This is a genomic window from Pseudomonas sp. MWU12-3088 (assembly GCF_023242405.1).
In the GTDB taxonomy this organism is placed as follows: domain Bacteria; phylum Pseudomonadota; class Gammaproteobacteria; order Pseudomonadales; family Pseudomonadaceae; genus Aquipseudomonas; species Aquipseudomonas kribbensis.
Genome location: NZ_JALJEA010000001.1, coordinates 682797 through 798139, shown reverse-complemented (window position 1 = coordinate 798139; position 115343 = coordinate 682797). Strand labels below are relative to the sequence as shown.

At 59.7% G+C, this 115343-nt stretch carries 100 protein-coding genes, 3 tRNA genes, 3 pseudogenes and 2 riboswitches (2 of these 108 cut by a window edge); of the genes and pseudogenes, 49 read left to right on the top strand and 57 right to left on the bottom strand.

The window, feature by feature from the left end; translation table 11 throughout:
- The 6 genes from M5B98_RS03635 to M5B98_RS03610 form a co-directional block, all read right to left on the bottom strand.
- Positions 1 to 95 carry the 5' end (the start) of a sensor histidine kinase gene (locus M5B98_RS03635; protein WP_248741847.1) on the bottom strand. Its footprint begins 781 nt before the window's first position, so 95 of the gene's 876 nt are visible here — the first part of the coding sequence; its start codon is at positions 93 to 95; the stop codon falls past the left edge of the window.
- Entirely contained in the window at positions 88 to 1098 is a 1011-nt protein-coding gene (locus M5B98_RS03630) for an ATP-binding protein (protein ID WP_248742167.1), read from the bottom strand. Before M5B98_RS03630 ends, M5B98_RS03635 begins: the two co-directional genes overlap by 8 nt.
- A complete protein-coding gene (locus M5B98_RS03625) occupies positions 1095 to 1499 on the bottom strand; it encodes an anti-sigma regulatory factor (protein WP_248741846.1) in 405 nt (134 codons plus the stop codon). The genes M5B98_RS03630 and M5B98_RS03625 overlap by 4 nt, the downstream gene beginning before the upstream one ends.
- Entirely contained in the window at positions 1496 to 1858 is a 363-nt protein-coding gene (locus M5B98_RS03620; protein WP_007959463.1) for an STAS domain-containing protein, read from the bottom strand. The genes M5B98_RS03625 and M5B98_RS03620 overlap by 4 nt, the downstream gene beginning before the upstream one ends.
- Before the next feature lie 3 nt (positions 1859 to 1861).
- Positions 1862 to 2713 carry an STAS domain-containing protein gene (locus M5B98_RS03615; RefSeq protein WP_248741845.1) on the bottom strand — a complete coding sequence of 284 codons (852 nt, stop codon included), beginning with the start codon at positions 2711 to 2713 and terminating at the stop codon, positions 1862 to 1864.
- Positions 2714 to 2953: 240 nt separating this feature from the next.
- Positions 2954 to 3475, bottom strand: a complete 522-nt coding sequence (locus M5B98_RS03610; RefSeq protein WP_248741844.1) for a DUF4142 domain-containing protein — start codon at positions 3473 to 3475, stop codon at positions 2954 to 2956.
- A gap of 205 nt (positions 3476 to 3680) precedes the next feature.
- On the opposite strand from M5B98_RS03610, the gene M5B98_RS03605 reads away from it, so the two are divergent.
- A complete protein-coding gene (locus M5B98_RS03605; protein WP_085710111.1) occupies positions 3681 to 3923 on the top strand; it encodes a YdcH family protein in 243 nt (80 codons plus the stop codon).
- A 108-nt stretch (positions 3924 to 4031) separates the two neighbouring features.
- Complete coding sequence (locus tag M5B98_RS03600; protein ID WP_248741843.1) at positions 4032 to 4199, top strand: hypothetical protein; 168 nt, start codon at positions 4032 to 4034, stop codon at positions 4197 to 4199.
- Between the two features lie 33 nt (positions 4200 to 4232).
- Here M5B98_RS03600 and M5B98_RS03595 read toward each other — a convergent pair whose 3' ends face one another.
- The 4 genes from M5B98_RS03595 to M5B98_RS03580 all read right to left on the bottom strand — a co-directional run bounded on the left by M5B98_RS03595 (position 4233) and on the right by M5B98_RS03580 (position 9381).
- The gene (locus tag M5B98_RS03595; RefSeq protein ID WP_263859850.1) at positions 4233 to 5249 is read right to left on the bottom strand and encodes an SMP-30/gluconolactonase/LRE family protein; all 1017 of its coding nucleotides are present in this window, start codon (positions 5247 to 5249) and stop codon (positions 4233 to 4235) included.
- A 56-nt stretch (positions 5250 to 5305) separates the two neighbouring features.
- Entirely contained in the window at positions 5306 to 6451 is a 1146-nt protein-coding gene (locus M5B98_RS03590; RefSeq protein WP_248741841.1) for an SRPBCC family protein, read from the bottom strand.
- Positions 6452 to 6560: 109 nt separating this feature from the next.
- Positions 6561 to 7424: a LysR family transcriptional regulator gene (locus M5B98_RS03585; RefSeq protein ID WP_085710108.1), complete on the bottom strand. Its 864-nt coding sequence runs from the start codon at positions 7422 to 7424 to the stop codon at positions 6561 to 6563.
- A gap of 238 nt (positions 7425 to 7662) precedes the next feature.
- A complete protein-coding gene (locus M5B98_RS03580) occupies positions 7663 to 9381 on the bottom strand; it encodes a hydrogenase maturation protein (protein ID WP_248741840.1) in 1719 nt (572 codons plus the stop codon).
- A gap of 296 nt (positions 9382 to 9677) precedes the next feature.
- Between M5B98_RS03580 and M5B98_RS03575 the strand changes: the two genes are divergently transcribed.
- The 13 genes from M5B98_RS03575 to M5B98_RS03515 all read left to right on the top strand — a co-directional run bounded on the left by M5B98_RS03575 (position 9678) and on the right by M5B98_RS03515 (position 26045).
- Positions 9678 to 10184: a sigma-70 family RNA polymerase sigma factor gene (locus M5B98_RS03575; protein ID WP_085710106.1), complete on the top strand. Its 507-nt coding sequence runs from the start codon at positions 9678 to 9680 to the stop codon at positions 10182 to 10184.
- Positions 10181 to 11131 (top strand): FecR domain-containing protein, encoded by a 951-nt coding sequence (locus tag M5B98_RS03570; RefSeq protein ID WP_248741839.1) that lies wholly within the window; start codon positions 10181 to 10183, stop codon positions 11129 to 11131. Before M5B98_RS03575 ends, M5B98_RS03570 begins: the two co-directional genes overlap by 4 nt.
- Before the next feature lie 90 nt (positions 11132 to 11221).
- Entirely contained in the window at positions 11222 to 14143 is a 2922-nt protein-coding gene (locus tag M5B98_RS03565) for a TonB-dependent receptor (RefSeq protein ID WP_248741838.1), read from the top strand.
- A 250-nt stretch (positions 14144 to 14393) separates the two neighbouring features.
- Entirely contained in the window at positions 14394 to 14885 is a 492-nt protein-coding gene (locus M5B98_RS03560; RefSeq protein WP_248742166.1) for an MbcA/ParS/Xre antitoxin family protein, read from the top strand.
- A complete protein-coding gene (locus M5B98_RS03555) occupies positions 14882 to 15385 on the top strand; it encodes an RES family NAD+ phosphorylase (protein ID WP_248741837.1) in 504 nt (167 codons plus the stop codon). Before M5B98_RS03560 ends, M5B98_RS03555 begins: the two co-directional genes overlap by 4 nt.
- Positions 15386 to 15501: 116 nt before the next feature.
- Positions 15502 to 18156, top strand: a complete 2655-nt coding sequence (locus M5B98_RS03550; RefSeq protein WP_248741836.1) for a TonB-dependent receptor — start codon at positions 15502 to 15504, stop codon at positions 18154 to 18156.
- Positions 18157 to 18270: 114 nt separating this feature from the next.
- Positions 18271 to 20121, top strand: coding sequence for an extracellular solute-binding protein (locus M5B98_RS03545; RefSeq protein ID WP_248741835.1), 1851 nt, complete (start codon positions 18271 to 18273; stop codon positions 20119 to 20121).
- Entirely contained in the window at positions 20108 to 21172 is a 1065-nt protein-coding gene (locus M5B98_RS03540) for a microcin C ABC transporter permease YejB (protein ID WP_248741834.1), read from the top strand. Before M5B98_RS03545 ends, M5B98_RS03540 begins: the two co-directional genes overlap by 14 nt.
- Positions 21172 to 22194: an ABC transporter permease gene (locus M5B98_RS03535; RefSeq protein WP_248741833.1), complete on the top strand. Its 1023-nt coding sequence runs from the start codon at positions 21172 to 21174 to the stop codon at positions 22192 to 22194. Before M5B98_RS03540 ends, M5B98_RS03535 begins: the two co-directional genes overlap by 1 nt.
- 1 nt (position 22195) lies before the next feature.
- Positions 22196 to 23830, top strand: a complete 1635-nt coding sequence (locus tag M5B98_RS03530; protein ID WP_248741832.1) for an ABC transporter ATP-binding protein — start codon at positions 22196 to 22198, stop codon at positions 23828 to 23830.
- Between the two features lie 35 nt (positions 23831 to 23865).
- Positions 23866 to 24393, top strand: coding sequence for a PAAR domain-containing protein (locus tag M5B98_RS03525; RefSeq protein WP_134826519.1), 528 nt, complete (start codon positions 23866 to 23868; stop codon positions 24391 to 24393).
- A 12-nt stretch (positions 24394 to 24405) separates the two neighbouring features.
- Positions 24406 to 25458, top strand: a complete 1053-nt coding sequence (locus M5B98_RS03520; RefSeq protein WP_248741831.1) for a hypothetical protein — start codon at positions 24406 to 24408, stop codon at positions 25456 to 25458.
- Between the two features lie 92 nt (positions 25459 to 25550).
- Positions 25551 to 26045: a hypothetical protein gene (locus M5B98_RS03515; RefSeq protein ID WP_248741830.1), complete on the top strand. Its 495-nt coding sequence runs from the start codon at positions 25551 to 25553 to the stop codon at positions 26043 to 26045.
- A 56-nt stretch (positions 26046 to 26101) separates the two neighbouring features.
- Here the strand turns inward: M5B98_RS03515 and M5B98_RS03510 are convergent, their stop codons facing one another.
- Together M5B98_RS03510 and M5B98_RS03505 are read right to left on the bottom strand one after the other, a co-directional pair.
- Positions 26102 to 26419: an SCP2 sterol-binding domain-containing protein gene (locus M5B98_RS03510; protein ID WP_085683892.1), complete on the bottom strand. Its 318-nt coding sequence runs from the start codon at positions 26417 to 26419 to the stop codon at positions 26102 to 26104.
- Positions 26420 to 26467: 48 nt separating this feature from the next.
- Entirely contained in the window at positions 26468 to 27178 is a 711-nt protein-coding gene (locus M5B98_RS03505; RefSeq protein ID WP_085710097.1) for a histidine phosphatase family protein, read from the bottom strand.
- Positions 27179 to 27384: 206 nt separating this feature from the next.
- Here M5B98_RS03505 and sohB point away from each other — a divergent pair, with 206 nt between their 5' ends.
- A complete protein-coding gene (gene sohB / locus M5B98_RS03500; protein ID WP_248741829.1) occupies positions 27385 to 28407 on the top strand; it encodes a protease SohB in 1023 nt (340 codons plus the stop codon).
- 61 nt (positions 28408 to 28468) lie between these two features.
- Here sohB and M5B98_RS03495 read toward each other — a convergent pair whose 3' ends face one another.
- Positions 28469 to 28963: a DUF934 domain-containing protein gene (locus M5B98_RS03495; RefSeq protein WP_085730747.1), complete on the bottom strand. Its 495-nt coding sequence runs from the start codon at positions 28961 to 28963 to the stop codon at positions 28469 to 28471.
- Positions 28947 to 30605 (bottom strand): nitrite/sulfite reductase, encoded by a 1659-nt coding sequence (locus M5B98_RS03490; protein WP_248741828.1) that lies wholly within the window; start codon positions 30603 to 30605, stop codon positions 28947 to 28949. The genes M5B98_RS03495 and M5B98_RS03490 overlap by 17 nt, the downstream gene beginning before the upstream one ends.
- A 525-nt stretch (positions 30606 to 31130) precedes the next feature.
- Here M5B98_RS03490 and M5B98_RS03485 point away from each other — a divergent pair.
- Positions 31131 to 32204: an ABC transporter substrate-binding protein gene (locus M5B98_RS03485; RefSeq protein ID WP_248741827.1), complete on the top strand. Its 1074-nt coding sequence runs from the start codon at positions 31131 to 31133 to the stop codon at positions 32202 to 32204.
- Positions 32205 to 32218: 14 nt separating this feature from the next.
- Here M5B98_RS03485 and M5B98_RS03480 read toward each other — a convergent pair whose 3' ends face one another.
- Both M5B98_RS03480 and metH read right to left on the bottom strand, forming a co-directional pair.
- Complete coding sequence (locus M5B98_RS03480; RefSeq protein WP_065257810.1) at positions 32219 to 32437, bottom strand: DUF2970 domain-containing protein; 219 nt, start codon at positions 32435 to 32437, stop codon at positions 32219 to 32221.
- Positions 32438 to 32537: 100 nt separating this feature from the next.
- Positions 32538 to 36248 (bottom strand): methionine synthase, encoded by a 3711-nt coding sequence (metH, locus tag M5B98_RS03475; protein WP_248741826.1) that lies wholly within the window; start codon positions 36246 to 36248, stop codon positions 32538 to 32540.
- A 158-nt stretch (positions 36249 to 36406) separates the two neighbouring features.
- Here metH and M5B98_RS03470 point away from each other — a divergent pair, with 158 nt between their 5' ends.
- From M5B98_RS03470 to nfuA, 3 genes are all read left to right on the top strand, one after another.
- On the top strand, positions 36407 to 38701 hold the full coding sequence (locus tag M5B98_RS03470) for a fatty acid cis/trans isomerase (RefSeq protein ID WP_248741825.1): 2295 nt from the start codon (positions 36407 to 36409) through the stop codon (positions 38699 to 38701).
- Positions 38702 to 38760: 59 nt separating this feature from the next.
- On the top strand, positions 38761 to 39762 hold the full coding sequence (locus tag M5B98_RS03465) for an acyltransferase family protein (RefSeq protein ID WP_248741824.1): 1002 nt from the start codon (positions 38761 to 38763) through the stop codon (positions 39760 to 39762).
- Positions 39763 to 39852: 90 nt separating this feature from the next.
- A complete protein-coding gene (nfuA, locus tag M5B98_RS03460) occupies positions 39853 to 40437 on the top strand; it encodes a Fe-S biogenesis protein NfuA (RefSeq protein ID WP_007959519.1) in 585 nt (194 codons plus the stop codon).
- Between the two features lie 85 nt (positions 40438 to 40522).
- On the opposite strand, the gene cobM is transcribed toward nfuA, so the two are convergent.
- From cobM to M5B98_RS03440, 4 genes are all read right to left on the bottom strand, one after another.
- Entirely contained in the window at positions 40523 to 41269 is a 747-nt protein-coding gene (cobM, locus tag M5B98_RS03455) for a precorrin-4 C(11)-methyltransferase (protein ID WP_248741823.1), read from the bottom strand.
- Between the two features lie 93 nt (positions 41270 to 41362).
- Positions 41363 to 41776, bottom strand: coding sequence for a cobalamin biosynthesis protein (locus M5B98_RS03450; protein WP_248741822.1), 414 nt, complete (start codon positions 41774 to 41776; stop codon positions 41363 to 41365).
- The gene (locus M5B98_RS03445) at positions 41773 to 42474 is read right to left on the bottom strand and encodes a CbtA family protein (protein WP_248741821.1); all 702 of its coding nucleotides are present in this window, start codon (positions 42472 to 42474) and stop codon (positions 41773 to 41775) included. The genes M5B98_RS03450 and M5B98_RS03445 overlap by 4 nt, the downstream gene beginning before the upstream one ends.
- Positions 42475 to 42485: 11 nt before the next feature.
- Positions 42486 to 42683 (bottom strand): CbtB domain-containing protein, encoded by a 198-nt coding sequence (locus tag M5B98_RS03440; protein WP_016983301.1) that lies wholly within the window; start codon positions 42681 to 42683, stop codon positions 42486 to 42488.
- A 121-nt stretch (positions 42684 to 42804) separates the two neighbouring features.
- A riboswitch (cobalamin riboswitch) is annotated at positions 42805 to 43025 on the bottom strand.
- 708 nt (positions 43026 to 43733) lie between these two features.
- Positions 43734 to 43944, top strand: a riboswitch (cobalamin riboswitch).
- Between the two features lie 98 nt (positions 43945 to 44042).
- On the opposite strand from M5B98_RS03440, the gene cobW reads away from it, so the two are divergent.
- From cobW to M5B98_RS03415, 5 genes are read left to right on the top strand one after another with little or no spacing between them, the layout of a single operon-like run.
- Positions 44043 to 45116, top strand: a complete 1074-nt coding sequence (cobW, locus tag M5B98_RS03435; RefSeq protein ID WP_248741820.1) for a cobalamin biosynthesis protein CobW — start codon at positions 44043 to 44045, stop codon at positions 45114 to 45116.
- Between the two features lie 3 nt (positions 45117 to 45119).
- Positions 45120 to 48893, top strand: a complete 3774-nt coding sequence (gene cobN, locus M5B98_RS03430; protein WP_248741819.1) for a cobaltochelatase subunit CobN — start codon at positions 45120 to 45122, stop codon at positions 48891 to 48893.
- 2 nt (positions 48894 to 48895) lie between these two features.
- Entirely contained in the window at positions 48896 to 49897 is a 1002-nt protein-coding gene (locus M5B98_RS03425) for an ATP-binding protein (RefSeq protein ID WP_248741818.1), read from the top strand.
- A 2-nt stretch (positions 49898 to 49899) separates the two neighbouring features.
- Complete coding sequence (locus M5B98_RS03420) at positions 49900 to 50562, top strand: VWA domain-containing protein (RefSeq protein ID WP_248742165.1); 663 nt, start codon at positions 49900 to 49902, stop codon at positions 50560 to 50562.
- A gap of 40 nt (positions 50563 to 50602) precedes the next feature.
- Positions 50603 to 52246 carry a phospholipase D-like domain-containing protein gene (locus M5B98_RS03415; RefSeq protein ID WP_248741817.1) on the top strand — a complete coding sequence of 548 codons (1644 nt, stop codon included), beginning with the start codon at positions 50603 to 50605 and terminating at the stop codon, positions 52244 to 52246.
- A 3-nt stretch (positions 52247 to 52249) separates the two neighbouring features.
- Here the strand turns inward: M5B98_RS03415 and M5B98_RS03410 are convergent, their stop codons facing one another.
- Complete coding sequence (locus M5B98_RS03410; RefSeq protein ID WP_248741816.1) at positions 52250 to 53473, bottom strand: NADH:flavin oxidoreductase/NADH oxidase family protein; 1224 nt, start codon at positions 53471 to 53473, stop codon at positions 52250 to 52252.
- Positions 53474 to 53552: 79 nt separating this feature from the next.
- Here M5B98_RS03410 and M5B98_RS03405 point away from each other — a divergent pair, with 79 nt between their 5' ends.
- Together M5B98_RS03405 and M5B98_RS03400 are read left to right on the top strand one after the other, a co-directional pair.
- Positions 53553 to 53963 (top strand): MerR family transcriptional regulator, encoded by a 411-nt coding sequence (locus tag M5B98_RS03405; RefSeq protein WP_248741815.1) that lies wholly within the window; start codon positions 53553 to 53555, stop codon positions 53961 to 53963.
- 295 nt (positions 53964 to 54258) lie between these two features.
- Positions 54259 to 55818 carry a TerC family protein gene (locus M5B98_RS03400; protein WP_248741814.1) on the top strand — a complete coding sequence of 520 codons (1560 nt, stop codon included), beginning with the start codon at positions 54259 to 54261 and terminating at the stop codon, positions 55816 to 55818.
- Between the two features lie 65 nt (positions 55819 to 55883).
- Here M5B98_RS03400 and M5B98_RS03395 read toward each other — a convergent pair whose 3' ends face one another.
- The 7 genes from M5B98_RS03395 to M5B98_RS03365 all read right to left on the bottom strand — a co-directional run bounded on the left by M5B98_RS03395 (position 55884) and on the right by M5B98_RS03365 (position 65896).
- On the bottom strand, positions 55884 to 56792 hold the full coding sequence (locus tag M5B98_RS03395) for a hypothetical protein (protein WP_248741813.1): 909 nt from the start codon (positions 56790 to 56792) through the stop codon (positions 55884 to 55886).
- A 77-nt stretch (positions 56793 to 56869) separates the two neighbouring features.
- Positions 56870 to 57946 (bottom strand): sensor domain-containing diguanylate cyclase, encoded by a 1077-nt coding sequence (locus tag M5B98_RS03390; RefSeq protein WP_248741812.1) that lies wholly within the window; start codon positions 57944 to 57946, stop codon positions 56870 to 56872.
- Entirely contained in the window at positions 57930 to 58808 is an 879-nt protein-coding gene (locus M5B98_RS03385; RefSeq protein ID WP_248741811.1) for a DUF4434 family protein, read from the bottom strand. Before M5B98_RS03385 ends, M5B98_RS03390 begins: the two co-directional genes overlap by 17 nt.
- Positions 58808 to 61966 (bottom strand): NfrA family protein, encoded by a 3159-nt coding sequence (locus M5B98_RS03380; RefSeq protein ID WP_248741810.1) that lies wholly within the window; start codon positions 61964 to 61966, stop codon positions 58808 to 58810. Before M5B98_RS03380 ends, M5B98_RS03385 begins: the two co-directional genes overlap by 1 nt.
- Complete coding sequence (nrfB, locus tag M5B98_RS03375; RefSeq protein WP_085710074.1) at positions 61963 to 64137, bottom strand: cyclic di-3',5'-guanylate-activated glycosyltransferase NrfB; 2175 nt, start codon at positions 64135 to 64137, stop codon at positions 61963 to 61965. The genes M5B98_RS03380 and nrfB overlap by 4 nt, the downstream gene beginning before the upstream one ends.
- Positions 64134 to 65288, bottom strand: coding sequence for a non-hydrolyzing UDP-N-acetylglucosamine 2-epimerase (wecB, locus tag M5B98_RS03370; RefSeq protein WP_248741809.1), 1155 nt, complete (start codon positions 65286 to 65288; stop codon positions 64134 to 64136). Before wecB ends, nrfB begins: the two co-directional genes overlap by 4 nt.
- A gap of 176 nt (positions 65289 to 65464) precedes the next feature.
- Positions 65465 to 65896, bottom strand: coding sequence for a thioredoxin family protein (locus tag M5B98_RS03365; protein ID WP_248741808.1), 432 nt, complete (start codon positions 65894 to 65896; stop codon positions 65465 to 65467).
- Between the two features lie 338 nt (positions 65897 to 66234).
- On the opposite strand from M5B98_RS03365, the gene M5B98_RS03360 reads away from it, so the two are divergent.
- From M5B98_RS03360 to M5B98_RS03325, 8 genes are all read left to right on the top strand, one after another.
- Positions 66235 to 67083: a transporter substrate-binding domain-containing protein gene (locus tag M5B98_RS03360; RefSeq protein WP_248740609.1), complete on the top strand. Its 849-nt coding sequence runs from the start codon at positions 66235 to 66237 to the stop codon at positions 67081 to 67083.
- A gap of 51 nt (positions 67084 to 67134) precedes the next feature.
- A complete protein-coding gene (locus M5B98_RS03355; protein ID WP_059405928.1) occupies positions 67135 to 67797 on the top strand; it encodes an amino acid ABC transporter permease in 663 nt (220 codons plus the stop codon).
- Positions 67798 to 67806: 9 nt separating this feature from the next.
- The gene (locus M5B98_RS03350) at positions 67807 to 68469 is read left to right on the top strand and encodes an amino acid ABC transporter permease (protein ID WP_248741807.1); all 663 of its coding nucleotides are present in this window, start codon (positions 67807 to 67809) and stop codon (positions 68467 to 68469) included.
- Positions 68466 to 69263 (top strand): amino acid ABC transporter ATP-binding protein, encoded by a 798-nt coding sequence (locus tag M5B98_RS03345; RefSeq protein ID WP_007960239.1) that lies wholly within the window; start codon positions 68466 to 68468, stop codon positions 69261 to 69263. The genes M5B98_RS03350 and M5B98_RS03345 overlap by 4 nt, the downstream gene beginning before the upstream one ends.
- Positions 69264 to 69294: 31 nt before the next feature.
- Positions 69295 to 69684: a RidA family protein gene (locus M5B98_RS03340; RefSeq protein WP_217829772.1), complete on the top strand. Its 390-nt coding sequence runs from the start codon at positions 69295 to 69297 to the stop codon at positions 69682 to 69684.
- 78 nt (positions 69685 to 69762) lie between these two features.
- Entirely contained in the window at positions 69763 to 70527 is a 765-nt protein-coding gene (locus M5B98_RS03335) for an IclR family transcriptional regulator (protein ID WP_134827127.1), read from the top strand.
- Between the two features lie 39 nt (positions 70528 to 70566).
- Positions 70567 to 71787 (top strand): amino acid deaminase, encoded by a 1221-nt coding sequence (locus tag M5B98_RS03330; protein ID WP_248741806.1) that lies wholly within the window; start codon positions 70567 to 70569, stop codon positions 71785 to 71787.
- Complete coding sequence (locus M5B98_RS03325) at positions 71787 to 72722, top strand: sugar kinase (RefSeq protein ID WP_248741805.1); 936 nt, start codon at positions 71787 to 71789, stop codon at positions 72720 to 72722. The genes M5B98_RS03330 and M5B98_RS03325 overlap by 1 nt, the downstream gene beginning before the upstream one ends.
- Positions 72723 to 72770: 48 nt before the next feature.
- Here M5B98_RS03325 and M5B98_RS03320 read toward each other — a convergent pair whose 3' ends face one another.
- Both M5B98_RS03320 and M5B98_RS03315 read right to left on the bottom strand, forming a co-directional pair.
- Positions 72771 to 73046 carry a peptidylprolyl isomerase gene (locus tag M5B98_RS03320; RefSeq protein WP_065260528.1) on the bottom strand — a complete coding sequence of 92 codons (276 nt, stop codon included), beginning with the start codon at positions 73044 to 73046 and terminating at the stop codon, positions 72771 to 72773.
- A gap of 50 nt (positions 73047 to 73096) precedes the next feature.
- Positions 73097 to 75634 (bottom strand): PAS domain-containing protein, encoded by a 2538-nt coding sequence (locus M5B98_RS03315; protein ID WP_248741804.1) that lies wholly within the window; start codon positions 75632 to 75634, stop codon positions 73097 to 73099.
- Between the two features lie 127 nt (positions 75635 to 75761).
- On the opposite strand from M5B98_RS03315, the gene M5B98_RS03310 reads away from it, so the two are divergent.
- A complete protein-coding gene (locus tag M5B98_RS03310; protein ID WP_248741803.1) occupies positions 75762 to 76868 on the top strand; it encodes a PilT/PilU family type 4a pilus ATPase in 1107 nt (368 codons plus the stop codon).
- Positions 76869 to 77001: 133 nt separating this feature from the next.
- Positions 77002 to 80787: a hypothetical protein gene (locus M5B98_RS03305; protein ID WP_248741802.1), complete on the top strand. Its 3786-nt coding sequence runs from the start codon at positions 77002 to 77004 to the stop codon at positions 80785 to 80787.
- A gap of 24 nt (positions 80788 to 80811) precedes the next feature.
- Here the strand turns inward: M5B98_RS03305 and M5B98_RS03300 are convergent, their stop codons facing one another.
- The 10 genes from M5B98_RS03300 to M5B98_RS03255 all read right to left on the bottom strand — a co-directional run bounded on the left by M5B98_RS03300 (position 80812) and on the right by M5B98_RS03255 (position 93726).
- A complete protein-coding gene (locus M5B98_RS03300) occupies positions 80812 to 82767 on the bottom strand; it encodes an acetoacetate--CoA ligase (protein WP_248741801.1) in 1956 nt (651 codons plus the stop codon).
- Between the two features lie 133 nt (positions 82768 to 82900).
- Positions 82901 to 83674: a 3-hydroxybutyrate dehydrogenase gene (gene hbdH, locus M5B98_RS03295; protein ID WP_248741800.1), complete on the bottom strand. Its 774-nt coding sequence runs from the start codon at positions 83672 to 83674 to the stop codon at positions 82901 to 82903.
- A 7-nt stretch (positions 83675 to 83681) separates the two neighbouring features.
- On the bottom strand, positions 83682 to 85073 hold the full coding sequence (locus M5B98_RS03290) for a GntP family permease (RefSeq protein ID WP_248741799.1): 1392 nt from the start codon (positions 85071 to 85073) through the stop codon (positions 83682 to 83684).
- A gap of 273 nt (positions 85074 to 85346) precedes the next feature.
- Positions 85347 to 86762, bottom strand: a complete 1416-nt coding sequence (locus M5B98_RS03285; RefSeq protein ID WP_248741798.1) for a sigma-54 interaction domain-containing protein — start codon at positions 86760 to 86762, stop codon at positions 85347 to 85349.
- Positions 86763 to 86802: 40 nt separating this feature from the next.
- Positions 86803 to 88377: an ABC transporter ATP-binding protein gene (locus M5B98_RS03280; RefSeq protein WP_248741797.1), complete on the bottom strand. Its 1575-nt coding sequence runs from the start codon at positions 88375 to 88377 to the stop codon at positions 86803 to 86805.
- 13 nt (positions 88378 to 88390) lie between these two features.
- A complete protein-coding gene (locus M5B98_RS03275; protein ID WP_248741796.1) occupies positions 88391 to 89413 on the bottom strand; it encodes an ABC transporter permease in 1023 nt (340 codons plus the stop codon).
- Positions 89413 to 90474 carry a microcin C ABC transporter permease YejB gene (locus M5B98_RS03270; protein WP_085710058.1) on the bottom strand — a complete coding sequence of 354 codons (1062 nt, stop codon included), beginning with the start codon at positions 90472 to 90474 and terminating at the stop codon, positions 89413 to 89415. Before M5B98_RS03270 ends, M5B98_RS03275 begins: the two co-directional genes overlap by 1 nt.
- Positions 90474 to 92342 carry an extracellular solute-binding protein gene (locus M5B98_RS03265; protein WP_248741795.1) on the bottom strand — a complete coding sequence of 623 codons (1869 nt, stop codon included), beginning with the start codon at positions 92340 to 92342 and terminating at the stop codon, positions 90474 to 90476. Before M5B98_RS03265 ends, M5B98_RS03270 begins: the two co-directional genes overlap by 1 nt.
- Positions 92343 to 92477: 135 nt before the next feature.
- Positions 92478 to 92759: a peptidylprolyl isomerase gene (locus tag M5B98_RS03260; RefSeq protein ID WP_041478733.1), complete on the bottom strand. Its 282-nt coding sequence runs from the start codon at positions 92757 to 92759 to the stop codon at positions 92478 to 92480.
- 97 nt (positions 92760 to 92856) lie between these two features.
- Positions 92857 to 93726: an esterase/lipase family protein gene (locus M5B98_RS03255; protein WP_248741794.1), complete on the bottom strand. Its 870-nt coding sequence runs from the start codon at positions 93724 to 93726 to the stop codon at positions 92857 to 92859.
- A 338-nt stretch (positions 93727 to 94064) separates the two neighbouring features.
- On the opposite strand from M5B98_RS03255, the gene M5B98_RS03250 reads away from it, so the two are divergent.
- Positions 94065 to 95174, top strand: coding sequence for a hypothetical protein (locus tag M5B98_RS03250; RefSeq protein WP_248741793.1), 1110 nt, complete (start codon positions 94065 to 94067; stop codon positions 95172 to 95174).
- A gap of 46 nt (positions 95175 to 95220) precedes the next feature.
- Here M5B98_RS03250 and M5B98_RS03245 read toward each other — a convergent pair whose 3' ends face one another.
- Positions 95221 to 96297 carry a 3-deoxy-7-phosphoheptulonate synthase gene (locus tag M5B98_RS03245; protein ID WP_248741792.1) on the bottom strand — a complete coding sequence of 359 codons (1077 nt, stop codon included), beginning with the start codon at positions 96295 to 96297 and terminating at the stop codon, positions 95221 to 95223.
- A 634-nt stretch (positions 96298 to 96931) separates the two neighbouring features.
- On the opposite strand from M5B98_RS03245, the gene M5B98_RS03240 reads away from it, so the two are divergent.
- From M5B98_RS03240 to M5B98_RS03210, 7 genes are all read left to right on the top strand, one after another.
- Entirely contained in the window at positions 96932 to 97396 is a 465-nt protein-coding gene (locus M5B98_RS03240; protein WP_248741791.1) for a GNAT family N-acetyltransferase, read from the top strand.
- A 127-nt stretch (positions 97397 to 97523) separates the two neighbouring features.
- A complete protein-coding gene (uvrY, locus tag M5B98_RS03235) occupies positions 97524 to 98165 on the top strand; it encodes a UvrY/SirA/GacA family response regulator transcription factor (RefSeq protein WP_032829778.1) in 642 nt (213 codons plus the stop codon).
- Positions 98166 to 98167: 2 nt separating this feature from the next.
- Complete coding sequence (gene uvrC, locus M5B98_RS03230; RefSeq protein WP_085710052.1) at positions 98168 to 99991, top strand: excinuclease ABC subunit UvrC; 1824 nt, start codon at positions 98168 to 98170, stop codon at positions 99989 to 99991.
- A gap of 32 nt (positions 99992 to 100023) precedes the next feature.
- Positions 100024 to 100584: a CDP-diacylglycerol--glycerol-3-phosphate 3-phosphatidyltransferase gene (gene pgsA / locus M5B98_RS03225; RefSeq protein WP_085603312.1), complete on the top strand. Its 561-nt coding sequence runs from the start codon at positions 100024 to 100026 to the stop codon at positions 100582 to 100584.
- 60 nt (positions 100585 to 100644) lie between these two features.
- Positions 100645 to 100720, top strand: a tRNA-Gly gene (locus tag M5B98_RS03220).
- Positions 100721 to 100767: 47 nt separating this feature from the next.
- Positions 100768 to 100841 (top strand) — tRNA-Cys (locus tag M5B98_RS03215).
- 194 nt (positions 100842 to 101035) lie between these two features.
- A tRNA-Leu gene (locus tag M5B98_RS03210) sits at positions 101036 to 101122 on the top strand.
- Between the two features lie 82 nt (positions 101123 to 101204).
- Here the strand turns inward: M5B98_RS03210 and M5B98_RS03205 are convergent.
- Together M5B98_RS03205 and M5B98_RS03200 are read right to left on the bottom strand one after the other, a co-directional pair.
- Positions 101205 to 101873 (bottom strand): annotated as a pseudogene (locus M5B98_RS03205) (tyrosine-type recombinase/integrase); the annotation flags it as partial.
- Between the two features lie 101 nt (positions 101874 to 101974).
- Complete coding sequence (locus M5B98_RS03200) at positions 101975 to 102097, bottom strand: DUF4224 domain-containing protein (RefSeq protein ID WP_412548528.1); 123 nt, start codon at positions 102095 to 102097, stop codon at positions 101975 to 101977.
- Positions 102098 to 102208: 111 nt separating this feature from the next.
- Here M5B98_RS03200 and M5B98_RS03195 point away from each other — a divergent pair, with 111 nt between their 5' ends.
- The gene (locus M5B98_RS03195) at positions 102209 to 102349 is read left to right on the top strand and encodes a hypothetical protein (protein ID WP_248741790.1); all 141 of its coding nucleotides are present in this window, start codon (positions 102209 to 102211) and stop codon (positions 102347 to 102349) included.
- Positions 102350 to 102448: 99 nt separating this feature from the next.
- Here the strand turns inward: M5B98_RS03195 and M5B98_RS03190 are convergent, their stop codons facing one another.
- Together M5B98_RS03190 and M5B98_RS03185 are read right to left on the bottom strand one after the other, a co-directional pair.
- Positions 102449 to 102718 carry a hypothetical protein gene (locus M5B98_RS03190; protein WP_248741789.1) on the bottom strand — a complete coding sequence of 90 codons (270 nt, stop codon included), beginning with the start codon at positions 102716 to 102718 and terminating at the stop codon, positions 102449 to 102451.
- 329 nt (positions 102719 to 103047) lie between these two features.
- Positions 103048 to 103762, bottom strand: a pseudogene (locus M5B98_RS03185) (hypothetical protein); the annotation flags it as partial.
- 60 nt (positions 103763 to 103822) lie between these two features.
- Here M5B98_RS03185 and M5B98_RS03180 point away from each other — a divergent pair.
- On the top strand, positions 103823 to 104485 hold the full coding sequence (locus tag M5B98_RS03180; protein WP_248742164.1) for a DUF2625 domain-containing protein: 663 nt from the start codon (positions 103823 to 103825) through the stop codon (positions 104483 to 104485).
- Positions 104486 to 104587: 102 nt separating this feature from the next.
- Positions 104588 to 104986 (top strand): annotated as a pseudogene (locus M5B98_RS03175) (phage tail tube protein); the annotation flags it as partial.
- A gap of 232 nt (positions 104987 to 105218) precedes the next feature.
- On the opposite strand, the gene M5B98_RS03170 reads toward M5B98_RS03175, so the two are convergent.
- Complete coding sequence (locus tag M5B98_RS03170) at positions 105219 to 105749, bottom strand: hypothetical protein (protein WP_248741788.1); 531 nt, start codon at positions 105747 to 105749, stop codon at positions 105219 to 105221.
- Between the two features lie 568 nt (positions 105750 to 106317).
- On the opposite strand from M5B98_RS03170, the gene M5B98_RS03165 reads away from it, so the two are divergent.
- Entirely contained in the window at positions 106318 to 106647 is a 330-nt protein-coding gene (locus M5B98_RS03165; protein WP_248741787.1) for a hypothetical protein, read from the top strand.
- A gap of 378 nt (positions 106648 to 107025) precedes the next feature.
- Here M5B98_RS03165 and M5B98_RS03160 read toward each other — a convergent pair whose 3' ends face one another.
- The 11 genes from M5B98_RS03160 to modA all read right to left on the bottom strand — a co-directional run.
- Complete coding sequence (locus M5B98_RS03160) at positions 107026 to 107433, bottom strand: hypothetical protein (RefSeq protein WP_248742163.1); 408 nt, start codon at positions 107431 to 107433, stop codon at positions 107026 to 107028.
- Positions 107434 to 107789: 356 nt separating this feature from the next.
- A complete protein-coding gene (locus M5B98_RS03155; protein ID WP_248741786.1) occupies positions 107790 to 108629 on the bottom strand; it encodes an NAD(P)H-binding protein in 840 nt (279 codons plus the stop codon).
- 118 nt (positions 108630 to 108747) lie between these two features.
- Positions 108748 to 109323 carry a TetR/AcrR family transcriptional regulator gene (locus M5B98_RS03150; protein WP_412548533.1) on the bottom strand — a complete coding sequence of 192 codons (576 nt, stop codon included), beginning with the start codon at positions 109321 to 109323 and terminating at the stop codon, positions 108748 to 108750.
- Positions 109324 to 109532: 209 nt separating this feature from the next.
- Complete coding sequence (locus M5B98_RS03145) at positions 109533 to 109817, bottom strand: hypothetical protein (protein WP_248741784.1); 285 nt, start codon at positions 109815 to 109817, stop codon at positions 109533 to 109535.
- Between the two features lie 87 nt (positions 109818 to 109904).
- Positions 109905 to 110135, bottom strand: a complete 231-nt coding sequence (locus M5B98_RS03140; protein WP_085710047.1) for a hypothetical protein — start codon at positions 110133 to 110135, stop codon at positions 109905 to 109907.
- Positions 110136 to 110255: 120 nt separating this feature from the next.
- A complete protein-coding gene (locus M5B98_RS03135; RefSeq protein WP_248741783.1) occupies positions 110256 to 110486 on the bottom strand; it encodes a hypothetical protein in 231 nt (76 codons plus the stop codon).
- 71 nt (positions 110487 to 110557) lie between these two features.
- Positions 110558 to 112195, bottom strand: coding sequence for an ATP-binding cassette domain-containing protein (locus M5B98_RS03130; protein WP_248741782.1), 1638 nt, complete (start codon positions 112193 to 112195; stop codon positions 110558 to 110560).
- Between the two features lie 144 nt (positions 112196 to 112339).
- Entirely contained in the window at positions 112340 to 113368 is a 1029-nt protein-coding gene (locus tag M5B98_RS03125) for a DNA topoisomerase IB (RefSeq protein WP_248741781.1), read from the bottom strand.
- A 72-nt stretch (positions 113369 to 113440) separates the two neighbouring features.
- A complete protein-coding gene (gene modC / locus M5B98_RS03120; RefSeq protein ID WP_248741780.1) occupies positions 113441 to 114520 on the bottom strand; it encodes a molybdenum ABC transporter ATP-binding protein in 1080 nt (359 codons plus the stop codon).
- A gap of 3 nt (positions 114521 to 114523) precedes the next feature.
- Complete coding sequence (gene modB / locus M5B98_RS03115) at positions 114524 to 115204, bottom strand: molybdate ABC transporter permease subunit (RefSeq protein ID WP_248741779.1); 681 nt, start codon at positions 115202 to 115204, stop codon at positions 114524 to 114526.
- A protein-coding gene (modA, locus tag M5B98_RS03110) for a molybdate ABC transporter substrate-binding protein (RefSeq protein ID WP_114883351.1) crosses the window boundary here: on the bottom strand, positions 115205 to 115343 show its 3' end. 629 nt of this gene lie beyond the right edge of the window; only the last 139 of its 768 coding nucleotides appear in the window; its start codon lies off the right edge, out of view — the gene reads right to left on this strand; its stop codon occupies positions 115205 to 115207.

Here is a 115343-nt window from a genome sequence, read left to right as displayed (position 1 = left end):
TCGTCGAGCTCTTCGCGCAGCGCGGCGGTTTCGCTCTGCAACTGGGCGATCAACGCGCTCTGTTCTGCGCTGCTCAAGGTCGGGGACTCAGCCATGGGCGGCCTCCAGGGCAACGACCAGCACCGTTACATCGTCGCGGCCGCGACAGAAGTCGCGGTGCAGGACGGTGGCTATCACGGCGGGATGGCGATGCACCAGGCCGGGGTAGTCTTGAAGGTTCCAACGGGACTGCAAGCCGTCGCTGTATATGATCAATAGATGTCCATTCACGTGAGCATAGTCAAAGGGCTGGGCTTTTCGGAATTGGGCGCCGACGATCCCCGGGTGCGAGGCCAGTCCACGGGATTTGTCGGCGGTGACGAGGCTGGCGCCGATGTTGCCGATACCCGCGAAGGTCAGGCTGTTGCTCTGGCCATGAAACTGAGCAAATGCTACTGCGCCGCCTCGGGTGCCGATCATTTCCCGGTGCAGTTCTTCCATCAGTAACACCGGGGAAGCAAACGGGCTCAGGGCGAAGGTTTTTTCTCCGGCCCGGGCGGCACGCTCGGCGTCTTCGCCATGGCCGAGGCCGTCGACGATCAGGGCGCTGATATCCGTACTGTTGATTGCCAGGTGCCAGACATCGCCGCACGCCGGGTCGTTGTGCAGTGAATGCTGACTGACGCCGAACCGTAGATCCGGCTGCCGGTCGGTGCGCGGGTACAGCCGTGCCAGCAATACTGCGCCCCGGGCGTCGGCGTAGACATCGAACACCTCGGTCTGGCGCGATACCGCGCCGAGCCCGATGCCCTGAGTGCCGCCCGTGGAGAAACCGTCGGCCATGCAGGCGTCGAGATCAAAACCTCCGGCCCGGTCGACCGAGAGCATTTCAATGCCGAAACCGTCGACCCGCTGCAACACCCGCAGGTGCAATTCGCCGTGCGTCGCATGCTTGAGCACGTTGCTCGCCAGTTCCGTGGCGACCAGCGCGACACGCCCGGCATCGCGCTCATCGAAGTCGTGCTGTTCGGCGAGTTGCTGTGCCGTGCGACGCGCATGGCCGATCTGGCTGAGTTCTTCGATCGGCAACACGCGGGTCAGGCTCCCGCTGATGTTCATGTCCATCGGGTAATCGTGACGCGAGTACCCGCACCGGGCGCGGTGTCCAGTTCGAATTCGTCCACCAGCCGCTTGGCGCCGGTCAGGCCCAGGCCCAGACCGCTGCCGGAAGTCCAGCCATCGGTCATCGCCAGTTTGATGTCGGGAATGCCCGGGCCTTCGTCGCGGAAGATCAGGCGCAGGCCGACCTTGTGGTTGTCGTCGAGGATCTGCCAGTCCATGTCGCCGCCCCCGCCATACACCATGGTGTTGCGCGCCAGCTCGCTGACGGCGGTCACCAGTTTGGTCAGGTCGATCAGGCGCATGCCGCACTCGGTGGCCAGTTTGCGCGCCAGTTGCCGGGCGAGCACCACGTCCTGCTCGATGTTGATCGGTTGCGTACCGCTGCTGCGCACCGTCATTGCTGGCGTACTCGTTCCTGAAGCAGTTTCATGCCGCGCTCGACATTCAGCGCGGTACTGACGCCGGGCAGATTGAGGCCGAGCTCGACCAGGGTGATCGCCACCGCCGGCTGCATGCCCACCAGCATGGTTTCGGCGTCCATGATTTTCGACAGGCCGGAGATGGTGCCGATCATCCGGCCGATGAACGAATCGACCATGTCCAGCGCCGAGATATCGATCAGCACTCCGCGCGCCGAGGTCTTGCTGATGCGCTCGGACAGATCGTCCTGCAGGGTGAGGGCGAGCTGGTCATGCATGTCGACCTGGATGGTCACCAGCAGGAAGTCGCCCATCTGGAGAATCGGGATACGTTCCATCGCTTAAACCGTCTTGGCGAGAGTGATGCCCAGGCGGGTCAGGGCCAGCTTCAAGGCGTCGGCCAGGTTGGCCTTGGTCACCACGCCTTGCAGGTCGAGGCCCAGGTGGACGATGGTCTGGGCAATCTGCGGGCGCACGCCGCTGATGATGCAGTCAGCGCCCATTAGGCGGATTGCGGTGACGGTCTTGAGCAGGTGCTGGGCGACCAGAGTGTCGACGGTCGGCACGCCGGTGATGTCGATGATGGCAATTTCCGAACCGGTGTCGACGATGCGTTGCAGCAGCGATTCCATCACCACTTGCGTGCGTTGCGAGTCGAGGGTGCCGATCATCGGCAGCGCCAGTACGCCGTCCCACAACTTGACCACCGGGGTGGACAGCTCCAGCAGTTCCTCTTGCTGACGCTTGATCACTGCTTCACGGGATTTCTGGAAGGTGCGGATGGTGTGCAGGCCGAAAGCGTCGAGCAGTTCGGAGATTTCCCAGAGTTGTTCGGCGAGCAGGGCCGGTTGATCCTGGTAATGGTTTTGCAGCAAGGCAAACAGCGGGCCTTTGAGCGAGAAAATGAAACTGGCGGTTTGTTGCGAGTCCTGACCGAGCAGGGCACGGCTGTGGGAGAGTTTTTCGAGGAACTGGCGAGTGTTTTCCCAGCCCTGCGCGGCGATGTTGGTGCCGTTGTCGTTTTCCAGACCGCTGATCACCAGTTGCAGGAACTCGCTGGTCTGCTGCTGTACGTCGTGGTCTTTGAGGTTGCGGGTGGCACCGCTGTCGACCAGCCCTCGAGTCCATTCAGCCAGCAGTTGTGCCTGTTTGTTTTTCATCGCATCAAGTGTGCTGTTCTGCAGTGCTGCCATGTGCCTGTTGCTCCGTCGCGAATGAGGGGCCGGTGTGCAGGAAAACGACCGGCGCGAAATGAATGACATTTGCCGTATGAAATAGTTGTTCGTTCCCGCGCGGATATTTTTGACCTGCCGCAAGGAACGTTCCGGTAACTCTAGTCGGCGTGGGTGGCGGCGGAGGTTTTTTGGCGGACTTCGAGGGCAGAAATGAAAGGGCCGCATCCTCTGGATGCGGCCCTTTTGTGCGTTTGGCGTTTATTTGTTCGGGTGTTTGGCCTGCAATTCCTTCGCGGCTGCCAAGTGTTTTTCCAGGCCGGGCAGCATTTTCTGGGCGAAGCCCTTGAGTTCGGTGGCGCCTTTGACCTGGTCGTCGGTCACGGTGTTGGCTTCTTTCTCGAAGAGTTTGATGGCTTCCTCATGAGCCTTGACCTGGTTGTTGGCGTAGGCCGCATCGAAGGATTCATCGCGCATATCGAGGATTTTTTCTTTCGCCTGCTTCACAAGCGTTGTGCTGTCAGGCACTTCGATGTCGTGGGCCTGGGCAATGGCCGCCAATTCATCGTTGGCCTTGCCGTGGTCGGTGATCATCATGTTGGCGAAATCCTTGATGTCCGCCGACTGGCTTTTTTCCAGGGCGAGACGGCTGGCTTCGATTTCGGCGATTCCGCCGGCCGCCGCGTTATCGACAAAACTGTTGGAGGTCGCGGCGAAGGCGCTGCCCATACCGGTGCTCAAGGCGATCGCCAGGGCGAGATGACGCAGATTGAATCCGTCCATTGGTGTTTCTCCACGCAGATGTTTTGGGGGTGTTACTCAATGGAGGGAAGCCTGCGGCGTAAGGTTTTATCGTATTTGCCTCAGGGCGACGAACGGCCACCGCTGGTCTGACAGGTGGTCGACAGAAGGGTACAACCAAGGCCATTCTGGTAATGGCTGACGCAATCGGTCGCGTCGGCTGCCGATCAATTGACGGAGGTGTTCCATGCCGGTGACCCATGACCTGTATCAGGACTTGAAACTTACGAAGGAAGAGATCCAGCAACGACGCACCGAGGATCCACATCTGGACGCACTGATCAACAAGTATTCCCAGGCGGACGCCGAGGTCGTCAAGGCCGAGACGGCAGCCTCGGACGCGCCCAGTGATGACGCACTGAAGAAACTCAAAGAGAAACGCTTGCAGGTCAAAGACAAGATCGTCGAGCAATTGCAGGCTCGAACCTGACCGTCAGTCGCGCCATCGACCTTCGATGGTGCACGACTGGAACGACAGCCACGACGGGCACCTCGAATGTACAGAGTCTTCAATCAGCGACTCTTTGCGAGGTGCCTTATGAATCCCAAATTCCCCAGTGAAGAGCAGGGTGCGTTTGACCCGGTTCCCACCCATCCCGAGCCCAACAGTCCGGCGCATACCGTCCGCCATCCGGAAGGAAAGCGGAAGGACGACGAGGTGCCGGAGGATGAAGACCCGGACAAATTCGACCGATCCAGCAATTGACCGTCCGCCATCGCTGGCAAGTCGATACGGTATTCACTTCAAGGCTGCATCCAGCGGCATCCGCGCCATGTGCGTGGCTTTCAGCGAGCCGAAATACAACCAGTCGCCGTACTCGCGCGCGGTGGTGATCGGCGAGTAATTGCCGTCGCTCGCATCCTGCAAGTTCGCGATCACCTTGCCGTCCAGATCCAGCCCCAGCACAAACCCGCGTTTCTCCACCGGTTTGGGCACGACGGTCATCGCCCGCACGATCATCTTGCGCACGAACGGGTGTCCGGCGGTGCCATCGAGCAGCGGATTGCGCGGCGTGTACAGCGCCACCCAGAACCGGTCCCGACCGTTGAACGCGAGGTTGTCCGGCAGCCCCGGCAGGTTGTCGATGAACAGGTCATGGGTGCCGGCCTTCGGCCCGGTCAGCCAGTAGCGGCTGATGCGATAGGCGCCGGTTTCATTGACTAGCACATAGGCGTCTTCCGGGCCGAGGGTCACGCCGTTGGCGAATTCCAGCTTGTCGAGCAGGACGCTGGTCTTGCCGGTCTGGAAGTCATAGCGCAGCAAGCGGCCGTCGCCGCCGTGCTCGATGATCGCCTCACCATCATGGCCGTAACCCCAGCGGCTGGAGGCATCGCTGAAGTAGGCGTAATGCCCGGACTTGTCGATGGCCACATCGTCGGTGAAACCGAACTTCAGGCCATTGGCTTCGGTGGTCAGCGCGGTCAGTCGCCCCTGCGCATCCAGGGACAGCAAGCCCTTGACCCCGTCGGCAATCACCAGCAAACCGTTGGGGTGCCGCGCCAGGCCGAGTGGACGCCCGCCGGTATCGGCAAGTACCTGACGCTGCTGGCCGTCGAGACTGGTGCGCAGCAGGCGCCCGTCATGCAGGCCGGTGATCAGAAAGTCGTCTTCCAGCAGCAGCGCTTCGGGGCCTTCGATATCGCCCGGGCCGACCTGTTTCGCGCTTTTGAGGCGTTGATTGTCCGCGTAAGGGCCTTCGGTCAAGGACGGGGCCGCTTGTGGCTTCCACGCCACCGGCTCGACTTTGGTCGGCATCAGCAACAGGAAGGCCAGAATCAAAATCACCAGCAGCAGGATCAGATGGCGCAGCTTCACACGTGAGCTCCCGCGAGTGCCAGATGCCGGGTTGCCATATCGCGCAAGGCCAGCAACGAGGCCGCCGACTCACGTTCGATGCGGCGTTTGAGCAACAGCTGATTGGCGATGCGCATGCCAAGACTCTCGAACTGGTAATCCAGGGTGCGAACGAACCGAGTCCCGTCGTTATGCGCCGAGCATTCATAAGTCAGCAGCAGGGACAGACCGTGATCGCCCTGGGCCCGGGCACACCAGCGTCGCCCCGGCAGGTACTCGGTGACTTCCCAGCTCAAATGTCCTTCGCGGCCACCGGCATGAATGTCTTCCTCGAAACGGGCTCCGGCATGCAAAGGCCCGGCAGGACCGTCGATTTTCAGCGAGGAAGGGTGCCACTCCGGCCAGCGGCTGACAGTGGCGGCGTAGGCGAGGACGGCAATCGGGTCGCCGGCGATGTCGATTGGATGCTGCATGCGGGTCATGGGCGTTCTCGAATCGGTAAGGGGGACGGGGTCCGGCTCCCAGTAGAGGGTGCCGAACAGGTAATCCATCAACGGCAGGACGATGTTGAAATTGCGCTCCTGCATGCGCTCGCGCCGATGATGCAATTCGTGCAGACGACGCATCTGGCGAATCCACGGCAGACGGCTCAGTGGATGCTTTTCCGGCAAGTGCTCGCAGGCGTGAAACACCTCATAGGTCAAATAACCCAGCACCATGCAGCCGCCGAACAGCCCGGCGACGTTGGCGTTGGCCTGTGCGAACAGCCACCACAGGGGCAGGGTGATCACCAGCGTGTGTACAACGATCAGCCATGCCGGAAACAGGATCACCCGCCAGTCGCGGGCGCTGTCCCAGGTCATGTGGCCGGGGGTGAAGAAACTGTGATGGTCGCCGGCATGGCGGGCGTAGAACATTTTGGCGAAGGCTTTTTTGTGATGCCCGAGGTGGCGGTGCACCACGTACACGCCGAAATTGAAAAACAGCAAGGTCAGCGGCACCGCCAGCCATTCCAGCGGACGAACCTGCTGCACGCTGCTCCAGAACGCGCCGATGGCCAGCACGCCGAACAGCAGCACAAAGGCACCGTGCAGCCACGGGTTGTAAAGCGGATGAATCGCCGCGCGGTAGCGGCTGCGAAATGCCTCGGTGGTCTGCCTCACTGCGGTCACCTGCGGATATTGTCGTTATCCCGGCAGATTAGCCGATCCCGCCGTTTGTGCAGGGTCTACCTTGAGGTCACAACTGCCATGCTCCGGTGCATAGCGGTCGTCAGCTCAACGGATTCCAGCGCTGGGACCAGTCGTCATCGGCCTTGATCACTTCGCGCAGCAGATCGAACGCCTGTTGCAGGGTCGCCGAGTCGCGGTCGCGGGAATAGACGAGGTAGGTCGGATAACCGAACTCCGGTGCCTTGGTCACGACTTCCAGGGCGCCGCTTTCCAGGTAGGTGCGAACGACACGGGTGCGGAAATAGCCGCTGCCACCGTTCTCCAGAATGTATTGCAGGGCCAGCGGGCCGAGGTTGAAGCTCAAGGCAGCCTTGGCTTTCTCCGGCAGTGCAGCATCGTGCTGACGGCGGAAGTCCGTGCCCCAGTCGATGTACACGTAGGGAGCGGGGCGGTTGGGTGTCCGGACCAGAATCAGTTTTTCTTCCAGCACTTGCTCGACCTGCAGGCCCGGCCAGTATTCCGGCTGATAGACCAGCGCGGCGTCGAGCACGCCGAGTTCCAGTTGACGCAGCAGATTCTCGCCGTCGCGGATGTCCATGCGCAGGGCATGGCTGGGGATCTTCTCGCGCAGTTCGGCGGCCCAGCTGAGCATCAACGGGTTGCACAGGCTGACCTCGCCACCGATGTGCAGCACGTTGTCGTAGCCCTCGGGCAGCGGCAGGTCACGGCGCGCGGCTTCCCAGGTCTGCACCAGCTGATTGGCGTAGACCACGAACGCCTCGCCATTGGCAGTCAGCCGCGCACCGGCGCGGTTGCGCACGAACAGCGTGCTGCCCAACTGACTTTCGAGTTTTTGTACGCGGGCGGTGATCGCGGTCTGGGTGACAAACAGCTTTTCCGCCGCTGCCGCGAGGCTGCCGTGGCGGACGATTTCCAGAAAGGTGCGGGCGAGGTCGATGTCCATGGGCGGGCCGGAGATTGAGGTGCCGGCATTGTAAGTCAAAAGCGCCCTCACACTAGCCCTCTCCCCGGGGGAGAGGGGACCGATACGGGGATATTGACGAGATACATCGACCTGAAAGTTCGGCTTTGAATCCATAATCGACACGATTTTTCAGGTCGATGTATAGCGCAAAACAACTCGGTCAGTCCCCTCTCCCTCGGGGAGAGGGCTAGGGTGAGGGGAAAGCAGACGCCGCCGATCAACCAGCTAATTCAGCCTCACGCACCCGCGCCCAATCCTCCACCAACCGCGCCGGCGTGCAGCAAGTCTTGCGCTTGTAAACAAAATTCCGGCACTTCTCGGCAAACTGATTGCGGTTGTAGAGCATGTCTTCCTGCATCTCTTGCAGCTCGCTTTCACGGCATTGGCGAATCAACTCATGATCGACCCGCAGCTTGCGCTCACGCACCGCCGCATACGTCGGATCGGTCAGTGCCGCGTTTGCCCGTTGTAGCAGCCACAGCGAGAACTCGTCCGGGCAGCGCGGGCCGATTTCCTGGACCATCCCCAGTTGCAGCGCCTGGGCAGCGCTGACCGGCAGGCAGGCCTGGGTCAGTTGCTCGGCCATGGCCGGGCCGACGGCGCGGGGCAGGCTGTAGGTCCAGTATTCCGAGCCGTACAGGCCCATGCTTTTGTAATGCGGGTTGAGCACGATGTCGGCGCGGGCGAACACGATGTCAGCCGCCAGGGCGAGCATCACACCGCCGGCACCGGCATTGCCGGTGACCCCGCTGACCACCAGTTGCCGTGCGCTGAGCAATTCAGCGCAGACATCATCGATGGCCTGGATATTGGCCCAGGCTTCGGCGCCCGGATCTTCGGCAGCCTGAATCACGTTCAGATGCACACCGTTGGAAAAGCTGCCGCGCCCGCCCTTGACCAGCAGCACCTGCGTGTCGCGGGACTTGGCCCAGCGCAGTGCTTCGACCATGCGTTGGCACTGCTCGGTGCTCATGGCGCCGTTGTAGAACTCCAGCGTCAGCTCGCCGACGTGTCCGGACTCCCGATAGCGGATCGGCTGATAGGCCTCATCGCTGAACGGTGCGTTGGCAATCGACCAGTCCAGCACCGGCACATCCGCCAATTGCCCGGCCAGCACATGCCGCGCCGGACGCTTGAAGGTTTCCTCGCCCGGTTGCGGTTTGCGTCGCAGCGAGCCGATCCACAGGCTGTGATCACCGGTCGCCACCAGCACCGCATCGTCGTGCACCGCGAGGATTTCGCCGGGGATGCCGGTGCGCTGGTCGAGGTGCGCGTCATACACGTAATACTGGCCGCCGGCGAGGCTGGCGAGTACGCCGGGCTGGCCGTCCGCTGCATCGATGCAGCGCTTGATGAAACGCGAGCAGTCGTGCCAGCTGAAGGTGCGGTCGTCCTGTTTCATGTTCGGTTGCAGGCAACCGCGAACCTTGGGATCGGTGTAATCCAGGGGCACCGGGACGAAGCCGTCGATGAATTTTTCCACCACTTCGCGGATGCAACGGATCGCCGCGTCGCTGACCCGGCCGTTGTACAGCTCGGATTTGCGCAAGCCTGCCGGCAGGTTGAATTCGCAGGTGGCCCAGACCGGGCCGGCGTCCATTTCTTCCACCGCTTGCAGCGCGGTCACGCCCCAGGACGGCAGCTCGCGCATGATCGCCCAGTCCAGCGCGCTGGCGCCGCGATCACCGACGATGCCGGGGTGAATGATCACCACCGGGCGTTGCGGGTTGCTCCACAGCGCATGGGGAACGCGATCCTTGAGGAACGGGCAGATCACCAGGTCGGCACCGCTGTTTTCGATCTGCTCGCACACGGCGGCTTCATCGGTAAACAGCACCACGCTGGGCGAGTGGCCCGCCTGACGCAGGTCCAGCCAGGCGCGTTGGGTCAGACCGTTGAACGCCGAAGACAGAAGAATGATGTTGAGTGATCGCATGATTGCTCTTCCTTGAAAGGTCAGCCGCAGGCTCCGGTGAGCCGTCCGTGGCTATCGATGGAGGCGCAAGGTTAGAGAGTGGCGTGGCGGGCGCCACTGATCGAGATCAACGTTGTGTCAGCCAATGTTGCCGTGGCGACCAAACGCCTTATGTCCAATGGTTTGCTTATCCTGATTTTTTATTACTTCAAATGTCCGCGACGCTATTGCACAGTCGCAGCCCTGATCAACGCCGGACGATCCCGGCGTATCCATGGATTTTCGCAGCGGGTGGAGCCCGTTTCAGGGAGTAAGGCATGGGGAGTCACAACCCGCATTACCAGCTCATCGGGCAAATGTTCCAAAAGGACTACCGATGGTTATGCGCCGCAGTCAGCCGCACCCTCGGCTGTCCGCACAGCGCACAGGACATTGCTTCGGAAACTTTTCTGCGGGTACTGGCACTGCCCGATCCGCTGGCCATTCGCGAACCCCGCGCGCTGTTGACCACGATTGCCCGGCGTCTGGTCTACGAAGGCTGGCGCCGGCAGGATCTGGAGCGTGCCTATCTGCAAAGCCTGGCGCTGGCGCCGGAGCCGGTGCATCCATCGCCCGAGGAACGGGAACTGGTGATCGAAGCGCTGCTGGCGGTGGATCGCCTGCTCAACGGTCTGTCGGCCAAGGCCAAGGCTGCGTTTCTCTATCATCAGCTCGATGGCCTGACCTATAGCGAAATCGGCGAGCGCCTCGGTGTCTCCACCAGTCGGGTGCAGCAGTACATGGTCGAAGCCTTCAAACGTTGCTATCAGGCGATGCAAGCATGAGACCGGACGAAACGCTGATCGATGAGGCCGCGCAATGGATGGCGTTGTTGCAATCGGGGGATGTCAGCCTGCAAGAGCGCGCAGCATTCGACGCCTGGCGTGCAGCGGATCCACGGCATCAGCAGATCATCGAGCAGATGGGCGGCGGGCTGAGCCTGTTGCGCCATGCGAACCTGCGCGGGCTGCCCCGTGAGAGTGTGCTGCACAGCCTGAATGCGCCCTCCAGCAGTCGCCGCCGATTCATCAGCGGCAGCCTGAGCGTGCTCGGCCTCGCGGTGTTGACCGGGTTGCTCGGGCGACGTTATGGCTGGTTGCCCGAGGCCGGCGAGTTGTCGACCGGAACAGGCGAGCGACGTGAATTCATGCTGGAAGATGGCAGCACCTTGATGCTGAACGCCCGCAGCCGCGTGGTGCCGCGATTCGACAGCGCAGAGCGTCTGCTGGCCCTGCGCAGCGGGGAACTGCTGGTCGATGTGGCGAAAAATCCGGCCCTGCCGTTTGTGGTCGAAACCGGACACGGGCGGATGCGCGCCCTCGGTACGAAATTCCTGGTGCAGCGCGCTGAGGATTCGACGCGGCTGGTGATGCTGCATTCGCAGGTCGAAGTGGTCACTGCCGGCGGCGCGCGGCAAGTGGTGGAGGCGGGCGAAAGCCTGTTGTTCAACGAACGGGAAATCCTCGCTCTGGAACGCAGCAAAGGACAGGAAAGTGCCTGGGTTCAGGGACGTCTTGAAGTGCGCGACCGCCCCTTGAGCGAAGTCATCGACAGCCTGCGCAGTTACCGTCGCGGGATTCTCCACCTCAGCCCCGAAGTCGCCGGTCTGCGCCTCAGCGGCCTCTATCCGCTGGACGACAGCGACCGCACCTTGCAGTTGCTCGAACGCTCGCTGCCGATCCGCGTGATCTGGCACAACCCGTACTGGGTCAGCATCGAAGCGCGGTTATAAATCCATAACTTCCCGGTCTATCCGCCCCCCTATAAAAAGCGCCGGCCCGCTGCTCATTCCCTGCAGACGCCTTCAACAGGGAAGCCCTCGATGTTCTCATTCAAACAACAATCAACCCGTCTGACGCTGGCCGCCGCGCTGGCGATGGGCATCGTTCCTTCGGCCGTTCTGGCGCAAGACGCCGCCACTCAGGTGTTCACGTTCGACATCGCCCCGGGAGCGCTCGACGAGGTGCTGCTGGACATCTCGCGCCAGACCGGCGTGCCGATTTCCTTCAGTCAGAATCTGGTGCAGGGCAAGCGCAGCAGCGCGGTTCGGGGTGCGTTGGGTGGCCGGCAAGCCGTAGAGAAAGCTTTGCTCGGCAGCGGACTGCAAGTGGAGCAGGGCACTCAGGGTTTGAGTATTCGCCAGGCCGACGCGCCAAGCGCCGCACCGGTCAAGGCTGCCACCGTGGTGCCCGCCAGCAGCGCCGATTACCGCATGGAAAAAGTCACGGTCACCGGCTCGCGGATCGCCCGGGCGCAGAGCGATGGCGCGACCCCGGTCAACGTCATCACCCACGAAGAAATGGAAGCTCGGGGCTACAAGAACGTTTACGACGCCCTCGCCACGCAAACCCAGAACACCGGCATGACCCAGGGCGAAGACTACGGCAACACCTGGCAGCCGGCCGCCAGCGCCCTCAACCTGCGCGGGCTTGGTCCGAATCACACACTGGTGCTGATCAATGGCCGGCGGGTCGCCGATTACCCGACACCTTACGACGGCAAGGTCAACTTCACCAACCTGGCGAACATTCCTTCGGCGATCATCGACCGCATCGAAATCCTCAGCAGCGGCGCTTCGGCGATCTACGGTTCGGATGCGATTGCCGGGGTGGTGAACATCATCCTCAAGGACAAGATGAATGGCGTCGACGTGAACCTCAAGGGCGGCACCAGCGAACGCGGTGGCGGTGACAATCAACGGTTGCAGATCAGCGGCGGCGGCAGTTGGGGTGACTTCGACGGCCTGTTCGGGCTTGAGCTGACCAATCGCGATCCGATCTGGGCCGATGACCGGGGCTTCATGCAGAGCGGACCGCTGGCGGATGTCGGATACCGTCGCGACCTGAGTAATAACCGGTACCTGGGACCAGGCTGCGGTGCTTATCAAGGCACGTTCGACAACAAGCTGTTCAACAATGGCGGGCGCTGCCGCACCGACCAGATGTACAACGATTACTGGACGATCCAGACGCAAAAGGAAAACTACGACGGCTACAGCCGCGGCACCTGGCGTTTCAGCGACAGCGGTCAGGTGTTTGCCGACCTGATGTATGGCCTCGATCACATCCAGAACAACACCCGCGGCCCGACCTTCACGTCGCCGGACTTCATCAACCAGAACAGCGGCAATCTGGAGCGTTGGTATCGCCGCTTCGGTGAAGAGGAAATCGGCGGCCGTACCAGCAACAACAGCAAGTGGCGCGATACGTCATGGACAGGAACCCTCGGGCTGTCGGACAAGATCGCCGACACCGGCTGGCACTATGATCTGGCGGCCAATCGCTCGGAATACAAAAGCGTGCGCACCACACGCTACACGCCGCTGTCGTCGATCCAGGATTTCTACTTGGGCCCGCAGCTCGGTACACGCGGCGGCTACCCGGTATTTTCCCCGGATGCCTCGCGTCTCGACCGACCATTGACGCCTCAGGAATGGCAGCAGTTTCGCGGTGACTTGACCCAGAGCAGCAAGTCGGTGTCCACCAGCTACAACGCCTCGGTCAATGGCGATCTGTTTGACCTGCCGGCCGGCCCGGTCGGATTTGCCGGCGTACTGGAAGCAGGCAAACAGGAATACCGCATCGACCCGGACGACAGCCTCAACGATGGCAGTTTTTATGGCGTGACCCCGGCGCAAAGCTCTGGCGGTTCGCGCAAGCGCTACGCGGCGGGCGGTGAGTTCAGCATTCCGGTCACTGACACTGTGCTGGCGACAGCGGCGGGGCGTTGGGACCAATACAAGTTCAGTGGCCGTACCGAGCAACAGAAAACCTACAACCTCGGCCTGGAATGGCGTCCGATCACCAGCCTGTTGTTGCGTGGCAGTTACGGCACCAGTTTCCGCGCGCCGGATCTGAATTACATCTACCAGTCCGACAGCAATGGCTACTACCCGGCGCAGATCGACTACTACGGCTGCAGCCAGGGCGTGGAAGGCGCCTGTGATCGCGGGCGGGTCGACTACACCCAGAGCGGCACGGCGGATCTGGCATCCGAACGCGGAAAATCCTGGACTTACGGGTTTGTCTGGTCGCCGTCACGCAATTTCGATTTCTCCACCGACTTCTGGCGCGTGGAAATCGACGACCTGCTGACTACCGTCGACGAAAACCGCCTGTTGCAGGAGGAGAACGAATGCCGCAACGGCACTCAGGACATCAACTCGGCCAACTGTCAGTCCACCCTGGCACGCGTCGATCGTAATCCCGGTAATGCCGCCATTGATCCAAACCAGTTGCAGCGGGTGCGAGTGAACGCGATCAACGCCGCCAGCGAGCGGGTCAGCGGCCTGGATTTCAAGAGCAATATCCGCTGGGGCGCCGGGCAGTACGGCGCGTTCAGTTCGGCGCTGGGCTACACCCTGGTGCTGTCGCATTTTTACAAGGAATCCGACGAAGCCCCGACCCAGGACTTGCGCACTTCGCGCAGCAACTACGACTGGCGCAGCAAGGTCAACGCCAGCCTGACCTGGGATTATCAGAAGGCCACGGCAACGCTGATGGGGATTCGTTACGGCTCGGTGACCAACGGCGCCGGCGACGGGCGTCTGTCACCGTGGACGGTGTTCAACGCCAGTGCGCGCTATCGCTTGAACGAGCGGGCGAGTGTCGGGCTGACCGTCAACAACCTGCTCAATCAGGTCAAGCATGACGACTCGGCAGGCTGGCCGTATTACCCGACCGGCAACTACGACCCGTATGGGCGGCAGTGGTGGCTGGATGTGAGTTATCACTTCGGAGGTTAAGCATCTGCTTGCGGAACGTCCTACGGAAACAAGCGGGTTTTGCGTGAAAACGGGGATATTTCCGACGACTTTTTCAGGTTGGTCGTCGGAAGCGTGATCTATAGCATCGGCTGTGACATTGAAGTCGTAAACGGCCTGGACGTTCAGGCCATCTGATAATGGATGGATCATGCGTACTGCACACCTCGAATACGAAACGCCTGCTTATTCCACCTGCCATCAATGGCGCGCTGATTGTGCCAGATGCCCCATGGAGGACGTCGCGTTGCCCAGTGCAAAGGTACCCCGGTTGACGGGTTTGAAGAAGGTCGCGGGCAAGCCTGTTGAATTGCTCGTACATGGCCGGAACATCGGTGATGACGCCATGATGATCGTTCACCTTACGAATGAAGGCTTTGAGTTGAAAGACGTCGTCGACATGCTTTCAACCTCCGGGCTTTACCAGCAAGGCGACGTGGTCAAACTCATCACTGGCAAGTCGGTCAGAACGATCCGGCGACTGCTGAAAGAAGATGAACCGATACGGCTTGACCCACAACAGAGCGTCATCGCCTACCAATATGCATTGGTGCTGGAGCTGGCCATTCGGGCCTTCGGGGGGCAACCACGGGCGGAGGACTGGATGCAGAAACCCTCTACCTATTTTCACGGCCATGTGCCGCTGGAATTGACCCTGCATCCATTGGGTTTTCAGATGGTGGAGCAGTATCTGGTGCAGCTGATCTACGGGGTTTACCCATGAACCCCTTGCCGTGGGACAAACATTGGTATGCATGGCGGCTGGATCCCGAGGTTTACGGAGGTACGTGGGACAGCGGGATCGGATCGAAGCTGAAAGGCGGTCGATGGAATATTCCCGGACGACGCGTCGTCTACGCGTCAGTCGATCCGTCGTCGGCCATTCTGGAGGTGGCAGCCAACCGCAGTTTTGATGCCCTGGACCGCGAACCTTATGTATTGACGTGCTTTGAAGTCATCAGCGACGCGAAGGTAAAAATCGTGCAGCCCGAAGAGGTGCCGAACCCTTACTGGCTGAGCCCTGCACAGCCTTCACCCAATCAGCAATTGTTTGCCGACGCGTTGCTGGCCGAGCACCCGTTTGTACTGATTCCCTCGGCGGCAACCCGGCATTCGTGGAACCTGCTGGTGAGCTGCGATTTGGCGGAGGGGCAGTTCAGGATGGTCTCGCAAGAGCGGTTCGGGCTTGATACCCGTTTGCTCAAGGAGATGGTTTTGAGTTGATGAGTGGGCTTATCGATTTGCATAACCTCATCACCCAACGGTCTAAACCGCGCCCTATAAATCCCTGTTGGTCATCGCACATTCCTGCATAAACCAAAACGCAGGGATGGCTGTTCATGATTCGTTTTTCACCCGTTAGATCCCCGTTGAGCCTGGCCTTGCTGCTGGCGATCAACACGTTGCCGGCGATTGCCGCCGAAAGCAGTACTACAGAACCGACCACTCAACTGCAACGGGTCGAAGTGACCGGCACCGCGATCCGCCGGGTCGATGCCGAAACGGCAGTACCGGTCACCATCCTTCGGGTGGAAGAGTTGCAGAAGCAAGGTGTGACGACCACAGAAGAGCTGGTCAACCGCATTTCTGCCAACCAGTCCTCCGTGGGTTCAGGACGTTCGGTAGGGTCGAGCAGCGGCGGGGCATCTTACGCTGACCTGCGTGGTATCGGGCCGAACAAGACGCTGGTGCTGCTCAACGGCCGCCGCTTGAGCAACAACGCAACCAACGCCATCAATGGCTCCGGTGTGGACCTCAATACCATTCCGTTCGCCGCCATCGACCGGGTCGAAGTGCTGCGTGATGGTGCCTCGGCGCTGTACGGCACCGATGCGATTGGCGGGGTGATCAACTTCATCACCAAGACCAGCCTCACCGAGGGCCAGATCAGCACCAGCTACGACACGCCGACGCACTCCGGCGGCGGTGAAAGCCGTAACTTCAGCGGCAGTTGGGGATTCGGTGATTTGCAGGACGATCGCTTCAACGTCTTCGGCGTCGTGAGTTACGACAAGCAGCAACGCCTGGCCGCTGAAGATCGTGGTTACACCTACAACTACCAGCCGGGGCGAGGGCTCGATTACACCTCCGGCACGGCGTCGCCGGCCAACTGGAGCCAGGGCAGCAACGCTACCAACCCGTTGGCGGGATCCGGTTGCAATGCACCGGGCCTGCTGTCGCGTAACGGCATCTGCCGCCAGAGCCTTTGGAATTACCTGGATCTGGTGCCGGAAACCGAGAAGACCTCGGCCTTCGCCAAAGCCACCGGCAAGCTGTCGGACGATCACAACGTCAGCCTCGAATACTTCTGGGCGCGCAACGAAAACCGCACCCAGATCGGTCCCGGCACCCTGATGGGTAATCAGGTCAATCCCGGCACGGCGTTTTATCCGGGCAACGGCATCACCCCCGGGCCTAGCGGTTTTGCCCTTGATTCAACGCAGCCGGTGGACGTGAACTGGCGTGAAACGGCGGTCGGCGCCCGCCGCCACGAAGACGACAACACTGGTCAGCGCCTGCTGCTGAGTTTCGACGGAACGCTGGTTGGGTGGGATTACAACCTTGGCGCTTCGTACAACCAGAACAAAGTGGTCAACACGATCCGCAGTGGTTATGTGAATGATCGCGCCGTCAGCCAGGGGATCGCCAATGGCGTGATCAACCCGTTCGGCCCGCAAACCGCTGTCGGTTCAGCATTGCTGGCGGCCAACGCGGTGGACGGTGATTACGCAACTGCTGTGGGCCGGGTGAAGGCGATTGATGGCCGTGTCAGTCGCGAGATCGGTGACTGGTTCGGCGCCGGTCCATCGGCATTGGCGCTTGGCGGGGAGTACCGCAAGGAAGACTTCCATCAGGACTTCGCCGCGTTTGCCGGTGATGTGCAGAGCCTCGGCGTGGACCCCAACGGCAGCGTGTCAGGGGATCGCAGTGTCTCGGCGCAATATGCCGAGGTCAATGTGCCGGTGCTCGACAGCCTGGAGTTGTCCGCTGCCGTGCGACACGACAAGTACAGCGATTTCGGCAGCACGACCAACCCGAAATACTCGTTCCGTTTTCAACCGTTCAAGGAACTGGTGGTGCGCGGCGCTTACAGCGAAGGTTTCCGCGCACCGTCGCTGTATGAACTCTATAACCCGAATTTCACCACCTTCACCAACGCCAATTACAACGACCCGCGCCTGTGTGCCGGTGGCAATCCGAGCAACGGCGGCATTGCCAACCGCGACTGCGCCCAGCAGTTCAACCGCACCACGGGCGGCAATACTGACCTGAGCCCGGAAACCGCGCGCAACGTCACCGTAGGTTTCGTTTATCAGCCGTTCGATCGCCTGACCACCGGGCTGGATTTCTGGTGGATCAGCATCGCCAACCAGATCGCCGAATTCCCCGAGTCGGCGGTATTCGAAAACCCGGAACTGTATCCGGAACGCTTGATCCGCAAGCCTGACGGCTCCATCGATCACGTCGTCACCGGCCTGGCCAACCTCGGCAAGATCAAGACCAACGGCGTCGACGTGAGCTTCGACTATCGCCTGCCGAGCACGCCATACGGTGATTTCGGTATCGGCCTGCAAGGCACCTACGTCAGCCGTTACGAGTATCAGCAGCAGCTCAAGGGCGATTTCATCGACAAGCTCGGAGATTTTCGCGGGGGTGACTTCGCGTCGGCCGGCGCGGTGGCCCGCTGGCGTCACAGCCTGACCGGCAGCTGGAATTACGGCCCGTTCGGCGCGAGCCTGACCAACCGCTACACCAGCGGTTATCACGACTCGGACCGCGAGACCCACGACTACGTTGGCTCCTACAACGTCTGGGACGTGGCCGGCACCTACACCTGGCGCAAGACCCTGGCGGTGACGCTGGGGGTGAAGAACCTGTTTGACCGCGAGCCGCCATTCAGCAATCAGACCTACACGTTCCAGAGCGGCTACGACCCGAAATACGGCGACCCGTTCGGGCGCACGCTATTCACGCGGCTCAATTACAAGTTCTGAGAATGCCCAGACATGGCCGCTTTTAGTAACTCATCGTTCTAAAACCGGCCCTATAAAAAATGCCCGCCTGTTGCACAACACAATCAGGCAGGCACGCGGTTAAAGGATCTGCCCATGTTTTCCAGACTCACTTTGCTGGGCGTATGTCTTCTGCTGAGCCCTGCGATATTTGCTCAGCCTCAGCATGCCCTCACGGTCTACGGCGAAGCCCCGAAGTACGCCGCGGACTTCCAGCACCTGGCCTACGCCAATCCCGATGCGCCCAAGGGCGGTACCCTGCGGCGTTCTTCGCTGGAAAGCGGTCCGTTCGATCACCTGATTCCCTACGTCGAAAAAGGCACCGGCGTCGCAGAGATCGATGGCTGGCTCTACGCGCCACTGGCTTATCGCAGCAAGGATGAGCCCTACAGCGTTTACGGCCTGGTGGCGCAACGTATGGAACTGGACACGGATCGGCGCTGGGTGCGCTTCTATCTCAATCCAGCGGCGCGTTTCGATGACGGCACTTCGATCACAGCAGAAGACGTGCGCTACACCTTCGAGCTGTTCACCACACAGGGCAGCCTGAAGTATCGGCAGCAGTTTCGCGATGTCGCCGAGGTCCAGGTCGAGTCGCCAACTCAGGTGCGCTTCGTCTTCAAGAACAACGATAGCCGTACCTTGCCACTGGATCTGGCGGTACTGCCTGTTTTACCTGAGCACTGGTGGCGTACGCGGGACTTTGCCGAGGGTGGTGGTTTCGAGATTCCGCCCGGCAGCGGCCCTTATCGGGTCAGCGCGGTGGATGCCGGTCGCAGTGTGAAATTCCAGCGGGTTCAGGACTGGTGGGCCAGAGATCTGCCGGTCACCCGCGGGCTCTACAACTTCGATCAGTTGAGTGTGGAGTTCTTCGCCGACACCGATGTGTCGCGGCAGGTGCTCAAGGCTGGCGGCTTCGATTACAACCGCGAATTCTCCGCCACCAGTTACACCATCGGTTATGCCGGCGCAGCGCTGGAGCAGGGGAAGTTGTTGCGTGAACACCTCGCCCCCGGCGCGGCTCAAGGTGCCCAGGGTTTCGTGTTCAACCTGCAAAAGCCGATGTTTCAGGATCGCCGTGTGCGCCAGGCGATTGCCATGCTGTGGGATTTCGAATGGAGCAACCGGCAGATGATGCGCAGCATGTACCTGCGCCAGCGCAGTTACTTTTCCCATAGCGCGCTGTCGGCCACGCAATTGCCGGACGCCGAAGAGTTGAAGATCCTCGAACCCTGGCGCGGCAAGATCCCCGATGAGGTGTTCAGCCAGGTGTTCGAAGCGCCGCGCACCGACGGCAGCGGCAACATTCGTGCGCAACAGTTGCAGGCGTTGAAACTGCTGGCGGCCGCCGGCTGGAAACCCCGTGGCGATCAACTGGTCAACGCTGCCGGCGAGCCGTTGCAATTCACTTTTCTCAACGGCCAGAAAGGCTTCGAGCGTTTGCTGCTGCCGTTCAAACGCAACCTGGCGCAGATCGGCATCGGCTTCGATATCCGTCAGGTCGACACCGCGCAATACACCAACCGCGTGCGCAGTCGCGACTACGACATGATTGTCGTCGGCTATCCGGTGAGTCAGGCACCAGGGCGCGAAATGTTCAATTACTTCGGTTCCGACGGCGCCGAAGATCCAGGCTCCAACAACTACATGGTGCTGCGTGATCCGGCGGTGGATGCGTTGCTTGAAGGTGTGGTGCGAGCCGACAGCCGCGAGAGTCTTTTACACCATGCACGTGCCCTGGATCGGGTGCTGCAGTGGGGCTACTACTGGATTCCCAACTATTACCCGCCGGGCATTTCCACAGTGTGGTGGAACCGTTTCGGCAGGCCGGCGATTGCGCCGTTGTATGACGCCGGCCTCGACACCTGGTGGGAAATCAGTCCCACGGCGTTGACCGCCACTCAGGCGCAAAAACAGCAAAAGGAGTTCGCCCATGTGGGGTTATAGCCTGCGGCGTCTGCTGCTGATCGTGCCGACCCTATTCGCGATTCTGCTGGTGAACTTCGTGATCGTGCAGGCCGCGCCCGGTGGCCCGGTCGAGCAGGCCATCGCTCGTCTGCAGGGAATCGGTGTCGGCGGGGCGGTGGGCGCAAGCCATGTCGAAACCATTGGCGGTGAGTCCCGCGCGACCCGAGGCCTGGACCCGAAGCTTGTGGCCGATATCGAGCGTCAGTACGGCTTCGATAAGCCCGCAAGCGAGCGCCTGTGGCTGATGCTCAAAAGCTACGCGCAACTGGATTTCGGCAAGAGCTTCTTTCGTGGCGCGACGGTGACCGAGCTGATCTGGCAGAAATTGCCGGTGACCTTGTCATTGGGGCTGTGGGCAACGCTGATCACTTATCTGGTATCGATCCCGCTGGGCATCCGCAAGGCCGTGCACAACGGTTCGGCGTTCGATGTCTGGAGCAGCGCGGCGATCATCATCGGTTATGCGATGCCGGGGTTCCTGTTTGCGCTGCTGTTGATCGTGGTCTTTGCCGGCGGTACGGCGCTGGACTGGTTTCCGGTGCGCGGGCTGGTTTCGGATAACTTCGCCGAGCTGACGCTGTGGGGCAAGGTGGCCGATTACTTCTGGCATCTGGTATTGCCCGTCAGTGCGCTGGTGATCGGCGGTTTCGCGACGCTGACGATCCTGACCAAGAACAGTTTTCTCAACGAAATCTCGCGGCTGTACGTGGTCACGGCCCGGGCCAAGGGACTGAGCGAGCGGCAGGTGTTGTACGGGCATGTGTTTCGCAATGCGATGCTGCTGGTGGTCGCCGGGTTGCCCCAGGCACTGGTGACGGTGTTCTTCGGCGGCTCGCTGCTGATCGAGGTGATCTTCTCCCTCGACGGCCTCGGACGCCTGAGCTACGAAGCGGCGGTGTCGCGGGATTACCCGGTGGTGTTCGGTTCGCTGTTCATCTTCACCCTGTTCGGGCTCTTGATAAAACTGCTGGGCGACCTGTGCTACACACTGGTCGATCCGCGTATCGACTTTACGGCGAGGGCTGCCTGATGCTGACACTTTCTCCCATCGGGCAGCGTCGCTGGACGCAGTTCAAGGCTCATCGTCGCGGCTGGTGGTCATTGTGGCTGTTTCTCGCACTCTTCGGATTGAGCCTTGGAGGTGAACTGGTCGCCAACGACAAACCGCTGCTGCTGACGTATCAGGGCGAATGGCATTTCCCTGCGTTCAAACGTTATACCGAGCAGGATTTCGGCGGCGAGCTGCCATTTCAACCGGACTATCGCAGCGCCCAGGTGCGCGAGCTGATCGAGGGGCAGGGCGGGCGAATGTTGTTTGCGCCTATCCCGTTCGGTTTCGACACGGTCAATTACGACCTCACGGAACCGGCACCGAGCCCGCCCTCCGGCGACAACTGGCTGGGCACCGACGATCAGGCCCGGGATGTGCTGGCGCGGGTGATTTTCGGCACGCGGGTGTCGCTACTGTTTGCCTTGGCACTGACCACCGCCAGTGCGTTGATCGGTATCGCTGCCGGGGCCTTGCAAGGCTATTACGGCGGTTGGGTCGATCTGCTAGGGCAGCGTTTGCTGGAGGTCTGGTCAGGGCTGCCTGTGCTGTATCTGCTGATCATTCTGTCCGGGTTCGTCGAGCCGAATTTCTGGTGGCTGCTGGGGATCATGGCGCTGTTTTCCTGGCTTAGCCTGGTGGACGTGGTGCGTGCCGAGTTCCTGCGTAGCCGGGGGCTGGAGTACGTGAAAGCCGCACGGGCGCTGGGTGTCGGCGATGCGCAGGTGATCGTGCGGCACATCCTGCCCAACGCCATGAGTGCGACGCTGACGTACCTGCCGTTCATTCTTACCGGGGCGATTGCAACCTTGTCGGCACTGGACTTTCTCGGCTTCGGCATGCCGGCGGGCAGTGCTTCGCTGGGTGAGTTGATCGGTCAGGGCAAGACCAATCTGCAAGCGCCGTGGCTGGGCCTGACGGCGTTCTTTGTGCTGGCGCTGATTCTTTCATTGCTCGTCTTCATCGGCGAAGCCTGCCGTGATGCCTTCGACCCGAGGACTTGATATGCGTGAACATTTGATCGAAATACGCGACCTTCGGGTTGCCTTCAAAGGCCAGGAAGTGGTCCACGGCATCGACCTCGACATCCTTCCGGGTGAATGCCTGGCGCTGGTGGGCGAGTCCGGTTCCGGCAAGTCGGTGACGGCCCACAGCATCCTGCAACTGCTCGACCCGAACATCACGCAGATTGAAGGTAGCATCCGCTATGGGGGCGAAGAGTTGCTCGGCGTGCATGAGCGTTATCTGCGGCAACTGCGCGGCAACCGGATCGCGATGATTTTTCAGGAGCCGATGAGTTCGCTGAACCCGTTGCACAGCATCGAGCGGCAACTGGGCGAAAGTCTGGCGCTGCACAAAGGCCTGGCCGGGGCTGCGGCGCGGGAGCGGATTCTGGAGTTGCTGGAGCTGGTGGGCATTCAACGCCCACACGAGCGTCTGAAGGCTTATCCGCATCAGCTCTCCGGCGGGCAACGGCAGCGAGTGATGATCGCCATGGCACTGGCGTGTGAGCCTCAGTTATTGATCGCTGATGAGCCGACCACTGCCCTCGACGTTACCGTGCAGCGCAAAATCCTGCTGCTGCTCAAGGACCTGCAACAACGACTGGGCATGGCGCTGCTGATCATCAGCCATGACTTGAATCTGGTGCGCACCATCGCCCAGCGAGTGGCGGTGATGCGCGCCGGCGAGATCGTCGAGCAAGCGACTTGCGAGCAGTTATTCCGGGCGCCTCAGCATCCCTACAGCATCGAACTGCTCAATGCCGAGCCCGGCGGCGTGGCGCTGCACAGGGTCGGTGCGGAGGATCTGCTGCAAGTTCGCAATCTCAACGTGCGCTTCCGGCTCGGTGGTGGCTGGTTGCGCCGCAAGTCCTGGCTGCACGCGGTCAATGGCATTGACCTGAGCCTGCAACGTGGACGGACCCTGGGAATCGTCGGTGAATCCGGTTCGGGAAAATCCACCCTCGGACAGGCGATCCTGCGCCTGATCGATGCCGAGGGCAGTATCCGTTTCGAGGGGGAAGCGCTGGAACATCTGAGCGGCAAACAACTGCGACCATTGCGCAAACGCCTGCAAGTGGTGTTTCAGGACCCGTTCGGCAGTCTCAGTCCGCGCTTGTGCGTGGAGCAGCTCATCACCGAGGGTTTGCAGGTTCACAGTGACATGAACGCGCAGGAGCGCGAGCAGGCAGTGATCGATGTCCTGCGGGATGTGGGACTCGACCCGGCGACACGTCATCGCTATCCCCACGAGTTTTCCGGCGGGCAGCGGCAACGCATCGCCATCGCCCGGGCGCTGGTGCTCAAGCCGGATCTGATCCTGCTGGACGAGCCCACTTCGGCACTGGATCGCACCGTACAGAAGCAGATCGTCGCGCTGTTGCGTCGGTTGCAGGAGGAACACGGACTGGCCTATCTGTTCATCAGTCATGACCTGGCGGTGGTGCGGGCACTGGCCCACGACCTGATTGTGATGAAGAACGGCGAGGTGGTGGAACGAGGGGAAACGGACGAATTGTTCCGTTCGGCGCAGCATCCCTATACACGGGAGTTGCTGGCCGCTTCGTTTGTGACAACGGTCACGAGGGTGCAGGCCGTGCCGGAGAGCAGCCTTTCATCAATTGAACATATCCGGTAAATTTCGCGTCCCCAGCCCTTACACGGAAGTAAACGATGGCAAAGCCTGCCGCGCGCCTGAGCGATCTCAATGCCTGTCCGGTCACTGGCCACGGTACCAACCCCAGCACCAGTGGCTCACCTGATGTGAACATCAACGGCATGCCCGTGTTGCGTGTCGGCGACACCACGGCGTGTGGTGATACGGTCACCGAAGGCATCGGCAACATCCTGATCAATGGCAAGCCCATCGCCTTTCTCGGCAGTGCCACCGCTCATGGCGGGATGATCATTACCGGCTCCGGCGATGTGTTCGTTGGCACTCAGGTCGGCTCCGCTCCTTTCACGCCAATCATTACCGTACCCAAGCACAGTGAACGATTCCAATTGGTGGACGAAGGGACCGGCGAAGCCATTCCCGACATGCTCTATTGCATTGAAACCGGCGATGGTCAGCGTCTGGTCGGCCACACCGACAATCACGGTAACGCGGCACGGGTATTCACAGCCGATCCGACATCGATTGTCGTGCAATGGGGCAAGGAAGCCGCCGCTCACCTGGATGCCCTGGGCATTGATTACTAAGGAAAGTTGAACGTGCCACCACCGAAGAAAAAGCAGGGACAGACCAGCGACCAGCACGGAACTACCCAGGTCACGGGAACGCTCAAATACGATTATGTGACGGTGGTAGGCTCCTATCACATCAGTCGCTGGACCGAGTTTCGAGGAAACTACGGTAACAAGATGAGCTTCATCAACCAGGGTGTCGGGCAGTTGAGAGACTATCTGGGCATTAAAAAGGGCGCTGCGGACAAAACCTTCTTTCTGCTGTTTACAGCCGAATACGATCCCAAAATGCGCGCGACGCTCAAAGAGCTTGTCGTCAACAAATACAAAGCCGAATACCTCGAGATCGATTCCGCCGACGCACTGGTGGCCTTCATAAACAAGCGGGTCGAAGAGAAGCGCGAGATCAAACAACTCGACATTTTTGCCCATGGCGTGGTGTTCAATATCGAGTTCGGTTATGAAATCGAAGGCAAGGACGCTACCTATCGCTTTGGGCCAGCCCATGCCAGTCAGCTGAAGCCTGAGGCCTTTGCTCTGGGCGCCAACATCTTTTCTTATGCTTGCCGAACCGGATTGGGGGTGGATGAGACGGCGCTGGTCAGCGAAGGTCAGGAACATTACGAACTCAGCCTTGCGCAGAAACTTGCCGACGCAACGGGGGCAACCATTCATGCCTACCCACGCCGCAGTCTTTATGACCAGACGTATGGCAGTGAAAAAGATCGCGACGGCCTGGACGGAGCGCGCGAGCGTGTGGCGTCGGATGCCAAAGCCAAATCGGCATTCAGGATCAGGCAGCGCGGTTATGAACGACGTCTTGCTGAATATAGATTGTCCAAAAAGGACGATACCCTGGCACTCCCGGGCGAGTCGGCCCCGGTCCAGCCGCCGGAGCAGGCGAGCGAAAACGATAAAAAGCTGTTGTTGCATGCCGACAGTCGAGCGAAGAACGAAAAGAACATGAAATTTCCGCTGGACGATTACGGTGCTGTCGGAAAGGTTCGTTCAGGCAGCACGCCTTTGGGGCCGCCGAAGCAGCAACTAAAGTTTAAAAAGGGGCAGTTGGCACAACCATGACTGTTAGTTTTCGCACGCGCGTTGGCGTGATAGCGGCTTTTTTGCTGGTTTTTAGTGCAATGGGTTTGTATCTGCACACTAGGGAAGATGCGATGAGCGAGAAAGTAATGATGTATTACGGCGACTGGAGTCCGGAAGAAAACCGTTTTGATGCAACAAAATGGTTTCGTAACGACCTGTACCGTCGCGATGTGGCCGAGGGCAAGGCAAGCGCCGTAACCATGTTGCGTAACCGCCCATTGCCTTTCAAGTCGAGCGACAACGATGAAGTGGTAGCGGCTGCCATTGTGGCTCTCGAAGCGGCTGATCCGGCGGTCAATGGTGACTCGCTCGGCAACACCTGGCCGATGCTGGTTCCGCGAGTTCGTTATCGCTACAGCGCTTTCGCAGCGCCGGATAAACCGCAGGATTATTACAATATTTACTTGAAGTATCAGGGAGAGCGGTATGTCATCACCTTCGCCCGTGATGGGCAAACAGGTGCAATCATCCCCGGGGGCAACGTCCAGTTGATGTATCCCGACAGTGATACCCAGATCGCCGATCGTGAGGTCTTCAAGGAGCTGGACGCCGCTGGCATCCCATGACGCCGAAACGAAAAATCCCGCCATCAAGGCGGGATTTTTTTTGGCTGGCCTGCGACTTACGCCGGGAACAGCTCGGACAGTTTCATCGACAGCATCATGTCGCCTTCAACGCGCAGCTTGCCGCCCATGAAGGCCTGCATGCCGTCGGTTTCGCCGCTGACGATGCCTTTCAGGGTTTCGCTGTCCAGCACCAGTGTGCAGTTGGCGTCGGCGTTTTCGCCTTCCTGGATGTCGCAAGTGCCGTCTTTGACGATCAGAGCGTATTGCTTGTTTTCGTCAGTGATGTTGAAACCGAAGACCAGATCCAGGCCGGCAGCAGCGGCTGGGTTGAACTTGGCTTGCATTGCTTTTACGGCATCAGCTACGGAGGTCATGGTTCGATCCTTTTTGGTTGATTGCAGCAGGGTCACAGTAATCCGGACTCAGCGGAAAGTGATGAGTTCCGGGGCCTTCAGCAGTTGCAGGTGTGCATGACTGTTGAAGGAAGCCAGAGCCACCTCGCGACCGCGGAACTTCAGCTGGTTGAGCGAGGTGTTGACGATTTGCCAGTTCAGTTCAAAGGCCTGTCGGGCAGGCATTTGGGTGATCAGGTGGAGCAGGGCGGTGATGGTGCCGCCCGAGGTGAACACCGCGATTTTCTGGGTGTTGTCGGCCTGATCGAGAATACGGTTCAACCCGGCCTGTACCCGTTCGACGAACCCCAGCCAGCTTTCCAGACCGGGCGTGTCGTAGGTGCCGGCCAGCCAGCGTTCGATGATCAGGGCAAAGATGCGCTGGAACTCGCCACGGTTCTGTGCGGCGTTGCGCAGGATGTCCAGTGCTTCGGGTTCTTCGGGCAGCATGGCCGGCAGCAGGGCACGGATCACGGCGTCGGCGTCGAATTCGTTGAAGGCTGAGTCGATTTCCAGAGCAGGCACCGGCAGGCCGGCAGCGGCGAACTGTTCCAGCGCGCTGTTGGCCGTGTGCTGCTGGCGGCGCAGATCGCCTGACAGGCAACGGTCGAAGCTGACGCCGAGTTCGGCGAGGTGGCGGCCGAGGATCTCTGCCTGGCGCACACCCGTCGGCGACAGGACGTCATAGTCGTCTGCACCGAAGGAGGCCTGGCCATGTCGAATCAAGTAGATGCTGCCCACGTCCGCGTCATCCCGGTACGTTGAAGGTTGTGGCGAGGTTATGGGGATGACGGAGAGCTGTCAATGAAAAAACATACGCTTGTTTGAAATGCCCGTTACAGGGCTGTTTCCAGAGGTTTCACGGCTGGCCGACGAGGCGGTGCATGGGTATGCTGGAGTCATCCCCGCGCGCGTTTTTCAACGGCGCATCGTTTGAAGGAGTCACTGTGGAGTTTTTGACTGAATACGCCAGCTTCCTGGCCAAGACCGTCACACTGGTCATCGCCATTCTGGTGGTGCTGGCCAGTTTCGCTGCGTTGCGCAGCAAGGGCCGGCGCAAAGCCGCGGGTCAGCTGCAGGTCAGCAAGCTCAACGATTTCTATAAAGGCTTGCGTGAACGCCTGGAGCAAAGCCTGCTCGACAAGGATCAGCTCAAGGCCTTGCGCAAGGGCGAGGCCAAATCCGAGAAAAAACAGAAGAAGCACCCCGAAAGCAAACCCCGGGTGTTCGTGCTGGATTTCGATGGCGACATCAAGGCCTCCGCCACCGAAAGCTTGCGTCATGAAATCACCGCACTGCTGACCCTGGCCACACCGAAGGACGAAGTCGTCCTGCGTCTCGAAAGCGGTGGCGGCATGGTGCACAGCTACGGTCTGGCCTCGTCGCAACTGGCGCGTATCCGTGAAGCCGGCGTGCCGTTGACCGTGTGCATCGACAAGGTCGCTGCCAGCGGCGGCTACATGATGGCGTGCATCGGCGAGAAGATCATCAGCGCGCCATTCGCGATTCTTGGTTCCATCGGCGTGGTTGCGCAGTTGCCGAACGTCAACCGCCTGCTGAAAAAGCATGACATCGACTTCGAAGTGCTGACCGCCGGCGAATACAAACGCACCCTGACCGTGTTCGGCGAAAACACCGAGAGGGGTCGGGAGAAATTCCAGGAAGACCTGGACATTACCCATCAGCTGTTCAAGAACTTCGTCGCCCGTTATCGCCCGCAGCTGGCGATCGACGAAGTCGCCACCGGTGAAGTCTGGCTCGGCCTTGCGGCGCTGGAAAAACAACTGGTGGACGAACTCAAGACCAGTGACGAATACCTGGCGGACCGGGCGAAAAAATCCGAGGTCTATCACCTGCACTACGCCGAGCGCAAAAGCCTGCAGGAACGCATCGGCATGGCGGCCAGCGGTTCGGTGGACCGTCTGCTGTTGAGTTGGTGGAGCCGGTTGACCCAGCAACGTTTCTGGTAAAACGGGCATAAAAAAACGCCGGTCGAATGACCGGCGTTTTTTTTGAGTACGCCCCGGGGATTTACCGGCGACGGAACAGCGGCAGCGGTTCGTCAGTGGCGGCCTGATAGGTCACCGAGAAGTCCTTGAGGCTTTCAAGGGCGTCGTACGGGTCTTTGTCTGCGCGCAGGGCGAAGGCATCGAAACCGCAGCGGCGCATGTAGAACAACTGATCGCGCAGCACGTCGCCAATCGCCCGCAGCTCACCTTTGAACCCGTAACGGTCACGCAGCAGGCGGGCGTTGGAGTAGTTGCGGCCATCGGTGAACGCCGGGAAGTTCAGGGCGATGACCTGGAACTGATCCACGTCGTCGCCGATTTCCTCGGCTTCTTCGTCGGCGTCCAGCCACACACCCAGGCCGCCATCGCGGGCCTTGAGCATGCGGGCGTGTTCACGCCACAGCTGCAACGGGACGATCAGGTCGTCACAGTTGCTGATCTCGTCGATGTTGAAATCCTTGGGCAGCAGGTGCCAGGTTTCGTCGACGACCTCGTTGTTCTTAATGATTCGCTGCATAGACGCGTTCCTTGAAGAGGTCGATGCCAATACGCTGGTAGGTGTCGATGAAGCGCTCGTCTTCGGTGCGCTGTTCCACGTACACGTCGATCAGCTTGGAGATCACATCCGGCATGTCGTCCTGAGCGAACGACGGGCCGAGGATCTTGCCCAGGCTGGCATCACGGCTGGCGCTGCCGCCGAGGGAGACCTGATAGAACTCTTCACCTTTCTTGTCCACACCGAGGATACCGATGTGGCCGACGTGGTGGTGACCGCAGGCGTTCATGCAGCCGGAGATGTTCAGGTCCAGTTCACCGATGTCGAACAGGTAGTCCAGGTCATCGAAACGGCGCTGGATCGATTCGGCGATCGGGATCGACTTGGCGTTGGCCAGAGAGCAGAAATCACCGCCAGGGCAGCAGATGATGTCGGTCAGCAGGCCGATGTTCGGCGTGGCGAAACCGCCTTCACGCAACTCGCCCCACAGGGTGAACAACTGGCTCTGCTCGACGTCGGCGAGAATGATGTTCTGCTCGTGGGAGGTGCGCAGTTGACCGTAGCTGTAGCGGTCCGCCAGGTCGGCGACGGCATCGAGCTGTTTGTCGGTGATGTCGCCCGGTGCAACACCGGTCGGTTTCAGGGACAGGGTTACGGCCACATAGCCTGGCTTCTTGTGCGCGAGGGTGTTGCGGGTGCGCCAGCGGGCGAAGCCCGGATGCTCTTTGTCGAGGGCGGCCAGTTCGGCGTCCTGATTGCTCAGTGCTTTATAGTCCGGGTCGACGAAGTGTTTGGCGACGCGATGCACTTCGGCTTCGGTCAGCGTGGTCTGGCCGCCGCGCAGGTGTTCCATCTCGGCATCGACTTTCTGGGCGAAGACTTCTGGAGTCAGCGCCTTGACGAGGATCTTGATCCGCGCCTTGTATTTGTTGTCACGACGGCCGTAGCGGTTGTAGACCCGCAGGATCGCGTCGAGGTAGCTCAACAGGTCCTGCCATGGCAGGAACTCGTTGATGAACGCGCCAACCACCGGAGTACGGCCCAGGCCGCCACCGACCAGTACGCGGAAACCGAGTTCGCCAGCGGCGTTGTGCACCGGCTCGAGACCGATGTCGTGGACTTCGATGGCCGCACGGTCGGAAGTCGAACCGTTGACGGCAATCTTGAACTTGCGCGGCAGGTAGGCGAATTCCGGGTGGAACGTGGTCCATTGACGAACGATTTCGCACCATGGACGCGGGTCGATCAACTCGTCGGCCGCGACACCGGCGAACTGGTCGGTAGTGACGTTGCGCAGGCAGTTGCCGCTGGTCTGGATCGCGTGCATCTGCACGGTGGCCAGCTCGGCGAGGATGTCCGGGATGTCTTCGACCGCCGGCCAGTTGAACTGCACGTTCTGGCGAGTACTGATGTGGGCGTAGCCCTTGTCGTAGTCGCGGGCAATCTTGGCCATCATGCGCATCTGACGCGAGGTCAGCTGGCCGTAAGGCACCGCCACCCGCAACATCGGCGCGAAACGCTGGATGTACAGGCCATTCTGCAGGCGCAGGGGGCGGAATTCTTCTTCGCTCAGCTCACCTGCCAGATAGCGTCGGGTCTGATCACGGAACTGCTTGACGCGGTCCTCGATGATCCGCTGATCGTACTCGTCGTATACGTACATATAAGTCCTGTTCTCAGGCTTTGGGCTACTCGGAAAACGCTGCGTTTTCGCTTGCTGGAGTCCGATGGTGCCTCGGCAATTACGCGCGCACGGCCGCGCACTCCCTAATGGAGCCGGGGCAATATACCCGTTTGCAGTTATGCGCAAAAGTGATGTTTGAGTATATGTAAAGAACCAAATCGCCTAACGAGAACGGGTGTCAACTAACCCACATTTGTCGTGCGGACAATCATCGTCTTAACTGTGGTCGAGTCTTTCTGCAATCACCGATAAAACCGACAAGAGGCGATGCAATGAGCAATCCAACCAAGGCAAGGAAAAGCGATAGCAGTGTCGATGCGTGGGCCATTCTGTTCCTGATCATTCTGGTCGTGGGCACAGCGGTGTTCTGGGTCAGTCATCAGTAAAACGACCCCTCCGGGCCCGCTTCCGACGATTGTCGGACAAAAAGCGGGATCAGGCGCTAATGGCCGGCGATTGAATGGCTATAATGCGCGGCCATTTTTCCCCGGGCCCGGATGTTTCATGTTCAAGTTTCTTCACATCTGTCTGCTTGTGCTGGGCCTGGCCTTCGGAGCCGGCGCGCGGGCAGAGTCTGTGCTGTTTCTGAATCCGGGTGCCACTGACGAAGCGTTCTGGGTCAGCTACTCGCAATTCATGCAGGCCGCCGCCCGGGATCTGGGTGTCGATCTACGTATCCTCTATTCCCAGCGTCAGCCCGAAATGACCCTGGCCCAGGCCCGGGTAGCCTTGCAGGGGCCTGATCGTCCCGATTATCTGATGTTCGCCAACGAGCAATACATCGCGCCGCAGATCCTGCGCATGGCCAATCAGAGCGGGGTGAAGCTGTTTATCGTCAACGCTGCCTTGACTCCCAACCAACAGGCATTGGTCGGGGATCGGGCCGACCGCATCGGCAGCCTCGTGCCCAATGACGAGGAGGGCGGTTACCTGTTGATGAAGGAGTTGATCCGCCTGCATCCACCGGTGGCCCCCGGCGCAAGCATTGAACTGCTGGCGTTCTCCGGCCTGAAGATCACACCGTCGTCGCAGTTGCGCGAGCAGGGCATGCAGCGGGCGCTGGCCGAACATCCTGAAGTCCGTTTGCGGCAACTGGTCTACGGCGGCTGGACACAGCAGCGCGCTTACGAGCAGGCCCGGCAGTTGCTGGTTCGTTACCCCAAGGTGTCATTGGTATGGGCGGCCAACGACGAAATGGCCTTCGGCGCGATGCGAGCGGTTTCAGAGATCGGGAAAGTGCCGGGCAAAGACGTGCTGTTCAGCGCGGTCAATACCTCGCCTGCGGCGTTGCAGGCCATGATCGACGGACGCTTGAGCGCCTTGCTCGGCGGTCATTTCACCCTGGGAGGCTGGGCGCTGGTGGAAGTGCACGACCATGCACAGGGCGTCGACCTGAACCGCTACGGTGGCCGCGACCGGCAGATTCCCTTGCTGCAATTGATCGACAAGGATCATGCCCGCCGAATGCTGGCCATGGGCACGTCGCCGGATTACGGCGTGCACTTTCACAAGATGTCGGCGAAGGGCCGCCCGGCCTCGTACCGCTATCCGTTCAACCTGCAGACCCTGATGCACTGATGCACTGAGGCGGTTCAGGCGCCCGCCAGATGCACCACCAGTTGCACGATGCCAAACAGCGTCAGGGCGAACACCGCCGTGAACGCAATGCCCAGGAAGATGAAATGGCTGGGCTTGCCATGGGTGAAGTCCCTTGCCCGGTTCTTGCCGCTCTGCACGCCGAACGCCGCTGCCATGACGCTGTGCAGCATCTGCCAGAAGGTCGGTGGCTTGTTGTCGACTGGATCGTCCATAAATCCCTCGTCTGCCGTGTGTGTCAGACAAGCATAGCCAACCCATGAAAAAAGACCGCAGCCTGCGGGGCAGGCTGCGGTCTTTTGTTCGGGCTCCGGGTTAGCTGTCGTAACCCAGGTTCGGCGCCAGCCAGCGTTCGGTCAGGCTCAGTTCCTGGCCTTTGCGCGAGGTGTAGCTCTGCACCTGATCCTTGTCGATCTTGCCCACGGCGAAGTATTGCGCCTGCGGATGGGCGAAGTACCAGCCACTGACCGCCGCCGCCGGGAACATTGCGTAGTGCTCGGTCAGGAACACGCCGCTGCGGCCTGCGCGCATCTCCTGCGCCTCGGGGTCGAGCAGGGCGAACAGCGTAGCCTTCTCGGTGTGATCCGGGCACGCCGGGTAACCCGGGGCAGGACGGATGCCGGAATACTGCTCTTTGATCAGCGCCTCGTTGTCGAGGGCTTCGTCCTTGGCATAACCCCAGTGCTCTTTACGCACTTGCTGGTGCAGCCATTCGGCGCAGGCTTCGGCCAGACGGTCGGCCAGGGCCTTGACCATGATCGAGTTGTAGTCGTCGCCAGCGTCCTGATAAGCCTTGGCCACTTCCTCGGCGCCGATCCCGGCGGTGGTGATGAAACCACCGACATAGTCGGTCACTTCGCTGTCCTTCGGCGCAACGAAGTCGGCCAGGGAGAAGTTCGGCTTGCCGTCGGTTTTGATGATCTGCTGGCGCAGGTGATGCAGGCGCGCCATTGGCTTGCCGTCGTCGCCGTACAGCTCGATATCGTCGTCGTGCACCTGATTGGCCGGCCAGAAACCGAACACCGCACGGGCGCTGATCAGTTTCTCGTCGATCAGCTTGGTGAGCATCTCGCGGGCGTCCTTGTACAGCGAAGTCGCGGCTTCACCGACCACTTCGTCTTCGAGGATGCGCGGGAATTTGCCGGCCAGGTCCCAGGAGATGAAGAACGGCGTCCAGTCGATGTACTCGGCCAGGATGTTGAGGTCGATGTTGTCCAGCACGCGGGTGCCGGTGAACGTCGGTTTGACCGGTGTGTAGGAGGCCCAGTCGAACTGCGGTTTTTTCGCGATCGAGGCGGCGTAGCTCAGGCGTTCGGTACGGGCGCTGCGATTGGACGTGCGCTCGCGGACTTCGACGTACTCTTCGCGGGTCTTCTCGACGAAACCGGCCTTGAGTTCCTTGGACAGCAATTGCGTCGCCACGCCTACGGCGCGGGAGGCGTCGGTGACGTAGACCACCGCGTCGTTGCTGTACTTCGGCTCGATCTTCACCGCCGTGTGCGCCTTGGAGGTGGTCGCGCCGCCGATCATCAGCGGCAGGTGGAAGTCCTGGCGCTGCATCTCGCGGGCCACGTGGACCATTTCGTCCAGCGACGGAGTGATCAGGCCGGACAGGCCGATGATGTCGCATTTCTCTTCGCGGGCCACCTGCAGGATCTTCTCCGCCGGCACCATCACGCCGAGATCGACGATGTCGTAGCCGTTGCAACCCAGCACCACGCCGACGATGTTCTTGCCGATGTCGTGCACGTCGCCTTTCACGGTGGCCATCAGGATCTTGCCCTTGGCTTCCGGCTTGTCGCCTTTTTCCAGTTCGATGAACGGAATCAGGTGAGCCACGGCCTGCTTCATCACGCGGGCGGATTTCACCACCTGCGGCAGGAACATTTTGCCGGCGCCGAACAGGTCACCGACGATGTTCATGCCGGACATCAGCGGGCCTTCGATCACTTCGATCGGGCGGGCGAAGGACTGACGGGACTCTTCGGTGTCCTCGACGATGTGGGTGGTGATGCCCTTGACCAGTGCGTGCTCCAGACGCTTGTTGACGTCCCAGCTGCGCCATTCTTCGGTCTCGGCTTCCTTGACGCTGCCGTCGCCCTTGTACTTGTCGGCGATGGCGAGGAGGGCATCGGTGCCTTCCGGGGTGCGGTTGAGGATCACGTCCTCGACGGCGTCGCGCAGCTCCTGCGGGATCTGGTCGTAGATCTCCAGCTGTCCGGCATTGACGATACCCATGGTCAGGCCGGCGCGGATCGCGTACAGCAGGAACACCGAGTGGATCGCCTCGCGCACCGGGTTGTTGCCACGGAACGAGAACGACACGTTGGACACGCCACCGGAGCTCAGGGCATACGGCAGCTCGTCGCGGATGTAGGCGCAGGCGTTGATGAAGTCCACAGCGTAGTTGTTGTGTTCTTCGATACCGGTGGCCACAGCGAAGATGTTCGGGTCGAAGATGATGTCTTCCGGCGGGAAGCCGACTTCGTTGACCAGAATGTCGTAGGAGCGTTTGCAGATTTCTTTCTTGCGCGCTTCGGTGTCGGCCTGGCCGGCTTCGTCGAACGCCATCACCACCACCGCAGCGCCGTAGCGTTTGCACAGCTTGGCATGGTGGATGAACTGCTCGACGCCTTCTTTCATGCTGATCGAGTTGACGATGCCCTTGCCCTGGATGCACTTGAGGCCGGCTTCGATCACTTCCCATTTCGAGGAGTCGATCATGATCGGTACGCGGGAGATGTCCGGCTCGCCGGCGATCAGATTGAGGAAGGTCACCATGGCCTTCTTCGAATCGAGCATCCCTTCGTCCATGTTGATGTCGATCACCTGGGCGCCGGCCTCGACCTGCTGCAGAGCGACTTCCAGGGCTTCGGTGTAGTTGTCTTCGCGGATCAGACGGGCGAATTTCGCGGAACCGGTAATGTTGGTCCGCTCGCCGACGTTGACGAACAGCGAGCTGCGATCGATGGTGAACGGTTCCAGACCCGACAGGCGGCAGGCCTTCGGAATGTCCGGAATCTGCCGTGGCGCGTAGCCGGCGACGGCTTTGGCGATGGCTTCGATGTGGCCCGGGGTGGTGCCGCAGCAACCGCCGACGATGTTGAGGAAACCGCTCTGGGCGAATTCTTCGATGACTTTTGCGGTGTCCACCGGCAGCTCGTCGTATTCGCCGAACTCGTTCGGCAGGCCGGCGTTCGGGTGCGCCGAGACGTGGGTGCTGGCCTTGTCCGACAGCTCTTCCAGGTACGGACGCAGTTCACGGGCGCCGAGGGCGCAGTTCAGACCGACCGAAATCGGCTTGGCGTGGGCCACGGAGTTCCAGAACGCTTCGGTGGTCTGGCCCGACAGGGTCCGGCCGGAGGCGTCGGTGATGGTGCCGGAAATCATGATCGGCAATTCGATGTGCAGCTCTTCGAACACGCCTTGCACAGCGAAGATCGCAGCCTTGGCGTTGAGGGTGTCGAAGATGGTTTCGATCAGGATCAGGTCGGCGCCGCCCTCGATCAGGCCTTTGGTGGCCTCGGTGTAGTTTTCCACCAGTTCATCGAAGGTGACGTTGCGGTAGCCCGGGTTGTTGACGTCCGGCGACAGCGAGCAGGTACGGCTGGTCGGGCCGAGGACGCCGGCGACGAAACGCGGCTTGTCCGGGTTCTCGGCGGTCTTGGCGTCGGCGACCTTGCGCGCCAGTCGTGCGCCTTCTACGTTGAGTTCGTAGGCCAGCTCTTCCATGCCGTAATCGGCCATGGAAATGCGGGTGGCGTTGAAGGTGTTGGTTTCCAGGATGTCGGCGCCGGCATCCAGGTAGGCTTTCTCGATGCCGCCGATCACGTCGGGACGAGTAATGACCAGCAGGTCGTTGTTGCCCTTGACGTCGCTCGGCCAGTCGGCGAAACGCTTGCCGCGATAATCCTGTTCTTCGAGCTTGTAGCTCTGGATCATCGTGCCCATACCGCCATCGAGTATCAGGATGCGCTCTTTGAGGGCTTGCTTGAGAGCTTGAAGGCGGACGCTGCGATCGGACATTGGGACTACTCGAAAAAGACCATGACGAAGGAGCGGGATCATAACAAACCTGTGCGGATTTAGAGCATGTGGCGCTTTTGCATGAATATCGCTCATGTTGGTACGGGCGTCATAACGGTAGAATCGCGGCGTTTTTATTCAGGATCAGGATCAGGGATATGTCGTACCGCGTCGTCAGCATGGTGTTGCTGTTTTTGAGCTTTGGCGCGGCGGCGCAAAGTCCTGCGATCTCGCCTACGATTTCTTACACCCGCGACATCCAGCCGATCTTCACCGAGAAGTGCGTGGCCTGCCATGCGTGCTACGACTCGGCCTGTCAGCTGAACCTGGGCAGCGGTGAAGGCGCGGCCCGTGGCGCGAGCAAGATGCCGGTCTACGACGGCGAGCGTACGCAAGCGGCGCCGACCACGCGGCTGTTCTACGACGCTTTTGGCAAACGCGCCTGGCAACAAAAAGACTTCTATTCGGTGCTCGACGCCCAGGGCAGTCAGGCGGCGCTGATGGCGCGCATGCTGGAACTGGGGCACAAAACGCCGCTGACGCCCAATGCCAAACTGCCGGAAGACATCGTCCTCGGCCTGCAACGGGAAAACATGTGTGCGATGCCCGCCGAGTTCGACGGCTATGCCGGCGCCCACCCGAAAGAGGGCATGCCGCTGGCGGTCACCGGCCTGACCGATCAGCAATACCAGACATTGCAGCGCTGGCTGGCGTCCGGCGCGCCGATCGATGAGCAAGGCCTGGCGCCGAGCGCCAAGGAAGCGCTGCAGATCGTGCAGTGGGAAAACCTGCTCAACCAGCCCGGCGCGCGGGAAAGCCTGGTCGGGCGCTGGCTGTTCGAGCACTGGTTCCTGGCGCACATCTACTTCAAGGACGGTGAGCCGGGACATTTCTTCCAGTGGGTGCGTTCGCGCACGCCGACCGGCCAGCCGATCGATCTGATCGCCACCCGCCGCCCTAACGACGATCCGGGCACTCAGGTCTATTACCGCCTGTGGCCGGTGCAAGGCGTGATCGTGCACAAGACCCACATCACCTATCCGTTGAGCGCGGCGAAGATGGCGCGGGTCAAGAGCCTGTTCTACAACGGCAATTGGCAGGTGCATGCGCTGCCGGGCTACGGGCCGCAGAGCCGGGCCAATCCGTTCGCCACCTTCGAGGCGATTCCGGCGCAGGCGCGGTATCAGTTCATGCTCGATAACGCCGAATACTTCGTGCGTACCTTCATTCGCGGCCCGGTGTGTCGCGGGCAGATCGCGACCGACGTGATCCGCGACAACTTCTGGGCGCTGTTCCAGGCGCCGGAACATGACCTGTACATCACCGACCCGAACTATCGCGGCCAGGCCACGCCGTTACTGGCCATGCCGGGGCAGAACGACGATGTCGGCAGCGTTCTGAGCCTGTGGCACGACTACCGCAACAAGCGCAACAAGTACGAAGCCCTGCGCCGTGACAGCTACGCCGAACTGCCGGCGCCGAGCTGGTCGACCCTGTGGGCGGGCAACGACAACGCACTGTTGAGTATCTTCCGCCACTTCGACAGCGCCTCGGTGACCAAAGGCCTGATCGGCGAGGTGCCGCAGACCATGTGGCTGTTTGACTATCCGCTGCTGGAACGTACTTACTACCAGTTGGCGGTGAATTTCGACGTGTTCGGCAACGTCTCCCATCAGGCGCAGACCCGCCTGTACTTCGACCTGATCCGCAACGGCGCCGAACAGAACTTCCTGCGCCTGATGCCGGCAGACTCCCGCGAGGATTACCTTGACGATTGGTACCAGAGCAGCGGCCAGTTCAAGATGTGGCTGGATTACGAGTCCATCGATGATGACAAGCCGACCGCGCTGAAACTCGACGAAAAAGACCCGAAACACGACTTCGCCATGCAGTTGCTCGCTCGTTACGGCGACCTCAACGCACGGCCCGATCCGATCAACCGCTGCGTAGATGCCTATTGCTCGCGGCCGAACATCGACCCGGCGCTGCAAAACGCCGAACAGGCCCTGAGCCGCCTGACGGCGCGACCTGCAGCCGGTCTGAAGGTGATCGACCAATTGCCGGAAGCGACCATGCTGCGCATCGAAACCCGCAGTGGCAAACGCGAGGTCTACAGCCTGCTGCGCAACCGCGCCCACAGCAACGTGGCGTTCCTGCTCGGTGAGTCCCTGCGCTACCAGCCGGGGCTCGACACCCTGACCATTTATCCGGGCGTGCTCAGCAGCTACCCGAATTTCATGTTCAACATCCCGGCGGATCAGGTGCCGGCGTTTGTCGACGCCATGGAAAGCGCCAGGGATGCGCCGCAGTTCGAGAAGATCGTCGAACGTTGGGGCATCCGCCGCAGCCATCCGCAGTTCTGGTTCTATTTCCACGACTTGAGTCAGTACCTCCACGAAACCGACCCCGTGGAAGAGGGCGTGCTGGATATGAACCGGTACGAGAATCTTTGATCGTTTGAACGATGGCCGCTGTCCCAATCCTGTGAAGTACGGGATCGGGAGCGCCATCGATGTTGATTTCAGTGCAGGCCCTGCGAGCGCTCGCCGCGTGGACGGTGGTCTGCCATCACTTCATGCAGATTTTCTTCGACTTCAAGGCGCGCGGGCCGATAGGGCAGCTGTTTATCGACAAGGGCGCCGTAGGCGTCGATATCTTTTTCGTGATCAGTGGGCTGGTGATTTTCCTGTCCACCGAAGGCAAGGCGCTGCCGCCTGCGCGGTTTCTGCTGTATCGGGTGTTTCGGATTGTTCCGGCGTATTGGCTCTACACCGTGCTGATGGCGTTGCTGGTGGTTTTTGCCCGGCCGTTGCTGCCGGATCAGACGGTGGACTGGCGTCATTTGCTGCTTTCGTTGCTGTTTATCCCGACGGAAAACCCCGGTGGCTACGGGATCTATCCGACCCTGAATGTCGGCTGGACGCTGAACTACGAAATGCTGTTCTACGTGTTGTTCGCCTGGGCACTGTTGTTTCGGCTGCAAGTGCGTTTGCTGGTGGTCGCGGCGCTGTTGTTTGCGGTGTGTCAGGCCTGGACCGGGTTTGGCTGGGTCAGCGAGTTCTATCGCTCGGACATCGTTTACGAATTCCTGCTGGGGATCGGCATCGGCATGCTCTATCGTCGCGGCTGGATCGGCCCGGCGCTCTGGTTGCCGTTGCTGGGGATCGGTGCGGCGCTGCTGGCGATCTATCACCTGCCGCCGCAACCCCGATTGCTGAATTGGGGCGTACCCAGCGCGGTGCTGGTCATGGGATGCATGGCGCTGGAGCGTTATGTCGAACGCAACAGGCTGCTCAAGCTACTGGGCGACTGTTCGTACTCGGTATATCTGATGCACGTGCTGGTACTGTCGGCCGGCGGTTATCTGGCCCGACGTTACGGGATCAACCCGTATTTGATGTTTATTGTCTGTGCGCTGGCCATCGGTATCGGTTCGTGGCTGAGCTACGAATGGATAGAAAAGCGCAGCTATCAGTGGCTTAAAGCGCGGATTGACGGCGAACCTGGCGCTTAGCCGATTTGCGAACTATTCCTACGTAAATACTAGGACTTTGTGCCGCGCGCCGATTGGCGTAAACTCCGCCCAAGCCTGCGAGGAGTTTCCATGACCGCTATTACCATTACCGACGCCGCCCATGATTACCTGGCCGATCTGCTGTCCAAGCAGAACACCCCGGGTATCGGCATCCGCGTCTTCATCACCCAGCCTGGCACCCAGTACGCCGAAACCTGCATTGCCTATTGCAAGCCGGGCGAAGAGAAACCTGAAGATACCGCGCTGGGGCTGAAAAGCTTCACTGCCTATATCGACTCGTTCAGCGAAGCGTTCCTCGACGATGCTGTCGTCGACTACGCCACCGACCGCATGGGCGGCCAGCTGACCATCAAGGCGCCTAACGCCAAAGTACCTATGGTCAACGCCGACAGCCCGATCAACGAGCGCATCAACTATTACCTGCAAACCGAAATCAACCCGGGGCTGGCCAGCCACGGCGGCCAGGTCAGCCTGATCGATGTGGTTGAAGACGGCATTGCCGTGCTGCAGTTCGGCGGCGGTTGCCAGGGCTGCGGCCAGGCGGACGTGACCCTGAAGGAAGGCATCGAGCGCACCTTGCTCGAGCGCATTCCGGAGCTCAAGGGCGTTCGCGACGTGACCGACCACACGCAGAAAGAAAACGCCTACTACTAAGGCGTTCGCTGCGACAAAAAAACGGCGCCCCGTGAGCGCCGTTTTTTTATGTCAGAAATTCAGCGCCCATATCGCGAGCAGGCCGTCATGGGCGGTAAAGATGTGCATGCCCCGCGCGATACAGCGACGACTCACTGAAATGATCGCTGCCCAACACCCGCCCGACCAGAATCAACGCCGTACGCCGAAACCCCTTGGCCGCCACCTTCTCGGCAATATCCTCCAGCGTCCCGACGACCCAGTCCTGATCCGGCCACGTCGCCCGGTGGATCACCGCAATCGGGCAATCCGCGCCGTAATGCGGCAGCAACTCGGCGAGGATTTTCTCCAGATGATTGACCCCCAGATGAATCGCCATGGTCGCCCCGTGCTGCGCCAGGTTGGCCAGTTCTTCCCCGACAGGCATCGCAGTCTTGTCCGCATAACGGGTCAGGATCACGCTTTGCGAGATGTCCGGCAACGTGAGTTCGGCGCCCAATAGCGCCGCGCAGGCGGCGGTGGCGGTGACACCGGGGATGATTTCGAACGGGATTTGCAGCTCGCGCAGATAACGAATCTGCTCGCCGATGGCGCCATACAGACTCGGATCGCCCGAATGCACCCGCGCCACATCCTGGCCCTTGGCGTGGGCGGTCTTGATCAGGTCGATGATCTGTTCCAGATGCAATTCGGCGCTGTTGACCACGGTTTCTGCCGAATGACCTTCCAGTACCGCCGCCGGCACCAGAGAACCTGCATAGATGATCACCGGGCAGCTGCGGATCAGTCGCTGGCCTTTGACAGTGATCAATTCCGGGTCGCCGGGGCCGGCGCCGATGAAGTAAACGGTCATCGCTGAATCCTGTGAAAAATAAGGGCAGGGCAACGCTTCACAAGCACTTCAGATGAAGAACGCTCATGATCGAAAGCGAGGATTATCGGGAATTTACGCCGCGCCGGCCAATGCCAGGGTTGCCTGGGCGTACTTTTGCCGGGAAATCAGCAGTTTTGCCGGGGCCTGGATCAGTTGTTCGGCGAGCGCCAATGCAGCGCTTTCCGCCACGCCGTAGCAACCGGTGCGTTCGAAGGCGATTTGTGAGTGATGACTCAGTCGTTGCTGATAACTGGCCAATTCTTCGCTGCTGAAATACAGCAACGGCAGCGCCAGTTGCGCCGCCAGTTCCTGCAGGCCGGGTTCGTCGCGTTTCAGGTCGATGCTGGCCAGGGCCTTGACCGTCTCGAGTTCGATACGGTGGGCCTGCAAAGCCTGGTCGAGCAAGGCGCGCAGCGTACTGGCCGGGCAGCCGCGCTGGCAGCCCAGGCCGACCACGAAGGTCGGCGCTGCGCTGTCATCGGTCATGCGTGGTATTGACCATCGCTTTTGCGGCGGAACAACCAGGCGCTGATCAGGCCCAGGGCCAGCCAGAACGCCACGTTGGTCAGCTGCGAAGCGATTTTGAACTGGGCTTCCAGTGCTTCCGGGGCGAGCATCGAGTGCACTTCCGGTTGCGGCGCGCCGATTACATGCGGCACAGCGAGGATCGCCACACCGAGGATCTTCAGCAGCCAATTGCCGCCAAACGCGATCAGTGCCAGGCCGACAGCGGTCGAAGCGGCAGTGCCGATCCACCACATCTGGCGCGAAGCCAGGTCTGCGGCAGCGGTTCCCGGCAGTTCAGGTGGCAGACCCATGGTCGGCGCGAGCACGAACGTCGCGTAACCCGCCAGCCCCCAGAGCAGGCCTTGCGAAGTCTTGGTCGGTGCACGCAGGGTGTACAGCCCCGCCAGCATCAGGGCGAAACCTACGGCTACCACCAGGTTGCCGCCGGTGGTGGAGACCAAGCGCTGCCAGCCGTTTTCCGGTTCCCAGGCTTCGGCATCGTGGGTGTGGGCGGCGGTGCCGGCGGCGTGTTCGTGGACTTCGGCCACCGGTTCGGCCTTCTCGTAGGTTTCGGCCTGAAGAATCAGTGGCGAAACCCAGAAGCTTTGCAGCAAGGTCAGCAGCAGGGCGGCCAGAAGGCCGGTGAAACCTGCGGTCTGCGCAATACGCTTGATCATGTCGTCAGGTCTCAGTGGCACGGGAACGCGGCGCTGTGGCGGGTATCGTGCGCGGCGTTGTGCACCGCTTCGATGTGCGAGAAACCGGCGAAGTAGACCAGGCTTGCGCCCAGGATCGACGCGAAGATCGCAGCGGTCAGGCGTTGGCTCAGGGTGGTGGTGCTGGAGATTTTGTCCGTGTTGCTGCCGGTGCTGCTGATGATCGACATGGCGCTTCCCTCTGGAGTGTCAGCGGGTGAATGGAGCGCATGAAAACCCCTGCGAGTCGCGCACGCAGAGGTTCGAACAGCGCCCGCCCACCGCGGGTTTGTTATGTTCAGTGACGCAGGATGCGCACTGTGTGTTGCGGGCCGGTCTCCGGGCTCACGAGGGGTGGCTGTCTGCCGACCTGCAAGCGTCACCTTCCCATGCCCGTGGGCACAGTGGATCTGACGCTCTCTCGCTTACCGTTGCGGGGGCAGCACCGGACTGACATGGCTTTAGAGTAAAGCACATGATTCACCGGTTTCCCGTTTCACCCTTTGCAGGGCACCCGTAACAAGTTGTGTAGGAGACCATGGGCTGGGGATTTGAGTCAATTGGGATTGGGGACATATCCGTTGCTGCGGTTACGGCCGCTTAGGGTTCCGCCCTTACGGCGGGTCACTTTTGGCAAACGCCCCAAAAGTAACCAAAAGGTCTCTACCCTGACGTTCGGCACCTCGCTTTGGCTCGGTGTCCCTTCGCTCCGGGATTGATCCGGGGGCATCGCCTACGGTTTGCTTCGCTGCACCTCCTCTCGATGTGTTTGGCTTCGCCAAACGGTCGCTGCGCTCCCACCCCGAATCAATCCCTCCACTCAGCCTGCCGACGGGCCCTGCGATCAAAAGCGGTACTCGAGCTAACGCTCATCGTGGTGAGGGGGGGGCTGGCTCTGGCTTTGGCTTTGGCTTTGGCTTTTGATTTTTTGCCCCTTCGGCAGGCCGAGCGGAGGTGTTCATCAGGGGGTAGGCGCGCAGCGCCGTGCGGCGAAGCCGCATACATCGAGAGGAGGTGCAGCGAAGCAAACCGTAGGCGATGCCCCCTGATGGACACCGTAGCGAGGGAACACTGAGCCTAAGCGAAGTGCCGTACGCCGGGGCAAAAGCCTTTTGCTTACTTTTCGGCGTTTGGAAAAGTGAGTCGCTGTAAGAGCGAAACCATAAGAAGCCGTTACCGCAGCAACGGATATGCCCACAAAACCAAAAAGCACCAACCATTGACCCATCCCAATACCCTGCGTAGCCTTGCGCTTTCGAGGTTCTTCGGCCCACGCCGAAGCTAAGAAGGGAACGCGGTCCAAGCCGCGGCTGCCCCCGCAACTGTGAACGGTGCTGTTCGCTGCCACGCCACTGCCAACTCAATCCAGAGCCAGCGGGAAGGCGCAGCGAATACCGGGCCAAGGCCCGATCACTGTCAGCCAGGAGACCTGCCTCGTCACAGATTCTCACTTTCAACCGGGCGGGGTGATCCGGTGGCGAACTCTCCAGGCACGCACCCGCGTCGCCGGTCTCGTCCCGTATGCCCGCCACCTTGCCAAAGGGCATCCGATGAAAACACTGACCAAACTCCCCGTCACCATCGTCACCGGTTTCCTCGGCTCGGGTAAAACCACCTTGCTGCGGCACATGCTCGACAACGCTCAAGGTCGCCGCATCGCGGTGATCGTCAACGAATTTGGCGAGCTTGGCATCGACGGTGAAATCCTCAAGCAGTGCACCATCGGCTGCACCGAAGAAGAAGCCACCGGCCGCGTCTACGAACTGGCCAACGGCTGCCTGTGCTGCACGGTTCAGGAAGAATTCTTCCCGGTGATGCGCGAACTGGTGGCCCGTCGCGGCGACCTCGACCACATCCTGATCGAAACCTCGGGCCTGGCCCTGCCAAAACCACTGGTGCAAGCCTTCCAGTGGCCGGAAATCCGCAGTGCCTGCACGGTTGACGCAGTGATCACCGTGGTCGACAGCCCGGCCGTGGCCGCCGGCACCTTCGCTGCGTTCCCGGATCAGGTCGACGCCCAGCGCAAACTCGATCCGAACCTGGACCACGAATCTCCACTGCACGAACTGTTCGCCGACCAACTGGCCAGCGCCGACCTGGTGATCCTCAACAAGGCCGACCAGACCAGCCCTGAAGACCTCGCTCGCGTACGCCTCGAAGTCTCCGAAGAGCTGCCGCCTGCGGTGAAAATCATTGAAGCCAGCAACGGCCGCCTGCCACTGGACGTGCTGATCGGCCTCGGCGCCGGCTCCGAAGAACACATTGACAGCCGCCACAGCCATCACGATCACCACCACGGTGAAGGCGATGACGATCACGATGACCACGATCACGACGCTTTCGACTCGATCTCCATCGAACTGCCGCAAGCCGACGAAAGCCTGCTGCTCGATGCGTTGACGCAACTGGTGGTCCAGCACGGCATCCTGCGGGTCAAAGGTTTCGCGGCGATCCCGAACAAGCCGATGCGCCTGCTGATCCAGGGCGTGGGCACGCGTTTCGACAAGCACTTCGACCGTCAGTGGGGCGCCGAAGAAGCGCGTATCACCCGTCTGGTGTTGATCGGTCAGGAACTGGACGCGGCCACGCTCGAAGCGCAACTGCGCGCCGCGCTCAGCGTTTAAGCCATGCACCTGCTCAGGACCCAGCCCGGCGGTTTCGTGTCGGATGACAACATTGCCGACCTTGGACAAACCCCCGCCGAGCTGGTGATCCTGTGCAGCGGCGACTCCAGCCTGGCGCTGCTCGCCGAAGCGGCGCAGCAACTGCCCGAGGATTACCCGAGCGTGCGGCTGGCCAACCCGATGCAGGTGCAGAACCATGCGTCGGTCGACCTGTACGTTGATGAAGTGTTGCGCCACGCCAAGGTCATTCTGATCTCGCTGCACGGCGGCATCGCTTATTGGCGTTATGGCGTCGAGCGGCTGGTTGAATTGTCCGAGCGTGGCGTACAGGTGATTCTGGTGCCGGGCGATGATCGGCCTGACCCGGAGCTCAGCGACTTGAGCACCGTGGGCGCCGAGGATCGCGACCGGCTCTGGCAGTTTCTGCGTCAGGGCGGCATGGGCAATGCGCTGGATTTCTTCCGCTGTCTGGCCAACCGCTGGCTGGCGCGGGATTACGTGTGGGGCGAGCCGCAAACCCTGCCGCGCACGGCGATTTACCACCCGAACAAAAACACCGCCGCACTGAGCGACTGGCAAGCCGATTGGCTGCCCGGTCAACCGGTGGCGACGGTGTTGTTTTATCGCTCGCATTTGCAAGCGGCGAATACGGCGTTTATCGACGTGTTCTGCCAACGGTTGCAGGCTGCCGGACTCAATCCGCTGCCGATTGCAGTGGCCAGTCTGAAAGAGCCCGGTTGCCTGTCGGTGGTCGAGGACTGGCTGGATGAAGTCGAAGCCTCGGTGATTCTGAACACCACCGGTTTCGCACAATCCAGCCCGGAAGCGCCGCATCTGCGGCCATTCCGTCGCAACATCCCGGTGATCCAGGCGATTTGTGCCCAAGACAACGAGCCCGGCTGGCGCGAGAGCGAGCAGGGCCTCGGCCCGCGAGATCTGGCGATGCACATTGCGTTGCCGGAGCTGGACGGCCGGATCATCAGCCGGCCGATCAGCTTCAAGGATCTGGCCTGGCGCAGCGAGCGCAGTCAGTCCGATGTGGTCTGCTATCGGGCGCAGCCGGAGCGCATGGATTTCGTCGCCGAACTGGCGCGGCGCTGGGTCGATCTGGCGCGGGTGCCGAACGCTGAAAAGCGCATCGCCCTGATCCTCGCCAACTACCCGACCCGGGACGGACGCATCGGCAATGGCGTCGGCCTCGACACGCCAGCCGCCGCGCTGAATATCCTGCGGGCGTTGCAGGCCGAAGGTTTTCCGCTGCCGGCCGAATTGCCGGACAGTGGCACCGAACTGATCCGGCAACTGCTCGGCGGCGTCAGCAACGACCTCGACACCCTCGACCAGCGCCCGTGCCAGCAAAGCCTGGCGATGGACGATTACCTGATGATGTTCAACGCACTGCCCGAAGCCAATCGCACGGCGGTGCTGGAACGTTGGGGTTCGCCGCACAACGATCCTATGTGCCGCGGCGGGCGGATGATGATCGCCGGCCTGCGGTTTGGCCTGATCTTCGTCGGTATTCAGCCGGCGCGGGGTTATCAGGTCGATCCGAGCGCGGTTTATCACGATCCAGATCTGGTGCCTCCGCACGCATACCTCGCGTTCTATTTCTGGCTGCGCCAGACCTACGGCGCTCACGGCGTGATCCACGTTGGCAAGCACGGCAACCTCGAATGGCTGCCGGGCAAAGGCGTGGGCCTGTCGGAGAACTGCTGGCCGGACGCGCTGCTCGGGCCGCTGCCGAACGTCTATCCGTTTATCGTCAACGACCCGGGCGAGGGCGCTCAGGCCAAACGTCGCACCCAAGCGGTGATCATCGACCACCTGATGCCGCCGCTGACCCGTGCCGAAACCTATGGTCCGCTGCGCAATCTTGAATTGTTGGCCGACGAATATTACGAAGCGCAATTGCTCGACCCGCGCCGCGCCCGTGAATTGCAGCGCGACATTCTGCAACTGGTGCGTGACACGCAGATTGATCGCGAACTGCAACTGGATGCCGCCCTCGACAGCGATGCCGACGCGGCGATCTGGTTGCCGCGTCTGGATACTTATCTGTGTGATCTGAAGGAATCGCAGATCCGCGATGGTCTGCACATTTTTGGCGAGTCGCCGACCGGGCGTTTGCGCATTGATACCTTGCTGGCGCTGCTGCGAATTCCCCGTGGTGATGGCAAAGGGGCGCAATCGAGCCTGTTGCGGGCGCTGGCCAAGGCGTTTCAACTGGGGTTCGATCCGCTGGATTGCGCGTTGGCCGAGCCCTGGACTGGCCCGCGTCCGATGGAGCTGCAATCGCTGAGCGATGAAGTCTGGCGTACGGCGGGAGATACCCGAGAGCGTCTGGAACTGTTCGCGGCGCAATTGATCAAGCAGTCACTGGCGGGAGATGTAGCGCAACTGGAGGCTGCAGGCTGGTCGGATGTGCAGACGATCATCCGCGCGCTGCGCGAAGTGATCGCCCCGCGCCTCGACGCCTGCGGCCCGTCCGAAATGCGCGGTCTGCTCGACGCGTTGAACGGCCGCTTCGTCCCGGCCGGCCCGAGCGGCGCGCCAAGTCGCGGCCGCCTCGACGTGTTGCCCACCGGGCGCAATTTCTATTCGGTGGACGTGCGCAACCTGCCGACCACCACTGCCTGGCGCATCGGTTTCCAGTCCGCCACGCTGATTCTGGAGCGACACCTGCAGGATCACGGTGATCACTTGCGTCAGCTCGGTTTGTCGGTCTGGGGTACGGCAACCATGCGCACCGGCGGTGACGACATCGCCCAAGCCATGGCGCTGATGGGCGTGTGTCCGGTTTGGGCGACGGGCAGCCAGCGGGTCGACGATTTCGAGATTCTGCCGCTGAGCCTGCTCGACCGGCCTCGGGTGGATGTCACGCTGCGAGTCTCCGGATTTTTCCGTGATGCGTTCGCCAACCTGATCCGCCTGTTCGACGCCGCCGTGCAAGCCGTGGCCGAACTGGACGAGCCGGACGATCTCAATCCACTGGCCGCCAAAGTGCGTGTCGAGCGTGAGGCGCTGCGGCAATCGGGTCTGGATGAAGATGCGGCGCGACGTCAGGCCGGCTGGCGGATCTTCGGTGCCAAACCCGGCGCTTATGGCGCGGGCGTGCAGGGCGCCATTGATGGTCGTCTATGGCAAACCCGCGAGGATCTGGCCGAGGTCTACCTGAACTGGGGCGCCTACGCCTACGGTGGTTCCGACGAAGGCACCGCCGCCCGCGAGCAATTCGTCCAGCGCCTGAGCCAGGTGCAGGCCGTGCTGCAAAACCAGGACAACCGCGAGCATGACTTGCTCGATTCCAACGATTACTACCAGTTCCAGGGTGGCATGCTCGCCGCCGTGGAAAGCCTGCGCGGCGAGGCGGCGGCCAGTTATCACGGCGATCACAGCCAGCCGGATCTGCCGAAGATCCGCACTTTGAAAGAAGAGCTGAACCGGGTGATCCGCTCCCGGGCGGCCAATCCGAAATGGATCGACGGCGTCAAACGCCACGGCTATAAAGGCGCGTTCGAACTGGCGGCGACCATCGACAACCTGTTTGCCTTCGATGCGACCACGCAGCTGATCGACGATCACCAGTACGCGTTGCTGGCCGACGCCTATCTGTTGGACCCGGCGACCCGGGAGTTCGTGCGCGAACACAACCCCCATGCGTTACGCGATATGACCGAGCGCATGCTCGAAGCGCAGCAGCGCGGGATGTGGCAGGAACCGGGTGCTTACAAAGAAGCGCTGGAAAACCTGCTGCTGGATATAGAAGAAGAGAGCTGAACATGACCGACATTCCACATTTCCCGCTCTCTGCGGTGGTCGGCGCCGATGATCTGAAACTGGCGCTGTATCTGACGGCCATCGACCCGAAGATCGGCGGCGTGCTGATCGAAGGCCCGCGCGGCATGGCCAAATCTACCTTGGCCCGAGGGCTGGCGGATCTGCTGGCAAGCGGTCAGTTCGTCACCTTGCCGTTGGGCGCCACCGAAGAGCGGCTGGTCGGCACGCTGGATCTGGATGCGGCATTGAGCGACGGCCGCGCGCAGTTTTCTCCCGGCGTACTGGCCAAGGCTGACGGCGGTGTGTTGTATGTCGATGAAGTGAATCTGCTGCCGGATCATCTGGTGGACCTGCTGCTCGATGTGGCCGCCAGCGGCACCAACCTGATCGAGCGCGACGGCATTTCCCATCGGCATTCGGCGAAGTTCGTGTTGATCGGCACGATGAACCCGGAAGAGGGCGAGTTGCGCCCGCAACTGCTCGATCGCTTTGGTCTCAACGTCGCCTTGAGCGGTCACACGGCACCGGTCGAACGCGGGCAGATCATTCGTCGGCGACTGGATTTCGACAGCGATCCGCAGACCTTCTGCGCGCAATGGGAAACCGAGCAACAAGCCCTGCGTGAGCGTTGTGAAAATGCCCGCAATGCCTTGGCGAACATTCCTCTCGACGATGAAGCACTGGCGCAGATCACCGAGCGTTGCTTTGCCGCTGGCGTAGATGGTTTGCGTGCCGATCTGGTCTGGTTGCGTGCTGCGCGGGCTCATGCGGCGTGGCGTGGTGCCGAAGCGATCGCCGAGCAGGACATCGATGCCGTGGCCGAATTTGCACTGCGTCATCGCCGTCGCGAGCAGTCCCCGCCCAATGCGCAGCCTACCGCACAATCGCCGTCAGGCTCCCAGGCTGATCCGGCGCAAGGACAGGGGCAATGGGGTGAAATGCCGGCGCCAGCCCTGGCCACCGGCGCGCGCCGCGAAGTGCCGGTCTGGCCAAAAAAGCCCTAGGCATTCGCCCCCGATCCGACGCGGGGGCGAATGCCAGACCCCGCGCCGGACGCCTGGACAATGGCCGACAGGGCAAGCGTCACGCGGCTCGCAGCGGTTCGGTGAACTGGCCGGGAACATTGCTCAACGGTCGCCCGAAAGTGCGTGCTGACCTGCTGTTTCAACTGCGCACCCGCACACCCCATGAACTGTGGCTGGTGATCGTCGACGCTTCGGCCTCGACTCGTCGTCATCAAGCATTGAGCGATGCCAAGGGAGTGCTCGCGCAATTGTTCGATGACGCTTACCGGCAACGGGCGCGACTCGCCTTGCTGACTGCCAGTGGCGCAGCGCCGAAATGGCAGGTGCAGGGTTTGAAGGCTTCCAGCGGATTACGTGTGTGGCTTGATGAGTTGGGCGCGGGCGGCGGCACGCCATTGCTGGCGGCGCTGTACGAGGCCGAACACTGGCTGACGGTGCGTCGCAAACGATTCCCTGCCGAACAACAGCGCCTGCTGGTGCTCACCGATGGGCGCTTGAAAGAATGCTCGGGATTGCCGGTACTGGCCTGTCCGGGCCTGTTGATCGATATTGAGCGCGGGCCGATCCGGTTGGGCCGCGCCAGACAGTTGGCGACTGCACTGGACGCGGATTACCGGCATATCGACGACCTGTTGTCTGTCTGAGGACTATGCTGCATCCAGCCCACATCACAAGGAGTGAATCATGCGCATACTGGTTGCCAATCCTCAGGACGATTTTCGCGTAAAGGCTTACGCTGGCACCAACGGCGTGCTGCTGGCGATGGACCTCGCCGAACCCCGTCGCAAAGGCCTGCTGGGGTTTGCCATCGAGAAGCAGCAGGGCGACAAGCCGTGGCAGTTCCTGTTCAACAGCCTGACCTTTCCCGGCAAGGCGCATACCTTCCCGCAGTTTCACGCCACGCCCAGTGATATCGCGCCGCTGCAGAAATTTCGCTGGGCCGATTATGCGGTCAATCCCGGGACGACCATGCATTACCGCGTACATCTTGCCTATGGCACGGCCGACGCGCCGGCGCTGGGTGAGTCGCTGGAGTTGAGCATTACTTCAGACGATGGTCACCCGGCCAATCAAAGCGTGATCTTCAACCGCGCCGTGGCCGCCAGTCAGGCGTTCCAGCGCAAGTTTCCCGATCTCGACGCGCAGATCAGCGCCAACAAGAACATGCCCATCGAGGCCTGGCCCGATGCGGCACGGCAGTGGCTGGAGAACGGCCTGCTCGGACGTTTGCAGGGGTTCATCGAACGCGCGCCCGATGGCGAGTGGGCGTTGGACATCGCGATCTACGAGTATCAGTTGCAAGCCATTATCGACACGGTGAACGCAGCATTCGATCGCGGCGTGCAGGTACGAGTGCTGTATCACGCCAGGCCCGGTGACGAAGACACCACGATGAACGAGGCCAGCCTCGCCAAATTGCCGGAAGCCAACAAGCGCGGGCGTGTGACCCACGATATTTTCCATGACAAGTTCATCGTCCTCAGCCGTATCGCTGGCGGTGAGCGGCAGCCCCAGGCCGTGCTGTGCGGCAGTACCAATTTCACCGCCAACGGTGTGTATCGCCAGGCTAACGTCGTGCACGTTCTGGACGACACCGCCGTCGCGGCCAGTTATCTGCAGACGTTCGAGCAGGTCTGGGCGACGCCGGCGGATGTCGGCGCCACCCGGGACTGGATCACCCAGCACAACCCGATGAACCCGGCGCAACGGCTGTTTGCCGGGTTCTCGCCGCGCAGTGGTGGTGCCGATCTGCGCGAGTTCGTCGACATCATCAACGCGGCGAAGAAGGACGTGCTGTTCGTCACCGCGTTCACCTTGCCCGATGCGATTCTCAACGCGCTGCTCGGTCAGCCCCATGACGACATCCTGCGTTATGGCCTGCAGAACACCGCCAGTCGCATCACCGGATTCCACGCCGACCGCACGGCCGAGTTCGCTGCCACTGCGCTGCTCAACACCGGGCTGGAGGGCTGGCTGAAAGAGAACATGAAAGGCCAGAAGGGCAACCTGCTGGTGCACACCAAAGCCATCGTCACCGACTTCACCAGTGACAGTCCGACGATTATCAGCGGTAGCCACAACCTCAGCGCCGCGGCCAGCAATGGCAACGACGAGAATTTCCTGATCATTCGCGGCGACACCGAACTGGCGGACCGTTATGGCCTGGAACTGCTGCGGTTCTACGAGCATTACCGCTTCCGCTACTTTGCGAAGAAACTGGCGTTGAAACAGGTGCAGCCGCTGGCGGCGGATGACAGCTGGACCAACGACTACTACGTCGAAGGGGATTTGCGTCAGCTGTCTCGCCTGCGGTTTGCTGGGCGCTAGGGTTTAGACATCCATCGCCTGACGGTACTGCCGGGTGCGGCGACTGAGGTACAGGCGGTCGCGGATCAGCGCCCAGAGTGCTGACACTTCCGGATGCGGCTTGCGGCCCCGACTCAGGCGTGCCATCTGCAAACGCACCACGGCCATGTTCGCCAGCGCGGCCAGCGGTTTGCGTTTCCAGCGGATCGGCGGCAGTTGCGGCTCGCTGTGGCGGCCTTCGCGCCAGTGTTTGACCAGGCTCGGTTCGATGGCCAGCGCGGTGGCGATACCGGCCATGTCGATACCGCTGTCGAGTACCTGCTCGACGATGGGCAGGCGCCGGATACCGCCGGTGACCATCACCGGCATGCGGGCCACGCTGGCCAGTTCGCTGGCCATTTCCAGAAAGAATGCCTCGCGGGCCAGGGTGCGTCCGTCGCGGGCTTCACCCTGCATGGCCGGGGCTTCGTAGCTGCCACCGGACAGTTCCAGCAGGTCGATTGGCTGTTCGTTGAGCCATTCGATCACCTGACGTGCATCGTCTGTGTCGAAACCGCCGCGCTGGAAGTCCGCCGAATTGAGTTTCACCGCCACGCAGAACTGTGGTGAAACGGCCTGACGCACAGCCTCGATCACCGACAGCAGCAGGCGCGCACGGTTTTCCAGCGAACCGCCCCAGCGGTCGGTACGGCGATTGGTCAGCGGCGACAGAAACTGGCTGAGCAGATAACCGTGAGCCGCGTGGATCTGGATGCCGGTGAATCCGGATTTTTCCGCAAGCGCTGCACTCCTGGCGAAACGTTGAATGACCTCTTCGATGTCGTCCTCGGTCATCGGCTTGGGCTCGGCGAACAGTTTCGAGAACGAACCCATTTCCAGTGCCACGGCTGACGGCGCCAACGCTTGTTGACCCATATTGGCGAAGGTCTGGCGGCCGGGGTGGTTGAGCTGCACCCAGACCTGCGCGCCGCCACTGCGGGCGATTTCGGCCCATTGACGGAAACGCTCCAGATGCAGCTCGTCTTCGAGCACCACGCCACCAGGGCCGGTCATGGCGCGGCGGTCGATCATCACGTTACCGGTCAGCAGCAACCCGGCGCCGCCTTCGGCCCAGGCCTGATACAGGCGGAACAGTTCACGGGACGGTGCCTGGTCACGATCCGCGAGGTTTTCTTCCATGGCGGCTTTGGCGATACGGTTGTCGACGGTCTGACCGTTGGGCAGTTTCAAAATCTGGAAGGGCGACATTGCTTGACTCCTCATCAGTGATGGAGAGAGGCTAAGCTTAAAGTTAACTTTAATGTCAAGCAGGCAATTCGAGGCTGAAATGAAAATTGGTGAACTGGCGCAACAGAGCGGGCTGAGCGCTTCGAGCATTCGCTTCTACGAGGCTCAGGGCCTGATTCCCAAAGTGGAACGGCTGGGCAATGGCTATCGGCGTTACCCGCCGCAAGTGCTGCAAACCCTGAACATCATCCGCAGTGCCCAGCAGGCCGGGTTTTCCCTGGAAGAACTCAAACAGTTGCTGCCAACCGCCGGGACCGGTGAATTCAAGCATGAAGAACTGGTGGAAGGCCTGACGCGCAAGGTCGAGCAGATCGAAGTCATGCAACAGCATCTGGCCCAAAGCAAGGCGCGGTTGCTGGAGGTGATCGACAGCATTCAATCCAAGCCTGAAGGCATGAGCTGCGGTGCCAATGCCGAACGGGTCCTTGCCTCGATTTACCCGGAATCCTGAAGTGACGGTGAAGGCGTACAGATTTTGAAATGATTTCCAGCTGTAGGAAAAGTCATCTGAGACTGTACGCTTCAAGGCCTTTTTTCATTCAGGATTTGCATGAACACCCTCTCGGAGCCTCCCAGTTCTACTCAAAGAACCACGTTCCCCTCGCGCCACGGCGCGGTCTTGACGCACTCGCAGCATCCAGTCTTCCGACTACCGACTATCGTTGATGGCGCAGCCTTCGAGCTTTCGCGCCGCACTTTGCCGTGCCCGGCAGCCTGAAATCACTGAAGAGAGATAGAGACAGAATATGGAATGGTTAGCGGATCCCACGGCATGGCTGGGCTTGTTGACACTGATCGTGCTGGAACTGGTGCTGGGTATCGACAACCTGGTGTTCATCGCGATCCTGGCGGACAAGTTACCGCCGCATCAGCGCGACCGCGCACGAATCATCGGCTTGAGCCTGGCGCTGATCATGCGTCTTGGCCTGCTGGCGAGTATTTCCTGGCTGGTCACCCTTACCGCTCCGTTGTTCGAAGTCTTCGGCAAGAGCTTCTCCGGCCGTGACCTGATCATGCTGTTCGGTGGTGTGTTTCTGTTGTTCAAGGCCACCATGGAACTGCACGAGCGGCTTGAGGGCCACTTCGGCGAGCGTTCGACCAACACCGCATATGCGTTATTCTGGCCGATCGTGGCGCAGATCGTCGTGCTCGACGCCGTGTTCTCCCTTGATGCAGTGATTACAGCTGTGGGCATGGTCGATGAACTGGCGGTGATGATGATCGCGGTGGTCGTGTCCATTGGTGTCATGATCGTTGCCAGCAAGCCGCTGACCCGTTTCGTCAACGCGCACCCGACGGTGATCATGCTCTGTCTGGGCTTCCTGATGATGATCGGTTTTGCCCTGACTGCCGAAGGCCTGGGTTTCCACATCCCGAAAGGTTATCTGTATGCCGCGATTGGTTTCTCGATCCTGATCGAGGTGTTCAACCAGATCGCCCGTGCTCGTCGCAAGCGTTCGATGCAGGGCTTGCGCCCGATGCGTGAGCGTACGGCCCACGCGGTGATGCGTTTGCTGGGAGGCCGCAAACTGGCGGTGGAAGAGGTGGGCGAAGAGATTTCCGACTTGCTGGACGATGGCGAAGCACCCAGTGCGGAGCTGTTCGACCGTCGCGAACGGGTGATGATCAGCGGCGTGCTGCAACTGGCAGAACGCCCGATCCGCACACTGATGACCGTGCGCGCGGATGTCGATCACATTGATCTGGCGGACGACGCAGCGGCGATTCGTACGCGACTGATGCATTCCTCCTACTCGCGCCTGCCGCTGATTCGCAACGGTGCGGTGGATGAACCGTTGGGCTTCGTTCACAAGAAGGAGCTGCTCAAGGAGTATCTGGCCGGTAACGAGCCGAACCTTGAACACCTGGCGCGCAAGACGCTCAACCTGCTCGACAGCTATTCGATTCTCAACGCGCTGGAACAGATGCGTGAAGCTTCGACTCATATCGCGTTTGTTGTAAACGAGTTCGGTGATTTTGTCGGCGTGTTGACCATGACCGACATTCTCGAATCGATCGCCGGTGAGTTGCCGGACGCCAGCGAAATCGCTGGCCCGGATGTGGTCGAAGAGCAGGGCGGGTTTGTGGTGAATGGTGCATTGAATCTGACGCAGATCCGCCAGCGCACCGGTTTTGTGGCGGAGCCGACCGAGGATTACCAGACCCTCGCCGGGTTGGTGATGAGTCTTCTGGATCGGCTGCCGATGAAGGGCGATCGCCTGGAACATGCCGGTTGGGGCATGACCGTGATGGCGGTCGAGGAGCGACGGGTGACGCGGGTGTTGCTGGTGCGTGAGGCACTGTAGTCATGATTCTTTCGCCATGCGCGTGTCTAAATTGAACGTGCTTGGCGCAAGATTGCTAACTCGCATTATTTTTTGTTGGAAAAATCACTTTGCGCCTGGTTCTGGTTTTTTTTTCGAGATGCCTTTTCGGCTTTTATCCTGGCCAGTTCGAGTTTTACACCAGGTGCCAACCCAATGAGAGGTTCAATTTCGCTCAACTTAGTATTGTGAGCCATAATTTTTTCGTCGTGATCGAGTTCCAGCGTCTTTTGGAATATCTTTGCCATGGCCAATACGTCGGACAAATCTCCATATGTCCACAACAAGCCGTTTTGAGTAGCTATGGCCACTTTCATAGGATGACCATCCGATTCTGTGGCCGCGGCATGGGTTTTCGCGAGAATCTTGAGGTAGGCGAGCATATGCGGGAGTGTCCAGCCAAGAGACTCTCCAAAAAATATTTTTTTGGCTTCGACGGCGTTCATGGTGCTGGTGCCGGAGGGGTGGATAACATCGAAGTAGGGGTGGACCATCAGCTTTAGTGCTCTACTCTCGCCGTAAGAAGTGGCGTCAGGGGCAGGTGACTGGTCGAGCAGCATCGGCGTTGTGTCGGGGAAGACGAAAAAATGTCCTTTTCGCGATAACTCCAAAAACGGGTCGTGATCTTTATTCTCAGGGTTCACATTTCTCATCAACTGGAAGATGAATTTTTCACTTTCTGTTTTGACTTTTGAAATGTCGGACTTGAACTCGAGTAGAAAAAATCGGGAGCCTGAAGAAGAAATGACATCGCCTGTGGCATTTTCCGCGGCACCATCAAGCTTAGCCAACGGAGGTGGATAGCCAGGCCATGTTTTTTCTAAAACTGCTGCCAGATGGGCTGGCAATTTCGCTATTGTCTTGCGTGCGTCGTTCATTTGCTTCCATTGCATATCTCTGAAAGCAATGATCAACGAATCCTCCCACGGAAAGTCAAACGGGCTTGGATTGGGCATCTGGCAAATCCTTTTACGTGTTGATTCTTATCGGTCTGCCATTATCCATTTGTGTCCATCGAGGTAAAGCGTGGTGGTTACTCATGAAAGGTATACCGGTCTTTTCCGGTGTGCTTTGACTCATACAGCGCTTCATCAGCCTTGATCAGGGCCTGGTTGAGGGTGTCGCCATCCTCGACCCGGGCCACTCCGATGCTGATGGTCACCGGGTGCCGGGTGGTCTGCTCACGCACCACCCGGCACAGCTCACCGGCCAATGCCTCGACGTCCTCGCGGCGAACGCCCGCCAGATAAATTGCAAACTCCTCGCCACCCAGTCGCGCGTATTCGAACGGTGCCATTACCGCTTTGATGTCTGCTGCGATCCGCTTGAGCACTTCATCGCCGATGTCGTGGCCGTACACATCATTCACTTTCTTGAAGTTGTCGATGTCGATCATCGCCAGGTAATGGTCGTGCTCGCGAGGCGCTGCTTGCAGGCTCTTTTCGGCGCGGGTCATGAACGAGCGGCGGTTGGGGATTTCCGTCAGGGTGTCGTTGTAGGCCTGATCCAGCAACAGCTTGGACATGATGTAGTTGTAGAGCTTGGTCTCGCGCAGTTTCAAAAACGTATAGATCGTCAAAGCACAGAGAAACACGCTGTAGGCGATGGTCATGACGCCTTTGAGTTCCAGCAGGCCGATACCGGTCCCCATGAAGGGGTTGAGTATCAGCCAGGTGACGACTTGCGCGCCGAAGAACGACCAGCGACTGAGGGGCAGCACGGAGGCGCTGTAAAGCGTGGTGGCGGCAGCGAGCACCAGCCAGATGCCGTGAAACGTCGGCGGCAAGCCGTCGATCACCAGCCGTATGCCCAGGGTGATGAGGAACACGAAGGTCAGGTTAAGCCAGTCGAAGTGGCGAGCCTTGCGCGTGAACATCAACACCACGGCGAGCACCGCAAACGCAGCGATGAAGATCATCGAACGCCAGGTGAAGCCCTGATCGCCGAGGAAACTGACGATCAGGTCGAAGGCCAGCCAGATGCCCATGCTGGCCAGATAGATCAGCAGGCAGAACGAATGCAGCCGCTCGAACTCATGCTGGATGAACTCGTCCCACAGCTCGGCGGGTGCGGTTCGCTTCAGGACTTCGTCTTCAATGGTTTTGTACATTGCTGCCCGGGTGCTTGCGCTGGTTGTCGAGAATCACCTGTCCCCACGGTCGGTATCGCAGGGAAAACACTGCACTTTGATGACAGCCGGTGGAGGTGGCATCCGGGGTTGCCGGCTCGGCACGGAAAGCCTCGCCTTCACGGCTGACCTGGCGGAACGCTTCACGCACGATGCCGACGGAGCAGGGCAGTGCGCTGGCATAGCCGTTGCGCACCAGCACTGGCAGGCGTCCGGTACCCGCGCCGTCCTGCCACCAGACCTGCGCGCCGGCGGCTGTCAGATCGCCCAGCCATTGGGCGTTGACTGTCGGGGCAAGCTTGCCGGCACTGAAGGCGCTGACATGTAGCGGCGCATCCAGTTTTGCTGCGAAATCCTTCAGCTGGCGTTGGAGCGTTGCCCGCCGGTCGGCTGCCAGAAAGTGCAAGTCATCCAGTTCCAGTGGCAGATACCAACCGCTGACCGGCAGTTTCCATTCCAGGCGCAACTTCTGTTGCTGCGCCAGCGATTGTCCCAGTTGCGCCTGCCAGTAGGCGCCGAGGCCGGCGCTGTCCAGTTCGTCGATGCGTTTGTAGTACGCCGGGTCCATCGACAGCCCGAGCACCAGTTGCAGGCCTTGCTGTCGGGCGAGTTTCAGGCTGTTGGCGAGCCAGCCATTGGCGCCGCCAAAGTCCGAGTCACCGTACGAAGTCCATTGCACGATCACAGTCCGGGCACCTTGCCGAGCCGTGTCCTGCCAGACTTTCTGCCACTGCGCCTGGGTCAGGCCGGCATCGACATTCAGCGGCTGATAGAACACACGCTCATCGGCCCGTGCGAGAGTCGCACCCAGCAGCAGGAAGAAACACAACATCCATCGAGCCATCAGAAATTCCACTCCACGCCCAGCAGCACACCGTTGCCGCCTTCATACAGATTGCCGCCCAGCGACTGTTGATATTCGGTGCGTACCGTCAGTTTCGAGCGGTAGGCGTTGTAGCGGTCTTCGTCGTACCACCATTGCCAACGCAGACCGACACCGGTACGCAGGTCCTGGCGCCAGTCGTTGCTCGGATCCTGGCTGGCAAATTCGAGGAAGCCGTAAGGCATGATTGTCTGGGCGCCACTGTTCGGCAGCTTCCAGGCATGCCCTTGCTGGAATCGTGACAACCATTGGTGATCGCCGGCCTTGGTCCACCAGGCGGCGTCGAGGTAGAGGAAGCGTTCGTCCCAATCGTTTTCGTCGACGCGCCAGTCGTTGCGGTACTTGCCCTGATCGAGGAACGAGGCCGTAGCGCGCAACAGGTAGTCGGTGGTGGTGTGGCCGTCCTGGCGGTGATCGTTGATCTGATCCAGCAGTTTTTCCGGCACCAGCATCTGGCCGAGGCTCAGGCTGTGGTTGTCGTCATCGTTGAACTGGCTCTGTTTGTAGATCTCACCGTAGAAGTTGATGTTCTGCGTGCCCCACGGCTTGTAGCGCAGACCGACACCGGCGGCGAGGGATTCGGCGTAACGGGAGCGACCCTGCCCACCAAGCAGGACCCGGCCATACACCGACAGCGTGCTACCGGCGCGGCTCGGTTCATCGCCGAGGGCGTGATCCCACATCGCCAACTGCACGTTTTGCGAATCGGCGTGGCGACGCGAACCTTTGCTTTCGTCCGGGCGCACGAAGTCATTGGTGGAAACCCCGGCCGGTGACCAGGTGCTGGCAATTGTGCGGCTGTCGCGGCGGGAGAGGGTTTCGTGGGCACGGCGCTGACGGTAGCGGCGCGCCTCCATGCTGCCATCCTCGTCGTCGGCGGCCACCGGGTTCTGTTCCAGATCTATCACCCGGCGCAGTTCCTTGCGGGCCGAGGCGCTGTCTTCCACTTCGTCGTAGCGCCAGGCCAGGGTTTCGCCGAGTCGGTAATCCTCCGGGAAGTCACGGGTGGCCTGTTGCAGATAGGGGATTGCGGTGGCGCGTTCTTCGCGGGTCTCGGCGCCTGCCAGGCGCATGCCGTAGTCGGCGCGGTAACGCGGGTTATTCGGATCGCGGCGGACGGCCTCGGCCAGCCATGCGGTGCTTTGCGGCAAGTCACCGGCCTTTTGTGCGGTGACCGACGCTGCGTAGAAATGCCCGGCGTCCGGCGCTTGTTGCAAGGCTTTGCGCTGACGCTCAAGCGCCTGGGCATGATCGCCACGGGCATCGGCGATGGCTGCACCGAGGGCCCATTCATTGGCGCCACGCGTGGTGCTTTGCTGCCAGTAGCGTTCGGCGGTCTGGCTGTCACCGGCATTCAGCGCACTGCGGCTGGCGGTGAGGCGGGCGTTATCGCTCAGTTCCGTTGCGGGAATGCTGCGCCAGATGGCCAGCGCTCCTGCGGAATCACCAGCGGCTTCGAGAGCGTAGGCCAGCGGCAGCCGGCCGCTGCGGTCACCGAGTTTTTCCGCTTGCTGGTAATACACGACCGCTTCGCCCGGTCGATCCGGCATTGCACACCGACCCAAAGCGCGATAATCGCCTGCGACTTGCGGGTGGTTGCCAATGGCTTGTTGAACGGCATTGCACTGGCCATTTTCTGCGAGTTGCGCGAGTAACTGACCACGGGTGGCGCCATCCACATGGGTGAGCAACGAAGCCATGCGCCGTTGTTGTTCCGGTGTTGTGGTTTTCGAAGCTGCATAAAGCCCGGCCAGACGTTGGAGTGCAGTGGCCGGCAAGCGCCCTTGATGACGGTCGAACGCGGTTTCGAGCAACTGTTGCGCCTGTGCGCGATCGCCATTGTTTACCGCCAGATACGTGGCCTGATTCAGTGAATTCAGATTGCCGGTCTGCCGGTAGTGAAGCTCCCACAAGGTCTGGGCTTCCGTCATGCGACCCATGCGTTGCGACAGTTCTGCCCGACGTTTGACGATTTCAGGCGTTTGCGTCTGGCCGGCCAGCCACGCATCAACCTTGTCGCTGCGCCCCTGATCCTGCCAGACATTCAAGATTTGCTCCTGACGGCGACTGTCCCACGGCTGCGGCAGTCGGGTGGTTTGCAACAGGTCGGTGGCTTGCAGACGCTGGGCGAGTATCAGCCAGGTTTGCGGGTCGTCGTCAGGTGTGCAACCGCGAAATTGCTTGAGCGCTGCTTCCGGATCCTGGCGCGACAACCATTCGGCGGTCTCCAGGCAAGGACGCTGCAGGTCGTTGCTCAACCGCTGTACGGTCGGCACGTCTTCGGTCTTGCGCGCCAGTTCCCACAGGCGCTGGCGTTGTGCCGGGTCGGCCAGATCGGAGTCCGGCAACGACTGAATCCAGCGTTGTGCCTGTTGTTCGTGACCCATGGCGATGGCGCGGTCGACCATCGCCAGACGGACTTTGCGGGCAGCCTCCGGGCTCGGGGCCTGTTGCAGCAGTTGTTGCAGCGGTTTCTCGTCGAGGCGCTGGACATAGGCATTGGCCAGACGTTGCCAGCCCTCGGTATCCAGCTGTTTGCGGGCGGCGAGCGGTGCGAGCTGATCGATGGTGCCGCTCCAGTCGCGCAGTTGCTCCGACCAGTTGGCCCGAGCCAGACGCAGGATGTTGTCATCACCCTTGGGCGACAGTTGCGCCAGCCAGTCGTGAGCCTTGGCCGCGCCGCCGAACTTGGCAAGGCTCAGACTGTAGGCCTGCCACAGGCGCACGCGGTCATTCAGGCTGCTGGTGGCCATCCAGCTTTCTACCTGAGTGCTGGTGGGGGGATCCTGTTCGATCCAGGTCAGGCGCAGATCAAGAAGGGCGTCGCTGTTTGCCGGCAACGCTTGCATCGCGTCTTTGTAACGGCGTTGTTTGGCCAGCGATTCAACCAGCAGTGCCCGGGCCTCGTCGTTTTTCGGGACTTTTTCCAGCAAGTGGCGCATCAGACGCTCGACTTCTTTCCAGTTGCCCTTTTTCGCTTCGCGGTAACTGCGGTCCATGTAGGGATAGCTGCGGAACTGCTCGAAGTCGCTCAGCGGCGCAGCCTGTAGCGGATACGCGGTGCTCAGGCCCAGCAACAGGCTGCCCATCAGCAGGGTGTGACGATGCACAGGCTTCATGCGACCTCCCGGACAATGCGGTAGGCGGCTTGCTGTTCGCTGGCCTGGTCGGCCAAGGCCTGTTCCAGGACTTCCTGGGTGATCATGCCCCGGGAAATCAGGTGTTCGCCGAGCGACATCTGCTCGGCGTCAAAGTCGATCAGTGCCTGATTGAAAAGAGTCGGCGGCACCATGCCGCGTACTTGCAACAGATTGCCCAGCAGCACCTGATGGCGGCTGACCCGCTCCAGCAAGGCTTCATCATCCTGATGGCGCTCAAGCACTTCGAGCATATGACGCACTTCCTCATTCTGGCGGGGACTGGCGTACCAGTAGCGAATCCCCAACGTGACGCGGCCCTGGGGTGCCAGACGGCTACGCACCGGGCGTTTCAATTGACGGCTGATGGCACCGAGCGAGACCTGACTGACCGGGCCTTCGGAGGCCAGAATCAGGGTGTCGCCTTCTTCGGCCACCGGCAGCACGCCGTAGTGCGATGCGACCCGGCGCGGCACGGCATCGATCAGGCGCTTGTCGAGCTTGAACGGATTGAGCGGTGCCCATTCCAGATCCAGCTGTTCGGCAAGGGTTTGCACAAGTTGTGTGCTGTCTATGTATTCGCGCAGCAGCAATTCGCGTCCCAGGCGCCGGCGTACGGGGCTGGTAATCGCTGCTTCCAGTTGCTCTTCGGTCAGCAGACCTTTTTCCACCAGCCGATGGCCGAGCGGGGTACGTTGCGCCTTGGTCAGTGCCGGGAATTCGTGGGTGGTCTTGTCCCAGGCTACGCGCCGCGAGTCGCCCATCTCCATCACTTGACGCAGGGCGCGCAGGTTGGCGAAGAAATTGACGAAGTTGCTCCACATCATGCGCGGTGCCGACAACAGACCTTCCACCAATCCATAGTAACGAGTGACAAACCAGCCACGCTGGAACAGACGGTTGAACAGCATCAAGCCGTTGAGCCACAGCAGCACCGAAAGCAACGAGCTGTCGGCGAGGATCGACGGATAGCGCCACGAGTCCGGGGAAATCACCGTGACCGCCCACATCGCCAGCAGCACCAGGAACAGCAGGTTGACCAGAAAACTCAGCAGGTAGGCGATCAAGCCGCGACGGTCACGCCACAGGAAGTAATTGAGCAGACCCTTGCGGCTCCAGCCGAGGTTCTTGGTGCCCTGGAACACGATGCCGACGATCCACCGCGATTTCTGCCGGATCGCATGTTGCAGGTCCCTTGGGAAATGTTCACGTACGCAGATCACCTGGGAGAACTCGCGGTTCATCCCGAACACCCAGGGTTGTTCCAGCGCCAGTTTCGGATCGCTGACCGAGTAGCGGGCGAAGATGCATTTCATGCCTTTCTGCTTGAGGCGGAAACCGATGTCGTAGTCTTCGGTGAGACTCTGCACATCGAAGGCAATGCCGTCGCCGTCTTCCAGCAGGGCGCTGATGGCTTTACGGCTGAAGCACGTGCCGACCCCGGCACTCGGCACCTGGCCGGTGAGGGCCTCGCGCACGATGACGTCCTTGCCGTGGTTTTCGGCGAACTCATCGACGTAGTGGCCGGCGGTGAAGCCTTTCCACTCCGGTGCGTAGGGGTAGACCGGAATCTGGATCAGGTCCTTGTTCGGCAGCAGGTAGTTGTAGAGGCGCAATTCCATCGGCGAAATCACGTCTTCGGCATCATGCAGGATGAACCCGGCGAACTGGATTTTCGCCTCGCTCTCGAAGCGCAGGATCGCGTCGATGATGTTGTTCAGGCAGTCGGCCTTGCTGGTCGGGCCCGGTCGGGCGCACACCACTTTGTGCACATTGGGGTAGTGCTGGCAGACCGCGTCGACATCGGCCTGGGTTTCGGCGTCGTTGGGGTAGGTGCCGACGAAAATCTGGTAGTTCTCATAGTCGATAGTGGACGCGGCAAGGCGCGCCATCTCGCCGACCACGCCGACTTCGTTCCACGCCGGCACCATGATCGCCAGCGGCTTCTCGGGAATCGAGTACAGGCGTTCCTCGTCGGCACGTTTGAATTTCTCGTAGATCCGCCAGCGCCGGATGAACTTGCGGCTCCAGTACACGAGGTCGATGAACAGGTCATCGAGGCCAAGGATGAACATCAGCAGGGCGAGGATGATCGCCACATACTTCAGACCAAACAGCACATACGCAAAGAAGTCGACCCAACCCAGACTCATACCCCGTTACCCGCCGCCGAGCGTGCGCTCAGCCAGGCGTGGAGGCGTTTGGCGATGCGTTCGCTGGCGTGGCCGTCACCGTAGGGGCTGTGGACGCGGCTCATGCGTTGGTAGGTTGCTTCGTCATCGAGCAACTGGCTGGCTTCCTTGACGATCTTCGCGGTGTCGGTGCCCACCAGCAATACCGTGCCGCCCTCGAGCACGGAGGGGCGTTCGGTGACCTCACGCAATACCAGCAGCGGTTTGCCGATGGCCGGAGCCTCCTCCTGGACACCGCCGGAGTCGGTCAGGATGAAGTGCGCACGGCCCATCAGCCAGACGAAGTTCGGGTAATCCTGAGGGGCGACCAGATAGATGTTGGGTTTGTCGGCGAGCATGCCGTACACCGCGCTTTGCACCTGCGGGTTGAGGTGTACCGGGTAGACAAATTGCACATCCGGGTAGCGCAGGGCGAGATCGGCCAGGGCCTGGCAGATGTTCTGGAAACCGTCGCCGAGATTCTCCCGGCGATGCCCGGTGATCAACACCATGCGACGGCTGTCGTCGAGCACCGACAACGGGGAATCCGCCGCCGGACGCCACTGGCTTTGCTGCTGGTGCGTGCGCATCCACAGCAGCGCATCGATCACGGTGTTGCCGGTGATTTCGATGTTGTCCTGCGGTACGCCTTCGCGCAGCAGATTGGCTTCGGCCTTGCCGGTTGGCGGAAAGTGCAGGTCGGCGATGACACCGGTCAGACGCCGGTTGGCTTCTTCCGGCCAGGGCGCGCGCAGGTTACCTGTGCGCAGACCCGCCTCGACGTGGCCGATCGGCAACTGGCGATTGAAGGCGGCGAGGGCGGCGATGAAGCTGGTGGTGGTATCGCCGTGTACCAGCACGATGTCCGGTTTGACCCGTTCGTAGGCCTGATCGAGTTGTGCAAGCAGATGTTGCGAGAGACCGTTGAGGGTCTGGCCCTGGGTCATGACTTGCAAGTCTTCATCGACCGTCAGTTCGAACGCGTCGAGCACTTGCTTGAGCATCTCCCGATGCTGGCCGGTCGAGCAGATGTTGAGTTTGATGTCGGGCCACTGACGCAGAACCCGGGCCAAAGGGGCCATTTTGATGGCCTCCGGGCGAGTACCGAAAACCATCATGACGTTAAAGGACATTAGACCCCTCCTGGGACGAAGCAAGGCCGCGGCCGATTGGCCAACAGCACCTATCTCTTTCTGAGAAATAAAGAAAAGCAGCCGGATGGGAGCTTGTCCAATCCGGCCTCGAGGCTAGTTGTTACAGATCAATTGGAACGAAAGTGCCATTACCTGATGGCTCTTAGGTGGCACTTTCAGGAAAAGTTCCATCGTTTTGCGCGGGGGATGGTGCAGAGGGTACGCAGGGTGTGGCGAAGCCAGCTCAGGTCATGGGCTGGTTTGCGTGGCGGGGCGGGATATCTGGTTTTGCCGAGGAATTGGGAGAAGTCTTGCAGGAGGGATTCATCCGTACCGATGCCTTTAAGTTTTTTGACCAGTACGCCTTCCTTGTAAAACAACACCGTCGGAGTGCCCGTGACATCCGGATGTCGACACGACTGTGCGGTATCGAGCATGAAGATATCCATCCGGGGCCGGAAAGGCTTGGCGATCTCGAGAAAAACGGGACCGGAAAACACACAGGCACCGCAATGCTCGTTGAAGAAGTACAGGACGACGAGGCGCCTGGCTTTCAAGACCTTCCGGTACGTCGGGGGCAACGCTGAATATCGAGTCGGAGTTGTCATTGGAGCCTCCTTTATTCGATGTACAAGACGTCACGACGTTAAAGGGGCAGCGGTCACTGTCGCAACTGTCAGAGTTGACAGGTGCCGAGCACATTTTTTTGTGCACCGCGCACCGATATGTGGCCCGAATACTCGTCGTGTGTAGCCAACGGTAGCGCGGTGTAATGACACCTCGCGTAACACAGGCTTCATCCTTCTTTTTATCCCTTTGATTCAAAACAAATTTCGATCCATTGCTGATTCCCCTCGAATCCCGTGGCACACTTTCTGCTGTCTATTCCGTAGTAACAAACCGAGTTCCGGTATAGCGGAATAAACAATCCTCTGGAGTGCTTGCCATGCATCGCCGACCATCCTTGTTCAAAGCGTGTGTTTTTGTTCTCGCGGCTTCGTCCGCTGTCGTGGGTATGGCCCAGGCGGCTGACAGCAAGCTCGACAGCGTCCTGGCCCGTGGAAAACTGATCGTGGGCACCGGCAGCACCAATGCGCCGTGGCACTTCCAGGGCGCGGACGGCAAGTTGCAGGGCTTTGATATCGACATCGCCCGGATGGTGGCCAAGGGGCTGTTCAATGACCCGAACAAGGTCGAGTTCGTGGTGCAGTCGTCCGATGCGCGGATTCCCAACCTGCTGACCGACAAGGTCGACATGAGCTGCCAGTTCATCACTGTTACTGCCAGCCGCGCGCAGCAAGTGGCGTTCACCCTGCCGTACTACCGCGAAGGTGTCGGCCTGCTGCTGCCGAACAACAGCAAGTACAAGGAAATCGAAGACCTGCAGGCCGCCGGCGACAGTGTGACCGTTGCAGTGCTGCAGAACGTGTACGCCGAGGAGCTGGTGCACCAGGCACTGCCCAAGGCCAAGGTCGACCAGTACGACAGCGTCGATCTGATGTATCAGGCCGTGAACTCGGGCCGCGCCGATGCCGCCGCCACCGACCAGTCCTCGGTCAAATACCTGATGGTGCAGAACCCTGGCCGCTATCGCAGCCCGACCTACGCCTGGAGCCCGCAGACCTACGCCTGCGCCGTCAAACGTGGCGATCAGGACTGGCTGAACTTCGTCAACACCACCCTGCATGAAGCCATGACCGGCGTTGAGTTCCCGACTTACGCGGCGTCCTTCAAGCAATGGTTCGGCGTTGACTTGCCATCGCCCGCCATCGGTTTCCCAGTCGAATTCAAATGATCCCGTGAGAGTGGGGCGCCCTGATGCGCCCCGCTCAAGGTACTGCCAACCATGAACTATCAGTTGAACTTTGCCGCCGTGTGGCGCGATTTCGACACCTTGCTGGCGGGGCTCGGTCTGGGCCTTGAGCTGGCGCTGGTGTCGATCGCCATCGGCTGCGTGATCGGCCTGCTGATGGCGTTTGCCTTGCTGTCGAAGCATCGCGCCTTGCGGGTGCTGGCATCGGTGTATGTGACGGTGATCCGTAACACGCCGATCCTGGTGTTGATTCTGTTGATCTACTTTGCGTTGCCTAGTCTCGGTATTCGGCTGGACAAGATTCCGTCGTTCATCATCACCCTGTCGTTGTACGCCGGGGCGTATCTGACCGAAGTGTTCCGGGGTGGTTTGTTGAGCATCCCCAAGGGCCAGCGCGAAGCGGGGCTCGCCATCGGTCTGGGCGAATGGCAGGTAAAGGCCTACGTCACGGTCCCGGTGATGTTGCGCAACGTGCTGCCAGCGCTGTCGAACAACTTCATTTCGCTGTTCAAGGACACCTCGCTGGCCGCCGCGATTGCGGTGCCGGAGCTGACCTATTACGCGCGCAAAATTAACGTCGAGAGCTACCGGGTGATCGAAACCTGGCTGGTGACCACGGCGTTGTATGTCGCGGCCTGTTACCTCATTGCCATGCTGCTGCGTTACCTCGAGCAGCGTCTGGCGATCCGCCGATAGGAGGCTGCGATGTACGAATCCCCCAGTTGGTTGCATGAGTTGTGGATTGCCCGCGAAGCCTTGTGGCAAGGCTTTCTGACCAGCGTGCAGGTGTCGGCGCTGGCGATTCTGTTCGGCACAGTCATCGGCGTATTTGCCGGGCTGATTCTGACCTACGGCAAGTTCTGGATGCGCGCGCCGTTCCGCTTTTATGTCGATCTGATTCGCGGCACCCCGGTGTTCGTGCTGGTGCTGGCCTGCTTCTACATGGCGCCGGCGCTCGGTTGGCAGATCAGCGCGTTTCAGGCCGGCGCCCTGGGTCTGACGCTGTTTTGCGGCTCCCACGTGGCCGAGATCGTGCGCGGTGCGTTGCAGGCATTGCCACGCGGGCAGATGGAAGCCGGCAAGGCCATCGGCCTGACGTTCTATCAGTCCCTCGGTTACGTGTTGTTGCCTCAGGCGTTGCGGCAGATCCTGCCGACCTGGGTCAACTCGTCAACGGAAATCGTCAAGGCTTCGACCTTGCTGTCGGTGATCGGCGTGGCCGAGCTGTTGCTCAGTACCCAGCAGATCATCGCCCGGACGTTCATGACCCTGGAGTTTTATCTGTTCGCCGGTTTTCTGTTCTTCGTCATCAACTACGGCATCGAATTACTCGGCCGGCACATTGAAAAGCGGGTGGCCCTGCCATGACTCAAGCTCAAGTTTCCAACGTCCAGAACGGCCAGCCCCTGCTGGACATCCGTGGCTTGCACAAGCAATACGGCGCGGTCGAAGTGCTCAAGGGTGTCGACCTGAGCATGCAGCGCGGCAACGTAGTGACGCTGATCGGCTCCAGCGGCTCGGGCAAGACCACGCTGCTGCGCTGCGTGAACATGCTGGAAGAATTCCAGGGCGGGCAGATCCTGCTCGACGGCGAATCCATCGGCTATGACGAACTCAACGGCAAACGCGTGCGGCACCCGGAAAAAGTCATCGCCCGCCATCGGGCGATGACCGGCATGGCGTTCCAGCAGTTCAACCTGTTTCCGCACCTCACCGCGTTGCAGAACGTCACCCTCGGACTGTTGAAAGTCAAAAAGATGCACAAGGACGAAGCCGTGGTCCTGGCCGAAAAATGGCTGGAGCGGGTCGGCCTGCTGGAGCGGCGCAATCACTTTCCCGGTCAGTTGTCCGGTGGTCAGCAGCAGCGCGTGGCGATTGCCCGGGCAATTGCGATGAACCCGAGCCTGATGCTGTTCGACGAAGTCACCTCGGCCCTCGACCCGGAACTGGTCGGTGAAGTGCTGAACGTGATCAAGGGCCTGGCCGAGGACGGCATGACCATGTTGCTGGTGACCCACGAAATGCGTTTTGCCTTCGAGGTCTCGGACAAGATCGTTTTCATGAATCAGGGACGCATCGAAGAGCAGGGGCCTCCCAAGGAACTGTTCGAGCGTCCGCAATCGCCGCGGCTGGCGGAATTTCTCAAAAGCACGCGGTTCTGACTTTTCACTTTTTCAATCAGGAGAAACACCCATGAACATTACGCGTTACGGCACCGGCAGCACCGCCGCTGGCGGCCAGCCACGTCCATTCGCCCGCGCAGTCGAGGCCGATGGCTGGCTGCACGTTTCCGGTCAGGTGCCGGCGGTGGATGGCGAGATCATTGTGGGCGGCATCGTCGAGCAGACGCACCAGACCATGAAGAACCTGATCGCGATTCTTGAAGAGGCCGGTTATGGCCTGGAAGACGTGGTCCGTGCCGGGGTGTGGCTGGACGATCCGCGGGATTTCAGCAGTTTCAACAAAGTCTTCGGCGAGTACTTCAAGCCTGAACACGCACCGGCCCGGGCCTGTGTGCAGGCGAGCATGATGGTCGACTGCAAGGTCGAGATCGACTGCATTGCGTACAAGAAAAAGGCTTGAGTGTTGACCGCTCCCGCGCAGAGCGTGGGAGCGATCTTTCGCGATAAACTCCCGGCACTTTGAATGGGAACCACTGAAATGACCGAAGACACCATCAAGCGCCGGGCACGCGGTCTGGACCGGGCGTTCGATATCCTCGATTTCCTCAAGGAAATCGGCCAGCCGCTTCGTCCGAACGACATCGCCAACGGCATCGGCAGCCCGAAATCCACGGTCTACGAACTGGTGGCGTCGCTGCTCGAACGGCGGATTCTGGAGCCCGTGGGCAAGGACGGTCACGTCTATCTCGGTCGTCAGTTGTACTTTCTCGGTCAGGCGCATTTGCGTCATTTCGACCTCAGTCGCGAGGCCGATCATGCGTTGCAGGAGATCGTCAGCCAGACCCGGGAAACCGCGCAGATGTGCCTGCTCAACGGGCGCAAATACACGGTGGCGCTGATGAAGGAGGGCGAGCGACATTTCCGCATTTCCTCCGATATTGGTGAAAACGCACCGATCCCTTGGACTGCCTCCGGGCGCCTGCTGCTGGCGCATTTGAGTGACCAGCAGATCAGCGACCTGATCGACCCTGACGACTTCATCCTGCCGGATGGCGAACGCCTGCCGATGGAGACGTTTCTGAAGGAAATCCGTCAGGCCGGCATCGACGGTTTCTTCTCGTTCGACAGTGTCGCCGACACCTTTACCCATTGCTTCGCCGCCCCGGTCAAAGACCCGAGCGGCGTGGCCATCTGCACCCTGTGCATCGTCGCACCGCGCGCCGATGCCAAGACCAACTACAACGACTATCGCCGGGTTCTGATCGAGAGCGCCAACAGCCTCGCCCGGCGTATCAACGAATAACCGCGCCCGCCAGCGGACGCGACTGTGAGGAGTTCGACCATGACGACTGCCAACAACACTGCTGCCGTGGAAAAGGGTGATGCCGCCATTGGCGCGCAACTGGTGCGTGACATCAGCCTGCCGGCGCTGGTGCTGCACCGCGAAGCGCTGGAACACAACATCCGCTGGATGCAGAAATTCGTCAGCGACAGCGGCGCCGAACTCGCGCCCCACGGCAAGACCAGCATGACCCCGGCGCTGTTTCGTCGTCAGCTCGACGCCGGCGCCTGGGGCATCACCCTGGCCAGTGCCACCCAGACCCGTGCCGCTTACGCCCATGGCGTTCGTCGGGTGTTGATGGCCAACCAACTGGTCGGTACGCCGAACATGGCGTTGATTGCCGATCTGCTCGCGGCCGATTCGGGTTTCGATTTCTATTGCATGGTCGATCATCCGGACAACGTCGCCGATCTGGGCGCTTACTTCGCGTCGCGCGGCGTGCGCCTGAACGTGATGATCGAGTACGGCGTGGTCGGCGGCCGTTGCGGTTGCCGGACTGAGCAGGAAGTCATCGAACTGGCCAAGGCCATCGGCGCACAACCGGCGCTGGCCCTGACCGGTATCGAAGGTTACGAAGGCGTGATCCACGGCGATCACGCTGTCAGCGGCATCCGTGAATTCGCCGCCTCGCTGGTGCGACTGGCGGTGCAATTGCAAGACAGCGGCGCGTTCGCCATCGCCAAACCGATCATCACCGCGTCGGGTTCGGCCTGGTACGACTTGATCGCCGAATCGTTCGAAGCACAGAACGCTGGCGGTCGCTTCCTCAGCGTGTTGCGCCCGGGCAGTTATGTGGCCCATGACCATGGCATCTACAAGGAGGCTCAGTGCTGCGTGCTCGACCGTCGCAGTGATCTGCACGAAGGCCTGCGCCCGGCGCTGGAAGTCTGGGCTCACGTGCAGTCAATGCCGGAACCGGGCTTTGCCGTGATTGCCTTGGGCAAGCGTGACGTGGCGTTCGATGCCGGGATGCCGGTGCCGTTGCTGCGCTACAAGGCCGGCGTGGTGCCGGCGGTGGGCGAGGATGTCGGTGCCTGCAAGGTGACGGCGGTGATGGATCAGCACGCGTTCATGACCGTGGCGCCGGGCGTGGAATTGCGCGTGGGCGACATCATTTCCTTCGGCACTTCGCACCCATGCCTTACCTTCGACAAGTGGCGCGTGGGGCTGCTGGTGGACGAGCAGCTGTCGGTGATCGAAACCATGGAAACCTGTTTCTGATGAACACGCTCAGTCCATTGGGGCCGAACACCCCGCGCATAGCCCTGATCGGCGAATGCATGATCGAGCTTCAGCAGCGTGCCGACGGCAGCCTGCAACAGAGTTTCGGCGGCGACACGCTGAACACGGCGGTCTATCTGTCCCGCGCCATGGGTGACAAGGCGCAGGTGGACTACGTTACTGCGCTGGGCGACGACAGCTTCAGTGACGCCATGTGCCGCAGTTGGGCAGCTGAAAACATTGGCCTGGATCTGGTTCAGCGCTTGCCCGGTCGTTTGCCGGGTCTGTATTGCATCCAGACCGACGCTGCCGGAGAGCGGCGCTTTCTGTACTGGCGCAACGAGGCGGCCGTTCGCGACTGTTTCACTACCCCGGCGGCTGCGCCGATTCTGGCAGCGCTGCCGGATTACGACGTGCTGTATTTCAGTGGTATCACGCTGGCGGTGCTCGGTGTGAAGGGTCGGGAGAAACTGATCGAGTCCTTGATTGAAGCCCGCCAGCGCGATGCGCGAATCGTCTTCGACAACAATTACCGGCCACGGCTGTGGGCCTCGGTGGAAGAGGCACGGGCGGCGTATCGCAGCGTCTTGCCCCATGTCGATCTGGCGTTGCTGACAGTGGACGACGAGCAGGCGCTGTTTCATTTCGAAGACTGTGATGCGGTGTTTGAAGCGTACGCGCAGATCGGCACGCCGGAAGTGGTGCTCAAGCGCGGTGCCGAAGCCTGTCTGATCCGTTGCGACGGAGAAGCGTTCGAAGTGCCGGCACAGAAGGTCGAGAAGGTGGTGGACACCACGGCGGCGGGGGATTCGTTCAGTGCGGCGTATCTGGCCAGTCGCTTGTCAGGCGCCAGTCCTGCGCAGGCGGCGGAGGCGGGGCATCGGTTGGCGAGTCGGGTGATTCAAGTGCCTGGAGCACTGATCCCCAGGGAGTGAATCCGATCCCTGAAGGCGCTGCCGAAGCTGCGCCTTCAGGGCACCGGATCAGTCGCGGAAAAACACCTGCACCAGGTGATAGCCGAACTTGCTCTTGATCGGCCCGTGCACCGTGCGCAGCGGTTTTTTGAAGATCACCGCGTCGATGGCGCCGACCATCTGTCCCGGCCGCACTTCACCCAGATCGCCGCCGCGCTTGCCGGACGGGCAGGTCGAAAACTTCTTCGCCAGCACATCGAACGCTTCACCGTTGGCGATGCGTTGTTTGAGTTTTTCGGCCTCATCGGCAGTCTTGACCAGAATGTGGCGGGCTTGGGCTTTCATCGTGCAATACCTGTAGCGGGGTGACGGCGGGGCGCGGATTATGCCTCAAGTCACGGGTTTTGGCTGATCATCGTACGGATCTTGCCAGCCAGAAGATCAATGGAGAACGGCTTGGCCACCATGTCCATGCCGTCCTCCAGAAAGCCCTGACGCTCGGCAGCTTTCTGCGCATAGCCGGTCATGAACAGCACTTTGAGCCCCGGACGGTGCTGGCGGGCGATTTCCGCCAGTTGCCGGCCGTTCATGCCCGGCAGCCCGACATCGGTCACCAGCAGGTCGACACGCAGGTCGGATTCCAGCAACGGCAGGGCACCCTTGGCGTCCTCGGCCTCATGGGCGCGATAACCCAGCTCCTTGAGCAGGTCCATGACCAGCATGCGCACCGCCGGATCATCCTCGACCACTACCACGGTTTCGCCGGTCGCGACGGCGGGTGTCTGCGTTGTTTCTTCCGTTACCACCGGTTCCGCCACCAGAGAATGCAGGCGAGGCAAGTACAGGCGTACGCAGGTGCCCTGGCCCGGCAGGCTGTCGAGGCTGACGTGCCCGCCGGATTGCTGGGCAAAGCCATAAATCATCGACAACCCGAGCCCGGTGCCCTGGCCAATCGGCTTGGTGGTGAAGAACGGATCGAAGGCTTTCGAGCGCACCGAGGGCGTCATGCCGGTGCCGTTGTCGCTCACCGCCAGCATCAGGTAATCACCGGCCTTGACCGGCTCGAGGGTGGTGATGTCGTTACCGTCGAGATAAACGTTGGCCGTTTCGATCAGCAGCTCGCCGCCATCCGGCATGGCGTCGCGGGCGTTGATCACCAGGTTGAGCAGGGCGTTTTCCAATTGGCTCACATCGGTACTGACGGGCCAGACGTTGTCGGCCAGGCGCAAGGTCAGTTCGATCGGGTCGCCTTTGGTGCGGCGGATCAGGTCTTCCAGCGAATGGATCAGTTCATTGACGTTAAGAGTCTTGCGATCCAGCGACTGGCGGCGGGAAAAGGCCAGCAAGCGGTGGGTCAACGCCGCGGCGCGATTGGCCGATGACACGGCCGCGTCGGTGAACCGGCCGATCTCATCGGCGCGGCCACTGGCGATGTAGCGTTGCATCAGGTCGAGGCTGCCGATGATCCCGGTCAACATGTTGTTGAAGTCATGGGCGATGCCGCCGGTGAGCTGGCCGACCGCTTCCATTTTCTGCGCGTGACGCAGCGCGTCTTCGGCGCGTTCGCGTTCGAACATTTCGTTCTGCAAACGCTGGTTGGCCTGGGCCAGTTGCTCGGTACGCGCGCTGACGCGTTCCTCAAGGGTTTCATTAAGGTTGCGCAGGGCTTCTTCGGTCTTTTTGCGTTCGGTCTCGTCGATCACGAAGATGTAGAAACCGTTCACCGCGCCGTCCGGGCCGTGACGTGGCAGGTAGTTCATCAAGGCGTGGCGTTGAGTGCCATCGCGATGGGGGGTGTAAAGACTGAACGAGCAAGGGCGGCCGGCCAGGGCTTCGGCGATGTACGGGGCACGCAGAAAGTAGGACTCTTCGCCGATCACTTCGCGGATCGTGCGACCGTACAGCTCCTGCGGGGTCAGCCCGTACCAGTCCAGGTACGCGGCGTTGTTCAGGCGAAAACGCTCTTCGCGGTCGACATAGCTGATCAGGATCGGCATCGCGTTAATGATCAGCTGCAACTCGGTCTGGCTTTGGCGCAGGGCCTGCTCGGTGTGTTTGCGCTCGGTCAGGTCCAGCGCTGCGCCGAGAAAGCGCATTGGCCGCCCGTGATGATCCTTGTAGCAACGTCCGCGCGCAAAGACCCAGCGTACGTCGCCATTGGCCTGCAACAGGCGATATTCCTCGGCGTATTCGGTGCCATGGGTGATGCAATGTTTGATGCTGCGGGCGATCAGCGCACGGTCTTCGGGGTGCACGCCGTGCAGGTATTCACTGATCGGCAACTGGCTGGCCAGAGCCGGGTCGACCCCGTGCAACTGGGCGAAGTGCGCATCGGCGATGAAGCGATCCTGACCGATGTCCCAGTCCCAGGTGCCGACCGCGTCGGTGGCCGCCAGCGCCAGTTGCAGGCGCTCCTCGGTCTGTTTTTGCGCCTTGAGGCTCTCTTCGGAACGCTGCTTGAGTTCCAGAGCGATGCGCCGGCGCTCGTTGGTTTCGATGGCAGTGACCAGAATGCCGGCGACTCGCGCGCTTTCGTCGCGAATCGGGCTGTAAGTCAGGTCCAGCCAGAAGTCGGATTCCTTGCCGTCTCGTTGCAGGGTGAAGCGTCGCTCGCTGTAGGTTCGCACCTGGCCTTGTAGGACGGCGCTGTAAATCGGGTCGGTAAAGTCTCGAAGCTCAGGCCATATCTGGTGCGCCGGCTGTCCGAAAGCGTGTGGATGCTTGTTGCCGGCCAGTACCGCGAAGCCGTTGTTATAGATCTGGGTAAGCTGCGGACCCCACAACAGCAGCATCGGCATCGGTGAGTGAATCACGATGTCCACCGCGGTGCGCAGGCTCTGCGGCCAGGTGCCGGCGCTGCCGAGCGGGCTGCGGCTCCAGTCGGTGCGGGCGATCAATGCCTGGGCGTCGTTGGTGTTCGGTACAGCGTTCATCACATCAGTCCTGAGCGTCGGTCGGTGAGGCGGCGTCTACTATCCTAGTGCGGTAGACGCTGTAAGACCCGTCGCGTCACGACGCACGGTCTTGTGTTCATTGAAAGCTTCGCGGGTGTTACTGGCCATGGAAATCGATGCACTGCTCAAACAACTGGCGAGCCGACACGGCTCGGATCTGTTCCTGTCCACGGGCGCACCGCCGAGCGCGCGGTTTGACGGGGTGCTGACGCCTCTGGGCGAACAACCGTTCAAGCCCGGTGAGGTGGCAACTGTCGCCGCGTCCCTGATGGACGCCGAACAACGCCGGGAGTTCGACCGGGAGCTGGAAATGAACCTGGCAATCTCCCGCACCGGGATCGGCCGCTTTCGGGTCAACATCTTTAAACAACGCAATGACGTGTCGATCGTGATTCGTAACGTCAAACTCGACATTCCGCGCTTCGAAGATCTCAAGTTACCCCCCGTGTTGCTGGAAGCGGTGATGCTCAAACAGGGGCTGATCCTGTTCGTCGGCGCTACCGACTCGGGCAAGTCCACTTCATTGGCGGCGCTGATCGATCATCGCAATCGACACAGCAGCGGGCATATTGTCACGGTCGAAGACCCGATCGAGTATATCCATCGACATCAACGTTCGATCATCAACCAGCGTGAGGTAGGTGTCGACACCCGCAGTTTCCATGCTGCGCTGAAGAACACCTTGCGCCAGGCACCGGATGTGGTGCTGATTGGCGAGATCCGTGATCGCGAGACCATGGAGCAGGCGTTGTCATTTGCCGAAACCGGGCATCTGGTGCTGTCGACGTTGCACGCCAACAACGCCAATCAGGCGCTGGACCGGATCATCAATTTCTTTCCCGAAGAGCGCCGGCCGCAACTGTTGCATGCACTGGGAAACCATTTGAAAGCCTTTGTCTCGCAACGTCTTGTGCGCACCATCGATGGACAGCGTCGAGCTGCCGTTGAGGTCATGCTGGGGACGCCAACCATCGGCGACCTTATCCGGCGAAACGAGTTGGGCGCATTGAAAGACATCATGGAAAAATCCGGCGAACTGGGTATGCAGACGTTCGATGATGGACTTTACAAGCTGGTGGTAGAGGGCGTCATCAGTGCGCAGGAAGCACTTAAACATGCGGATTCAATCAATAATTTGAAATTGCGTTTTAAACTGGAGCTTCAGCAGGATGCTACGGGGCCTGCAACCGGGGAGTGGGGGTTGGTTGATTAGTGTTTGCACTGTTCGTCTGGCGGTAATGATCTCGGCATGAAATGTTAGTTAATAGATATCGGCTGGAAGATTTGCTTGTTGAAAGTACTATCGCTCCGGCGAGGCAGGCATTGATATCTATTGAGAGAAAAGCATGAATTTTGATGTACGAAAGTCCGACAAATATGCGCCGGAGAAAGATGAGAAACAGCGTAGTGCTGCAGATGCGAGGGAACGTGAACAAGTAATCGCCAAGTTGAAGGAGTGCGTAGCGAATCACAAAGAAAATGAGCAGATACTCGGCTGGGATTATCAGATAGAACTGGTGAAGAACTCTTCACTGGATGATGTTTACGCACCAGGCAGTGCGTTATTGTCGCAATTATTGCAAACCGTCCCGCTACGCAGTGCCAGGGTTCAAGAAGCTATTAAACCCGATGCAGTCATTTGTGTGACCGAAACCGGCAAGCTGGAAATGTCGAGCGATATTGGCTGGCTGGATTTTGTCGAGCTGGGTTATTTCAGGAGTTTCCGGTCTGGCCAGGACTCGTTGGCGATCCTGGTGGAATTCGCCAAAGAGGCAGGCGGGTATATATGGACAGACAGAGAAATCATCGTTGATCAATGGCTTAAGTTTCATGGCTTCGATGTGCCGGCAAATATCGAAGAACTCAGGAATTTAACAAGATGTTTCGAGTTTAATTTTCCAGAAGTCGATGAGTTTGGCAATTATTGGTCGCAGCTTGTAACGGACGACGAAGCATTGATTGTCTTGTCCAGTGAACAATGGACGGCTATCAGGCAGTGCACGCTCCGGAAACTCCCGAAAGACACCAGATTATTGGATCACCTGTTGCGCGAGAGTGGTTCCGGTAGTGCACTGCACGACAATGCCGCCATGTTGTTGAAGCAAGTAATCGAACACGCGAGCTCTCAGGAGTGGGCTCGAGATTGTCTGCGGCAACTTGACTGGCTCAGTGAACCTGTCGGACAGGAAGCTCTGGGGCAACTATTGGTAACTGCCATGTTGCTCGATATCAATCCTTTCATCGGTAAAGCGCTAAATAGAAAGGCCATCGGATCCTATGAGATGTATTCGCCAGGTCACCTTGGCAGACCTTCGGCAATTGTCCTGGAAGGTTTGCGCGATCATATGGTCGCCAACAAATGGGTCAGTCACGATGCGGCACCGCTGGCCATCCACATGTGTCTGGCACAGATTGCCCCGGAATTCATTGTCAGACAGGTTCCTGCGTCCCTGACAATCGGATCGCTTGAATGGGTTGCCTACTGTCGTGGCGTGGCGTTGGTCGAAGCGGTCTCCGGAGGCGCGGCCCGGATGATGACTTACCCACAGATCATGGCCTATGCAGAGCTGGAACCCATCAGCAAGGCGCTGGCTGATGTGCACGCGCTGGCATTGATCGATCCGATCGTTGACTGGGCACTGATCAACGGCGTCATCACCGACGCTGAACTGCGTCAATCCGAAAACGCAACCACACAACGAGCAGTTGTTGCCTATCAAAGCTATGTGGCGAACTTCTCGCAGGTCAGCGTCGCCTTTTCCACACCCATGCCTGATCGCAAAGCTATTGCGCAGGCCGCACTGGAAACAGCGGTTCCAGACTGTGATTTTTTGCACAAACCAGTGCTGGAACAGCGACCGGGGCTTTACGCTTCGCCCACAAAAATGTCCATGGTCGACTTGCATATGTCTGGCGATTTGAGGAGGCAGGAATGGGATTTTCGTGCCGTTTTTCCCGATAGCAAGGCCCCCGATCTGTTGAGTCAGGTCGACGGAAGCGGGCGCCCGGCCCTTTATGATCCCAAGGTCGAAAGTCTTTACCGTCGCTTTCCGTCATTACTGCTGTTGACAGACAACGATGTCGAGTTTCATCGACAGTTGCGTGGTTATTTGGATGAGTTGAACACAGCACTGACCACCACGCTCAAATTGGCATTGTCGCGGTTGTCCTATTTCGAACTGCAAGATGTACTGCGCGGTGAACTGACGTTTTTTACCGTGCGTGATTCAGCGGTAATGACCCGAACCATTCCGTTAGGGGAGGGGCAAGCCCACAAGGCATCCTGGGAGACTCAAGCGAATAAAGATGCGGTCACAGGGCGCTTCGGCATTGTCATGTGCGCCTCCCATGGCGGCAAACTCGCCTGCTACGAGCTGTTTACCTTGCGCGGCGAAATCCATCGAAATGATCATTTGGGCAAGTTCATCGTTCAAAGCGGGAAGCTCAAGGCTCCGGCACGGGTGGATTTCAAGGGTGACCTGAACGCTGAAGAGTCACCAACACCCAAGGAGCGTCTGCCAATCAACCGCAAGTGTTACATCGAGGGGGTAGCGAACGATTTTCGGGTGACCAGCAGCGAAGCGATCATTGAAAAGTTGATTGTATTGCCTACGCCGGCCACGCCTGCCACCCCGAAAAAAAGTGAATACCAGAACTTCTCTGATCCCAGGATTGAGCAAATCTCGGCGATGATCGTATCCCGGCATCCCTTGATGACATTCGAACAGTTGAAAGCAGCCGCAATCGTGCCTACGACGCTAGAAAAGGAGCGAGCGCAAGGTGACGCCGTCGCGACCTACATCGTGGATCTCGCCGTGCCGTTCAAAAAGTGCGTGGAAGACCTGAGTTCCGGGGAGTTCAATCGGCTGGTGGACGGAGTCTATGGTTGTGCCATGGATGTCATCGCATTGGTGGGGGCCGTTGCCGGTTTCGCTTTTTCGGCTGCATCGATTTCGGCGAAGGCAACCAGTATGTCCGTCAAGTTGGGATATCTCGCCAAGCTGATCATCGGCACAGGGGTTTCAATCTTCAATCCACTGGACGATCTGCCCTCCATCCTTCGCGGCAGTGGCAAGCTGGTTTACAAGGGGGGAATGCGTTTGAGTCAACAGGCGCACGAAATTATCGCGCTGGCCCAGTCTCAGATGAGGCATATCGGAGGAGCCCGGAAAACTGCAGTCTCGGCAGGCCGAGGCGCTTTAGCCGGGAAGGGGATCTGGCGACCAAAAGCAACCGGCGTAGAAACGATGACGGTGCTGGCCGCGCGTGAGGACTTTTACTGGTATGCCCTTAGCCGCAGCGGTAAACCCTGGGGGCCAAAGTTGAATCATTTCAACTTTGTGGCGCCCTTCAGGGGAGACCGTTTTCATAAAACACTACCGGTCAGTTACACCCGAGCGGTCATCCAGAGAAGTTTGCCACGTGCCAAGGCCAAGATAGAGAACGCGATCAAGGCACTCAGCGACCATGACTTCAGCAAAGAATTCGAATCTATCTGCAAAGCGTTTCTGGGCAGCAACCGGTCTGATGCCACTGATCGGGTGTTGAAATACCTGAAATTGATCCGTACCGATTTCAACGGCTTTTCCCTGAGCAACATGGCCCTTGACCCTCATAAGGACAACGGAAATATCGCTGCTTTCGATCCCGGGCTCTATCGGCAATGGGTTGCAGCCAGTGCCAGTGAGAGGGCGAAGGTGATGTTCATGAAAATCCACACACGTAATCTGAATGCTCACTTCATTGGCCACGACTACAACCATGACGTGGTCGCGGATGACCTGATTCACGAAATGCTTCATGGTGCGGCGCAGACGGAGGATGTCAGCTACGCCCGCGACGTGGCACAACCAGGATCAGGCGACCAGGTATTGAATGTGACACCGCTGCTGAATCTGGCCAACGGCAAACACCCGCTGGTCGAGAGTGACTCCGCGACGCAATACCATCCGGCCGGCAAGGCTATTGAGAATGCCGATTCGCTGGCGCTGGTGGTTTCTCTGCTCGATCAGTACTACACCGACAACGCCGAATATCAGCGCAACCTCTACACCCTTGAGCAATACCTTGAGAGTACTGACACCGGCGCGATCGTCGAGCCGGTGCTGTTGACCCTGAATCGACCCGCGTAATTTACCCCTGAGGCGGAGCAGGTCTCAGTGATTCAGCTCCGGCCGATCCCGAAACTGCGCCAGCGCTTCTGGATTGGCCAATGCATCGGTGTTTTTGACGGGCTGGCCATGCACCACATTGCGCACGGCCAGTTCCACCACTTTGCCACTGATGGTGCGCGGAATATCGGTGACCGCGACGATCTTCGCCGGTACATGGCGCGGTGTGGTGTTGACGCGGATCACCTGGCGGATCTGCTGTTGCAGCGCGTCATCCAGCGTTACGCCTTCCTTGAGGCGCACGAACAGCACCACGCGAACGTCGTCCTGCCACTGCTGGCCGATGGCGACACTGTCCAGCACCTCGGGGACTTTCTCCACCTGACGGTAGATTTCCGCCGTACCGATGCGCACGCCACCTGGGTTGAGCACGGCGTCGGAGCGCCCGTGAATCAACATCCCGCCGTGGGGCAGCTCTTCGGCGTAATCGCCCTGGGCCCAGACGCCGGGGAACTGGTTGAAATAGGATTTGCGCAGTTTCTCGCCGTCGGGATCGTTCCAGAGTCCAATCGGCATCGCCGGAAATGGCCGGGTACACACCAGTTCGCCTTTTTCGCCGATCACCGGTTGCCCGGCGTCGTTCCACACTTCCACCGACATGGCCAGGCTCTTGCCCATGATCTCGCCCCGGCGGACCGCTGACATCGGGTTGCCGTTGACGAAGCAGGACACGATGTCCGTGCCGCCGGACATCGAGGACAGGCAGACGTCCGGTTTGAAGTCGCGATAGACGAAGTCGTAACTCTGCGGCGACAGCGCGGAGCCAGTGCAAAGCAAGGTTTTCAGATGGCTCAAGTCGTAGCGTTCTCGCGGTCTGATTCCACTGCTTTCCAGGGTCGCGAGGAATTTAGGACTGGTGCCGAACACGCTGACTTGCTCGTCATCGAGCAGCTCCAGCATTCGTTCGTTGTCCGGATAAAACGGCGAGCCGTCATACAGCACCACCGTGCTACCGACCGCCAACGCCGACACCAGCCAGTTCCACATCATCCAGCCGCAAGTGGTGTAGTAGAACAACCGGTCGCCGGGCCCCAGGTCGACATGCAATCCATGCTCCTTGGCGTGTTGCAGCAACACGCCGCCGGTGCTGTGGACGATGCACTTCGGCACGCCGGTGGTGCCGCTGGAATACAGCACGTATAGCGGATGATCGAACGGTACCGGAACGAATTGCGGCTCATCGCCCGGTTCATAGAAGTCGTCCCACAACGTGACGTTGGCGGGTGTCCGGTAATCCGTGGCATGGGCGTGATGGCGTGCGTACGGCACGATGATCAGCTGTTCCAAGGTCGGCAGCTGTTCGAGGATTTCGTTGATCTTGACGGTCTGGTCGATCTCTTTGCCGGCGTAGCGGTAACCGGCACAGGTGATCAGCACTTTCGGCTCGATCTGGCCAAAGCGGTCGATCACGCCATGGGTGCCGAAGTCCGGTGAGGAACATGACCAGATCGCGCCGAGGCTTGTGGTCGCGAGCATCGCCACCAGGGTTTGCCAGGTGTTGGGCATGCAGGCTGCCACTCGATCGCCGAGTACGACGCCGGCCGCTTGCAGGCTGGCCTGGAACCCGGCGACATGCTGGGCCAGTTCGGCCCAGGTCAACAGTTCACGCTGACCGTTTTCCCCGATGGCGATCACGGCGATGGCATCGTCCCGTCGACTCAGCAGGTGTTCGGCGAAGTTCAACGTAGCGCCGGGAAACCATTCGGCACCGGGCATCTTCAAGCCTTCGCGCAGAACCGCGTCGGGCTGGGTGTGAAAACTGATACCGAAGAAATCCACGATCGCCTGCCAGAACGCTTCGCGCTGGTCGATGGACCATTGGTGCAGGGCAGGGTAGTCATCGAGGTGCACGTGATGGTGCTGAATGATGAAACGCCGAAAGCCGTCCATGCGGGACCGGGCAATGCGTTTGGCATCGGGCTGCCAGAGGATGTCGGACATGGTTTGCCTCTTGTTTTTGTTGTTCACATGACCTGTGGGAGCCAGCCTGCTGGCGATTGAGGTCGGTCAGTCAGCATCTCGGTTGAATGATGATCCGCTATCGCCAGCGGGCTGGCTCCCACAAGGGCATAGCTTACTGCGCGAGCCACCCGCCATCGATATTCCACGCGGCGCCGCGCACCTGGCTGCCGGCCTCGCTGCACAGAAACAGCACCAGTTCACCGAGGTGCGCGGGCGTGACGAACTCCAGTGACGGCTGTTTCTCGGCCAGCAGGTCGTGTTGCGCCTGTTGCGGATCAACACCTTTGGCCGCGCGATCGTCGATCTGCTTCTGCACCAGCGGCGTCAGCACCCAGCCCGGGCAGATGGCGTTGCAAGTGATGTTGCTGGCGGCGGTTTCCAGGCCGACCACTTTGGTCAGGCCGATCACGCCATGCTTGGCTGCCACATACGCCGCTTTGCCGGTGGAACCGACCAGACCGTGCACCGAAGCGATGTTGACGATCCGGCCCCAGCCTTTGGCGCGCATACCCGGCAGGCTCAGGCGCGTGCTGTGAAACACCGACGACAGGTTGATGGCGATGATCGAATCCCAACGTTCCACCGGGAATTCTTCAACCGCCGCGACGTGCTGGATGCCGGCGTTGTTGACCAGAATGTCCACGCCGCCGAATTCGCGCTCGGCGTAGGCGATCATGTCGGCGATCTGCTCAGGGCTGCTGACGTCCGCCGGGTGATGGCCGACCTTGCCGCCGAACTGTTCGACTTCGGCGATCACCTTGGAGGCATCGCCAAAACCGTTGAGGATCAGGTTGGCGCCGGCCTTGGCCAGCGTGAGCGCGATGCCCAGCCCGATGCCGCTGGTGGAACCGGTGACCAGTGCGGTCTTGCCAGTAAGAGTCGTCATGAATACCTCACACAATGCCAGTGGCGTAGAAAGTGCCGATTACCACGAAAACCGCCAAGGTCTTGATCAGCGTAATACAGAAAATGTCCTTGTAGGCCTCGCGGTGAGTCAGGCCGGTGACCGCCAGCAACGTGATCACCGCGCCGTTGTGCGGCAAGGTGTCCATGCCACCGCTGGCCATTGCAGCCACCCGGTGCAGCACTTCCAGCGGAATGTTGGCGGCGTGGGCGGCGCTGATGAATTGTTCAGACATCGCCGCCAGGGCGATGCTCATACCGCCCGAGGCGGAACCGGTGATACCGGCCAGCAGTGTCACGGTGATCGCTTCGTTGACCAGCGGATTGGGGATGCTCTTGAGCCAGTCGGCCAGCACCAGAAACCCCGGCAATGACGCGATGACCGCACCAAAACCGTATTCCGACGCGGTGTTCATCGCCGCCAGCAACGCACCGCTGACTGCGCTTTTGCTGCCCTCGGCGAGCTTGCTTTTGATCGCTTTAAACCCGAATGTCAGCACCATCAAGATGCCCACCAGCAAAGCAGCCTGCACCGCCCAGATCGCGGTGAGCTTGGCGATTTCGGTGGTGACCGGCGCGGCCATGCCCGGCAGCGCGAGGCTGTGGGTCTTGCCGTACCACTGCGGAATCCACTGAGTGAACAGCAGGTTCATGATGCCCACTGCCAGCAACGGCGACAGGGCGATCCACGGGTTGGGCAATTTCAGGTCTTCGGCAGTTTCCGGTTCGTTGCGCAGTTCGGTGCCGTAGCCTTCACCGGCACGCTGAGCCTTGTTGCGCTGGCGCTGCAGGAACAGCATGCCGGTGCAGAACACGAAAATCGTCCCGATCACACCCAGCCACGGCGCCGCCCACGCGGTGGTATTGAAGAAGGTACTGGGGATGATGTTCTGGATCTGCGGCGTGCCGGGCAGGGCGTCCATGGTGAACGAGAACGCGCCGAGGGCAATGGTCGCCGGGATCAGGCGCTTGGGGATGTTGCTCTGGCGGAACATTTCCGCTGCGAACGGATAGACCGCAAACACCACCACGAACAGCGACACGCCGCCATAGGTCAGCAGGGCGCAGACCAGCACAATCACCAACATCGCCTGGCGGGTGCCGAGCAGACGAATCGCTGCGGCAACAATCGAACGGGAGAAACCCGAGAGCTCGATCAGCTTGCCAAACACGGCGCCGAGCAGAAACACGGGAAAGTAGAGTTTGATGAAGCCGACCATTTTCTCCATGAACACCCCGGTGAAGGCTGGGGCGACGGCGGACGGGTCGGTGAGCAGGACGGCGCCGAGGGCGGCGATCGGGGCAAAAAGGATAACGCTGTAGCCACGGTAGGCCGCGAGCATCAGCAGCGCGAGAGCTGCCAAGGCGATGATCACACTCATGGTGTGCTCCTTCGATTGTTATTTTTGTGGGTGAAACGGGTGTGGAAAGGGCTATAGCGAGATTTGTGCCAGATGGTTAAGTTGTTGAAATAAAAGGAATTAGTTTGTTTTTGGGAGGCGGTTTTGAAGGTTTTGTCTCTGTTTGGAGACTTCTATGGCTGTGAGGACGCTTTCGCGGGCAAGCCCGCTCCCACATTTGTATGCATTTCCTTGTGGGAGCGAGCTTGCTCGCGAAGTTTTTGGTCTTGTCCCTTTATGGAGATTTGATTCTCTTTATTGAGACTCGGCGATTCCTAGCGCAATCATTTTCTTGTAAAGCGTCGAACGACCCAGTCCCAGCCGCTCAGCCGCCTCGATCACCTTGCCCCCGCATTGCGCGAGGGTCGATTGAATCAACTGCCGGTCAAAACGCTCCCGCGCCTGACTGAAGGTCTCGTGGGTTACAGGCTCTGACAGGGACGTCACTGCGCGCTCAACGGGTGTAAACGTACCGATTGCAGAACGAATGTCGTTCGCCGTCAGCATCAAGTCATCACTGAGCAACGCCGCTCGTTCCAGCACATTGCGCAACTCGCGGATGTTCCCCGGCCAGGCATGCTGCCCCAGCAATTCCAGTGCTTCGCGATTGAGTTCATGTTGACTGCGCAACTCTTCAAGAATCGCTTCACTGAGCGCCGGCAGATCGTCCAGCCGTTCACGCAGCGGCGGCACCTGAATCGGCAATACGTTGAGCCGGTAGTACAAATCCGCGCGGAACTCGCCGCGCTTGATCGCCGCCTCCAGATCCGTCGAGGTCGCGGCAATCACCCGCACATCGCTCTGGATTACGTCGTTAGAGCCTACAGGCTCGAATTCCTTTTCCTGCAATACCCTCAGCAATTTGCTTTGCAACGGCAATGGCATGTCGCCGATCTCGTCGAGAAACAGCGTCCCTCCTTGAGCGATCTGTAATTTGCCAGTGCGGCCCTTGCGGTCGGCACCGGTGAAAGCACCCGGCGCGGTGCCGAAGAACTCGGCTTCGAGCAGCGCTTCGGGAATCGCGGCACTGTTGATGCTGACAAACGCCTTGTGCGCCCGGGGCGAAGCGCCGTGGATGGCCTGGGCCAGCAACTCCTTGCCGCTGCCGGTTTCGCCCAGCAGCAGAACCGGCGACTCGGCGCTGGCACTGCGGCGGGCGCGACGCTTGACCTCCAGGCTCGCGGCGCTGGTGCCGATGAAGTGGGCGAAGTTGTATTTGGTCTGCCGGGCGCGCAGCAGCGAACGGGTCGAGGCCAGTTCCTCCTGCATGCTCAGGTAGCGCTTGAGCATCGGCGACAGCGTGCGCAATTCGTCGAACAGGGCGAAGCCAATAGCGCCGATTACCGATCCGGCGTCGTCATGGATCGGTAGGCGCATGACCACCAGCGGTTCTTTCGGGGTGTCCTGCATGTCCAGCAGAATCGGCCGCCCGGTACGCACCACTTCACGCAGCAGGCTACCCGGAATCACGCTTTCGCAGGGCTTGCCGATGGCCCCGGCGGCGGAGTCGAGTCCGAAGCGCCGTGCATAGCGCTCGTTCATCCAGACGATGTTTGCATCGCGGTCGACAATCACCGTGCCTTCACTGGATTGCTCGATGATCTCGAACAACGAACGGATCGCCAGGGAGCGTACCCGTTGGTAATCCTTGAGGCTTTCGGTGGTGTTCATGGCGGCGTCCATTGGCGGAAGTCAGGTGGCGCGATTATGCCTATCCCTGATGCGCCGCCGCCAACAGCTCTTTGGTATAGGGGTGCTGCGGTGAGTCGAACACTTCATGGCTGGCACCGCGTTCGACCACTTTGCCGTCCTTGATCACGATCATGTCGTGGGCCAGTGCTCGCACTACCGCCAGGTCGTGGCTGATGAACAGGTACGTCAGCCCGTGTTTTTCCTGAAGCTGGCGGAGCAGGGCGACCACTTGTTTCTGCACGGTACGGTCCAGCGCCGAAGTCGGCTCGTCGAGCAAGATCAGCGCCGGTTTCAGTACCAGTGCCCGGGCAATGGCGATGCGTTGGCGTTGGCCGCCGGAAAATTCGTGGGGGTAGCGGTGACGGCTTTCGGGGTCGAGGCCGACTTCCTTGAGCACGCGGATGACCTGGTCGTCGCACTCGTCGGCGGTGGACTGGCAATGTACCTCCAGCCCCTCACTGATGATCTGCGCCACCGACATGCGCGGGCTGAGGCTGCCGAACGGATCCTGAAACACCACCTGCATCTGCCGGCGCCACGGCCGTAGCTGTTTCTGGTTGAGGCCGTCGAGGGACTCGCCCTGAAAGCGGATGCTGCCTTCGGAATCGAGCAGGCGCAGGATCGCCTGACCCAGTGTTGATTTGCCCGAGCCGGATTCTCCGACGATGCCCAGGGTCTTGCCGCGCTGGATGTTCAGGCTGATACCGTCCACGGCGCGCAAATATTGCTTGCGCTGGAACAATCCGCCGCCAACGACGAAATCCACCCGCAGGTTTTCTACTTCCAGCACGTTTTCCCGTTCGTCCCGGGGCAATGCTTCGCCTTCGGGTTCGGCATTGAGCAACACGCAGCTGTAAGGGTGTTTCGGCTCTGTGAACAGGGTTTCGCAAGGTGCCTGCTCGACGATTTCCCCGGCCTTCATCACGCACACCCGTTGGGCAATGCTGCGCACCAGATTGAGGTCATGGCTGATCAGCAGCAGCGACATGCCGAGACGTTGTTGCAGGGATTTGAGCAGCACCAGGATCTTGCGCTGCACGGTGACATCGAGGGCTGTGGTCGGTTCATCGGCGATCAACAGTTCCGGTTCGCAGGCCAGGGCCATGGCGATCATGACGCGTTGTCGCTGGCCGCCGGACAATTGGTGGGGGTAAGCCTTGAGCCGTTCTTTCGGCTTCTGGATACCCACCAGTTCAAGCAGTTCGAGAATGCGTTTCTGCGCTTCTTTGCCGCCCATGCCTCGATGCAGGAGCAGGGTCTCGCCGATCTGCTTTTCGATTGTGTGCAGCGGGTTGAGCGAGGTCATCGGCTCCTGGAAGATCATGGCGATGCGATTGCCCCGCAGGTCGCGCAAGGTTTTGGGATCGGCACCGACCAGCTCCTGGCCGCGATAGCGAATGCTGCCGGTGGTCTGGGCTTCGCTTTCGGGGAGCAGTTGCAGGATCGAGTGGGCCGTCACCGATTTGCCCGAGCCTGATTCACCGACCAGTGCCAGGCATTCGCCGGGGCGGATGTCCAGGCACAGATTGCGCACCACGGTCTGGTCATGAAAGGCGACGCTGAGGTCACGGATTTCGATCAGGTTGTCAGTCATTTCAAGGATCCGTTCATGAGCGCGGGTCAAAGGCGTCGCGCAATGCTTCGCCAATGAATACCAGCAGGGACAGAATCAGCGCGAGGGTGAAAAACGCCGTCAATCCCAGCCACGGTGCCTGCAGGTTCTGCTTGCCTTGGCCGATCAACTCGCCCAGGGAAGCGCTGCCCGCCGGCATGCCGAAACCCAGGAAATCCAGCGCAGTGAGCGTAGATATCGCCCCGGTCAGAATGAACGGCAGGTAACTCAATGTGGCATTCATTGCGTTGGGCAGGATGTGCCGGAAGATCACCTTGCGGTCGGTCAGGCCCAGCGCCCGTGCAGCCTTGACGTATTCGAGGTTACGCCCGCGCAGGAACTCGGCCCGCACCACGTCCACCAGCGCCAGCCAGGAAAACAGCGCCATGATCCCCAGCAGCCACCAGAAGTTCGGTTCGACAAACCCCGAAAGAATGATCAGCAGATACAGCACCGGCAGCCCCGACCAGACTTCGAGCAGACGCTGACCCATCAAGTCGACCCAGCCACCGTAATAGCCTTGCAGGGCGCCGGCCGCAATGCCGATCAGGGCACTTACGAAGGTGAGCATCAGGGCGAACAGGATCGATACCCGCGCACCGAAGATCACTCGGGCCAGCACGTCCCGCGCCTGATCGTCGGTGCCCAGCCAGTTGACCGAAGTCGGTGGACTTGGCGCCGGTTTGTTGAGGTCGTAGTTCGGTGTGTCGTCACTGAACGGGATCGGTGGAAACAGCAGCCAGCCACCGTCCTTGCGGATCAGGTTTTGCACATAGTCACTGCGGTAATCGGCCTGGAACGGCAGCTGCCCGCCGAACTCCTGTTCGGTATGGCGCTTGAATACCGGGAAGTACCACTGGCCCTGATAGCTGACCACCAGCGGTTTGTCGTTGGCGATCAGCTCGCCACCGAGGCTGATCACGAACAGGCCAATAAACAGCCACAACGACCACCAGCCCCGACGGTTTTTCTTGAAACGTTCGAAACGGCGACGGCCCAGAGGCGAGAGCTTGAACATCAGGCGTTCCTCGCGGCGAAGTCGATACGCGGATCGACCAGCGTGTAGCACAGGTCGCCGATCAGTTTTATCAGGAGGCCGAACAAGGTGAAGATGAACAGCGAGCCGAACACCACCGGGTAGTCCCGGGAGACGGCCGCTTCGTAGCTCATGCGTCCGAGACCGTCGAGGGAGAAGATCACTTCGATCAACAAGGAGCCTGCGAAAAACACACTGATGAACGCCTGGGGAATGCCCGACACCACCAGCAACATCGCGTTGCGGAACACGTGGCCATACAGCACCCGGCGTTCGCTCAGGCCTTTGGCGCGAGCGGTGACCACGTATTGACGGGTGATTTCATTGAGAAACGAGTTCTTGGTGAGAATGGTCAGGGTCGCAAAGCCACCGATCACCAATGCAGTGACCGGCAGAACAAGGTGCCAGAAATAGTCGGCAATCTTGCCCAGCGTCGACAGCGATTCGAAGTTGTCCGAGACCAGCCCGCGCACCGGAAACCAGTTCAGCGACGTACCGCCGGCAAACACCACAATCAGGAACATCGCGAACAGAAACGCCGGCATCGCGTAACCGATGATGATTGCCGTACTGCTCCAGATATCGAAATGACTGCCGTGGTGCACGGCTTTGCGGATGCCCAGCGGGATCGACACCAGATAGGTGATCAACGTGGCCCAGAGCCCGAGGGAAATGGTCACCGGCATCTTTTGCAGGATCAGGTCGGTGACCGTGGCGCCGCGGAAGAAGCTCTTGCCGAAATCCAGTTGCGCGTAGTTCTTGAGCATCAGCCACAGGCGTTCATGGGCCGGTTTGTCGAAGCCGTACTGTTTTTCGATGTCCTTGATCAGTTGCGGGTCGAGACCGCGGCTGGCGCGGGAGGTGCTGCTCATGGTCTCGCTCGCGCCGCCACCGACACTGGCGCCGCCGATCCCCTGCAAGTGGGCAATGGCCTGTTCCACCGGACCACCCGGCGCGGCCTGGATGATCACGAAATTGACCAGCAGAATGATCACCAGTGTCGGGATGATCAGCAGCAGACGCCGCAGTATGTAAGCCCACATCAGTGCGGCCCTCCGGGTCTGCCACGGCTGATTTTCTCGGCCGTCATCTGCTGGTTGGTCAGCGGCGTGCTGCTGATTTCCCACCAGCTCTCGATTGCTTCGTCATTGCTCGCCTGCACGGTGGGAATGCCGAAACGGTTCCACCACACGGTCGAGGTGCCCGGCGGGTAATAGTTGGGAATCCAGTAGTAGTTCCATTGCAGCACCCGGTCCAGCGCATGGGCGTAATGCAGCATGTCGGCCTGGGTCGAGGCGCGGATCAGACCGTTGATCAAGGTGTCGACCACCGGGTTCTTCAGCACCATGTAGTTGTTGGCGCCGGGATCGTTGGCCGACGCGGAACCGAAGTAATTGAGCAGCTCACCGCCGGGCGACGTGGTGACCGGGTAACCGGTGACAATCATGTCGTAGTCGCGGCTCATCAGGCGATTGACGTACTGCGAAGAGTCGATGCGGCGGATGTCGAGGTTGATGCCGATCTGTTTCAAGGTGCGTTTATAGGGCAGCAGCAGCCGGTCCATGCCGTTCTGGCTGACCAAGAAGGTGAAGCTCAACGGTTCGCCCTGTGCGTTGACCAGTTGGTCGCCGTCGGGTTTCCAGCCGGCCTGTTCCAGTAGCTCGAGTGCCTGAAGCTGCTTGTCGCGGATCAGGCCGCTGCCATCGGTTTTCGGTGCCTCGAAGACCTGGGTGAATACCTCGTCGGGAATCTGCCCGCGCAACGGCTCAAGAATCTTCAGTTCGGCAGCGTCCGGCAGTTCACGGGCGGCGAGGGCGCTGTTGGAGAAGTAACTCTGCTGGCGGATGTACATGTTGCGCATCATCTGCCGGTTGCTCCATTCGAAATCCCAGAGCATGGCCAGGGCCTGGCGCACACGGCGGTCCTGAAACATCGGTTTTTGCAGGTTGAACACGAAGCCTTGCGCCGATTGCGGTGCTTCGGTTGCCAGATGAGCCTTCTGCAGGCGCCCGTCGCTCAGGGCCGGGCTGTCGTAGCCGATCGAGTAGCCGGTAGCGGAAAATTCGCGGTTGTAGTCATAGGCGCCGCCGCGCAATACCTGACGGGCGACATCGGTGTCGCCGAAGTACTCGATGCTGAAGTGGTCGAAGTTGTAGAGCCCGCGACTGACCGGCAAGTCCTTGCCCCACCAGTCGGGATTGCGCTCGAAGGTGATACTGCGTCCGGAATCGACCTTGCCGACCCGGTACGGGCCGCTGCCCAGCGGTGGTTCATAGCCGCCACCGCCGGCGAAGTCCCGGGTCTTCCACCAATGCTCGGGAAACACCGGCAGGGTCGCGATGTCCAGTGGCAGGGTGCGGTTTTCATTGCTTTTGAAGTCGAAGCGCACGGTGAGCGGCGCTTCGACTTCGACGCCTTTAACGTCGGCGAACTGCGTTCGATAACGTAGGCTGCCTTGGGTCATCAACAGATCGTAGGTGTAGCGCACATCTTCGGCGGTGATCGGTTTGCCATCGGCGAAGCGAGCCTTGGGGTTGATGAAGAAACGCAGGGACAGACCATCCTCGGAGCGCTCCATCTTCTGTGCCACCAGCCCGTAGACGGTGTAAGGCTCGTCCATCGAACGCTGGGCTAGCGGGGAATACAGCAGGCCGTCGATCTGGGTGACGCCTATGCCTTTGTCGATGTAGGGCAGGACATGGTCGAAGTGACCGATCTCGATCGCCGAACGGCGCATCGTTCCGCCCTTGGGCGCTTGCGGATTGGTGTAGTCGAAGTGACTGAAATTTGCCGGGTACTTCGCCGGTTCGCCGTAAACGGTCAATGCATGTTGCGGTGCAGCGCTCACACCGGCGGCGCCCATCAGCAGAGCCACGGCAGTGAACATCAATGTGGAAAAAGCCAGTCGCATTGTCAGCCTTAGAGCCGGATGATCGATAAGCGCAATTTGTACGCGAGCCCGACACTGTTCGCCAGCCGCGTGGTGTAACCAAAACACAACGGCCCGCCATCTGGCGGGCCGTTACACAGCGCAAGGGACGAGGAATCAGTCCTGACGGCTGGTGACTTCCAGCAGGTGATAGCCGAACTGAGTCTTGACCGGGCCTTGCACGACGTTGATCGGTGCGCTGAACACTACGGTATCGAATTCCTTGACCATCTGGCCCGGGCCAAACGAGCCCAGATCGCCGCCCTGACGGCTGGACGGGCAGGTGGAGTTAGCCTTGGCGACTTCAGCGAAATCGGCGCCGGCTTCGATCTGGGCCTTGAGTTCGTTGCACTTGTCTTCGCTGGAAACCAGGATGTGGCGGGCAGTGGCTTTGGCCATGGGGAAAATCTCCAATCAAATCAGTAAAGGGTGGAGCCTACCGGATTCAGTGGCCGATTTCTCGGCAAAGTTCCGTTCGGTTGTCTGATGCAGGTTCTCAGAGGTTGGCGGCCTGCAAGCGCAAGGCGTGCTCGACATACAACTGGATCGAATCGACTGCTCCGGCGTGCTTGTCAGCGGTTCGACCCAGGCTGCGCAGATGATCAACTGGATAGTCGGAACGGATCACGGTGCCCAGATGAGAGCTGTAGCGCCCGACGAAACCATCGTTTTGCAAAGGTTCGGTCATGAAGTACTGCGACAGGGCCCGGCAGATGTCTTGCACCGGGTCGGGTTTCTGTAGATTCATTGAAGGTACGACACCACTCCAGGAGTAGTAGCGCACATCATTGACCTGTTCGGCGCCTTGCCCGCCCCAGCTCTGCGGCAGGCCTTGCGGGTACTTGTCATTGAAGTCGCCGACGCCTTCGGTCGTCAGGGCATTCAATGCGGCCAATGCGTGTCGCGGCAGCGCCGTGGTCCCGCTCAGGAGGCACATAAAGTCGGAAAATAGTGTGGCCACGTTCTGCGCCACGATTTCCGGCAGCTTCCCGGGGATCAGTGCCTTGCGCAGGAAATCCGCCAGTTCCGAACCGTGATTCGGCCCGCTGACCGACGTCACGGATGCGACCTTGTGTGGGGCAAGCGCTGCTGCGTAGCGAGCAGCCAGTGCACCCTGACTATGACCGATCAGGTTGACTTTTGCCGCGCCCGTGCCTTTGAGCACGGCATCGATCTGGCTCAGCAGTTGTCTGCCGCGTACTTCGTTGTCGTGAATGGCAGACAAGTGCGGCACGAAAACCTGCACGTCAATGGCCTTCAGCGCCTGCTTGACGCCGTGGAACAGCTCAAATGGGCCGATACGCTCGAATCCGAACAAACCGTGCACCAGGAGGATGGGGTAAAGGGTTGTGGTGTTTTGTTGCATTTTTTCATCCTTGATCGCAGAAGTTCATCGATGTTTGCCGAGTGCCACTCTAAATCAGTCGCGGAACTCCCGATGTATGAAGCGTCTGTCTCGGGAGGCGGAAACTGGGTCGGTGTGTGCAGGAAATATCCTCAAAGTTTGAAATCCGGATCGGAATATCTGGACATCTTTTGCCTCGTCCAATGTGTTTGTCCTGCCATTGCCTACCTGTTGCGATGCGATTGCTGTCGGAACGCGGTGTGGATGGACGACATCATTTTTCTTGTCTGACTGATTGAATTAAGGCTCTTCGACGCAGCAAGCAAGCTGCAGGGCGTTTCCATGGAGTGGAGCTACGAATGAATAGGCAGAGCGTGCAAGCAGCGACAGGGGGCAATGTTTTAGCCGTGACGACGATCGGCTCATCGGGGCATACATGTCTGCGCGAACAGGCGGGCTCACTGCCTGCGGCTTCCCTCGAAGCGGTGGACGGACGTGTCCTTGATCCCTCGTTGAGCAGAGTTGTTATCCGGATCGCGCCATATCCCGATATGGCATGTGGTGACAGAGTGGTACTGAATTGGCATGGTCTCGACATCGAGGGTTTGCCGTATCGACACGAGTTCGCGCGATCGATCAGCGAAGCTCAGCTGGGGAGGGATATCGTTTTTGTCATCGGCAGTTCTCACATCGCTGCGCTGGATGGCGGTTCGCTGGAGGTGTTCTGGACGTTGAGCAGCATGAAGTGGTTGGTGCCCGTCAGCTCTGTCAGGACTCGGCTGAATGTGGGGGATGTTCTATACAGTCTGCTGCCGCCCACGGTTGACGATGCCGTTGGCGGGCATCTTGATCCGGCGCGCGTCAACGAAGGTACCACTGTCACTCTCCAGCCTTATGCGGGAATGTCGGTGGGTGATCGAGTGGAGTTGTTCTGGCAGGGGGCTGCGGAGCACGCCTCATTCCGGGACAGCCTGATCGTCGAGTCCTACGCTGTTGGAGCACCGCTGGTGTTAGGTGTCGATCCTCGATTCATCGTCCCACATCCTGGCAGCGAAGTGCTTGTTCGATATGTCATCGAACAAAAAACCGGAGCGCTGCGCGAGTCGGGCTCCAGGGACATCATCATAGCTCCGTTGGTGCGCGGCGTACTGGCCGCACCACAAGTGCTTGAAGCACGGGAAGGGGCGCTGGACGTACGCGAAACCATTGATGGCGTCAGCATAGTGATCAGCAATGCGCAGGTAGAGGTCGGTGAACTGGTTTATCTCAGGTGTGATGGCGAGCACTACTTTCATCGCGATGATCGGGAGATAACCAGCGGAATGGAGATTGAGCCCCTGGTGTTTATCGTTCCCTATCGCTTTTGGCGCGAGCATGTCGGTACGGCTGTTCGAGTGTCCTACTCGGTTGAGCGACTGGATGATGTCAGTCAGGTATCCGATGTGGCACTGCTGAACGTGCAGACTTGATCAAGCGGCCTTCCGGGCAGGCATGCTCCGGAAGGCTGGTTCATATTCAGATCAGGGACGGATTCCGAAGACGCTCCGCAGCATTGAGCAGCAGATGTTCCGTCGCATTGAAACCCAGGCAGCCATCCGTTACCGAAACGCCGTAGCGCAACGACTCACTCAATGGCTGGCACCCTTCGAACAGATGCGACTCGATCATCATGCCGACCAGTGAGCGGTCTCCCTGTAGGCGCTGCTCCAGCACATCGTTGAAAACCTCCGGCTGACGAAGAGGGTTCTTGCCGCTGTTGGCATGGCTGCAATCGACCATGATGCGGCTCGGGATCTTCAGTCGGCTCAGTTCGGTATGGATTCGGGACACACTGGCACGATCGTAGTTCGGCCCTTGATGGCCGCCGCGCAGGACCAGGTGTGTATCCGGGTTGCCCGAAGTCGGAATGATTGCCGGATGGCCCTGGCTGTCTACGCCAAAATGGCGATGTGAATGAGCAGCCGAGCGCATGGCGTCGACGGCGATAGCCACGCCCCCGTCAGTGCCGTTCTTGAAGCCGACCGGCATGCTCAGTCCGCTGGCCATCTCGCGATGAATTTGTGATTCGGTTGTCCGCGCACCGATGGCGACCCAACTGAGCAGGTCGTCGAAGTAGCCAGCCGCCATGGGCTGCAGCAGTTCGGTGGCAACCGGCAGACCGAGGCGGATCATTTCCAGCATCAGTTCACGTGACAATGTCAGGCCGGCGGCCATGTCGTCGCTGCCATCGAGACGGGGATCGTAGGCCAGGCCTTTCCAGCCCACGGTGGTGCGGGGTTTTTCGACGTAAGCACGCATCACAAGGAGCATTTCGCCGCTGACTTCATCGGCCAGTCGGGCAAGTTTACCTGCGTATTCGAGCGCGGATTCGGGATCGTGAATGGAGCAAGGGCCGACGACGATCAGCAAACGGTGGTCTTCGCCGTTGAGTATGGCGCGGATTGCCTGACGGTGATCGGCAACCTGCTGGTTCAGGGCATTGCTCAGGGGCAATTGCTGTTTGAGTTGCAGTGAGCTGGGCAGGCGCAGGGTCAACGCTTCGTTGGCTGGATTCAGGGTGGACAGTGGCAGAGCAGAAACGGACGAGTTCATTTTCGGGCTTCCTGGGCTGGTCGCGGGTCTTTCCCGCCGACTCGGCCCTATTGGGGTGTTCGACAGTTGGCCGTATTGGCTACGTGTGTTGGCTTGCCACCTGTGGGTGACCGATCGGAGGCGGCAGGCTGTCCCGAGCGGAGGCTGCTAAATCGCCAGGCGGTAAAACTGTCGTAGCGGTAATAAGTGGCGTAGTTCATGTCGTTATTCCTCAAGTGTCTGGTGTGTCGCTGAAAGTTCAGGGCTTGAAAAAACAAAACCCCCGGTCGGGAGGCCGACCGGGGGTTGAGAATTCTCTGGTAGGCGACCCGTCTATATGGGCGCCGTGTGGGTATCAGGCGCGCCAGTGGCTAAACCAATACCCAAAATAAAAGCTGGCTGGAGCGCAGATGCTGTTCACGCAGGCAGCCGCAACCGAGCGCTGGGCGCTGGTGGCATGAAGCTGTGCAAGGGCGTTGAACATGGTTGGTCTCCGATGAATGCGCCGAGCTTACTAGAGCCCGATACGCATCAGCAATCAGAAATTGCTATTGCAGGTACAAGAAGGCCTCTATCGGTTGAGCCTGTGACACACTGTGGCTTTTCAGCTGCTCAGGGTTGAGTCGCGTCGAAGTCGCATCAGGGAGGGCAAGTCATGCCGGTGGTGGATGTGCAAACAAGCTTTCAATTGCGACCGGCATCGACCGATGACCTGTCGTTTACGCGAGAAATCACCCGTCGGAACATGCTTCGCTATTACATCAACTACGATCTGTTGTGGCAGGACGAAGCGTTCGATCTTGCCTGGGCCGGACGCGAGAGCTGGTTGATTGAATGCGATGGCAGGCCCGTCGGTTATTTCAGTCTCAGTCGTGATGCTCGCGCGCTGTACATTCGCGAATTGCAGGTCTGCGAGGGATTTCAGGGACAAGGTGCAGGATCCTGGGCGATCGATCAGGTTGTTGCAATAGCACGCCAGGAACGTCGACCGGCATTGCGTCTGACCGTGTTCAAGAATAATCCGGCGCAAAACCTGTATCGCAGAAAAGGAATGGTTGTGCAGGGCGAGGACGAATGTTTCCTGAGGATGCAGCTCGATTTCAGTACACCTGTGCTCTGAAACGCACGGCCGGCAAGCCCTGGATGATGAATTGAAACTTTTTATATGTTGCTTGCCGCTAGGTCTGTCTGGCAGTTTTTGCTAAGGTGTCCGGCATCCCAATAAGACCATATCGCGAGGTGTCTGCTTGATTAGGGTGCTAGTGGTCGATGACCATGATCTCGTTCGTACAGGCATTACACGAATGCTGGCCGATATCGATGGCCTGCAAGTGGTCGGCCAGGCCGAGTCCGGGGAAGAATCCCTTATCAAGGCCCGTGAGTTGAAGCCCGACGTGGTGCTGATGGACGTCAAGATGCCCGGCATCGGCGGCCTGGAGGCCACGCGCAAACTGTTGCGCAGCCATCCGGACATCAAGGTGGTCGCGGTCACCGTGTGCGAAGAAGATCCGTTTCCTACACGATTGCTGCAGGCGGGCGCTGCGGGCTACCTGACCAAAGGCGCCGGTTTGCCGGAAATGGTACAGGCTATCCGCCTGGTCTTTGCCGGCCAGCGTTACATCAGCCCGCAAATTGCCCAGCAACTGGCCATCAAGTCGTTTCAGCCAACCAATGATTCTCCGTTCGATGCCTTGTCCGAACGGGAAATCCAGATTGCACTGATGATTGTCGGCTGTCAGAAGGTGCAGATCATTTCCGACAAATTGTGCCTGTCGCCAAAAACCGTAAACACCTACCGTTACCGCATTTTCGAGAAGCTTTCGATCAGCAGCGATGTAGAGCTGACGCTTCTGGCAGTTCGTCACGGCATGGTTGATGCCAGCCTCTGACCATGACTGAAACATTCGATTCCGGCGCCTTCCTGTCGACTGTCAGCGGGCGCCCTGGCGTTTATCGCATGTTCGACAGCGATGCTCGTCTGTTGTACGTCGGCAAGGCCAAGAATCTGAAGAAGCGCCTGGCCAGTTACTTTCGCAAAACCGGGCTGGCGCCGAAAACCGCTGCTCTCGTCGGGCGAATCGCCCAGGTCGAAACGACCATCACCGCCAACGAAACCGAAGCCCTGCTGCTTGAGCAAACGCTGATCAAGGAGTGGCGGCCGCCGTACAACATTCTGTTGCGTGATGATAAGTCCTATCCGTATGTGTTTCTGTCTGACGGGCAATTCCCTCGTCTCAGCATCCATCGCGGCGCCAAGAAGGCCAAGGGCAAATACTTCGGGCCTTACCCGAGTGCCGGGGCCATTCGCGAAAGTCTCAGTCTTTTGCAAAAGACGTTTTTCGTGCGTCAGTGCGAAGACAGCTATTACAAAAACCGGACCCGCCCATGCCTGCAGTACCAGATCAAACGCTGCAAGGCTCCCTGTGTCGGGCTGGTCGAGCCAGAGGTTTACGCTGAAGACGTGCGTCACTCGGTGATGTTCCTCGAGGGGCGCAGTCATGCGTTGACCAATGAACTGTCGACCGCGATGGAAGAGGCTGCAATCAATCTCGAGTTCGAACGCGCTGCGGAGTTGCGCGACCAGATTGCACTGCTGCGTCGGGTTCAGGATCAACAGAGCATGGAAGGCGGGACTGGCGATATCGATGTGATCGCTGCCTTCGTCAACCCCGGTGGTGCCTGCGTGCATTTGATCAGCGTGCGGGGCGGTCGGGTTCTGGGGAGCAAGAACTTCTTTCCGCAGGTTGGTATCGAGGAAGACGTTGCCGAAGTCATGGCGGCGTTTCTGGGCCAGTATTTCATCAGCAGCCCTGAGCGGGATTTGCCAAGCGAACTGATCGTCAACGTCGTTCATGATGACTTCCCCACGCTGGTCGAGGCGATCCAGGAACTTCGCGGGCGCGAACTGACGATCAGTCATCGGGTTCGGGGAACTAGGGCGCGCTGGCAGCAATTGGCTGTGACCAACGCCGAACAGGCACTGGGCGCGAGACTGGCCAACCGTCAGCACGTTGCCGCGCGTTTCGAGGCCTTGGCCGAGGTGCTGAATCTCGATGAGCCGCCGCAACGGCTGGAGTGCTACGACATCAGTCATTCCAGTGGCGAGGCAACCGTCGCATCCTGTGTGGTTTTCGGGCCGGAAGGGGCGATCAAGTCGGATTACCGTCGATACAACATTGAAGGCGTAACGGCGGGTGATGATTATGCGGCCATGCATCAGGCGCTGACCCGGCGCTTCAGCAAACTGAAGGACGGGGAGGGCAAGTTGCCGGACATTCTGCTGGTGGACGGTGGCAAAGGGCAGCTGTCGATGGCGCGTGATGTGCTCAACGAATTGGCCGTGCCGGACCTGATCCTGCTTGGTGTCGCGAAGGGTGCGACGCGCAAGGCGGGGTTCGAGACTTTGTATCTGAATGATGCTGCGCATGAGTTCACATTGCGTGGCGATTCTCCGGCGTTGCATCTGATTCAGCAGATCCGTGATGAAGCTCACCGCTTTGCAATCACCGGACACCGTGCGCGTCGTGGCAAAACCCGTCGTACATCAACGCTGGAGGGCGTGGCGGGCGTAGGTCCGACCCGCCGCAGGGACTTGCTGAAACATTTTGGTGGATTGCAGGAGCTGTCTCGTGCAAGCATCGAAGAGATCGCCAAAGCACCGGGGATCAGCAAAAAGCTAGCAGAGTCGATTTATGCAAACCTGCATAGTGAGTAGAATGCCCATTCACCTCGTAGCCAGTTGTGCCGATGAATATCCCTAATCTGATTACCGTTCTGCGTGTCCTGCTCATCCCGATCTTCATATTGCTGTTCTATCTGCCTTACCAGTGGAGTTATCTGGCCTCAAGTTCGGTCTTTGCCTTCGCGGCAGCAACGGACTGGCTGGATGGTTATCTGGCACGACGCCTGGAGCAAAGCACTCCGTTTGGTGCGTTTCTGGATCCCGTCGCTGACAAACTGATGGTTGCCGTTGCACTGGTGTTGCTGGTGCAAGAACACGGCAACTTGTGGCTTACACTGCCGGCGGCCGTCATCATCGGTCGCGAGATCGTCGTTTCGGCGCTGCGTGAGTGGATGGCCGAGCTCGGTGCACGGGCCCATGTGGCGGTGTCGAACCTGGGCAAATGGAAAACCGCTGCACAAATGCTTGCGTTGGTGATCCTCCTGGCCAACCCCAAGGTTTTCAGCTTTTGGGTTTTCATCGGTTATGCGTTGCTGATGGTATCGGCAGGCCTGACCTTGTGGTCGATGGTTCAATACCTTCGGGCTGCCTGGCCGCATCTGAAGACCGATGTTGAAAAGAAATAAAACTTTTTTGAATCAAAGGGTTGACGGCGCTTCTGATTTCTATAGAATGCGCCACACCAAGCGGGAATAGCTCAGTTGGTAGAGCACGACCTTGCCAAGGTCGGGGTCGCGAGTTCGAGTCTCGTTTCCCGCTCCAAGTTTGTACAGCGTTTGTTGTTGCGCTACTGACAACAAAAGCTTTGAGGCCGAGTAGCAAAATGGTTATGCAGCGGATTGCAAATCCGCCTACGCCGGTTCGATTCCGACCTCGGCCTCCACTATAAACAAGCTCCGTAGATCCATGATTTACGGAGCTTTTTTATTTGCATCGCGCTGAAAGATTTAGTCTTTAAAACAGCCTTTGCAAACTTGCTTCACCGGGGAGTGATGTATATATTTCCCCCTCTGCTGCACGGGCAGCAATCTGTCAGGATTGTGAACCGGCATCAGGGCAACGCAACACCGCGCTACCGCCCGAATGGCGAAACTGGTAGACGCATGGGACTTAAAATCCCCCGCTCGTAAGGGCGTGCCGGTTCGATTCCGGCTTCGGGCACCATCTAAAATCAAGGGTTTGCGGGCGAAAGCTGATGCAAGCCCTTGTTTGTTTCCGGGTCGCAATTTTGACAGTGGTCCGCAATTCACTTCGTTGGCATCACTTTCTTGCCCTTGCGATTCCGGATGTATTGCTCGGCCATCACCACGGTGGTATGCCCAAGCTGGTCTTTGGCCTGCATGATATCGCCACTCGATTTTGCCTTGTCAGTGCCGGCCTTGGTGCGCAGATTGCGCATTTGGAACTCTGCCTTTTCAACACCAGCGGCCTCCGGGCTACATCAAACCGCCTCCGCAACATCGCCTCCGTCATCGGAGTGCCATCCTCCGTTACGATCAGCCGCGTCGAGCGGAATTTGTGCCCACCTTTCCGGGCCATGATTCGATCAATCAAAACCTTCAAGCTCGCCAATCACCTCGATTCGCCGTTTGGCCTTCGTTTTCCCCTGCAAAACCCAGATCTGGCCATCCCGGACGTCCCGCTCGTCCATCATTCGGGTGTCTGTGACCCTTTGACCGGTCAGGTAGGCCAGGTCCATCGCATCTTGTAACCCTGGGTCTGCTTTGTCGTAGACCCGTTTGAACAGTTCGTCTTCGACGTAGGTGTCCCGGCCGGTTTCTTTGTTGCCCTTAATGCCTGAGCACGGGTTGGCAAGCGAGGTATAGCCTTTGTCCCGGGCGTAGTTCCAGATTGCACTCATCAGGGCTTTCTCACGGTTTGCGCGGATGGGTGCGGATTTTCGCCAAGTAAGGTACGGGCGCACGTCCCATCTCAACTGGACTTTCTTGGCGTCCATACTGTTTTTTCAGCTTCGTAGCTTCCGACGGCAGTGACTGCCAGAGTTGTCACCGCTGGTCAGCCATTGCGCTTGATTGAGTGCCTGATCCAGTTTTTCTTCAGGTTCAGGATTTGTCCTGCCTTGGTCCGCGAGCCGGTCAGCTCGCAAACCTCTTCGTGCGATAAAAATTGAATGTTCATGTGCGTTCCACGCCGCCGACGACGGCAGAAAGTGTTTATGGGTTACGCCGCTTGCCTTGCACCGGCGAGATTTGTGGTTAAATGAGATGAATTCTTAAGGAGGAGTGAGCGATGAAAAAGGCATTTCGACACCCGCTGTTCTTAACCGGGCTGCCGCTGACAATCTGCGGCGCTGCGATTGCTGCGCCGGGTTTATGGGTTCCAGGGCTGGTACTGATGGTCGCCGGCTTCGCGAAGGGGAAAAGTTTCTGATTTCATTGCCACCGCCCCTTGTAGATGAGGTAGGCCATGTAGAGCGGGGAGCCTACCGTGAGAACGGGGAGCAGGGCGGGAATCAGGCAGATCATGGCGTCACCTCCTTGCGTTTTTGCTGAAGTTGAAAGTCATCCACCGAACGTGAGCAGCCAACTGCTTGGCAGCCATGCTCGTGGCAAGCTGTCTGATTGCATACCGATCGATATCCAGAGCCACCGCAGAGGGCGCAGTGTCCTCGCTCCAGGCCATGAGCTCTTCCAACTTCTGCCGCGTGCCGAGCCTGCAACGGTGTCGCAACTCTTTCTCGTCGAACTCGATTCGTTTAAGCGCGGCCTTCGCCGATCGCTCTTGTCCAGTCTTGGCCATGGCCTACCTCTTCAATTCCGCTGGCCGGCAAGTCCAGCCAGATCATTACGGTTAGCTTCAACATCCCGTGATCCGCTTCGAAAACGTAGATTGAAGTGATGGCTAAATGCGACTACGATCCCGCCCCTTAAAAAGGGAGTTACATAATGTTTCCAAAGTATTTTCGCTGGATTTCCGGGCTGGGTGTCGTTGGTGCGGTGGTGGTATTCGTACTTTCTGGCCTGAGAGTCTGGTCTGGCATGGCGCCTACCACAGATCTGATTCAGCCAATTGTTATGGCGATTTTTTTAGGCTGGATGTTCACTCAATCGACGAAGGCGTGAGGCTGGTCACGCCGCCACTTTGACTAGCTTCACGCCGGCCATGCTGAGCTTGTTGCCCTGTGCTGCAACCATCGCATCGAGTTTTTCGCAGTCCACGGTCAGCACCGAAATCGGGGCGAGGTCGCCGGCGACGGCATGGATCAACGCCTCCAGATCGAAGACTTCAGCCTGCAGGTTTACCAGCGTAGTGGTGGTTGCTGGCTTCGCGGCAGACTGAACCATCGCAGCGGCTGTCATCGATGCTGGGCTTGCGACTGGCGCGGGCTCGACCGGTGCCCTGGCTGGCGGCAATCTTCGCCCGAGCCAACTCGGAATCGGCAGAATCACGCAGGCTGATGATCGTCTTCTTGCCCTTGATGGCTCCGGCGAAATCCGCAGGCACCGCCGGCATACGCGCCTTGCCGCTCAGTGAAGCGTTGATCTGGTCTATGTGGGCCTGCAGCGCTTTCGCTGCATCCATGACGATGTCTTCACGGATGCTTAGCTTGCGGGCCTTCACCAGCTTGTCGAGCATCAGGCGCTTGGCGCGGGCTTCAGCGCTGATTTCGTCGATGGTACGGAACAGTGCGTCAATGCTTTTGGTTTGGCTCAGGGCGTGCTGCTTGGCAGCTTCCAGGCGCTCTTCGACATCGCCGCACCACTTGACCGCCTTCTAGGCGTCGGCAAAGTGCTGATCCGTTTCCAGCTCGGTGTTGATCGAGCCAAAGACAGCGAGCGAGTGACCACATTCACCAAATCATTATGCAGCTATAATCGCTTCCTTTTTTCCATGGATGGGCACATGAAAAGCTTGGAAGACTTGATAGATAGCCGCGACCCCGCACTATCTCTCGTTGAAAAAATGTTGGTAGAAGCAACCTGCAATTGTGAGTTGCTGTCCCCGTCCGCGGATAACTCAAGAGTCCTCTCTGCCCTGCAGGTTTCGACCAGATCTACGCTGGGCGCCATCGCTTACGAAACTGGCGGCCTACTGATTGATCACGGCTGGTTGCGGATAATTGGCTCTGGGCATCCGCAATTATCCCGAAATCTCGCTGACTGGAACGACGGCCGCGCAGAAGGTTATTTGCTGGTCGCCGATGATGCCGTTGGAGGTTTTTTTTCCATCAATGGCGGCGCGCTTGGGGATGACGTGGGGGAGATGTATTACTGGGCGCCAGACACGTTGCAGTGGGAACAGCTGGAAATTGGTTATACCGACTTTCTCAGTTGGGCTTTGAGTGATCGGCTTGCGACTTTTTACGACGGGTTGCGCTGGGAGGGGTGGCGTAGCGACCTCCAGGCACTGAGGGCAGACCAATGCTTCTCCTTTTTCCCGTTTCTTTGGACGCGGGAGGGCTCAATCGAAGAAAGCCGCCGAACGATAGTCGATGTAATTACGCAGTTTGAAATGAATGTTGAGTTGGCTAGTCAGCTTGACAGCGGTTCTGAACAGTCAGCCTGAGCAGCCTCGCTGAGGGCCTGGTTCTAAAGTTAACAATTCAATCTATCCCCACGAAACCCGCCATTGAGCGGGTTTTGTCATTTCTGAAGAGAGGAAACTCCCATGGCCGGCATTCAATTGCCCAACGGCGCAACGTTCGAATTTGCTTCCGCCTATGGCGCTGCAATCCCATTCACTGCCCTGTCCAATGCCGACCCGGCAGTGGCTACCGCCGCAGCGCACGGCCTGGCCGAGGGCGACATCATTGCTCTCAGCTCTGGCTGGACCCGCCTGGACGGCCGCGCCGTGCAAGTCGGCGAGATTGCAAGTGGCACCTTTGCGCTTGATGGCGTGAACACCACGAACATTCAGCAGTATCCGGCCGGCTCTGGCGTCGGTACCGCGCGCGAGGTGACCACTTTCACCGAGATCTCGCAGATCACCGAGCTGAACTCGGCCGGTGGCGACCAGCAGTTCCTGACCTTCGGTTTTCTGGCCGATGGGTGGGATACGCCCTGGCCACGCTGGTAGCGAACGCGTGCGCAGCCTCAATGGCAGCCGTCCCATGTTCGGCCTTAAGCTGGCTTGCCAGCCCAGCAACGATGCAATTTAACGTGAGTATGGGAGATCCGGCGTAGGCGATAGCTTCTTCAACATTATTGCTCATCTTCGACCTCCAGGTCATAAACGCGCCGAAATTGGCGCAATCCCTGTCCTTGGGCTTGTAGGCAAAGGACTGATCATTCGTATGCGATCAGCATTGTTTTACTTGCTTCCACGTGGTCGCCGTTTTCTTCGTTATCCTGATTTGTTCTTGTCGAACTTCGCGATCTTTCGCCCGCCTCGGCGACTGATATCTGGAAGGGACGGTTCTCGTGAAGCCATGTCCGAGGCGAGCGGCTTCTTGAAGGAGCGTCTCAACGAAAGTTTTTTGGGACAGCCACCACACTTCTAATGCGAGCGGAGGACCCATGTAAACCAGTTGGTAAATGATTCGAGAAGTAGGAGTTTGGGCCGCGATCAGCATAATCCCCATCGATACGATGGCTGACAACATGAAAGCTCCAAAAAGCGCGCTTTCTTTCTGAAGCTGTCGATGTACAGCGAAGGCATCGACACGAATAGCCTTCGCCTTTTTCAACTCTTTGCTTCGAGACCTTCGGAAGGCTCTGCCCACGACAAGCTGTGCGGGAACGAAGGCTTTTTTGAAGCCCCAAAAAACCAGGGCGACCACAACAGGGAGATACAGATCCTTGTAACTAGGCAAATCAGTAGCGAGATCCATCCACAATCCTTCTGGAAAAATAAGGCACAACGCTACTACTTATGGATCCAATTTTTCCACTGTCCTTTCATCCACGCTGGATGCCCGGACAGTATCGATGGCCAGGGCAAGCATTACCGGTATGATGAGAGGCTATCTTCAGTAATCGGAAAGCAGTTGATGCGTCAGTTTCTTGTGTTTGCTTTGGTGTGCGTCCTATCTGCCTGCACCAAAGTCGGGCGGCCTATATCCCATGCGGAGACTGACCAAGTAATTAAAGGGGTTACCACTCGCGAAGAGCTCCTGAATCGCTTGGGACAACCATATCTACTTAGCGAGGACGGGAACGGAAACGGTATGGTTACTTGGGTCTATATTCGCTCGAGCTTTTTAGGGTTCGGCTATAAAAGCCAAGCCTTTACCGCGCGGTTTGATGCTTCAAACAGAGTCATCGACTCATTGTTGACAGAGAAGTCAGAGCCCACCAGGCACAGGTGAGGTGCATTGCTGAGCCCTTTCCTGCGCTGGGCTTTTTGCATCGCTTCAACTGTTGCTCTACATTGCCCAGATTTCCACAAGAGTGACCTACATGGATGGCGTCTCTCGTTTAAACGAGCTGCTTCTCGAGCACAACTGCGTCGTCTCAATGAACGTCGAAATGCAGGATTATAAGTACAGCCTGGCATTGACGATGTCCTCTTCCGACGATCCAGAAACAGGCGCGGTGACGGTCAATTTCCAAGACGTCAGCACACTGAACCTAAGCGGCTTCGGTGGCGGACTAACCCAATTCATGGACCTCGTCGTGACTCGCATCGACGACGGTCTGGATAGAATCCGGTACGAGCTGAGGGACATTGAGGACGAAAAAATCTCGTTCTATTTCTTCAATTTCAGCGTGCGAGACCACAAGGAGTAAATATGCGGATTTTTATAGGAGCGCTGGCGGTAGAGCTGTTAGCGGGGTGTTGCTAAGGACTCGGACGGTCGTAAATGACCATCGGGCAAGGCTGCTCTTGGGGCGTTTCGAATTTCGGATCAAGAAACTTAAGCAGCATCTGGTCGTGCTCTGCGCGAGTTGCTCTGTAGAACATACACCGGTCCAGAAGGATCCTTTTCATGCTTCGGGCTGACGCAAGGTGTCTGGGTTCGACAGAGATCGTTGCAGTCTTGCCGCTCCGAGTATCAGTCACCTTCAGGTGGTAGCGCCCAATCAAACCATCATCTCGCTTGGTGTGGCCCAGGTAATTGAAGGAGAGTGCTTGAGTGTTTTTCTCCGGGGATCTGTCTGCGGGGATCACGATATCTTCTCCAACGTTCCAACTTCACTTTTTGAAATGGTGCAACTCCAGACGATAGGCGAGAGTAGAGCTACTACCATAAGAAACGCCACTTGAGATAGGTAGAACGATTCTAGCCATTGGTGATTTAAGGCAACGTAATAGGTGTTATGGACGACGTCAGCCAGGATAATTGCTGCGGTAAGGATGATACCGGCCATGGGCTTGATGAAGAGAAGTAGCGCTGCCAGCGGGTCTAAAAACGTAAGCGTCCCCCAGAAAACGCGGCTGGCCAAAAAGGTACTCGCTCCGTAACCGTAATCCCATAGCAGCCCATGCTGAAAACCCGCTTGAATGTGATTGGTGGTCGCCACCAGAAGACAGCAGGCGAACAAAACTCGGATTGCGAATGACAGCTTTGGCATGGCTTGATCTGCTTTTTTCAAGTGGTTCTATCATAGTGACGTCCCACAGAGTCGACAGCATTTAGTATGAATAACTACGCGCGATTTTGACGTGTGCGTTTTCCCAAAGTGGCAAGAGCAGCGCTCGACGGCGACAATGTCTGAAACCGAGAACGGGTATCGCTTGGTGATTGCTACTGACATGATGACCGATGAGGTTCTCGAGGCCTGATTCTGACGTAGGACTTGAAATCCCCCGCTCGTAAGGGCGTGCCGGTTCGATTCCGGCTTCGGGCACCCTGAATATCAAGGGCTTGCATGACATTTCTCAGGCAAGCCCTTTTTCTTTGCTCCGCAAAAAATCCCCCGCACCTTGGTCATTCCGGAGCATTCCAGACCCCGGTCGAAGCCGTGCGCCTGGCATAAGCACCGAAGTTATTCGCGGGTCGCCCCAAAGCTTGCCTTACCCCATCGGCAACAGCGGTATTGCGCCCATCCAGTACGGTGGTGAAGAGATAAAGCACCAGGTCGATCCAGGGCGCCGGCAGTTGCGCATTTTCAAGCTCCTTGCGGTAACTCTCTGGCGGTACTTGTATGAACTGGATATCGCGCCCTGTTGCCGAGCCGATCTCCTGAATTGCCTCAGCGAAGGTCAATGCTTTTGGCCCGGTCAGTTCGAAGAGTTTTCCAGCATGTCCCGGTTTTGTGAGTGCCTGCACGGCGACCTCGGCAATATCTTCCGCATCGATGAATGGTTCAGCGACATTGCCAACTGGCAGCACGAGCTGACCTTCGATGATCGGATCGAGAAAATGCGCTTCGCTGAAGTTCTGAAAAAACCAGCTGGCACGCAGGATTGTCCAGTCGATACCGCTGTTCTGCACAATCCGCTCAGCTTCTTGCGCTTCAATTTCACCGCGTCCTGACAGCAGTACCAAGTGTTTGACGTGGTGCTCGACGGCAAGCGAAACGAACGCCTGCAGGGTTTCCAGGGCACCGGGCATGGCGAGATCGGGCTGATAGGAGATATAGACTGCGCGCGCGCCCGTCAGAGCTGCGCTCCAGGTTGAAGGATTGTCCCAATCGAATGGAATGGGTGCGTTGCGCGATCCTGGTCGAACCGGATGTCCTTCCTCGATCAGTCGTTTGCTGATGCGGCTTCCGGTTTTTCCGGTAGCGCCGAGTATCAGAAAGGGTTGGGCTTCTAAGCTTGTCATGATCATCTCTCTGTTAACGTGAGTATCTCTCACAAAAAATACGATAGATGCTCACGTTATGCCGTCAAGAAAAGCCCGCCCTCAGCCGACGACAGGTCATTTGTCGAACGTCACGAATCTAGATCGAAGAATTGAGAGAGTCGGCGAGGGCCGGATGCAGTATTTCCCGAAGCGACATGCGCTTGAAGGTTTCGACCAGTCGCTTGCCTTCTGCCTCGGAGCAGGAGATGGCCAGGCGCATCGTCGATTCACCCAGTTGCCAGACCAGAAAAGCCGCATCGCTCACTTGTTGTTCATTGGCGTCAGGGAAGGCGCGCAGTACCGCGCGGGTCAACATTTGCGCCGCAATGCGACTTTCCTGCAGTTCCAGATCCAGCAGCTGTTTGTCAGCCTGCATGCCTGACCAGATATCGCGCATGACCGGTTCTGCCGTGATGACCTGGTAGTAAAGATCCAGCAGTTCCGAATAAGCGACTTCCAGCGATTGCGCATCGTGGACCGTCTCCAGAGCAACCTGAATGCAGCGGCGGCTTTCGGCGTTGTAACGCTGCGCGAGGTTGAGGATGATCGCGCTTTTGTCTGGAAAATACTGATAGAGAGAACCGATGGATATCTCGCAGAGCGAAGCAATTTCGCTCATCTTCAACTGATCGCTGCCCTTGCTGGCAATCAGCCGTGTAGCCACGCCGAGAATTCGCTCCTGCCGTTCACGGCTGCGTTTTTGCGACGGATTGCGGCGAGGTGAGGGGGGCGCTCCGAAGCTGTCTTCAGGATCAAGGGATGTTTGCACGCTGAGTTACCGAAACTGGATCCGACAGGACTCACCATAGCATCGGCAGAGCTACACAGTAATAAACACATCAGCAGAAATGGGCCGAACAGACGGCCCATTGTGTTACCGGTCTAGACGAAGGCTTGCCCGGTAAAACCCCTCGGCAGACGCTGGAGGCCAGCCATCGCTGTCAGACGTTCGATCCACTCGGAACGCCAACTGGATGCATGGTTCGTTGCCTTGGCATGGCGAGCGGCCCGGCGCGCTGCATTGCGCTGGTCTTTACGTGCGCTTTTATAAGCGTCGGTGTTGCGGCAGCTGCGGCACTTGACGCGATTGAGTTCGGGGCTGGCGCTGAGATTGTTGCCCTTGTGACCACAGGCAAGATGCCCGTCGACTTTGAAGTGAATGACCATGAGACGCCTCCTTGGTGACGTGTAAAGGGTTTGACCCTTCACCACCAAGGACGTTCTTTTTTTGCAGGCATTGTGCGAATCAGTGGATCACCTGAAGCGTGGCAGCGGCCGATCGACAGGCTTGAGCGACGAGAGGGTGCTGCGGATCAGCGGCGTATCCTTTTCGATGTCGTTCAAGCGATCGCGAATACGCAGGGCGGTTGGGTGCCCGCCTTGATGATCGACCCAGTCGGCGATCTCTTTGCAGGCCGCGGCAAGGCGTGCCTCCCGGGCCTCGAGCAAGGTGAGGAGAGTGGTGATGGACTCTCTTTCGGACATGGAACACCTCCGTTCAGGAAACCGCTCTGAGGCAGCAAAAAGCCCGCGAAGCGCGAGCTCTCTGCCGTTGGGGCGCTGCTCCTTCAGCTGGTTTGAGTATAGACCCGTAAATGACAGCTATCAGCCCGAAGACTCACTGACAGTCATCCGTGAACTGGCGGCATTCAGTCGCTGGCATTCTCGCCGGGCGTCCGCTTCCAGATCGTAACCATCCCCGATGAAACCGCCGGTACGCGTGTCACTGATGCGATACCAACTGGTGGCCTCGGCGGGTTCGTGAAGACTTTCTCCTGCGCGGCGACCGTGAATGATGATCTTGTTGCAACGCTTCACGACGAATATGTCTTCCATGGCGTCACCGCAGCTGATTCATATCAGATCAACTATAGAAGCCCTGACAAATCGTGCAAAAAATAGTCAGGTCAGTTCGTCGGTTGCAGTATCCACCCGGAACGATGCCAGTTCAGAGAGTGAGTCGGTTGCAGCGCCTTGAGGAAGTCCTGATCGTGCGAAACGGCAACTATCGCTCCCGGAAATGTCTGCAAGGCTCGTTCGAAAGCTTCCACCGAGGGCAGGTCCAGATGATTGGTCGGTTCATCCAGCAACAGCAATTGCGCGGGCTCTGCGCTCCATAATGCCAGCGCCAGTGCGGCTTTCAGGCGTTCGCCACCGCTCAATGAAGCGCAACATCCCGTGGCGCGACGAGCATTCAGTTGCAGGTGAGCGAGGTTGCTGCGCAGCGTGCCTTCGTCCAGGCCCGCCCCCTGCATCATCAACTGTTCGGTGATCGAGCGATGATCGTCCAGTTGGGCCAGTTGCTGATCAAGAAACGCGAACGGCACGTGAGTCGCGGCGACCCCGTCGACAGGCGCCCATTGCCTGGCCAGAACCTTCAGCAGGGTCGATTTGCCGCACCCGTTGGGACCACTGACAGCGATTCGCATCGGGCCGCGGATCACCAGGCTCAGGCGGCTCGTTGCTGCTGCGCGGGGCAGCCATGGCAATCCGGCTGCAATCAGTGTGCAGACCTGACGATTGTTAGGCACGGTGCTTCCGGGCAGGTTGACCAGCACACCGTCGGCGGGCTGTACCTTGGCGTATGCCTCCCGCACCTGGGCATCGAGCTCGGACTTGCGTGCCTGATGGCCCTGCCTGACGTGGCCCATGATTTCCCGGGCGGCGCCTTTGATTGCCACGTATTCGAAACTGGCAATGTTGGCGGTTTCGGCTTTGCGTCGGGAATTGGCCGCATGGCGTTGTATCGTGTCGTGTTCACGCCGCAACCGTACGCGTTCACGCTGGCGCTCGCTTCGGGCTTGATCGAGACGTGCTTGTGCCGCCGCTTGATGGATCCGCTGGTGCTCCCGAAACGCCGAATAATTGCCGCGAAAGTCATTTGCCTCCACGCCATTCAATTCGACAATCCGTTGCATGCCATCGAGCAGTTGTCGGTCATGGCTGACGACGATCAGCCCGCTGTGCCAGCGCTCCAGTGCGGCCATCAGCCATTGCCGTCCCGATGAATCCAGATGGTTAGTCGGTTCATCAAGGACCAGCAACGAAGCCTGACTCAAAAACGCGCCGATCAGTGCGACTCGTGCTTGCTGGCCGCCACTGAGTTGTTCGGTCAAGTCAGTGAGTGCGACCTCGGCCAGCCCGGCGTCATCGAGCAAGCGCCGCAGACGCTCCGCCAGATCCCATTGTTCGCCAATGAGGTCGAAATCCTCGACGGATCCGCAGCCGCGGTTCATTCGCTCCAGGGCCTGAAGAATGGCGGCGCTGCCGGTGGTCTCGGCGACCGTCTCGCCAGTTGCGGCGACCAAGGTTTGCGCTACGTAGGTTGTGGCCACTGTGCGCGTCACGCTGCCGGTAGTGGGCTGCAAATGCCCGGCGATCAAACGCGCCAGTACGCTTTTTCCGACACCATTGCGTCCGACGATGGCGGTCGGCGTGTGATCGAATTTCAAATCGAGTGCATCGAAAATCGTCTCGCCATTGGCGAACTGGAAACCCAGCTGGTTCAGGGAGACGAGGGCAGGCGTACGCGAGACGTGAGTCATCGGCACCTCCAAAAAATGTCGTGAAAACAGACAAGCGCCCTGAGAGGCGTGTCGCGATTACATTTTTGAAGGCTTAGTTGTTCACTTTCTGCGGTCGTCCTTGGGAGGGGAAGCTCGATAGCCTAGTCGAGACGTTCGACCGCTTCAAGCCATGTCAGACATGCGTTCAAGAAATAGCGCCAGGGCGACTTCTTCCTTGCGCAGACCTTTGCGGATCCTCGGCTTTGGCAGCTCCGCCAGTGCGCCCAGCAAGAAGTGCTCCACCACGGCCGGATGGATATAGCATTTGCGGCATACCGCCGGGGTGTTGCCCAATTGCCGTGCCACACCTTTGACCATCTCCACCACATGCCGTTTGGCCTCGGTTTCCGACTCCCATTGCAACTCCCGCAGCACCGCCAAAGCGAGGGCGCTGCCGGCCCAGGTCCGGTAGTCCTTGGCGGTGAAATCCGCGCCGGTCAGGGTTTGCAGGTAGGTGTTGACGTCGGAAGAGCTGACGGTATGCCGTTCGCCATGTTCATCCAGGTACTGGAACAGGTTCTGTCCCGGGATTTCCAGGCAACGCTTGATGATCCGCGCCAGGCGCCGGTCTTTCACGGTGATCTGATGCTCGATACCGCTCTTGCCGCGAAACTGGAACAGGATCGCGCTGCCATTGATCTCGACATGCCGGCTGCGCAAGGTGGTCAGGCCGTACGATCGATTGTCCCGCGCGTATTGCGTATTGCCGACGCGAATCAGCGTGGCATCGAGCAGCGTGATCACCGTAGCCATGACTTTGTCGCGGCTGAACCCCGGCGCGTCCAGCAGCACTTCAAGCTGTTTGCGCAGCTTTGGCAGCGCCATGCCGAACTCGCGCAGTCGCGAGTATTTGTCGGCATCGCGGACTTCGCGCCAGCGTGGGTGATAGCGGTATTGTTTGCGCCCGCGAGCATCGCGGCCAGTGGCTTGCAGATGTCCGCGAGGGTCCGCGCAGATCCACACATCGGTGTAGGCCGGCGGCACTGCCAGCGCATTGATGCGTTTGATTTCGTCAGGATCGCGGATGCGCTGGCCGGTTGCGTCGAAGTAGCAGAACTTGCCGCGCAGCTTCTTGCGGGTGAGTCCCGGCTGGGTGTCATCGACGTAATGCAGGTCCGAAGGCAACACATCGGTCAGCGCGGTATCGGGCATGGCGGGGTTCCTGGGCGGCAATCGGGCTGTTACAGCGATTGACCGCAGACCCCGGCAGTCGTGCCGACCGATTTATGCCAGAACCGCGACAGCCTTGATCTGCGCCCATAATTGTTGGCCGGCATGTACACCAAGCTGATCCCGTGAGTAGCGGGTAATACGGGCCAGCAGCGGAGTGCCGCCCGCATCGAGGCGAATCAGCACATGAGCGGCATTGTCGGCGGGCATTTCGCTGACCACCGTGACCGGCAACCGATTGAGGATGCTGCTGTGCTCGGTGTTATGCAGGGTCAGGCTGATATCGCGAGCCTGCACTTTGCAGCGCAACGCCTGGCCGATCTCCATGGGGGAGTGAGTCACACGGATGCTCAACAACGTGTCGGGCAATTGCAGGCAAAGCAATTGGTAGTCGTGATCGTAGGAAACGACTTGCCCCTCGATCACGACGCCAGCGTCATCGCCCATTGCCAGAGGCAGATCGAGACGCGCCAGGGTTTCGCCGATGGGGCCGCTGGCCAGCGCTTTACCGTTGTCGAGCAGCACCAGGTGATCGGCCAGTCGCGCGACCTCGTCCTGAGCGTGACTGACATACAGAACCGGGATATCGAGTTCGTCGTGCAGCCTTTGCAGGTAAGGCAGGATTTCGCTTTTGCGCTGGCTGTCGAGGGCCGCCAGCGGTTCGTCCATCAACAGAAGTTTCGGACTGGTCAATAGAGCCCGGGCAATGCCGACGCGCTGACGTTCACCGCCGGACAGATGCTGCGGATGACGCTCCAGCAAATGGCCGATTCCCAGCAGTTCTGTGGCTTGCGACATGTCGACCCGGCGCTGATTCCTGGCAATCCGCTTGAGTCCGAATTGCAGGTTGGCCAGCACCGAGAGATGCGGAAACAGACTCGCTTCCTGAAAGACATAGCCGAGCGCACGCTTGTGGGGCGGGACGAAAATGCCTTTCTCGCTGTCCTGCCAGACTTCGTCGTTGATTTGCACAAAGGCGTTCGAGGCCCGTTCAAGCCCGGCGATGCAGCGCAGGCAGGTGGTCTTGCCGGAGCCTGATTGCCCGAACAGCGCGGTCACGCCACGACCGGGCAGGTGCAGGTCGACATCCAGGCCGAAGCCTGAGTAAGCGAGTTTCAAGCGTGCTTCAATCATCGATCAGCTCCAGCCTGCGCGCGACTTGCGGCTGGAATAGAGCGCCAGCAACACCAGGAACGAAAACACCAGCATTGCTCCGGCGAGCCAATGGGCCTGTGAATATTCCATGGCTTCGACATGGTCGTAGATTTGTACCGAGACCACTCGGGTCTTGTCGGGAATATTGCCGCCGATCATCAGCACCACGCCGAATTCGCCAACCGTATGGGCGAAACCGAGAATCGCCGCAGTGACGAAACCGGGGCGGGCGAGTGGCAGGATGACGCTGAAAAAAGTGTCCCAGGGATTGGCGCGCAAAGTGGCGGCCACTTCCAGTGGGCGTGTGCCGATGGCAGAGAAGGCGTTTTGCAACGGCTGCACCACAAAAGGCATGGAATAAAGCACCGAACCGATGACCAGTCCGGTAAAACTGAAGGTGAGCGTGCCAAGCCCAAGCCACTGGGTGAAATGACCCAGAAAGCCATTCGGCCCCATTGCCAGCAACAGATAGAAACCGATGACAGTCGGCGGCAACACTAGGGGCAGGGCGACGATCGCCCCGATGGGGCCGCGTAGCCAGGAACGGCTACGCGACAACCACAGGGCAATCGGAGTGCCGAGGACCAGCAGGATTGCGGTGGTCAGGGACGCCAGTTTCAGGGTCAGCCAGATCGCCGCGAAATCGGCACTCGTCAGCGACATTTACAGCTGATAACCGTAGGACTTGATGACCGCAGCGGCTTTCGGGCCTTTGAGGTAGTCAACCAGTGCCTTGGCAGCGGCGTTGTCCTTGCCTTTGTTCAGAATGACGGCGTCCTGCTTGATCGGGTCGTGCATGCTC

Coding starts and splice junctions, on each gene's coding strand:
- M5B98_RS03250 (WP_248741793.1), top strand. CDS start 94,065: ATGAATAGGCAGAGCGTGCAAGCAGCGACAGGGGGCAATGTTTTAGCC.
- M5B98_RS03630 (WP_248742167.1), bottom strand. CDS start 1,098: ATGAACATCAGCGGGAGCCTGACCCGCGTGTTGCCGATCGAAGAACTC.
- M5B98_RS03350 (WP_248741807.1), top strand. CDS start 67,807: ATGTACGAATCCCCCAGTTGGTTGCATGAGTTGTGGATTGCCCGCGAA.
- M5B98_RS03140 (WP_085710047.1), bottom strand. CDS start 110,135: ATGTCCGAAAGAGAGTCCATCACCACTCTCCTCACCTTGCTCGAGGCC.
- cobW (WP_248741820.1), top strand. CDS start 44,043: ATGAAAACACTGACCAAACTCCCCGTCACCATCGTCACCGGTTTCCTC.
- M5B98_RS03450 (WP_248741822.1), bottom strand. CDS start 41,776: ATGACCGATGACAGCGCAGCGCCGACCTTCGTGGTCGGCCTGGGCTGC.
- M5B98_RS03125 (WP_248741781.1), bottom strand. CDS start 113,368: ATGCCCGATACCGCGCTGACCGATGTGTTGCCTTCGGACCTGCATTAC.
- M5B98_RS03415 (WP_248741817.1), top strand. CDS start 50,603: ATGCGCATACTGGTTGCCAATCCTCAGGACGATTTTCGCGTAAAGGCT.
- M5B98_RS03605 (WP_085710111.1), top strand. CDS start 3,681: ATGCCGGTGACCCATGACCTGTATCAGGACTTGAAACTTACGAAGGAA.
- M5B98_RS03585 (WP_085710108.1), bottom strand. CDS start 7,424: ATGGACATCGACCTCGCCCGCACCTTTCTGGAAATCGTCCGCCACGGC.
- M5B98_RS03545 (WP_248741835.1), top strand. CDS start 18,271: ATGTTTTCCAGACTCACTTTGCTGGGCGTATGTCTTCTGCTGAGCCCT.
- M5B98_RS03390 (WP_248741812.1), bottom strand. CDS start 57,946: ATGTACAAAACCATTGAAGACGAAGTCCTGAAGCGAACCGCACCCGCC.
- M5B98_RS03600 (WP_248741843.1), top strand. CDS start 4,032: ATGAATCCCAAATTCCCCAGTGAAGAGCAGGGTGCGTTTGACCCGGTT.
- M5B98_RS03490 (WP_248741828.1), bottom strand. CDS start 30,605: ATGTACGTATACGACGAGTACGATCAGCGGATCATCGAGGACCGCGTC.
- M5B98_RS03595 (WP_263859850.1), bottom strand. CDS start 5,249: ATGCCGACCAAAGTCGAGCCGGTGGCGTGGAAGCCACAAGCGGCCCCG.
- M5B98_RS03555 (WP_248741837.1), top strand. CDS start 14,882: ATGAACCCCTTGCCGTGGGACAAACATTGGTATGCATGGCGGCTGGAT.
- uvrC (WP_085710052.1), top strand. CDS start 98,168: ATGACTGAAACATTCGATTCCGGCGCCTTCCTGTCGACTGTCAGCGGG.
- M5B98_RS03405 (WP_248741815.1), top strand. CDS start 53,553: ATGAAAATTGGTGAACTGGCGCAACAGAGCGGGCTGAGCGCTTCGAGC.
- M5B98_RS03580 (WP_248741840.1), bottom strand. CDS start 9,381: ATGCGATCACTCAACATCATTCTTCTGTCTTCGGCGTTCAACGGTCTG.
- M5B98_RS03300 (WP_248741801.1), bottom strand. CDS start 82,767: ATGTCCGACATCCTCTGGCAGCCCGATGCCAAACGCATTGCCCGGTCC.
- M5B98_RS03355 (WP_059405928.1), top strand. CDS start 67,135: ATGAACTATCAGTTGAACTTTGCCGCCGTGTGGCGCGATTTCGACACC.
- M5B98_RS03130 (WP_248741782.1), bottom strand. CDS start 112,195: ATGACTCACGTCTCGCGTACGCCTGCCCTCGTCTCCCTGAACCAGCTG.
- M5B98_RS03280 (WP_248741797.1), bottom strand. CDS start 88,377: ATGACTGACAACCTGATCGAAATCCGTGACCTCAGCGTCGCCTTTCAT.
- M5B98_RS03320 (WP_065260528.1), bottom strand. CDS start 73,046: ATGAAAGCCCAAGCCCGCCACATTCTGGTCAAGACTGCCGATGAGGCC.
- M5B98_RS03180 (WP_248742164.1), top strand. CDS start 103,823: ATGAAAAGCTTGGAAGACTTGATAGATAGCCGCGACCCCGCACTATCT.
- M5B98_RS03155 (WP_248741786.1), bottom strand. CDS start 108,629: ATGACAAGCTTAGAAGCCCAACCCTTTCTGATACTCGGCGCTACCGGA.
- wecB (WP_248741809.1), bottom strand. CDS start 65,288: ATGTCCTTTAACGTCATGATGGTTTTCGGTACTCGCCCGGAGGCCATC.
- M5B98_RS03345 (WP_007960239.1), top strand. CDS start 68,466: ATGACTCAAGCTCAAGTTTCCAACGTCCAGAACGGCCAGCCCCTGCTG.
- M5B98_RS03380 (WP_248741810.1), bottom strand. CDS start 61,966: ATGAAGCCTGTGCATCGTCACACCCTGCTGATGGGCAGCCTGTTGCTG.
- M5B98_RS03575 (WP_085710106.1), top strand. CDS start 9,678: ATGGGGAGTCACAACCCGCATTACCAGCTCATCGGGCAAATGTTCCAA.
- M5B98_RS03620 (WP_007959463.1), bottom strand. CDS start 1,858: ATGGAACGTATCCCGATTCTCCAGATGGGCGACTTCCTGCTGGTGACC.
- M5B98_RS03145 (WP_248741784.1), bottom strand. CDS start 109,817: ATGGTCATTCACTTCAAAGTCGACGGGCATCTTGCCTGTGGTCACAAG.
- M5B98_RS03440 (WP_016983301.1), bottom strand. CDS start 42,683: ATGTCGATCATCAGCAGCACCGGCAGCAACACGGACAAAATCTCCAGC.
- M5B98_RS03330 (WP_248741806.1), top strand. CDS start 70,567: ATGACGACTGCCAACAACACTGCTGCCGTGGAAAAGGGTGATGCCGCC.
- M5B98_RS03385 (WP_248741811.1), bottom strand. CDS start 58,808: ATGGCTCGATGGATGTTGTGTTTCTTCCTGCTGCTGGGTGCGACTCTC.
- M5B98_RS03625 (WP_248741846.1), bottom strand. CDS start 1,499: ATGACGGTGCGCAGCAGCGGTACGCAACCGATCAACATCGAGCAGGAC.
- M5B98_RS03540 (WP_248741834.1), top strand. CDS start 20,108: ATGTGGGGTTATAGCCTGCGGCGTCTGCTGCTGATCGTGCCGACCCTA.
- nfuA (WP_007959519.1), top strand. CDS start 39,853: ATGACCGCTATTACCATTACCGACGCCGCCCATGATTACCTGGCCGAT.
- M5B98_RS03315 (WP_248741804.1), bottom strand. CDS start 75,634: ATGAACGCTGTACCGAACACCAACGACGCCCAGGCATTGATCGCCCGC.
- M5B98_RS03290 (WP_248741799.1), bottom strand. CDS start 85,073: ATGAGTGTGATCATCGCCTTGGCAGCTCTCGCGCTGCTGATGCTCGCG.
- M5B98_RS03495 (WP_085730747.1), bottom strand. CDS start 28,963: ATGCAGCGAATCATTAAGAACAACGAGGTCGTCGACGAAACCTGGCAC.
- M5B98_RS03425 (WP_248741818.1), top strand. CDS start 48,896: ATGACCGACATTCCACATTTCCCGCTCTCTGCGGTGGTCGGCGCCGAT.
- M5B98_RS03195 (WP_248741790.1), top strand. CDS start 102,209: ATGAAAAAGGCATTTCGACACCCGCTGTTCTTAACCGGGCTGCCGCTG.
- M5B98_RS03275 (WP_248741796.1), bottom strand. CDS start 89,413: ATGTTCAAGCTCTCGCCTCTGGGCCGTCGCCGTTTCGAACGTTTCAAG.
- hbdH (WP_248741800.1), bottom strand. CDS start 83,674: ATGACGACTCTTACTGGCAAGACCGCACTGGTCACCGGTTCCACCAGC.
- M5B98_RS03485 (WP_248741827.1), top strand. CDS start 31,131: ATGTTCAAGTTTCTTCACATCTGTCTGCTTGTGCTGGGCCTGGCCTTC.
- M5B98_RS03550 (WP_248741836.1), top strand. CDS start 15,502: ATGATTCGTTTTTCACCCGTTAGATCCCCGTTGAGCCTGGCCTTGCTG.
- M5B98_RS03560 (WP_248742166.1), top strand. CDS start 14,394: ATGGAGGACGTCGCGTTGCCCAGTGCAAAGGTACCCCGGTTGACGGGT.
- M5B98_RS03515 (WP_248741830.1), top strand. CDS start 25,551: ATGAGCGAGAAAGTAATGATGTATTACGGCGACTGGAGTCCGGAAGAA.
- M5B98_RS03465 (WP_248741824.1), top strand. CDS start 38,761: ATGTTGATTTCAGTGCAGGCCCTGCGAGCGCTCGCCGCGTGGACGGTG.
- M5B98_RS03165 (WP_248741787.1), top strand. CDS start 106,318: ATGGATGGCGTCTCTCGTTTAAACGAGCTGCTTCTCGAGCACAACTGC.
- M5B98_RS03260 (WP_041478733.1), bottom strand. CDS start 92,759: ATGGCCAAAGCCACTGCCCGCCACATCCTGGTTTCCAGCGAAGACAAG.
- M5B98_RS03325 (WP_248741805.1), top strand. CDS start 71,787: ATGAACACGCTCAGTCCATTGGGGCCGAACACCCCGCGCATAGCCCTG.
- M5B98_RS03170 (WP_248741788.1), bottom strand. CDS start 105,749: ATGGATCTCGCTACTGATTTGCCTAGTTACAAGGATCTGTATCTCCCT.
- M5B98_RS03530 (WP_248741832.1), top strand. CDS start 22,196: ATGCGTGAACATTTGATCGAAATACGCGACCTTCGGGTTGCCTTCAAA.
- M5B98_RS03265 (WP_248741795.1), bottom strand. CDS start 92,342: ATGCGACTGGCTTTTTCCACATTGATGTTCACTGCCGTGGCTCTGCTG.
- M5B98_RS03255 (WP_248741794.1), bottom strand. CDS start 93,726: ATGCAACAAAACACCACAACCCTTTACCCCATCCTCCTGGTGCACGGT.
- M5B98_RS03310 (WP_248741803.1), top strand. CDS start 75,762: ATGGAAATCGATGCACTGCTCAAACAACTGGCGAGCCGACACGGCTCG.
- M5B98_RS03565 (WP_248741838.1), top strand. CDS start 11,222: ATGTTCTCATTCAAACAACAATCAACCCGTCTGACGCTGGCCGCCGCG.
- M5B98_RS03240 (WP_248741791.1), top strand. CDS start 96,932: ATGCCGGTGGTGGATGTGCAAACAAGCTTTCAATTGCGACCGGCATCG.
- M5B98_RS03395 (WP_248741813.1), bottom strand. CDS start 56,792: ATGCCCAATCCAAGCCCGTTTGACTTTCCGTGGGAGGATTCGTTGATC.
- M5B98_RS03340 (WP_217829772.1), top strand. CDS start 69,295: ATGAACATTACGCGTTACGGCACCGGCAGCACCGCCGCTGGCGGCCAG.
- M5B98_RS03200 (WP_412548528.1), bottom strand. CDS start 102,097: ATGAACATTCAATTTTTATCGCACGAAGAGGTTTGCGAGCTGACCGGC.
- M5B98_RS03510 (WP_085683892.1), bottom strand. CDS start 26,419: ATGACCTCCGTAGCTGATGCCGTAAAAGCAATGCAAGCCAAGTTCAAC.
- metH (WP_248741826.1), bottom strand. CDS start 36,248: ATGTCCGATCGCAGCGTCCGCCTTCAAGCTCTCAAGCAAGCCCTCAAA.
- M5B98_RS03135 (WP_248741783.1), bottom strand. CDS start 110,486: ATGGAAGACATATTCGTCGTGAAGCGTTGCAACAAGATCATCATTCAC.
- M5B98_RS03445 (WP_248741821.1), bottom strand. CDS start 42,474: ATGATCAAGCGTATTGCGCAGACCGCAGGTTTCACCGGCCTTCTGGCC.
- M5B98_RS03245 (WP_248741792.1), bottom strand. CDS start 96,297: ATGAACTCGTCCGTTTCTGCTCTGCCACTGTCCACCCTGAATCCAGCC.
- M5B98_RS03360 (WP_248740609.1), top strand. CDS start 66,235: ATGCATCGCCGACCATCCTTGTTCAAAGCGTGTGTTTTTGTTCTCGCG.
- M5B98_RS03305 (WP_248741802.1), top strand. CDS start 77,002: ATGAATTTTGATGTACGAAAGTCCGACAAATATGCGCCGGAGAAAGAT.
- M5B98_RS03525 (WP_134826519.1), top strand. CDS start 23,866: ATGGCAAAGCCTGCCGCGCGCCTGAGCGATCTCAATGCCTGTCCGGTC.
- M5B98_RS03335 (WP_134827127.1), top strand. CDS start 69,763: ATGACCGAAGACACCATCAAGCGCCGGGCACGCGGTCTGGACCGGGCG.
- M5B98_RS03470 (WP_248741825.1), top strand. CDS start 36,407: ATGTCGTACCGCGTCGTCAGCATGGTGTTGCTGTTTTTGAGCTTTGGC.
- M5B98_RS03410 (WP_248741816.1), bottom strand. CDS start 53,473: ATGTCGCCCTTCCAGATTTTGAAACTGCCCAACGGTCAGACCGTCGAC.
- M5B98_RS03400 (WP_248741814.1), top strand. CDS start 54,259: ATGGAATGGTTAGCGGATCCCACGGCATGGCTGGGCTTGTTGACACTG.
- M5B98_RS03610 (WP_248741844.1), bottom strand. CDS start 3,475: ATGGACGGATTCAATCTGCGTCATCTCGCCCTGGCGATCGCCTTGAGC.
- cobN (WP_248741819.1), top strand. CDS start 45,120: ATGCACCTGCTCAGGACCCAGCCCGGCGGTTTCGTGTCGGATGACAAC.
- M5B98_RS03190 (WP_248741789.1), bottom strand. CDS start 102,718: ATGGCCAAGACTGGACAAGAGCGATCGGCGAAGGCCGCGCTTAAACGA.
- nrfB (WP_085710074.1), bottom strand. CDS start 64,137: ATGAGTCTGGGTTGGGTCGACTTCTTTGCGTATGTGCTGTTTGGTCTG.
- M5B98_RS03270 (WP_085710058.1), bottom strand. CDS start 90,474: ATGTGGGCTTACATACTGCGGCGTCTGCTGCTGATCATCCCGACACTG.
- M5B98_RS03285 (WP_248741798.1), bottom strand. CDS start 86,762: ATGAACACCACCGAAAGCCTCAAGGATTACCAACGGGTACGCTCCCTG.
- modC (WP_248741780.1), bottom strand. CDS start 114,520: ATGATTGAAGCACGCTTGAAACTCGCTTACTCAGGCTTCGGCCTGGAT.
- pgsA (WP_085603312.1), top strand. CDS start 100,024: ATGAATATCCCTAATCTGATTACCGTTCTGCGTGTCCTGCTCATCCCG.
- cobM (WP_248741823.1), bottom strand. CDS start 41,269: ATGACCGTTTACTTCATCGGCGCCGGCCCCGGCGACCCGGAATTGATC.
- M5B98_RS03160 (WP_248742163.1), bottom strand. CDS start 107,433: ATGCCAAAGCTGTCATTCGCAATCCGAGTTTTGTTCGCCTGCTGTCTT.
- M5B98_RS03535 (WP_248741833.1), top strand. CDS start 21,172: ATGCTGACACTTTCTCCCATCGGGCAGCGTCGCTGGACGCAGTTCAAG.
- M5B98_RS03570 (WP_248741839.1), top strand. CDS start 10,181: ATGAGACCGGACGAAACGCTGATCGATGAGGCCGCGCAATGGATGGCG.
- M5B98_RS03615 (WP_248741845.1), bottom strand. CDS start 2,713: ATGGCAGCACTGCAGAACAGCACACTTGATGCGATGAAAAACAAACAG.
- modB (WP_248741779.1), bottom strand. CDS start 115,204: ATGTCGCTGACGAGTGCCGATTTCGCGGCGATCTGGCTGACCCTGAAA.
- M5B98_RS03480 (WP_065257810.1), bottom strand. CDS start 32,437: ATGGACGATCCAGTCGACAACAAGCCACCGACCTTCTGGCAGATGCTG.
- M5B98_RS03365 (WP_248741808.1), bottom strand. CDS start 65,896: ATGACAACTCCGACTCGATATTCAGCGTTGCCCCCGACGTACCGGAAG.